General features: G+C 63.8%; 65 protein-coding genes, 9 tRNA genes and 1 pseudogene (1 of these 75 only partly in view). 44 read left to right on the top strand and 31 right to left on the bottom strand.

Annotation, left to right across the window (positions count from 1 at the left end; translation table 11 throughout):
• Nucleotides 1–592: 592 nt before the first annotated feature.
• Nucleotides 593–1,144, bottom strand: coding sequence for a Smr/MutS family protein (locus AB4Y82_RS09840; RefSeq protein WP_441603164.1), 552 nt, complete (start codon nt 1,142–1,144; stop codon nt 593–595).
• Between the two features lie 196 nt (nt 1,145–1,340).
• Between AB4Y82_RS09840 and surE the strand changes: the two genes are divergently transcribed.
• The 4 genes from surE (at nt 1,341) to AB4Y82_RS09820 (ending at nt 4,524) form a co-directional block, all read left to right on the top strand.
• Nucleotides 1,341–2,135, top strand: coding sequence for a 5'/3'-nucleotidase SurE (gene surE / locus AB4Y82_RS09835; protein ID WP_441603165.1), 795 nt, complete (start codon nt 1,341–1,343; stop codon nt 2,133–2,135).
• Nucleotides 2,136–2,139: 4 nt separating this feature from the next.
• The gene (locus tag AB4Y82_RS09830) at nt 2,140–2,835 is read left to right on the top strand and encodes a protein-L-isoaspartate(D-aspartate) O-methyltransferase (RefSeq protein ID WP_082121017.1); all 696 of its coding nucleotides are present in this window, start codon (nt 2,140–2,142) and stop codon (nt 2,833–2,835) included.
• A gap of 25 nt (nt 2,836–2,860) precedes the next feature.
• Nucleotides 2,861–3,469, top strand: a complete 609-nt coding sequence (locus AB4Y82_RS09825) for a YqaA family protein (RefSeq protein ID WP_046971491.1) — start codon at nt 2,861–2,863, stop codon at nt 3,467–3,469.
• Between the two features lie 65 nt (nt 3,470–3,534).
• Nucleotides 3,535–4,524, top strand: coding sequence for a peptidoglycan DD-metalloendopeptidase family protein (locus AB4Y82_RS09820; protein WP_441603361.1), 990 nt, complete (start codon nt 3,535–3,537; stop codon nt 4,522–4,524).
• A gap of 108 nt (nt 4,525–4,632) precedes the next feature.
• On the opposite strand, the gene AB4Y82_RS09815 is transcribed toward AB4Y82_RS09820, so the two are convergent.
• Entirely contained in the window at nt 4,633–5,007 is a 375-nt protein-coding gene (locus AB4Y82_RS09815; protein ID WP_441603166.1) for an Mth938-like domain-containing protein, read from the bottom strand.
• 13 nt (nt 5,008–5,020) lie between these two features.
• Entirely contained in the window at nt 5,021–5,317 is a 297-nt protein-coding gene (gene yhbY, locus AB4Y82_RS09810) for a ribosome assembly RNA-binding protein YhbY (protein WP_441603167.1), read from the bottom strand.
• Nucleotides 5,318–5,399: 82 nt separating this feature from the next.
• Between yhbY and rlmE the strand changes: the two genes are divergently transcribed.
• The 9 genes from rlmE to AB4Y82_RS09765 all read left to right on the top strand — a co-directional run bounded on the left by rlmE (nt 5,400) and on the right by AB4Y82_RS09765 (nt 11,009).
• Entirely contained in the window at nt 5,400–6,050 is a 651-nt protein-coding gene (gene rlmE / locus AB4Y82_RS09805; RefSeq protein WP_441603168.1) for a 23S rRNA (uridine(2552)-2'-O)-methyltransferase RlmE, read from the top strand.
• A complete protein-coding gene (gene ftsH / locus AB4Y82_RS09800) occupies nt 6,047–7,993 on the top strand; it encodes an ATP-dependent zinc metalloprotease FtsH (RefSeq protein ID WP_441603169.1) in 1,947 nt (648 codons plus the stop codon). Before rlmE ends, ftsH begins: the two co-directional genes overlap by 4 nt.
• A gap of 402 nt (nt 7,994–8,395) precedes the next feature.
• Nucleotides 8,396–8,472, top strand: a tRNA-Arg gene (locus AB4Y82_RS09795).
• Nucleotides 8,473–8,646: 174 nt separating this feature from the next.
• Nucleotides 8,647–8,723: transfer RNA gene (locus AB4Y82_RS09790), tRNA-Pro, on the top strand.
• Nucleotides 8,724–8,750: 27 nt separating this feature from the next.
• Nucleotides 8,751–8,827 (top strand) — tRNA-Arg (locus tag AB4Y82_RS09785).
• Between the two features lie 14 nt (nt 8,828–8,841).
• Nucleotides 8,842–8,918: transfer RNA gene (locus AB4Y82_RS09780), tRNA-His, on the top strand.
• A gap of 29 nt (nt 8,919–8,947) precedes the next feature.
• Nucleotides 8,948–9,023, top strand: a tRNA-Lys gene (locus tag AB4Y82_RS09775).
• An 833-nt stretch (nt 9,024–9,856) separates the two neighbouring features.
• Nucleotides 9,857–10,645, top strand: coding sequence for a scabin-related ADP-ribosyltransferase (locus tag AB4Y82_RS09770; RefSeq protein WP_441603170.1), 789 nt, complete (start codon nt 9,857–9,859; stop codon nt 10,643–10,645).
• A 37-nt stretch (nt 10,646–10,682) separates the two neighbouring features.
• Nucleotides 10,683–11,009, top strand: coding sequence for a hypothetical protein (locus tag AB4Y82_RS09765; RefSeq protein WP_441603171.1), 327 nt, complete (start codon nt 10,683–10,685; stop codon nt 11,007–11,009).
• Between the two features lie 134 nt (nt 11,010–11,143).
• On the opposite strand, the pseudogene AB4Y82_RS09760 reads toward AB4Y82_RS09765, so the two are convergent.
• Nucleotides 11,144–11,991 (bottom strand): annotated as a pseudogene (locus AB4Y82_RS09760) (SDR family oxidoreductase).
• Nucleotides 11,992–12,300: 309 nt separating this feature from the next.
• On the opposite strand from AB4Y82_RS09760, the gene AB4Y82_RS09755 reads away from it, so the two are divergent.
• The 9 genes from AB4Y82_RS09755 to AB4Y82_RS09715 all read left to right on the top strand — a co-directional run bounded on the left by AB4Y82_RS09755 (nt 12,301) and on the right by AB4Y82_RS09715 (nt 22,651).
• A complete protein-coding gene (locus tag AB4Y82_RS09755; RefSeq protein WP_082121019.1) occupies nt 12,301–12,924 on the top strand; it encodes an XrtA/PEP-CTERM system exopolysaccharide export protein in 624 nt (207 codons plus the stop codon).
• A gap of 33 nt (nt 12,925–12,957) precedes the next feature.
• Nucleotides 12,958–14,502: an XrtA system polysaccharide chain length determinant gene (locus AB4Y82_RS09750; protein ID WP_441603172.1), complete on the top strand. Its 1,545-nt coding sequence runs from the start codon at nt 12,958–12,960 to the stop codon at nt 14,500–14,502.
• 2 nt (nt 14,503–14,504) lie between these two features.
• Nucleotides 14,505–15,284, top strand: coding sequence for a polysaccharide biosynthesis protein (locus tag AB4Y82_RS09745; protein ID WP_441603173.1), 780 nt, complete (start codon nt 14,505–14,507; stop codon nt 15,282–15,284).
• Between the two features lie 83 nt (nt 15,285–15,367).
• On the top strand, nt 15,368–16,714 hold the full coding sequence (locus tag AB4Y82_RS09740) for an outer membrane beta-barrel protein (RefSeq protein ID WP_441603174.1): 1,347 nt from the start codon (nt 15,368–15,370) through the stop codon (nt 16,712–16,714).
• Nucleotides 16,711–17,484 (top strand): serine aminopeptidase domain-containing protein, encoded by a 774-nt coding sequence (locus AB4Y82_RS09735; RefSeq protein ID WP_441603175.1) that lies wholly within the window; start codon nt 16,711–16,713, stop codon nt 17,482–17,484. The genes AB4Y82_RS09740 and AB4Y82_RS09735 overlap by 4 nt, the downstream gene beginning before the upstream one ends.
• Nucleotides 17,484–18,305 carry an alpha/beta hydrolase gene (locus AB4Y82_RS09730; RefSeq protein WP_441603176.1) on the top strand — a complete coding sequence of 274 codons (822 nt, stop codon included), beginning with the start codon at nt 17,484–17,486 and terminating at the stop codon, nt 18,303–18,305. Before AB4Y82_RS09735 ends, AB4Y82_RS09730 begins: the two co-directional genes overlap by 1 nt.
• Before the next feature lie 2 nt (nt 18,306–18,307).
• On the top strand, nt 18,308–19,312 hold the full coding sequence (gene galE, locus AB4Y82_RS09725; protein ID WP_441603177.1) for a UDP-glucose 4-epimerase GalE: 1,005 nt from the start codon (nt 18,308–18,310) through the stop codon (nt 19,310–19,312).
• A gap of 68 nt (nt 19,313–19,380) precedes the next feature.
• On the top strand, nt 19,381–21,060 hold the full coding sequence (locus tag AB4Y82_RS09720) for a hypothetical protein (RefSeq protein WP_441603178.1): 1,680 nt from the start codon (nt 19,381–19,383) through the stop codon (nt 21,058–21,060).
• Nucleotides 21,061–21,118: 58 nt separating this feature from the next.
• Entirely contained in the window at nt 21,119–22,651 is a 1,533-nt protein-coding gene (locus tag AB4Y82_RS09715; protein ID WP_441603179.1) for an oligosaccharide flippase family protein, read from the top strand.
• A gap of 956 nt (nt 22,652–23,607) precedes the next feature.
• Here the strand turns inward: AB4Y82_RS09715 and AB4Y82_RS09710 are convergent.
• From AB4Y82_RS09710 to AB4Y82_RS09695, 4 genes are all read right to left on the bottom strand, one after another.
• Nucleotides 23,608–24,360 carry a glycosyltransferase family 2 protein gene (locus AB4Y82_RS09710; RefSeq protein ID WP_441603180.1) on the bottom strand — a complete coding sequence of 251 codons (753 nt, stop codon included), beginning with the start codon at nt 24,358–24,360 and terminating at the stop codon, nt 23,608–23,610.
• A complete protein-coding gene (locus tag AB4Y82_RS09705) occupies nt 24,357–25,301 on the bottom strand; it encodes a methyltransferase domain-containing protein (protein ID WP_441603181.1) in 945 nt (314 codons plus the stop codon). The genes AB4Y82_RS09710 and AB4Y82_RS09705 overlap by 4 nt, the downstream gene beginning before the upstream one ends.
• A 5-nt stretch (nt 25,302–25,306) precedes the next feature.
• A complete protein-coding gene (locus AB4Y82_RS09700; protein ID WP_441603182.1) occupies nt 25,307–26,551 on the bottom strand; it encodes a hypothetical protein in 1,245 nt (414 codons plus the stop codon).
• A gap of 66 nt (nt 26,552–26,617) precedes the next feature.
• Nucleotides 26,618–27,250, bottom strand: a complete 633-nt coding sequence (locus AB4Y82_RS09695) for a polysaccharide deacetylase family protein (protein ID WP_441603183.1) — start codon at nt 27,248–27,250, stop codon at nt 26,618–26,620.
• Nucleotides 27,251–27,689: 439 nt separating this feature from the next.
• Between AB4Y82_RS09695 and AB4Y82_RS09690 the strand changes: the two genes are divergently transcribed.
• Both AB4Y82_RS09690 and AB4Y82_RS09685 read left to right on the top strand, forming a co-directional pair.
• Entirely contained in the window at nt 27,690–28,880 is a 1,191-nt protein-coding gene (locus tag AB4Y82_RS09690) for a glycosyltransferase (RefSeq protein WP_441603184.1), read from the top strand.
• Complete coding sequence (locus AB4Y82_RS09685) at nt 28,877–30,976, top strand: NAD-dependent epimerase/dehydratase family protein (RefSeq protein WP_441603185.1); 2,100 nt, start codon at nt 28,877–28,879, stop codon at nt 30,974–30,976. Before AB4Y82_RS09690 ends, AB4Y82_RS09685 begins: the two co-directional genes overlap by 4 nt.
• 779 nt (nt 30,977–31,755) lie before the next feature.
• On the opposite strand, the gene AB4Y82_RS09680 is transcribed toward AB4Y82_RS09685, so the two are convergent.
• From AB4Y82_RS09680 to AB4Y82_RS09635, 10 genes are all read right to left on the bottom strand, one after another.
• Nucleotides 31,756–32,937: a glycosyltransferase family 4 protein gene (locus tag AB4Y82_RS09680; RefSeq protein WP_441603186.1), complete on the bottom strand. Its 1,182-nt coding sequence runs from the start codon at nt 32,935–32,937 to the stop codon at nt 31,756–31,758.
• Nucleotides 32,934–34,049: a GT4 family glycosyltransferase PelF gene (gene pelF, locus AB4Y82_RS09675; RefSeq protein WP_441603187.1), complete on the bottom strand. Its 1,116-nt coding sequence runs from the start codon at nt 34,047–34,049 to the stop codon at nt 32,934–32,936. Before pelF ends, AB4Y82_RS09680 begins: the two co-directional genes overlap by 4 nt.
• Nucleotides 34,046–35,404, bottom strand: coding sequence for a phenylacetate--CoA ligase family protein (locus tag AB4Y82_RS09670; protein ID WP_441603188.1), 1,359 nt, complete (start codon nt 35,402–35,404; stop codon nt 34,046–34,048). The genes pelF and AB4Y82_RS09670 overlap by 4 nt, the downstream gene beginning before the upstream one ends.
• 46 nt (nt 35,405–35,450) lie before the next feature.
• On the bottom strand, nt 35,451–36,716 hold the full coding sequence (locus AB4Y82_RS09665) for an O-antigen ligase family protein (protein WP_441603189.1): 1,266 nt from the start codon (nt 36,714–36,716) through the stop codon (nt 35,451–35,453).
• Nucleotides 36,704–37,810 carry a polysaccharide deacetylase family protein gene (locus AB4Y82_RS09660; RefSeq protein WP_441603190.1) on the bottom strand — a complete coding sequence of 369 codons (1,107 nt, stop codon included), beginning with the start codon at nt 37,808–37,810 and terminating at the stop codon, nt 36,704–36,706. Before AB4Y82_RS09660 ends, AB4Y82_RS09665 begins: the two co-directional genes overlap by 13 nt.
• The gene (locus tag AB4Y82_RS09655) at nt 37,804–38,934 is read right to left on the bottom strand and encodes a glycosyltransferase family 2 protein (protein WP_441603191.1); all 1,131 of its coding nucleotides are present in this window, start codon (nt 38,932–38,934) and stop codon (nt 37,804–37,806) included. Before AB4Y82_RS09655 ends, AB4Y82_RS09660 begins: the two co-directional genes overlap by 7 nt.
• 30 nt (nt 38,935–38,964) lie before the next feature.
• Nucleotides 38,965–45,408: an amino acid adenylation domain-containing protein gene (locus AB4Y82_RS09650; protein ID WP_441603192.1), complete on the bottom strand. Its 6,444-nt coding sequence runs from the start codon at nt 45,406–45,408 to the stop codon at nt 38,965–38,967.
• Nucleotides 45,405–52,655 carry a hybrid non-ribosomal peptide synthetase/type I polyketide synthase gene (locus AB4Y82_RS09645; RefSeq protein ID WP_441611254.1) on the bottom strand — a complete coding sequence of 2,417 codons (7,251 nt, stop codon included), beginning with the start codon at nt 52,653–52,655 and terminating at the stop codon, nt 45,405–45,407. Before AB4Y82_RS09645 ends, AB4Y82_RS09650 begins: the two co-directional genes overlap by 4 nt.
• Before the next feature lie 35 nt (nt 52,656–52,690).
• Nucleotides 52,691–53,608: a cupin-like domain-containing protein gene (locus AB4Y82_RS09640; RefSeq protein WP_441603194.1), complete on the bottom strand. Its 918-nt coding sequence runs from the start codon at nt 53,606–53,608 to the stop codon at nt 52,691–52,693.
• 380 nt (nt 53,609–53,988) lie between these two features.
• On the bottom strand, nt 53,989–54,840 hold the full coding sequence (locus AB4Y82_RS09635) for a hypothetical protein (protein ID WP_441603195.1): 852 nt from the start codon (nt 54,838–54,840) through the stop codon (nt 53,989–53,991).
• 50 nt (nt 54,841–54,890) lie between these two features.
• Here AB4Y82_RS09635 and AB4Y82_RS09630 point away from each other — a divergent pair, with 50 nt between their 5' ends.
• Entirely contained in the window at nt 54,891–55,736 is an 846-nt protein-coding gene (locus tag AB4Y82_RS09630; RefSeq protein ID WP_441603196.1) for a J domain-containing protein, read from the top strand.
• 106 nt (nt 55,737–55,842) lie between these two features.
• Here the strand turns inward: AB4Y82_RS09630 and AB4Y82_RS09625 are convergent, their stop codons facing one another.
• The 5 genes from AB4Y82_RS09625 to tviB all read right to left on the bottom strand — a co-directional run bounded on the left by AB4Y82_RS09625 (nt 55,843) and on the right by tviB (nt 62,262).
• Nucleotides 55,843–57,243 carry a TIGR03013 family XrtA/PEP-CTERM system glycosyltransferase gene (locus AB4Y82_RS09625; RefSeq protein ID WP_441603197.1) on the bottom strand — a complete coding sequence of 467 codons (1,401 nt, stop codon included), beginning with the start codon at nt 57,241–57,243 and terminating at the stop codon, nt 55,843–55,845.
• Between the two features lie 186 nt (nt 57,244–57,429).
• Entirely contained in the window at nt 57,430–58,185 is a 756-nt protein-coding gene (locus AB4Y82_RS09620; RefSeq protein ID WP_441603198.1) for a 4'-phosphopantetheinyl transferase family protein, read from the bottom strand.
• 16 nt (nt 58,186–58,201) lie between these two features.
• The gene (locus AB4Y82_RS09615; RefSeq protein ID WP_441603199.1) at nt 58,202–59,860 is read right to left on the bottom strand and encodes a GMC oxidoreductase; all 1,659 of its coding nucleotides are present in this window, start codon (nt 59,858–59,860) and stop codon (nt 58,202–58,204) included.
• A gap of 102 nt (nt 59,861–59,962) precedes the next feature.
• Nucleotides 59,963–60,973, bottom strand: coding sequence for an NAD-dependent epimerase (locus tag AB4Y82_RS09610; RefSeq protein ID WP_441603200.1), 1,011 nt, complete (start codon nt 60,971–60,973; stop codon nt 59,963–59,965).
• An 11-nt stretch (nt 60,974–60,984) separates the two neighbouring features.
• Complete coding sequence (gene tviB, locus AB4Y82_RS09605; RefSeq protein ID WP_441603201.1) at nt 60,985–62,262, bottom strand: Vi polysaccharide biosynthesis UDP-N-acetylglucosamine C-6 dehydrogenase TviB; 1,278 nt, start codon at nt 62,260–62,262, stop codon at nt 60,985–60,987.
• 484 nt (nt 62,263–62,746) lie between these two features.
• Between tviB and AB4Y82_RS09600 the strand changes: the two genes are divergently transcribed.
• Both AB4Y82_RS09600 and AB4Y82_RS09595 read left to right on the top strand, forming a co-directional pair.
• Nucleotides 62,747–62,941, top strand: a complete 195-nt coding sequence (locus AB4Y82_RS09600; RefSeq protein ID WP_441603202.1) for a hypothetical protein — start codon at nt 62,747–62,749, stop codon at nt 62,939–62,941.
• Between the two features lie 255 nt (nt 62,942–63,196).
• Nucleotides 63,197–63,916, top strand: a complete 720-nt coding sequence (locus AB4Y82_RS09595; RefSeq protein WP_441611253.1) for a tetratricopeptide repeat protein — start codon at nt 63,197–63,199, stop codon at nt 63,914–63,916.
• A 59-nt stretch (nt 63,917–63,975) separates the two neighbouring features.
• Here AB4Y82_RS09595 and AB4Y82_RS09590 read toward each other — a convergent pair whose 3' ends face one another.
• Entirely contained in the window at nt 63,976–64,650 is a 675-nt protein-coding gene (locus AB4Y82_RS09590; protein ID WP_441603204.1) for a DUF2076 family protein, read from the bottom strand.
• Nucleotides 64,651–64,937: 287 nt separating this feature from the next.
• Between AB4Y82_RS09590 and AB4Y82_RS09585 the strand changes: the two genes are divergently transcribed.
• From AB4Y82_RS09585 to AB4Y82_RS09575, 3 genes are all read left to right on the top strand, one after another.
• Nucleotides 64,938–65,825 carry an EamA family transporter gene (locus AB4Y82_RS09585; RefSeq protein WP_441603205.1) on the top strand — a complete coding sequence of 296 codons (888 nt, stop codon included), beginning with the start codon at nt 64,938–64,940 and terminating at the stop codon, nt 65,823–65,825.
• Between the two features lie 325 nt (nt 65,826–66,150).
• Nucleotides 66,151–66,495: a YkgJ family cysteine cluster protein gene (locus AB4Y82_RS09580; protein WP_441603206.1), complete on the top strand. Its 345-nt coding sequence runs from the start codon at nt 66,151–66,153 to the stop codon at nt 66,493–66,495.
• 109 nt (nt 66,496–66,604) lie between these two features.
• Entirely contained in the window at nt 66,605–66,727 is a 123-nt protein-coding gene (locus AB4Y82_RS09575; protein WP_441603207.1) for a hypothetical protein, read from the top strand.
• Nucleotides 66,728–66,869: 142 nt separating this feature from the next.
• On the opposite strand, the gene AB4Y82_RS09570 is transcribed toward AB4Y82_RS09575, so the two are convergent.
• Both AB4Y82_RS09570 and AB4Y82_RS09565 read right to left on the bottom strand, forming a co-directional pair.
• Nucleotides 66,870–67,079, bottom strand: coding sequence for a cold-shock protein (locus tag AB4Y82_RS09570; protein WP_121879590.1), 210 nt, complete (start codon nt 67,077–67,079; stop codon nt 66,870–66,872).
• A 280-nt stretch (nt 67,080–67,359) separates the two neighbouring features.
• Nucleotides 67,360–67,581 carry a hypothetical protein gene (locus AB4Y82_RS09565; RefSeq protein WP_441603208.1) on the bottom strand — a complete coding sequence of 74 codons (222 nt, stop codon included), beginning with the start codon at nt 67,579–67,581 and terminating at the stop codon, nt 67,360–67,362.
• Nucleotides 67,582–68,162: 581 nt separating this feature from the next.
• On the opposite strand from AB4Y82_RS09565, the gene AB4Y82_RS09560 reads away from it, so the two are divergent.
• Nucleotides 68,163–68,351 carry a hypothetical protein gene (locus tag AB4Y82_RS09560; protein WP_441603209.1) on the top strand — a complete coding sequence of 63 codons (189 nt, stop codon included), beginning with the start codon at nt 68,163–68,165 and terminating at the stop codon, nt 68,349–68,351.
• 192 nt (nt 68,352–68,543) lie between these two features.
• Here the strand turns inward: AB4Y82_RS09560 and AB4Y82_RS09555 are convergent.
• Together AB4Y82_RS09555 and rnd are read right to left on the bottom strand one after the other, a co-directional pair.
• Nucleotides 68,544–68,619 (bottom strand) — tRNA-Ala (locus AB4Y82_RS09555).
• 58 nt (nt 68,620–68,677) lie between these two features.
• Nucleotides 68,678–69,796 carry a ribonuclease D gene (gene rnd, locus AB4Y82_RS09550; RefSeq protein ID WP_441603210.1) on the bottom strand — a complete coding sequence of 373 codons (1,119 nt, stop codon included), beginning with the start codon at nt 69,794–69,796 and terminating at the stop codon, nt 68,678–68,680.
• 104 nt (nt 69,797–69,900) lie between these two features.
• On the opposite strand from rnd, the gene AB4Y82_RS09545 reads away from it, so the two are divergent.
• The 10 genes from AB4Y82_RS09545 to AB4Y82_RS09500 all read left to right on the top strand — a co-directional run bounded on the left by AB4Y82_RS09545 (nt 69,901) and on the right by AB4Y82_RS09500 (nt 81,052).
• Complete coding sequence (locus AB4Y82_RS09545; protein WP_441603211.1) at nt 69,901–71,841, top strand: SUMF1/EgtB/PvdO family nonheme iron enzyme; 1,941 nt, start codon at nt 69,901–69,903, stop codon at nt 71,839–71,841.
• Between the two features lie 221 nt (nt 71,842–72,062).
• A tRNA-Leu gene (locus AB4Y82_RS09540) sits at nt 72,063–72,147 on the top strand.
• A gap of 84 nt (nt 72,148–72,231) precedes the next feature.
• Nucleotides 72,232–73,524, top strand: a complete 1,293-nt coding sequence (gene tig / locus AB4Y82_RS09535) for a trigger factor (protein WP_441603212.1) — start codon at nt 72,232–72,234, stop codon at nt 73,522–73,524.
• 37 nt (nt 73,525–73,561) lie between these two features.
• Nucleotides 73,562–74,191 (top strand): ATP-dependent Clp endopeptidase proteolytic subunit ClpP, encoded by a 630-nt coding sequence (clpP, locus tag AB4Y82_RS09530; RefSeq protein ID WP_441603213.1) that lies wholly within the window; start codon nt 73,562–73,564, stop codon nt 74,189–74,191.
• Between the two features lie 106 nt (nt 74,192–74,297).
• A complete protein-coding gene (clpX, locus tag AB4Y82_RS09525; RefSeq protein ID WP_441603214.1) occupies nt 74,298–75,593 on the top strand; it encodes an ATP-dependent Clp protease ATP-binding subunit ClpX in 1,296 nt (431 codons plus the stop codon).
• 170 nt (nt 75,594–75,763) lie between these two features.
• Nucleotides 75,764–78,280 carry an endopeptidase La gene (gene lon, locus AB4Y82_RS09520; protein WP_441603215.1) on the top strand — a complete coding sequence of 839 codons (2,517 nt, stop codon included), beginning with the start codon at nt 75,764–75,766 and terminating at the stop codon, nt 78,278–78,280.
• 325 nt (nt 78,281–78,605) lie between these two features.
• Nucleotides 78,606–78,878 carry an HU family DNA-binding protein gene (locus AB4Y82_RS09515; RefSeq protein WP_019465590.1) on the top strand — a complete coding sequence of 91 codons (273 nt, stop codon included), beginning with the start codon at nt 78,606–78,608 and terminating at the stop codon, nt 78,876–78,878.
• Between the two features lie 20 nt (nt 78,879–78,898).
• Nucleotides 78,899–78,973: transfer RNA gene (locus tag AB4Y82_RS09510), tRNA-Val, on the top strand.
• Between the two features lie 9 nt (nt 78,974–78,982).
• A tRNA-Asp gene (locus tag AB4Y82_RS09505) sits at nt 78,983–79,059 on the top strand.
• Between the two features lie 88 nt (nt 79,060–79,147).
• Nucleotides 79,148–81,052, top strand: coding sequence for a SurA N-terminal domain-containing protein (locus AB4Y82_RS09500; RefSeq protein ID WP_441603216.1), 1,905 nt, complete (start codon nt 79,148–79,150; stop codon nt 81,050–81,052).
• A gap of 95 nt (nt 81,053–81,147) precedes the next feature.
• Here the strand turns inward: AB4Y82_RS09500 and AB4Y82_RS09495 are convergent, their stop codons facing one another.
• Together AB4Y82_RS09495 and gloB are read right to left on the bottom strand one after the other, a co-directional pair.
• Complete coding sequence (locus AB4Y82_RS09495; RefSeq protein WP_441611252.1) at nt 81,148–82,404, bottom strand: LysM peptidoglycan-binding domain-containing protein; 1,257 nt, start codon at nt 82,402–82,404, stop codon at nt 81,148–81,150.
• Nucleotides 82,401–83,165, bottom strand: coding sequence for a hydroxyacylglutathione hydrolase (gene gloB, locus AB4Y82_RS09490; RefSeq protein WP_441603218.1), 765 nt, complete (start codon nt 83,163–83,165; stop codon nt 82,401–82,403). The genes AB4Y82_RS09495 and gloB overlap by 4 nt, the downstream gene beginning before the upstream one ends.
• Nucleotides 83,166–83,387: 222 nt before the next feature.
• On the opposite strand from gloB, the gene AB4Y82_RS09485 reads away from it, so the two are divergent.
• Genes AB4Y82_RS09485 through dnaQ form a run of 3 tightly spaced genes read left to right on the top strand, consistent with a single transcriptional unit; the run spans nt 83,388 to nt 85,257 of the window.
• On the top strand, nt 83,388–84,071 hold the full coding sequence (locus AB4Y82_RS09485) for a class I SAM-dependent methyltransferase (protein ID WP_441603219.1): 684 nt from the start codon (nt 83,388–83,390) through the stop codon (nt 84,069–84,071).
• A 23-nt stretch (nt 84,072–84,094) separates the two neighbouring features.
• Nucleotides 84,095–84,538, top strand: coding sequence for a ribonuclease HI (gene rnhA, locus AB4Y82_RS09480; RefSeq protein ID WP_441603220.1), 444 nt, complete (start codon nt 84,095–84,097; stop codon nt 84,536–84,538).
• Entirely contained in the window at nt 84,535–85,257 is a 723-nt protein-coding gene (gene dnaQ, locus AB4Y82_RS09475) for a DNA polymerase III subunit epsilon (protein WP_441603221.1), read from the top strand. The genes rnhA and dnaQ overlap by 4 nt, the downstream gene beginning before the upstream one ends.
• 15 nt (nt 85,258–85,272) lie before the next feature.
• Here the strand turns inward: dnaQ and AB4Y82_RS09470 are convergent, their stop codons facing one another.
• Nucleotides 85,273–85,869, bottom strand: the 3' portion of a protein-coding gene (locus AB4Y82_RS09470; protein WP_441603222.1) for a PP2C family protein-serine/threonine phosphatase. The gene runs 105 nt beyond the window's last position; the window shows 597 of its 702 coding nt (coding positions 106–702); its start codon lies off the right edge, out of view — the gene reads right to left on this strand; it ends in the stop codon at nt 85,273–85,275.

The raw sequence follows: 85,869 nt of genomic DNA, 5'->3' as shown, positions 1-85,869 counted from the left end.
GCGTTTCGATCGGCTGCCGCCGCTCGAGTCACTTTTCTTTTGCTGGCCCAAAAGATCCCACGGGACTAGCTTCGCGTCGAAAGTAACCCAAAGAAAATGGCCTGATAACGCCCGCAGCATCGTGCTGGGATAAGCCCGAACGCTCGAGGTAACTGGTTGTGGGACAACCTCCGAGGGTACACAGGGGATACTTCAATGCGCTGCGCAACGCGCCCGAATCGCTGAGGACTTAAAGCCGGGCCTCGCTGCGCATCGGCTGTGAGTCACAGATGGCGCACTTGGTGCCGCGCCTGGCGCTTAGCTTGTCTGTGGGAGCGCACCCTGTGCGCGACAGCCACGCTTCGGTGTACCGCTCCGTAGGTTTGTCGCGCACAGGGTGCGCTCCCACAGACAAGCGGCCCGCATGGTTGAAAACTTGAGCCACGGCGTACGCACCCCCTTGTAGGAGCGCACTTGTGCGCGACCGCGGAGCTCAGATGTACCGCTCCGTAGGGTGTTCGCGCACAGGGTGCGCTCCTACAGTTAGGTTGGGGCCAGGTCGCTCGTCGTGTCCCGATCGGTGTCGCCCGGCGCACCAAGGCAACGAAAAACCCTACCGCCCCTTCAACAGCACCACCACCGCCCCCGTCCCACCCTGCATCGGCCTCGCCGACGCAAACGCCACCACATCATCCCGACGTCGCAGCATGCGATCGGTCAGCACTTTCAGCACCGGCCCGGCGGCGCGGGAGCGCAGGCCTTTGCCGTGCACGATGCGTACGCAGCGGATGCCTTGGTGTTTGGCTTCGGCGAGGAAATCGGTGATGCAGGCCTGCGCGGTGGCGGCGTTCATCTGGTGCAGGTCGATCTCGTCCTGGATGCTGTACTGGCCGCGCTTGAGTTGGCGTAGCAGTTTGGGTGGATAGCCGTCGCGCAGATAGCTCAGTTCCTCGCCCACTTCGAGGATGGTCGGGTCAAAGGCCATGTCGAGCAGTTCGCCCGGCACGGCCGCCTCGTCCGCTTCCAGCATATGCGCCTGGGGTTCGGGCTTGGGTGCGGCCGGCGTGGGCTCGACCGGATCGAAGGGACGCACCTGGTCGCCCAGGGCCTCGCGGAAGAGGCGCGCGTCATCGTCGGAGACCGGAGAGGGCGGGCGATGTTTCATGCCATGAATCGTAATGCACGGGCGTCACGCCTGTGTCGCGGCCTGGTTGAGCCGGGGGCCATGGCGGGCCTTTGGAATCGGGCGCGGGTGCGCGCTTATCTGATGTGAAACCGCCGCCCCGGTCCGGTAGACTTCAAGCTTCACCGGCAGACGCAGCCCCATCCGCGTCGCCGCGACTGGCTTAGAACGGATCATCATGCGAGTTCTTGTTAGTAACGACGATGGCGTGGATGCACCGGGCATCCGCGTGCTCGCCGAACGCCTTGGCGCGGTCGGTCAGGTCACTGTAGTGGCGCCCGACCGCGATCGCTCCGGCGCCAGCAATTCCCTGACCCTGGACGCCCCCATCCGCGCCCTGCGGATGGACAACGGTTACTACCGCGTGGCGGGCACGCCCACCGACTGCGTCCACCTGGCGCTTGCCGGCATGCTCGACTACGAGCCGGACATGGTGGTGTCGGGCATCAACAACTCCGCCAACCTGGGCGACGACGTCATCTACTCCGGCACCGTTTCGGCGGCGATGGAAGGTCGTTTCCTGGGGTTGCCGGCGATTGCCGTGTCGCTGGTCACCAAGGATCACAAAGGCGAGCACTACGACTCCGCGGCCAATGCCGTGTTGGCGCTGATGCAGCAGCTGCTGGTCGATCCGCTGCCGGCGGACACCATCCTCAACGTCAACGTGCCCGACCTGCCGTGGGATCAGATCCGCGGCTTCGAAGTCACCCGTCTGGGCAAGCGCCACCGTTCGGAACCATGCATCAAGCAGACCGATCCGCGCGGCAAGGAAATCTGGTGGATCGGCCCGTCGGGCGCCGTCGACGACGCCGGCCCGGGCACGGACTTCAATGCGGTGCATCGCGGCTATATTTCGGTGACGCCCATCCATGTCGACCTGACCCGCTTCCAGGCGCTGGAAAAGGTCAGCAGCTGGATCGGCGGCCTGAACAAGAGCGTGGCCGGCGGCAAGCCGGCCGATGAGGCAGCGTGAGGGCATGAACGTGCATCCTTTGCCGCCATCCGCACTGAAGGGCGAGGGCATGACCTCGCAGCGTGCGCGCGATCGCCTCGCCGTAAAGCTCAAGGAAGAGGGCATCCGCGATCAGCGCGTGATCGACGTGATCCGCAATACGCCGCGTCACCATTTCATCGATCAGGCGCTGCATTCGCGCGCTTACGAAAACACCGCGTTGCCGATCGGCCACGGGCAGACCATCTCCCAGCCGTGGGTGGTGGCGCGCATGACCGAAGCGCTGCTGGAGCGTCCCGACGGCAAGCAGGGCGTGCCGCAGAAGGTGCTGGAGATCGGCACGGGCTCTGGTTATCAGGCGGTGGTGCTGGCGCAGATCGTGCCGCAGGTGTTCACGGTCGAGCGCATCGAAGAGTTGCTGCGCCAGGCGCGCCGTCGCTTCCGCCAGCTCGGCCTCAACAATATTCGCTCGCGCCATGACGACGGCAAACTCGGGTGGCCCGACGAGGCACCGTTCGACGCAATCATTCTTACCGCCGCCGGCGATGCGATTCCGCACGCCGTGCTCGACCAGCTCAGCCCCACGGGCGTGCTGGTCGCCCCGGTCGGTTCGCCCAGCAACCAGACCCTGATACGCATGCGCGGCGACGGGCAGGGCGATTTCATCCAGGAAGAACTGGCCGCCGTCAGTTTCGTGCCGCTGCTTGGCGGCATCGGCTGATGCGCTCACAAGGAAACGTTTAAGCATGCGTCTGTTCGGACCGCTTTACGCGCGTGCACTCACGTGGGCGCGCCACCCCAGGGCTGTGTATTACCTGTGCGGCCTGAGTTTCGTCGAGGCTTTCATCTTCCCGATCATGCCGGAAGTGATGCTGGCGCCGATGATGCTCGGCAAGCGTCACAAGGCTTTTTTCTACGCCAACATCAGCCTGCTGTTTTCGCTGCTGGGTTCGCTGGTCGGATACGCGCTGGGCCATTGGGCCTTCCATGCGCTGTCGCCGCTGCTCGACAGCCTGCATCTGCTGGCGCCCATCGAGAAGGGCGTGGACAACCTGCGCCTGCAGATGAACCAGCATTGGCTGGGCCTGTTGCTGGTGCTTGCGCTGGCTGCGTTGCAGCCGGTGGTCCCGATGAAGTTCGTCACGTGGGCGTCGGGCATCGTGGGCGTGCCGGTGATTCCGTTCCTGGTCTGCATGGCGGTCGGCCGCGGCAAGCGCGTGTGGCTGCTGGCCTTGCTGATCCGCATTTTTGGCGAGCGTGCCGAGCGCATCCTGCACAAGCATATCGAGCGCATTGGCTGGGCGGCGCTGGTGATTTTAGCCGGCCTTTTGGCCTGGTGGTTGCTGTCGCGCTGAACGCCGGCCGGCGGACTTCGGCTGCCGTGCAAGCAATACGCATGAAAATGACGCGTCGCCTAGTTATGCTGACCGATATGAATGGATATCTCCGGTCACTGATCCTGACCTCCGTCGTCCTGCTGGCTGCCTGCGGCACCCAGCGCTCCGTCGTGGTCGAGCCATCGGCCGGCAGCTCCTCGCGCGTGGTCACGCCGACAGCGCGTCCGGTGCCGGGCGGCACCTATAAGGTGGCCAAGGGCGACACGCTCTACTCGATCGCCTTCCGCAACGGCGTGGACTTCCGCGACCTGGCGAGCTGGAACCATATCGATTCGCCTTACACGATCTGGCCGGGGCAGGAGCTGAAGCTGGCTCCCGCCGACGGCAGGCCGCCGGCAGCGGCGGCCATGCATACGGCGCCAGTGGTGGCGACGGCGACTAAGCCACCGCCGTCGACCGGCCGCGTGGTGACGCCTGCGCCGGAAGCTCAGCCGGGCTTCCAGCCGGCAACACCGTCCACTGCAAATACGACGTCTGTCGTTACGCCGCCTGCGCCGTCAGCGGCACACCCTGCCACGCCGGCGCCTGCCGCCAGCACCACGCCAGTGGTTCCCGTGGCCGGTGCGCCCACTGCCACTGCGGCCAATACGCCTCCTCCCGCTCCGCCGGTACCGGCCGCTCCGGGCGCGACGCGCAGCAATGGCGGCGTGAACTGGCGTTGGCCAGCCGACGGCACGCTGATCAAACGTTTCCAATCCGGCGATGCCATTCCCGGTATCGAGATCGGCGGCAAATCCGGTGATCCGGTGCGCGCGGCTGCCGATGGCGTGGTCGTGTATAGCGGCAACGGCCTGGTCGGCTACGGCGAGCTGGTGATCGTGAAGCACAACGACAGCTATCTGTCGGCCTATGGCCACAACAGCAAGCGACTGGTGAAGGAAGGTCAGCGTGTCACGGCAGGCCAGCCGATTGCGGAGATGGGTTCGACGGGTGCGTCGCGCGATGAGCTGCAGTTCCAGATTCGCAAGGATGGCAATCCGGTGGATCCGCTGGGATACCTGCCGCCGCGCTAAAACCGAAGTTGAAACACTGTGGGAGCGCACCCTGTGCGCGACGGGCCTTGCCTCAAGGTTCGAGGCCGTCGCGCACAGGGTGCGCTCCCACAGGAGAACCAGGTGCTTTTACGCGGGCAGGATAAACGCCGCCACCACGCGCCGACTCTCGCCAGCCAGCAAATCATAGGTACGCGCCGCCGCAGCGTTATCCATCACTTCCACGCCCACACCTTTGCGCAGCAGCCCGGCCATGAAGGCCTGGGCCGGGAACACTTGGCGCTCGCCAGTGCCCACCAGCACCACTTCCGGCTTCAAGGCGAGGATGGCGTCGATATGACTGGCGTCCAGCTCAGACGCAGCCGCGACCGGCCAGTCTTCCACCAGGCGCTCGGGCGACAACAGGAAGCTGCGGGTGAACTCGCGATCCACCACGGTAATGCCATGGGCGCCGACACGGCGCACAAAGAGATAGCCTTCGGGACGATCGAGCGACAGATCCATCGCCGGGTGGCCCTTAGCGGGGCAGGGCGAGCTTGGGCTCGTCCTCGTTGCGGCGGAACAGCACCACGATGTGGCCGATCTGCTGCACGCTTTCGGACTGCGTGCCTTCAGCCAGGAAGTCGATCTGCTGCTGACGCTCGTCCTTGTCGCCGCCGGACAGCTTCACCTTGACCAGCTCATGCTGGGACAGCGCCAGATCCAACTCCTTGCGCACAGCCTCGGTCGCGCCCTTGGCGCCCAGCAGGATGACGGGGCTGAGATCGTGCGCAAGGCTGCGCAGGTAGCGGCGCTGCGAATTGGAAAGTGCCATGCGTTCAGTCTCGGATTCACTGCGATAGGACAGGTAAGGGTATCATGCGGCCATCTCCCCCGTATCTGTGGCACCTCGGCCTATGGCTCGCAGCAAAAGTAGTTCCCGCTGGCTGCGGGAGCACTTCGATGATGTTTATGTGAAGAAAGCCCAGGCTGAGGGGCTGCGTTCGCGTGCCGTTTTCAAGCTGGAAGAGCTGATCGACAAGGATCGCCTGCTCAAGCCCAATATGCGCGTGGTCGACCTGGGCGCCGCCCCCGGCGGCTGGTCGCAGCTGGTACGCCAGCGCCTGGGCGACACCGGTCACGTGGTAGCCATGGACATCCTGCCGATGCAGGGCATTGGCGGCGTGGACTTCCTTCAGGGCGATTTTCGCGAGGAATCGGTGCTGCAGGAGCTGGAAAGCCGCCTGCAGGGGCAACAGGTCGATCTTGTGCTGTCTGATATGGCCCCCAATATGAGTGGTGTGGCCCTGTCGGATCAGATCCGGGCAATGGACCTGGCCGAGCTGGCGCTGGACTTCAGCCGCCAATGGCTCAAGCCCGGCGGCTCGTTTCTGATCAAGTTGTTCCAGGGGACAGGCTTTGACGACTACATCCGCAGCTTGCGCGCAGACTTCACCCGCGTAACGATGCGTAAACCCAAGGCCTCCCGCGCGCGTTCGCGGGAGGTGTATGCATTAGCTGTGGGCCGAAAGATCCATGGCGGGCAATCCGGCGAGAACCGTGCATGAATGAAATGGCGAAAAACCTGCTGCTCTGGCTGATCATCGCGGTGGTTCTGCTCACCGTGTTCCAGAGCTTCAACCCGCATGGCGCCTCCTCGTCGGACCTGCCTTACAGCAGCTTCGTGCAGAGCGTCGACAACGGGAACGTGGCCTCGGCCAACATCAGTGCCGACCAGCCGGCCGCCATCAGCGGCAAGCTGAAGGACGGCAGCTCGTTCCGCACGGTCGCACCGGTCCTGGGCTGGTCCACCAACGGGGTGGTCAAGCAGATGCAGGACAAGGGCGTCGAGGTCCGCCAGGAGCCTTCCAACAACGGCTTCTCGCTGCTGGGCCTGCTGCTCAACTGGCTGCCCATCATCCTGATCGTCGGCGTGTTCATCTGGTTCATGCGCCAGATGCAGGCCGGTGCGGGTGGTCGCGGTGCCATGAGCTTCGGCCGCTCGCGCGCCAAGCTGCAGGGCGAGGATCAGATCAAGGTCAACTTCAGCGACGTCGCCGGCTGCGATGAAGCCAAGGAAGAAGTCGGCGAGCTGGTCGAATTCCTGCGCGATCCGGGCAAGTTCCAGAAGCTGGGCGGCAAGATTCCGCGCGGCGTGCTGATGGTCGGTCCCCCGGGTACCGGCAAGACGCTGCTGGCCAAGGCCATCGCCGGCGAAGCCAAGGTGCCGTTCTTCTCGATCTCCGGTTCGGACTTCGTGGAGATGTTCGTGGGCGTCGGCGCCAGCCGCGTGCGCGACATGTTCGAGCAGGCCAAGAAGCACGCGCCGTGTATCATCTTCATCGACGAAATCGACGCGGTCGGTCGTCATCGCGGCGCCGGTCTGGGCGGCGGTCATGACGAGCGCGAGCAGACCCTCAACCAGTTGCTGGTGGAAATGGACGGTTTCGAAGGCACCGAAGGTGTCATCGTGATCGCCGCCACCAACCGTCCCGACGTGCTCGATCCCGCACTGCTGCGTCCGGGTCGCTTCGACCGCCAGGTCGTGGTGGGCCTGCCGGACGTGAAGGGCCGTGAGCAGATCCTCAAGGTGCATATGCGTCGCGTGCCGATTTCCTCGGACGTCGATGCGATGACCATCGCGCGCGGTACCCCGGGCTTCTCGGGCGCCGATCTCGCCAACCTGGTGAACGAGGCTGCCTTGTTTGCCGCACGCGAGAACGCCCGCGACGTGCGCATGATTCATCTGGACAAGGCGCGCGACAAGATCCTGATGGGTGCCGAGCGCCGCTCGATGGCCATGAGCGAGGACGAGAAGAAGCTGACGGCGTATCACGAAGCCGGTCACGCCATCGTCGGCCGTCTGGTGCCCGAGCACGACCCGGTCTACAAGGTCACCATCATCCCGCGCGGTCGCGCGCTGGGCGTGACGATGTACCTGCCCGAGGGCGACAAGTACAGCATGAACCGCGTGGCGATCGAATCGCAGCTGTGCTCGCTGTACGGCGGCCGCGTGGCCGAGGCGCTGATCTTCGGCGAGGACAAGGTGACCACCGGTGCGTCCAACGACATCGAGCGCGCCACCAAGATGGCCCGCAACATGGCCACCAAGTGGGGCCTGTCCGACACGCTCGGTCCGGTGACCTATGGCGAGGAAGAGGACGAAGTGTTCCTCGGCCGCGCCGTCACGCAGCACAAGAACGTCTCCAATGAGACGGCGCGCAAGATCGACGAGGAAGTGCGTGCCATCCTCGATCGCAACTACGCCCGCACCAAGCAGCTGCTGACCGACAACATCGACAAGCTGCACGTGATGGCCGACGCGCTGCTGCAGTACGAGACCATCGACGCGCGCCAGATCGACGACATCATGGCTGGCCGCGTACCTGGCCCGCCGGCGGATTGGTCGAAGAACTCCAGCGGCTCTACGCCGCCGCCTCCGCCGCCGCGTGGCGACAGCGGCGCCAAGGTGGGTGATCCGGCCACTCAGAGCCGCGTCGCCGATCGCTGATCGCGCTACATGCACAGAAGAAAGGCGGCCATAGGCCGCCTTTTCTTTTGCGCGCGAACGCTGCGAGAGCGCAGCGCTTCTGGCGACGGACCACTGTAGGAGCGCACTTGTGCGCGACAACCAGGCGAAGCAGAGGCGACATGGCGCTGCGGTCGCGCACAAGTGCGCTCCTACAAAGGATCGGCAATTTTTTTGCGTGAAGGTGTAGCCGAAAGTGAAACAGAAGGCTAAAATAGCGGGCTCGAGTGAAGTGCAGTCATCGCCGAACGTGAAGATTTCCACACGGCAATGCAAAAAAACTGAAAAAAAGAGTTGACGCACCGCCCTCGAATCTGAATAATTCCGCTTCTCGCTTCGGCGCTTTCCACCTCGGTGGTTAAGCGACAAGGCAAAAGTTAAAACGCGCCCGTAGCTCAGTTGGATAGAGTACCAGGCTACGAACTTGGTGGTCGGGAGTTCGAATCTCTCCGGGCGCGCCATATAACAGCAAGATGTGATGTTCGCATCACGGCTTGCACCGCAAGGCAATGAATCGCCAGGCGGTCCGAACGTAAGGTTTAGAAGTTCGGTGTGCTTTGATACGGATTGACTAGGCTAGGCGTCACCCGTAGCATTTCAAAGCTTCAGCCCGAACAGGTTGAGGGTTTCGAAATCGGGGTATAGCTCAGCCTGGTAGAGCGCCAGCTTTGGGAGCTGGATGTCGGGGGTTCGAATCCCTCTGCCCCGACCATGCAGATGCTATGCACAATGTGCACAAGCGCCTGTAGCTCAACCGGATAGAGCATCGGCCTTCTAAGCCGACGGTTGCAGGTTCGATTCCTGTCGGGCGCGCCAGTTCAAAGTTTGCGGTGGATGTAGCTCAGCTGGTTAGAGCATCGGATTGTGATTCCGAGGGTCGTGGGTTCGAGTCCCATCTTCCACCCCAGTTGACGAAAGTAAGTACAAACAGTTTCAGGGCCGTTAGCTCAGTTGGTAGAGCAGTTGACTCTTAATCAATTGGTCGAAAGTTCGAATCTTTCACGGCCCACCAATTCGAAAGGCACCTAGAGAAATCTAGGTGCCTTTTGTTTTGCGTGTCCCATTGTCCTGAAGCTTAGTCCGCTGGCAGGGCACGCCCAAGGCGCCCGTAAAGCCTCGACGCATTCTTCGCGCAACGGATCGGCTCTCTTCAGGCGTCGCGATGCGGGCAGTCCGATCTGAGCACCGTGGTCATCGTGATGCGCCATCGCATTCGTCCTATGACGGCTTGATCTCCTGCGCTCGGCTCTGTCGTCATCGGCGACGGTGACGGCGCGCTGCAAAGTGCTGCTGACTTGGCACGCCCGATGCCGCGGTCGCCGTCACAGCCCCTGCGTCCTGACGGGCATCTCGACGTTGGCTAATGCGATTGCAGTGAGCTGCATTGACATTCGGTACGTGTGTTGCAGGAAAAGCCGACAGATGAAAAGGCTGTGCGCCATTGCGATGCCTCATGGGAAATGCGCACGATGGCAGCGTTCAAGGACAGAACTTCCGCAGCCAAGGACGTCTGCAAGCGGAATTCATCCATCAAAGATCGATTCTTTCTTTGTGCGTAGCCGAGAGCTGATTGGCCTTGCGCACAGACCTAGGCAGCTTTCGACATCCCTTGGGTGCCATGCCTACTGCTTTGTTTTGCAGACCCGGCGCGTCGCATGCTGGGGCGGAAGGTTGGGTTGCCGGTATCGCGTGTCGACTTGGCCGGACTCGCGACCACATGGCAGATGCTTTCCGACACTAGCGTGGTCGCAGTCCAGCGGCCGATCACTGTGAAAGTTCGCGCATCTGGCTCGCTGTTCCGTGCCGCCATCCGGCTTGTTGGCCCTTCAAGGGGAGGTAGCAACTATGAAAAAGCGCCTCGTAGCGTTCTTGCTTGTCTGTCAGATCGGGGTCGCGGGCTTGGCCTTCGCCGCGCCGCCGAAATTTGTGTATCGCGTCGATACAAGGCCGCCGAGCGTGATCTTTGCGGAAGGTTTCCGTGCATGGGGCACTAACCACAACATTGTGGCGCACATTAACGGTGCGACATGTAGCAGCGACGGCTCGACGAGCGCGTTTGTTTCGACGGCCGCGAACTTCAACGCCGCACGGGACATTGCCAATAAGCATCTTCTGCAACGCAGCGTCACCTACATTTATCGCATTCGGGCCGACCAGACGTTCTACAGCGGCCCGGCGTCGATGGACTGGCTGCAGCAACGCTCCGGGTCGGTCAGCCCTCTTTCGGTGTTGTCACTCGAAATGGCTCGTCGGGCGGACGAATGGGACGCCGTGGACGGCATCCCGGCTCAGAATATCGTGGAGACCCAGGAGGTCACCGCAACCGGGTCGCGTTCGATTCCGAACACGCGATATTTCAACGTAAACACTCAAGGGAACGCGAATCCTTACACAGCCAATGCCGCAGACACCTTGCAGCATTACGGTCTTTTGCTTTCCTCGCCCGGCGGCAGGCTGGCCTTCATGTCCGCCTGCTTTGCGAGCTGCTCAGGCAGCTCGGCAAAGCGTCTATCGCAGGTGGCAGCCAGCCCAACTCAGACCTGCCGTTCCGGTCCCGAGCGTGTTGCCGACCTCGATGCGTTGATAGTTGGGCTGAGTTGGCAAGCGAGCGCCGCAGGGCGATCGGATCTCTAAGCACAGCGTCTAGCTGTTACCTCACAAGGAGCAACCTATGAAACGTCAGCTTGTTCAGGGCCTGGTCGCGATGTGTGTTCTGGGCGTCGTGCTTACGGCGCAGGGAGCAGGGGTTTACACGGAACCAGGAGTTACGGTGATATCCGTGAAATCCAACCAGTATGGAAGTTGTTTTCTTCGGTATCGCTACGGCCCCGGTTCGGTTACGGCAGGCGCGAGTTGGACCTGCAATTCGGCTTATGGTGTGAATATGCTCAATCTGGCGCAGATGGCATTTTTGACGCGAAATTCGGTCAATCTCATGCTCGAAGGCACGGGTGATGACTATAAGCCGCTGTACGCCATTGAGTTCAACGAAAAGTGAGGGGCACACCGGTCGCTCTCATTGATGGGAGTCTCCTTAGCTATCTACGCAAGGCCCCCAGTGGGGCCTTGCCAATTCGCTAGAGAGCTGCAAGGCCTAAGGGTGAGCGAGTTTCGTGACGCGATCCCCTGCCATCAAACGTACTGCATCTTCACCGTCATCCCACCGTCGACCACAAAATGCTGTCCGGTGACGAAGGATGATTGCGTCGAAAGTAGATAGACGGCCAAAGCGCCGATGTCCTCAGGAGTGCCTACGCGGCCCGCGGGATGTTGGGTGTGATCGCGGCGGCTGAGTCTGGGAGCGCTGCGTTCAGCAGGCTCGCGCCATGCGTCGGTGGCTATCCAGCCAGGAAGAATGGCGTTGACTCGCACCTTGGGGCCGGCGCTCACGGCCAGTGCGTGGGTGAAGGCGAGCATGCCGCCCTTGGTGGCGGCGTAGGCTTCGGAATCGGGTTCCGATTGCAGTGCGCGGGTGGAGGCGATGTTTACGATGCTGCCGTGTTGATGCTGCAGTGATGGCAGTGCGTGTTTGCTGCAGAGGAAAGTGCCTGTGAGGTTGGTGCCAGGTAGCGGTTCCATTGTTCCAGCGACAGGTCACTGAGTGGGCCGCTGTGCGGATCGGCGATGCCGGCGTTGTTCACCAGTCCGTCGATGCGGCCGTAGTGTCTGAGCGCACTGGTGATCCATCGTTTGACGCTGGCTTCGCGCGATACATCAAGCACCGCGGAGCGGGCGCGTTCGCCCACGTTCCATTCGTCGAGGCAGGCCTTGCCGGCTTCGCTATTCAAGTCGCCGATCAACACATTGCCGCCGGCGCCGAGCACGGCTTGGGCGATGCCGCGGCCGATACCTTGCGCACCTCCGGTCACCAGGATGGTCGTTCCTTTCAGCGGCTGGGCCTCGAAAGGCGTGATGGCGGGCGTTTGCGTCACGGCGGTGTCCTTGCGGGTGTCGGCAGCAGCTTGGCGAAGCGCATGCATAGGCCGGGTCGACAGTGTTTCGCGCCTGCGACAGGGCGGGTCTGCAGAAGCGTGAATTTCCGAGCTATCGGCCAAACGGCCTAAATCCGGCTGGCGTCATGGAGGGTCGACACCGCAAGGATCCCCATCCCCTTTGACCAGACTGGTGTTGCCATCGCCGCGGCGCTGGTACAGGCGCGCTGCGCAAACGCCTTTTTCCAGATTCCATGTGCGTCAAGACATAGAACGAATGGTTTTGTCAAGTTCTCGTGGGCCGTGGATATACTCGCAAGTGACGCAGTTCACACTTTATGCGCAGGGGGCCCCGCCATGAAAGTTCTCACTCTGTTGTTTGCTGTTTGCGTAGCCGCGGTGCTGACCGGTTGTGCCACCGGACGTGGCTCGACCGAGGCGCCGAAGATCGATCCTGCCGCGCAGGCGGTGTCCACGTACAAGATTGGCGTGGACGATCAGCTTCAGGTCACCGTCTGGCAGAACCCCGACCTCAGCGTCAGCGTGCCGGTGAGGCCGGACGGCAAGATCACCGTGCCGTTGATTGGCGATGTGATGGCCGGCGGCAAGACGCCCGAAGAGGTCGCGGCGGAGATCAAGGACAAGCTGCAGTCCTATGTACGCGATCCGCAGGTCGCCGTGATCCTCACTGCCTTGCGCAGTCACGAGTACTTGTCGCGCGTACGCGTGACCGGTGCCGTGCGCACGCCGGTATCGATTCCGTATCGCCAGGGCATGACCGTGCTGGACGCGGTGCTGGCTGCCGGAGGCACGACCGAGTTCGCGGCGCCTGATCGCACCGAACTGTATCGCGAAGACAAGAACGGCGTGACCACGCCTTATGCCGTGCGGTTGGACAACGTACTGCAGAAGGGCGATCTCGCCACCAATTACCCGGTGCAACCCGGGGATGTTGTCACCGTACCGATGCGCGCGTTCTAAACGCCGCACGCAGGGGAAAGGGAGGACGTCGCCATGAGTGGAGAACTCAGGCCGATGGCAAGCCTTGTGCCGGCATTGATCAATGAGGCACGTCGCCGCCGTCTCATGTTGGGCATCGCGTTTGCCTTGATTGCGCTGGCTGCATTGACTGCCGGCATGTTGTGGCCGCGCAAGTACGTCGCTTCGACGACGATTCTTGCGCAGGAGAGCAGCATCATCACGCCCTTGATGGCGGGTGCTGCTGCACCGACGGCTAACCAGAATCGCGCCAGCATGGCGCGCGACGTGATCTTCAGCCGCAAGGTGATGGCCAAGATCCTCGAAGCTGGTGGCTGGATGGCCACCCATCCGTCGCCGGTGGAACAGGACCGCATCGCCGAAGGCATCAAGTCGCGCACCCAGGTGCAGATTTCGCACGACAACCTGATCACCATTGCCTATAGCGACAGCAACGCCAAGCGCACCTTCGACGTGGCGCATGCCTTCGCACAGCTGTTCATCAGCGAAAGCCTGGCATCGAAGCAGCGCGAGAGCCGCGAGGCCTACGAGTTCATCAACAGCCAGGTCGAGGCCTATCGCGCCAAGCTGACCGACGCGGAGGACAAGCTGAAGGCGTACCGCGATGCCAACGCCGACGCACGGCCGGGTAGCGAAGCGGATACCGCGGCACGCATCAGCCAGTTGCGTACGCAGATCGAATCCGCGCGCATGGACATGATGGAGCGTCGCTCGCAGGAAGGCTCGTTGGCGTCGCAGCTCAACGGCGAATCCGAGGTGAATACGGTGCAGACGGCGGATGGCCTGCTGCAGGCGCAGCTGGGCGAGCTGCAGGCGCAGCTCAACAAGCTGCTGTTGACGTATACCGATTCCTATCCCGATGTCGTGCGCATCCGTCATCAGATGGAAGACCTGAAGCGGCAGCTGGCCGCTTCCGACCAGCGCCAGCACGCAGCCCAGTTGGCGGGTACGCCCACTGCCTTGGACAGCAACGTCTCGTTCAACCCGGCTTATCAGCAGATCAAAACGCAGCTGTCTTCGGCTCGCGCAGCAAGTGCGGCAGCTGCCGCACGCATGGGAGCGAGCGAGGCGATGCTGCAAACCGAGTTGCAACGCAGCGCGCGTATCGCCAACTCCGAGAACGTCACGGCCGAATTGACCCGCGACTACAACGTCAACCGCGACGTCTACCAGGACTTGCTCAAGCGCCGCGAGAACGCCCGCGTGTCGATGAATCTGGATGCCGAACAGCGTGGCCTGACCTTCCTGGTGCAGAACCCCGCCGTGATGCCGCTGTCGCCATCGGGCCTGCGCTTCATGCATTTCGGATTGGCGGGCATGGGTTTGTCGCTGGTCTTGCCGCTTGGCCTGCTGGTGGCTCTGGTGTGGTTCGACCCGCGCGTGCGCTCGGTGTGGCAGCTGGAGCAGGCTATCGGTGCGCCGGTGCTCGCGACGATTCCGTTCTATCCCACGCCGGGTGATCGCCGTCGCGATCGCATGCGCAACATGATCCTCGGCCTGATCGTGATCGGGGTGGGCGCTGTCTATCTCATTGCCGTCTGGATACGGCTGAAGGGATGACCATGAAGAATATCGAAGACGACAACATGTCCGAACGTATCAGCGAAGTGTTGGAAGCGGCGGCGCACAACCTCGAGTTGCGCAAGACCTCAAGCCAGTCCATTGCACGCATGCACGAGGAGGGCGGCGCGCTGGCGCCGATCCAGCTCGAGCAGCGGCGGATGATTCATCGCGAAGAATCGGTGCGCCAGCAGTCCGATGCCTTCCGCGAGATCCGTACGCGCCTGCTCGCGATGGGCGGACACCACAACTTCACAACCCTGGTGGTGGCGGTGAGCCCGCGTTCGGGAAGCAGCTTCGTGGCGCGCAATCTCGCCGCCGCCTTTGCGTTCGATGAAGCCAAGACCAGTTTGCTGATCGACTGCAACGTGCGTTATCCGAACCAGCACAAGGTCATGGGCATCGAGCCTGCGCGCGGTGGACTGATCGACCTGATGGATCATCCGGCGATCGGCATCGAGTCGATCATCTATCACACCGGCGTACCGCACCTGCGCCTCATACCGGCGGGCAAGTCGCGTGAAAGCAGCAGCGAATACTTCACCTCCCATCGCATGCGTGCGGTGATCGATTCGCTGCGCTCGCGCTATGCCGACCGCTACATCTTCCTTGACGGTCCCTCCATCAAGGGCGCGCCGGACGCGCGAATCCTCGCCGACCTGGCCGACTTCGTGGTGGTGGTGGCTGGCTACGGGAAGGACACGCCTGGGGCGATCAGCCAGGCGCTCAGTCATTTTGAGCCGAGCAAGCTCGCAGGAGTGGTGTTCAACCAAGCGCCCTAGACCAACAGGAATGAAGGATAGGGAAGAAGGCGCCGCCACAGGGTGGGACGACGCCTCAAGGGGTAACGGTCAGAGGAATGGATATGCCGGCTTACAACAGGCTCGCCCGCGCCACCATGATCGCGCTCGTCGTTGTGCCTGGCACCTCATGGGCAGGCGACTTCGCGTATTCGGTGTTCGGCAGCGTGGAACACAGCGACAACATCGCCCTGTCCACGGAGAACCCCCAAAGCACCAATGTGTTCGTTCCCGGCGTCAACTTTGCCTATCGGCAGGTGGGTTCCACGCTCCAGGCGAACGTAGTCGGTACGGTGGAATACCTCGATTACAGCAACAAGAATTTCGACAGCCAGGTGCTGGGCACGTTGGGCGCGCAGGCCAACTGGTCGGTGATACCGCAGCGACTGGATTTTTCCATCGAGGACGATGCGGGCGTCCAGCCGGTCGACACGCTGGCCAGCAATTCGCCCAATAACGAACAGCAGACCAACGTGCTGTCGTTGGGCCCGATCCTGCATTTCCAGTTCAACGGGTCCACTCGCGGCCAGGCTGAGCTGAAGTATCTCAACAGCTATGCCTCGAAGGTGGACGATTTCGATTCGTCGCGCGGGCTGGGCGCGTTCCGCGTGATTCGCGACGTGAATCCCACGACCCAGGTGTCGTTGAACGTGGAGTCACAGCGCGTCGATCTGAAGAACAACGACGCCGGCCCCGACTACACCCGCAACGAGTTCTATGCGCACTACGTGCACACGCTGCGCGATTTTGACGTGGATGCGTCGCTGGGGTGGGCATACATCGACTTCACCCATGCTCCCAGCGCGTCCAAGCCCTTGGCCAACGTCACCGTGGGCTGGCGGCCGAGCGTGGACAACAGCTTCAGCCTTACTGGCCGCTACGAGTACTCCGATGCGGCCCAGGACATGCTGTTGCAGCCGGGCCAGACCATCGTCGACAGCATGACCAATGTGCCGACCAACCCGCTGGATCTGATCAACGACCCGACCCGCGGCGGCATCAACACCGGCACGATGGTGGTGGACTCGGAGGTGTACCTGGACCAAAGCATCGAGGGCACCTACAGCTATCGCGGCGATCGCTTGTCCATCACCGTGCAGCCTCTCTATCGAAAACTGACCTATTTGAATGACACCGAGTTCAATCAGAAAGAGAAGAGCGGAGCCATCAGCGTGGAGTACAAACTGCGGCCCACGTTGTTTCTGTCGGCGTTCGGCAACTACCAGCATCTCGATTACACCAACATCATCCGTACCGACAAGAGCACGCGTTTCGGTCTTGCGCTGAGCCACCAGTTCACTCAGCGCTGGAGCTGGCGCGCTGCCTATACCCGCCAGTTGCGCAACAGCACGGCCGTCCAGCAGAGCTACCACGAGAACGAATTTCTCGTGTCGCTGGTTTATCACCGATGAAAGCGCGCATCGAAGCCGAACTGCCGTTTTACTTCGGCCCCGGAAGGGAGCTGTTCGGCTTCTATCATCCCGCCGCAGGCATGCGCGCGGCGGTGTTGCTATGTCCGCCGTTTGGCGTGGAGCAGATCCGCTGCCACCGGCTGTACCGCCAGTTGGCCCATGGCTTGGCCGAGGCAGGATTTCCGGTATTGCGCTTCGATTACTTCGGGACCGGCGATTCGGCGGGTGAGAGCCGCGCCTTTGAATGGACGCGTTGCCTCGCTGACGTGGTGACAGCCGCCACAGAGCTGCGCATGCGCCACGGCGGCGGGCGTGTGCTGGCGTTTGGCGCGCGTCTTGGCGCCAATGCGGCGCTCGCGGCGGCGCAGGCGGCGCGACTGGACGGCGTCGTTGCGTGGGACGTGATTACCGATGGCGCAGCCCTGGTACGTCAGTACGACCACATGCAGGAATCCCTGAAGGTCGATCTGAACCGATTCGAATATGCGCGACCGGAGCTCGACGTCAGTACGCAATGGCCGGGCTTTGAGACCAGCGATCGCCTGCGCGGGCAACTGATGGATCTGCGCTTGCTGGACCCGGGCATTGCCTCGGCCTGGCTTGCCTCATCCGTATCCGATGACGCGTCGCAACTGGATGAGCGTTATGCCGGTAAGTGCACCGCGGTCGAGGTTTCGCCGCGCTGGGACGATGTCGACAGCCTTGAGCTGGCGATACTTTCACATCCTTTGCTGGAGGCGGCCAAGCGCCACCTGAAGGAGATGGCCTGATGCACGAGCAGGCCTTCCGCTTTGGTGGCGCCAGGCATCTGGTTGGCGTGGTCGGTTTGCCCGCGCTGATCGACCAGGGCGTTGGCGTGATTTTTCTCAATGCCGGCATGGTGCATCGCGTGGGGCCGTTCCGCCTCCATGTGGAGCTGGCGCGGCGACTCAATGCCTTGGGTTACCCCACGCTGCGTTTTGATCTGTCCACCATCGGTGACAGCGGCGCCAGCGGGCAGCGCCTGTCGCGTCCCGAACAGGTGGTTGCCGATGTACGCGACGCGATGGAACTGCTGAAGCAGCAGTCGGGGTGCACGCGCTTTGTATTGTTCGGACTTTGTTCCGGCGCGCAGAACGCGCATTCGACGGCGTTTGCCGACGAACGCGTGGCAGGTGCGTTTTTCCTCGATGGCTATGGACATCGCACGCTGGGGCAGCGCGTGCGTCATTACCTGCCGCGCCTGTTGAGCCTGTCGGTGTGGCGCCAGCGATTGGCGCGTCGTGGCGTGGCAGTGGCGCAGCGTCCCGCCGAGCCGGCCTTCGTGGTCGAGCCGTTGCCGCCGAGGGTCGTGCGCGCGCAGCTCGCCGACATGCTCCAGCGTGGAATCAAGCTCGATTTCATCTACAGCGGCGGCGTGGCGCGTTACTTCAACCACGTCCGCCAGTTCCGCGAGTGTTTTGGCCGGCTGGCCGATCACCCGGGCGTGAGCGTCAATTATTTCAAGCAAGCGGACCACACCTACGTACTCAGCGGTGACCGCCAGCAGCTGCTCGAGCACGTCGCGCAGTGGATGGGTCGCCATTTCCCCGTCACACGACCAGGCACGTGATCATGCACAAAGTACTCGTCACCGGCGGCGCCGGCTATATCGGGAGTCATGTCGTCCAGCAGCTGACGTCACGTGGCGAGCATGTGGTGGTGATCGACAACCTGAGCTCGGGTTATCGCGAGGCCGTGCAGGGTGCCGAGCTGGTGGTGGGCAATGTGGGCGATACCGCGCTGGTGGCCTCGGTGCTGCAGCATCACGGCATCGATGCCGTGCTGCACTTTGCGGCTCACACCGTTGTGCCCGAATCGGTGAGCGATCCGCTCAAGTACTACGGCAACAACACCTGCAATACGCGCAACCTGCTGGCGGCCTGTGCGGATTCGGGTGTCGACAAGTTCATTTTCTCGTCCACGGCAGCCGTGTACGGCCTGACCGAGCATGGCGTCGCCGATGAAGACACGCCGACCCAGCCCGCCAATCCGTATGGTCGCTCCAAGCTGATGTCGGAGATGATGCTCTGCGACCACTGCGCGACTGGGCAGATGCGTCATGTGATCCTGCGTTACTTCAATGTGGCCGGTTGCGATCCCAAGGGGCGCATCGGTCATTCGGCGCCATCGGCGACCTTGCTGATCAAGGCGGCGTGCGAGCATGCGGTGGGCAAGCGTGCATCGCTCGCCATCTACGGCACGGACTACGACACGCCCGACGGCACCGGCATTCGCGACTACATCCATGTGGAAGACCTAGCCACGGCTCATCTGCGTGCGCTGGACTATCTTCGCGAAGGTGGTGATTCGCTCAAGCTCAACTGCGGTTATGGCCATGGATACAGCGTGCGCGAAGTGCTCGATTCCGTGGCGCGGGTCGACGGGCACCCGCTCAATATCGTCGAGCTGCCGCGACGCGCCGGCGACCTTGGCATGCTCATCGCGTGCAGCGACCGGCTCAAGCAAGTGCTCGACTGGCAGCCGCAATACGACGATCTCGATTTCATCGTGCGCACAGCCCTGTTGTGGGAACGCAAGCTGGTAAGCAAGCCTGCGCCATTGTCGTCGGTGGCGTGATGACGGGAAGCGCGCCCGCGTTGGTTTCCCGCCCGATAGGGGGACGTAGGCGCGGTGCAACTTCATTAGTGTGGCTCGCCCTGCTGCTGCCGATGACATGCTGGTCGGCGGGGCATACGCACAAGTCGCATGGCGCGCCCACCAAGACTACTGAAGCGCCCGCTGTTGCAGCACCTGCCGATAGTGCAGCTGTGCAACGCATCGTGGTGCATCAGAACGTGGGCGAAGGGCCAGAGGTTCGAGTCTCCGTAGGCATTCCTTTTCCGCCATCGACGCTACGCGATGTGCAGCAGCTGCGCATACTCGATGCGGCGGGCAACGAAGTGCCATCGCACGTGGACGCGACCCTGCTCTGGTATGCGCGCGATCGCAGCATTCGGGCGGTACGCGCCCAGTTTCATGCCCAACTAACCAAGGGTGAGGGCACCTATTATTTCTCGATCGGCAAGCCGCGTACCCGCGACGCGCCCGGCTGGCCGTATGCGCAGGAACTGGTGACGGATGGGCAAGGCGTGCGTGTGGCTGCCGCTCTCGCAACACTGGAACCGGCGTGGCTTTGTGCGTCGCTGATTGCCGGCCCGCAGACGCCTGCCACCAAGGGCGAGGCCTACGCCAACTACGTGTCCACCCAATTCGATTGGGCGAAGAAGCTGCCGGCCGACGATCACACCGCGTGGCTGTTCGATCGCCCCAGCACGTTGTTCAAGGCCTATGTGCGAACGGGCCGCTTTGATTACCTGCAAGCCGCCGATCAGAGCTATCACTTCTACATGAAGTACATCAAGCGGGATGGCATGCCGTTCAGTCCGTTCTGCGCGGGCGGCTGGACCATGGGTAAGGAGCCGTGCGACGTGAAATACGTCTACGTCGAGCCCATCCTGCTGGCTCTGGCGCTCACCGGCGACGATAGCGAACACGATAGGGAGACCGTCGACAAGATGGTCATCCTGTGGCAACACGGCGGCTGGAGCGGCACGCCGGGACCGTATACGAATCCGGGCGAGCGCTTCACCGAGCGCCTGGCGGGGCTGGGCCTGCTGGCCACCATCAACGCCTATGAACTGACTGGCGAGACGCGCTATCTCGCCCATGCGCGCGAACGCGTGAGCTGGCTCTATGACCATCAGCGCAGCAACCCGGACAAACTCGGCGTCGACGGCTCGTGGCGCAACAGCTGGAACCTGCACGAAGACGATTCCTGGAACCCGCAACACGATGTGCGCGGGTCCTCGCCGTGGATGAGCGAGAACATCATCGACGGCCTCTGGCACACCTGGCTGGTCACGGGCGACCACCGCATCCCGGACATGATCACGGCCTTTGGGCGTTACCTGGAGCGCTACGGCTGGATCGACGTGAACACCATCGTGCAGGGTCACGAGTGGCGCAATCCGTGCTCCGGTGAGAAAGGGCAGATCGCCTGGTACTGGGCATCCTCGGGCGCCAGTCGCAGCAAGCTGGCCGAGATCGAGGATTCCGACGGCTGGTACAGCGACTCGCACAACGTCGAGCTGGTGATGCCGGTGGCGGCAGCCTATTACTTCGAGCGCGATCCGGCGCAAAGCGATGCGCTGAAGCGTCGTCTCGACGCACTGGCCTCCTCCTACAACACCGAGTGCGCGCAGATTGGCGAGACGGTGCGTCGCTTCAACTGGAACAACCGCGGCAGTGGCGTGGCGATGTGGTTGCTGCAGCAGCCGCCGGGCAGCGGATCGAACTCGCCGCTGGCGGCGCACACAACGCCCTAGGGCTTGGATGGGACGAATGGCAAGGTATCAGCAGGGGCAGGTTTAGATGAATCGTCGTATGGCAGCACTTCGCAGCATGGCGCTGGTGTCGGCTTCCACCTATGTGGAATACGCGCTGGGCCTGTTCATCAGCGTGTGGATTGCGCGCGCGCTGGGGCCGGCGGACTTTGGCCGCTATGCGTTCACGGTGTGGCTGTGCGGCTGGTTGATGACTTGCAGCAATCACGCATTGACGACTTCTTCGACCAAATTCATCGCCGAGGCCTACGGTGCGGAGCTGCCCGAGGTCGCCTCGCATATCTCCTATCGCCTGATGCGCAATCAGATGTGGAGTTGCGCGGTTGTGATTGCGCTGTTTTTCGCCGGTGTCGCGATCATCCGCCCGCAGGAATGGGCGGGCTTCATCTTGCCGATCACGGTACTCGTGGCTATCGGCGTGGTGGCCAAGGCCAATTACAGCCTGCTGGTGGCCATATCGAAAGGGCAGGAGCATTTCGAGCCGGTGTCCATCGCCACGGTGATCTCGGGCGTCATCATGCTGGCCCTGGTGGGGCTTGCCACCTGGTTCCACGCAGGCCTGCTCGCCTTCGTCGGGATCTTTGCGGTCTCCTGCCTGACGCTGAACCTGATCAACCGCATGGCGTATCGCCATTACTGCCTGCCGTTTGGCCCGGGCGACGTGCCCGATGAAATGTCCAAGCGCCTGACGCGCCACTTGCGGCTTACCGCGGTGCTGATCCTGTTGATTGCGCTGAAGACCAACACGATCGAAGTCTTTCTGCTCAACACCTATGCCAATTCCACGGCGGTGGGCTTCTTCGCCATTGCGGGCACCTTGACGCGCGGCGCGGTGGAGCTGTTCTCAGTGGGACTTACCTCGACACTGCTGCCCTACATGGCGCGCGCCTTTGGCCAGAGTGGGCAATCGCACGCAACCCGCGTGCTGTCGGAGGCGACGCGATTCTATTGGGCCACCGGTCTGATGATTGCGGGGCTGGGTTTTGTCACCACGCCGGGGTTGGTGACGCTGATGTACGGCAACAAGTACATCGATGCGATTCCTGCGATCGAGGTCACCCTGGTATTGGCGGGGCTGTTGCTGATCACCAACAGCATCGCCGCCTTCCAGGTGGTGACGGATCGGCAGGGGGACCGTCTGCGCATCTCCGGGTCGGCGTTGATCATCAACGTGATCCTTGGGTTCAGCCTGATTCCGCACTTTGGTCTGCTGGGCGCGGTGCTTTGCTATGCCGGCACGCGTCTGGCTGAGCTGGCGATCTGCACGTTTTATATCCGGCGTGTGGCCAGTGCCGGGTTGCCGATCGCACCGATGCTGAAGCTGTTTGTCGTGGGGTTGGTGGCCACGGGAGCGGGATGGTTGGTGGCGGCGGTGACGCCGGGGCACTTTGCCTTCATCACGGGGGCGGTGACGTTTGTCGCGGTGTTCTTGCCTTCCAGTTTCCTGGTGCGTTACTGGAGTGAAGAGGATTTCCGGTTGATGGGGATGATTACGGATAAGTTGGGGCCGGTGGGGCGGGTGGCGAAGAGGGTGTTGGGGATGTTGCAGGGGCCGGTGCCTAGGGCGCCGTAGAGTTTTAGCTCGTCATCGCTGTGCGGCCGATTTTCAGTTCGTCATTCCTGTGAAGACGGAGATCCGGTGACTTTTCACTCGATTGTGGCGATATCGCCAGCGTGCCGCCTGCGCGGCGGGCGTTTCGAACGGCTGCCGCCGCTCGAGTCACTTTTCTCTTGCTGGCCCAAAAGATCCCACGGGACTAGCTTCGCGTCGAAAGTAACCCAAAGAGAATGGCCTGATAACGCCCGCAGCATCGTGTTGGGATAAGCCCGAACGCTTGAGGTGCGCTGTTGTGGGACAACCTCCGAGGGTACACAGGGATACTTCCAAGCGCTGCGCAACGCGCCCGAATCGCTGAGGACTTAAAGCCGGGCCTCGCTGCGCTTCGGCCTTAGCCGCGCATGGCAGTTGGTGCCGCGCCTGGCGCTTGTCTGTGGGAGCGCACCCTGTGGGCGACAGCCACGCTGGGGTGTACCGCTCCGTAGGATTGTCGCGCACAGGGTGCGCTCCCACAGAAGAGCCGACCGGCAAGATTGATCCGCCATCCACAGACCTGCGTCCTCCCTTGTAGGAGCGCACTTGTGCGCGACCGCGGCGCTGGGGTGTACCGCTCCGTAGGTTTGTCGCGCACAGGGTGCGCTCCCACAAAAAGCCGACCGGCAAGATTGATCCGCCATCCACAGACCTGCGTCCTCCCTTGTAGGAGCGCACTTGTGCGCGACCGTGGCGCAGGGGTGTGCCGCTCCGTAGGATGGTCGCGCACAGGGTGCGCTCCCACAAAAAGCCGACCGGCACGATTGATCCGCCATCCACAGACCTGCGTCCCCATTGTAGGAGCGCACTTGTGCGCGACCGCGGCGCTGGGGTGTACCGCTCCGTCAGGTGGTCGCGCACGAGTGCGCTCCTACAAGGGGATTTTGGCCATGGGGTGAGGGCGCGGCGGCGTTTCCGATGTCGTGCATCGGCGGCCGTCACGCCATCCTTTTCCTCATCGCCTGCCACGCGTAGTGGCACATATATTGGGATGAGGAGAGCCAGCTGAGGTGGGCGATGTCACGGTAGATGCGCCACTGCCAGCAGGCGGCGCGCCATTTGTCGGCGGAGACGGAGCCGTCGCGCACGCAGTAATAGGCGAGGGGCTGGTCGCCGGGGACGCATGAAGCGGAGCCGGCGCGGCGCACCATCTCCAGCCAGAACACGTAGTCCTCGTGACCTACCTTGCGAAATGCCGCGTCGCCCAGGCTGCGGTCGTAGAGGCCGGTAAGGTTGCCGATATGGTTGCTGCGCAGCATCTGCTCGTAGCTGACGGTGGCGGGTGGCCTGACGCAGGAGAGCAGGTGGCCTTGTTCGGTGACGCGGTCATAAGCCGTGAATGACACGCGTGCACGCGTCTCCTCCATATGCTCCATCTGCCACTCCAGCTTGCGCGGATGCCAGCCGTCGTCGCTGTCAAGAAATGCGATATGGCTGCCGCGCGCCGCTGCAATGGCGACGTTGCGTGCCGCTGCCACGCCTGCGTTTTCCCTGGCGTGGATCACGCGAACGCGATCGTCTACTTCGGCGAGCGAGTCGAGCAGCGCGGGCGTCTCGTCGGTGGAGCAGTCGTCCACGACGACCAGCTCCCATGAGGCATAGGTCTGCGACAGCACCGAGGCAACCGCGCCGCGTATATAGTTCTGCGCGTTGTAAGCGGGCATCACCACGCTGACCAGGGTGCTGCTCATGGACGTGCTTCTGCCGCGTGCTTGCGGCCAATGAAGTCAATCGAGGTCACGCAAAGACGCTCCGGTGGAATGTGCGCGAACTGGGCGTGGACCTGCATGGCCGCCAACTGGGCGAGGCGCGTTTCACGCGCGCACTCGGTGTTGAGCACGATGTCGAAACCCACCGCCTTGGCCCGGTCGACGAACTCGTGCGCGCGCATGCGGTTCTGGTAGAGGAAGGCGTTGTCCCAGCGGCGCCATTGGCTATCGGAATACTTCAGATAGTTGAGCTGGTTGATCTTGCGGTCGACATAAGCATAGTGATCGCCGCAGTTCACCGAATGGAACATGATGCCGCCGGGCGCCAGGATGCGCAGGGCTTCGCGGAAGATGCCATCCACTGCCTCGGGAGCGACGTGCTCCAGCACGCTGTTGGAGAAGACGCAGTCGAGCTGCTGTGAGCCGAGGCTCGTACGCGAGGCATCCGCCGGCGCCTCGTAGACCACTACGCCGTTGGTGGCTGCAGTCACGTCATCGCTCAGCTCCAGGCGCGCCACCAGAATCTGCTGACGCTGTTGAACAACGTGCTCGGGCACATCGCAGGCTTCGGCGATCAAGGCGGTGTGGCGGGCCAGATGGCTGGCGCATTCCCTGACCAGATCCAGCTTGATATGCCGGTTCAGGTCGACCGTGATCACTTGTCTTGCCCCGCCGAGATAGCAGGCAAACGGGAAGGTGGGATACCAGCCGCTGCCGATTTCGAACAGCCGCGCGCCGGCAATGGGAACACCGGCTTCGCGCAGGTGGCCGGCCATCAGGCGCCAATCATCCATCTTGATGTCGAATTCGCGGGTGAAGCCGCGCAGGCCGCCGAACCGGCGCTGCAGCTCGTAATGCGCGCGCTCGCCGCCAGGCACATGTCCCAGCACTTTCTGCAGCACGCCTTTGGCTCGCCAATGCATCGTGGTTACTCCATGCCGGGAACGTCGACCATCGCTGCGGTGGCGCGCTGATCGGGCGATGACGCCGGGGATGTCCACCGGGTGACGCCCGGTGGCGGGGGTAGTTCAAAATCGCGGTAGCGCGCCGGGTTGCCTTGCATGCCTGCCTCGGCGGCCTTGATGATGTTGTACATCTCGCGCGAGGTGACGTAGTGCAGCACGTAGCGCTGCCCATCGTTGTACGCCGACTCCAGATGCTCGTGCATGGCGTGCATGGGGGCGCCGAGCAGCGTCTCCATGTCACGTTCCTGGGTGCCATGCGTGTGGATCTTGATGAAGATCCATTCCGGGCGTCCCTCCACGTGAATGCCCGTGCGCACCCAGGCATCGACACGTTCGGGCGTCGGCGGGCAGCTGTGGCGCACATCGGCGTTCTCGATGCGCGGCATGATCAGCTTGCGGCGGCGCTTCCAGTCCAGCCCCAGCGGGCCTTGCACGATCATCAGGTCGCCCGTGGGCGTGCCGTCGACACGCACCGGCATCCCGGTGTTGTGGGATTTCGGTCGGCAGGGATCATCGGTGGCGTAGTAGATCGAATTGATGGCGCGCGTCTGGGTTTCGCTGGGCGCGGAGGGCAGGGTGAAATCGGCGTAGCAGCCCAGTTCGCGCAACAGGATCAGCTCATTGTTGAGACCGCACCAGCGACCGTCCGCGCGTGAGTTGTCCAGCGACCAGTTGCCATGGATAAAACCAAAGCGCAGCTGGCCCGTGTGTGGATCACGCGACAGCGCCCCGTGCCTCGCATGCAGCAGCTCGTTGAAGCGCGAGATGGTGGCGCAGAAGTTTTCCGGCGTGTCGTTGTCATGGTGCAGGTGAATTTCGATCTCGCCATAGCCGTTGGCGCAGAGTTCGGCGATCTTGTCCAGGTGTTCGGGCAGGTACTCTTCTTCGGGATAGAAGAAAGTGTGCTGGGGCGGGCGTCCATCGGCGTCGCGATGGCGCGACGCCATGGCCGGATAGCCGCTGTGCCAGCGGTCGACGCGGGCGCGCTGGGTGTCCAGATCCACACGACCCCAGGCCGGTTCGTAGTGATCCACGAAGCAGAACATGACGTGGGTTGGCCCAGTCACGGCGGGTCGCGGCCGGCGGCGCAGATAGCTGCCCAGCCACACCTGCATGTTGCGCGAACGTATGGCCATCCACGCCACGATGCAGAAGACGGCGGCGAGCACCGCCAAGATCAGCAACGCCAGGCCCAGTGCTAGGCTCATCTCACATCCCCTGTCAGCGGTCGCCGCGCCATGGCAGGCGCGTTCCGCATGGTGCGCTGCCCAGCGTCATGCAGGCAGCGCGCGAAAGGTGAAACCGTGTTGCTCCCATTCGGGCAGCAGCTGTTCCAGCATGCGGCGCGAGCAGTCGCTGTCGTCATGCATCAACATGACGTCACCTGCGCGCGGCGGTTGTGCACGCAGGCGTGCGGCGAGTTCTTCCGGCTCGCGGCCTTGATAGTCGAGCGTGTCGTATGACCAGTAGGCGAGCTTGCGCTTGCTGAGGGCAAAGCGCAGCGTCAGCAAGAGCGAGAATACGCCACGCGGTGGACGAAAGCCGTGATGAATGAGCCCGTCGAAATGGGACAGCACCTGGTCCGTGCGCTCCACTTCCACCCATTGCTCGGTGTGGGTCAGCGCGTCGAACATCGGGTGGCTATAGGAGTGGTTGCCCAGCGCATGTCCTTCTTCGACGATGCGCTCCACCAGTTGCGGATAGCGTTCCGCTTCGCGCCCGATCAGGAAGAACGTAGCCTTGACGCCATGCCTGCGCAGCAGTTCCAGCAGGGCCGGCGTGTGGTCGGGATTGGGGCCATCGTCAAAGGTGAGATAGAGGGCCTTGTCGGCGCCAGGCGCGCGCGTGAATACCACGGCATGCGGTATCCATTGCAGCAATTGCATCTTTTTCGGTCGGAGCGTCATGACGACAGTTCGCACGGAAAGGATGTGAATGGGCGAGCGCCGCAAGGGCGTCGATCAGCGGCCTGGGCTGCCATCGGGCGCCGTCCTGCCAGGCTCCACTTTGTCGCCAATGGGCTTTGATATCCATCGGGCACATAGTCAATGGGGCATGCCACCGACAGGCTATGGCGAACGGCCGATAGGCCACGGTTCGACCACGCGTGATTGCGTGGAAATGGCTGGAAACAAGGCTTTTCGCTCCGGTTGCCTTGGCAATTCGACGGATGGGAGGGTCATCGGCATTGGGTTAGGCTGCTTGTGTCGAACAGTGGGCGGAGCAGGTGTCCGTGCCTACCCGGCGGCGTTCACCTTCGATGCGCCGCTCTTCACTTGGGGTGATCAACCTGGACAGGGGACAGGTCATGATGGATGTACGCCCGGCCCTCGCGCGGGAGCTGGCATGCTAGAGCACTACGGCGTGGTCTATTTCGGCAACGACTGGTGGGCGGAAAACCGTACCAGCAGCCATCACGTTGCCACGCGTCTGGCCGCGCACATGCCGGTGCTATACGTGGATTCCCCGGGCATGCGCGCGCCGCAGGCCAGCGGACGCGACCTGCGCCGGGCATTTCGAAAACTGCGCGAAGCCTTTCGGTCGCCGCAACGCGTGGACACCAATTTCTGGCATTGCACGGTTCCGCAGCTGCCGTTCCGGCGCATTCCCGGCGTGCCCTTGTTCAACCGCCTGTTCAGCCAGTGGGCGCTGCGACGCGCCATGCGTGTGCTTGGCACAAGGCGTCGCATCTCATGGTTCGTGACGCCTCATCCGGGCTTTCTCGCGCGACGCCTGGGCGAAAACTTCTGTGTCTATTACTGCATCGACGACTATGCCGCTCACCCTGGCGTAGACGCCGAAGTGATCGCTGCCAGCGACCTGGCGCTAACCCAGCGCGCGGACATCGTCTTCGTGGCACCTCCTGCCTTGCTGGCAATCAAGCAGGCGCAGAACCCTCAAACGCGCTACTCCCCGCACGGCGTGGACACCAAGCTGTTTGCACGCGCAGCCGACCCGGCGACGGAGGTTCCTGCCCTGGCACGCGAACTGAAGGGCCCCGTCGTGGGTTATTTCGGTTCGATCCACGAATGGATCGACGTGGAGCTGATCGCCTGGCTGGCAAGTTCACGGCCGCAATGGACCTTCCTGCTGGTGGGCTATGCCGCGATCAAGGTGCCCGAACTGGAGGCACTGCCGAACGTAGTGCTCGCCGGCGCGCAGCCGTATGGCAGCTTGCCCGGATGGGCCAAGGCGTTCGACGCTGCGATCATTCCGTATCGGCGCAATCGCCAGGTGGAAAATGCCAATCCGCTGAAGCTGCGCGAATATCTCGCCACCGGCAAGCCCATCGTTGCAGTGAGCAATCCTGAGATTGCGCGATTTGCGTCCGTGGTGCGCATCGCTGAAGGCCATGAGGATTTTCTGGCCGGTCTCGACCAGGTCCTGGCCGATGGACCGCAGAAGGGCGCTGCCGAGCGCATGGCCTCGGTGGCTGATCAAACCTGGGATCGCCGTGTGGAGGACGTGCTGCGTGAGGTCGCCACGTCGCTGGCCACGGCGGATATGACATTGGCCGACCGTCGGGTGCCTGGATGAATTTTTCTGTCGACAACCGTCTGCGCATCGGCATTGTGGGCGCGGGCTACGTGGCGCGCTATCACATCGAGGCGCTGCAGCGACTGGACTATGTCCAGATCGTCGGCATCTGCGATCTCGATGTGGACGCTGCGCGCAAGCTTGCCCAGGCGTTCGGCATCGAGCGGGTGTTTTCTGATCTTGCCGAGCTCGGCGAAACTCGCCCGCATGCCATCTATGTGCTGACGCCACCGTCCAGTCATTGCCCGTTGACCTTGCGCGCGCTCGACATGGGTTGCCATGTCTTCGTGGAGAAGCCGATGGCCGATTCGGTGGCCGAGTGCGACGCCATGATCGCCAAGGCGCGCGAAAAGGGCTTGGTGCTCTCGGTCGATCACTCGGACCTGTTCGACCCGATGGTGATGCGTGCCAAGGCGCTGGTTGACGCCGGCGCATGCGGCGAGCTGGTGGCGGTGGACGTATGGCGCAGCTCCGATTATCCGCCCTATGGTGGCGGCCCGCTGCCAGGGATGGTGGCGCAGGGTTCTTATCCGTTCCGCGATCTGGGCGTGCATGGCTTGTACACACTGGAAGCTTTTCTCGGCGAGCTTGCGCAACCCGATATCCGATATCGCTCCACTGGCAGATCCACCACGCTGAAGTTCGATGAGTGGCAGGCCACGGCAGAGGGCGCGGCCGGTACCGGCCGCATCATGCTCTCATGGAATATCCGCCCGATGATCAACCGCATCGTGGTGCAGGGCACCGGCGGCGTGATCGAGATCGATCGCTTCCTGCAGGTGTGTCACGTTCGCCGCGTGTTGCCGGGACCGAAATTCATCGGCATCGTCATGGGCGCGTTTTTTGGCGCGGTGCGCGATGTGTTCCGCATACCGTGGAATGTGCTTCGTTTTGCCACCGGTCGGCTGCGGCCATCGCCTGGCATCCAGGCGGGCGCCCAGGCATTCGCCCAGGCATTGCGTGATGGCAAGGCGCCGCCGGTGAGCGCGGAGGACGGCCGTCGCCCCATTGCCCTGATGGAAGCGGCATGCCGCCGCGCCGATGACGAGCGCAGGCAGGAGCTGGAAGCGCGATATGTCGCGCTCGAACCGGTCGATGCCCTGGTGACGGGGGCGTCAGGCTTTCTTGGGCGCAACCTGCTGAGTGCGCTCCGGCGCAACGGCCAGCGCGTGCGCGTCCTGGTACGCCGGCCGGACCCGCGACTTGCGGCGTTGGCCGAGCAGGTGGTGGTGGGCGACCTGGGCGATCCGCACATCGTGGAACATGCGGTGCAGGGCGTACGCACGGTCTATCACGTGGGTGCAGCGATGGGTGGTGGCCCGCGCGATTTTGAGGCCGGCACGGTGTGGGGTACCCGCAATATCGTCAGCGCCTGCGTGAAGCACGCGACGCAAAAGCTCGTGTACGTCAGTTCGATGAGCGTGCTCGACCACGCGGGGCGCGATCCCGCCGTGGCGATCCATGAAGGATCGACGCTTGAACCCCATCCCGATTGGCGCGGTAGTTACACGCAGACGAAGTTGGCGGCTGAGACGCTGGTTCGCGAGGCCATGCGCGATCACGGTCTTCCTGCCGTAATCATTCGCCCCGGCCAGATCGTGGGGCCGGGATCGGAAAACACCACGCCCAACGGAACCCTGGCCATCGCCGGTCGATGGATTGCGGTTGGTTCGCCGTCGCAGACGCTGCCGCTCGTCTATGTGGACGATGTGGTGGATGCGTTGTTGCTCGCGGCGCATGTGACGGCGGCGCAGGGGCAGGTGATTCATGTGGTCGATCCGGCGAACGTGACACAGGGCGAATATCTCGATCGCGTGCGTCGCAAGCGCGGCAAGGGACTGCGGCTTATGCGCTGGCCGACCGGTTTGTTGCTCATGCTGGCGGTGGGTGTGGAAGGCCTCGGTAAATTGTTGCATCGGAATGTGCCGCTCACGCGCTATCGGGTGAGGTCGTTGCGACCATTGGCAAATTTTGATCAGCGGGCGGCGCGGGAGGTGTTGGGTTGGGAGCCGCGGGTGGGTTTGCGCAGAGGGCTGGATGTGATGTTTGGGGATGAGGTGGTGGGGGAGGAGTTGGCGCAGGTGTCGGATAAGTAGCGGCTGGGGGCGTGTGGCGCATTCAACATTCGCCTGTTATTCCAGTGCAGGCGGGAAGCGCTCTTCAACAGCGGGGCTGATCATCGAGAGCTTCGGTTCTGGGTTGCAGGGATATCGCCAGGGTGCCGCCTGCGACGCGAAGCTAGTCCCAGTGGGACGCGGCGGGCGTTTCGAACGGCTGCCGCCGCTCGAGTCACTTTTCTCTTGCTGGCCCAAGAGATCCCTCGGGACTAGCTTCGCGTCGAAAGTAACCCAAAGAGAATGGCCTGATAACGCCCGCAGCATCGTGTTGGGATAAGCCCGAACGCTCGAGGTGCGTCTGATGGGACAACCTCCGAGGGTACACAGCGGGTACTTCAAAGCGCTGCGCAACGCGCCCGAATCGCTGAGGACTTAAAGCCGGGCCTCGCTGCGCATCGGCTTAGGCATCGTTCCTTCCTTCTGCCACGCCCGCTTGTCTGTGGGAGCGCACCCTGTGCGCGACAGCCACGCTGCGGTGTATCGCTCCGTAGGTTTGTCGCGCACAGGGTGCGCTCCCACAAAGAGCCGACCGGTACGGGCCTGCGAGATCCTTGTAGGAGCGCACCTTGTGCGCGACCGCAGCGCTTGGGTGTACCGCTCCGTAGGCTGGTCGCGCACAAGTGCGCTCCTACAAAAACATCAGCTCGGCAAGGCTGGGCGTTGAAGCGAGGGAAGGTGACCCGGCATCCGGCGAGATGACGGATGCCCAAGACAGGCGAGCGAGCTGGCGAAAGCGCGGCGGTAAAACACCGAGGCACTCACGACGCCGAATACTTCACCTCTCCCGTACGACTCATCGCCGCCGCTTCAAGAATGCCACCCAATTGCTGGACGTTCTCATCCCAGCGAAATCGACTCGCATGGGCAGCGATAAGAGGCGTGTCCCAGGCTTTTCCAAGCGCATCCACCAGCGCTCCCTCCAGACCAATCCGATCATGCACATCCACCAGCATGCCCGCGTGCTCCGGCAATACTTCGGGGATGCCGCCGACGCGGGTGGCGACCACGGGTGTGCCGCAGGCCATCGCTTCGAGCACGACGTTGGGCACGCCTTCGTTATGGCTGGGCAGGCACAGCAGGTCGGCGGCGCGGAACCAGTCGCCGAGTGCGTCGTGCTCGACAGCGCCGACGAGGCGCACGCGCTCCTGGCAACCCAGGGCGGCGGCGCGCTGCAGTAGCGGCTCGCGACTCGGGCCGGAGCCGACGAACATCAGGTTCGCGTCCGGATGCATGGCCAGTACGCGTGGAAATGCCTCGAGCAAGTCGAGGCAGCCCTTGCTGTCCTTGAGGTTGCCCACGTAGAGCAAAATGCGTTCGTCCTGCGGCAGCGACAACCTGCTGCGCGCATCACTGAGTGAGCCGGGCGTAAACAGATTGGGTTCGACGCCGTTGTACAGCACGTGCACCCGGGACGGATCCACACCCAGCGCAATCGCCTTGTCCGCCAGCGCCTGGCTTACTGCCACGACGGCCTGCGCACCGCGCAAGGCCTGGCGGATCTGCGGGCGGATCAAGCCTTGCTCGGCCTTCACGTTGAGATCCGTGCCGTGCACCTTGACCACATAGGGAATGCCCAGATGCCGAGCCACCCAGCTCGCCGCCGCCGCATCCGGATAGGCCCAGCTCAGCAACATGCAGTCGTAAGGGACGCGACGCAGGCGTCGCCATTTCTGCGCCAGCAGCGAGGCCAGCCAGCATGCGGCATGCAGCGGGCGGCCGATCACCGGCGGATAGAAGAACACGAACTGCTCACTGTTGACGTGGTTCACGCGAAACGGCTGGCGTTTGCGGCCGAAGCGCTCGCGAAAGTCCACGGCCGTGATCACGTCCACGTCATGATGTTGGCCAAGCCGTTCGAACTGTTGCCGGTTGAACGGACTGCGCAACGGGTCCCACGGCGAGGGAAACAAGTTGGTCAGTACGAGTATCTTCAGGCTCACGCCGTGTACTCCACGGCCTGGTACAGGCGCTCGTAGCGCTCGGACATGGCTTCCAGCGATCCGTACTGCTCGACCCAGCTGCGTGCCGCCCGTCCGTACGCGGCGGCGCGATGCGGCTCGCGCAACAGCAGCAGGATGGCCTCGGACAGTGCGTCGGCGTCACCGGGAGGCACCAGTTGGCCCGTGCGACCGCTCTGGATGATCTCGCCGTTGCCGCCGACATCGGTGGCAACGATGGGCAGCGCTACTGCGCAGGCCTCCAGCAGCGCCATGGAATAACCTTCGCTGGCCGAGGACAGCACGAACAGGTCCAGCCCCTGCAACAGGTCGCGCACGTCGTTGCGATCGCCGAGAAAATGCACGGCGTCGCGAACGCCTTCCGCCGCTGCGCACGCCTGGAGCTGGGCGCGCAGTTCGCCGTCGCCGATCAGCAGCAGCGCGGCGTGCGGATACTGCTCGTGCACCTGCCGGAAGGCGCGTATCAGCCCGGTCTGGTCCTTGGTCCAGTTCAGCCGGCCGACGTTGCCGATAAGAAAGGCGCTGTCGTCCAGGCCAAGAAGGTGAAGCACGTGCTGCCGCATGGCGCGCGATGCGGGAGTGAAGCGATCAACAGCGATGCCATTGGGCACCACGCGCGTCATCGCCTTGGGCAACATGCCGCGCGAGACGCCGCTGCGTCGCGCGGCTTCGCAGACGGTGACCACCACGTCGGTGCGCGCGAGCGCCCGGCGATAAAGCCACTCCTTGCGGCCGGTACGCTGGCCCGCGCCCATGCCGTGGCGCGTATTGAGTATGCGCAGCACATCGAGACCGCAAGAGGCGAGAACGGCCTGGTAGTGCGCCACCGCGTTATGCGTGTGCAAAACATCGGTATCGTGGCGATCGATCGCCCAGCGGGCGCGGGCAAGCGCGCGCAGATCAATGCCGCGTCCCTTGCGGCAGGCCACCACGGGTATGCCCGCCGCATCGAGCTCGTGCGCGAGCGCTCCGGTGTCGTACAGGCATACCACCTGGCACTGATGGCCTTGCCGCTGCTGCAACTGGACCAGGTCGAGCACCATGCGCTCGAGGCCGCCGCGATTGAGGTTTTCAACCACGTGCGTGATATTCATGCCAGTTCCGACAATGTCACGCGACGCTTGCCACTGCGGGTCAAAGGAATGTCATCGACGAAACGGTAATCCAGCACCACGCTGTCGCCCAGCACCTTGGCAGTCTCGCGCTGGATATAGGCGAGCGAGGCATCGTTGAACTCCCCGCTGCGCACAATGGAAAGTTCCAGCCGGTCCAGTTGCCGCTGCACCAGCTGGAAGCGCGACAGGCCCGGCACGTCCTTGAGCATATGCGGAAAGAACTCGCCGGGAAGGATGCGCCCGTCCGGCGTGCGAATCGCGTCCAGCACCCGTCCGTCGACGCGCTCAAGCAGCGGCAGCCCGCGACCGCAGGGGCAACTGCGCACACCCGACGCCGTGGCCAGATCGCCGTTGACGTAACGAATGAACGGCATGCCGTAGTTGGAAAGGTCGGTGATGGCCACTTCGCCCGGGCCGTGCGCGGCTGGCTGGCCGTCGCCATCAAGCAGCTCCACCACCAGGTGATCGGCATTCACGTGCAGGCCATGGTGATGGCCGCATTCGGAGGCGATCAGCATGAATTCGCGGCAGCCGTAAGTGTTGAAGACAGGGCTGCCAAAGGCCTGCCGTATCGTCTCGCGCTGGTGCGGATGCAGCGCTTCGGCAGCGCCGATCACCGCGTCGGGACGATGCACCTTGCGCCCCGTCTCGACCATCCATTGGGCCAGCTGTGCCAGCGGATTGACATAGCCCACCAGGATTGACGGCCGGTATTGGTCGATCGCATCGGCATAGGAGGCCAGATTGGATTCCGTCATCTCGAAACTGTTGAGTACGCGCCGGGCAAACACCGCGTTGTAGATATTGTCCTTGAGCTGATGCGCGCGCCCCGGCGTACCGACCGCGCCCGCCCACAAATACATGGTGCGACGTCCCGGTCGCGAACCGGCCCAACCGTAGCCGCGCCACATGACGGCGATGCGCCTGTCGTAGCTCTCGCGTGTGTAGCCCAGCTCCAGCGGTTCGCCGGTGGAGCCGCCAGTGCGCTTGAACAGCAGCCGGCCACTCCAGGAAGAGGCCTGCAGGTCTTTGAAATTCTCGCGGATATCGGCCTTGGTCAGTACCGGCAGGCGCGCATAGTCCTGCAGATTGCGGATGTCGTCCGGCTGGATGCCGAGTTCGCGCCAACGCTGCCGGTAGTAGGGAACCTCGCGATGGCAATGTTCGATCAGCGTCTTCAGTCGCCGGAACTGCAGTTCGGCAATCGCCTCGGGCGAGTACCACTGATCGCGTTCGTAAGACGCCAGCCAGGACAGCGTGCTGCGGCGGCGAAGGCCGCTCTCATACGCAGGATAGAGCACGCGGCGGAAAGCCTGCTCGTACCAACCACTCATGGCGAACACTCCATCGATCCGTGCTTGGACATCGAACGTGTAGTAGTCATCCCGTCGTCCTCAGCAGGATGCTCACCAGGACGAACAGGCCAGCGATGCTGCCGACCGCGGCTGGAATCCAGCGCACGCCGCTTTCGCTCATGCTGAAGGCGGGCAGGCCTTCGACGCGTTGACGGGCGCCGAGATAGAAACCGGTGACGATGGCCAGCACCACGTACAGCACGATCATGTAGCTGCGGCTGAGGAAGAACGCGCATACGAACATGCCGCACAGCGAAAGCAGCAGGGTCAGCGCCATCGGCCGTTCAGCGCTCCATGCCGCGTATCGCTCGGGCTCGGCGGCGGCGTCCGGCTTCAGGCGCAGTACGGCCGCCATCATCCAGAAGCTGTAGCCGATCAAGGCCAGCCACAGCAGGTAGCCCACGAACCCGGTTTCCGCCAGCACCAGCACGAACGAGTTGTGCGCGGTGAGATGGTTGTAGTCGGTGAAATTGCCCGGACCCACGCCGAAGATCGGGTGGTCCTTGAACATCTGCAGACCTTCGTACCACGCGTCCACGCGGCCGTTGGCGGATTCTTCGCCGGCATCGAGTTCCTGCATGCGCGAGGACAACATCTTCATCGCCGCCAGGCCCAGCGCGCCGAGGACCCCGGCAACCACGAGGCCGCGGCGATACCAGATATACGCACCGATCACGACCAGCACGCCAAGCATGGCGCCGCGGGAATTGGTCAGGTAGACGCCGTACAGCAGCGTGAGAATGCAGGCCAGCCAGCACAGTTTGCCGATGAAGCCGGCGCGCTTGTACAGCAGGCTGGCCATGGGGAACACGGAAACGAACAGCATGCCCAGGTCATTGGGGTCGTTGAAAATGCCCACGTACTGGACGCGCCCATCCTCGCCGATGGGGATGCCGGTCCAGCCGACGCCGCTGTGGGCCTGGCCGATGCTGTGCAGCGCGAGCAAGGTAGAGCACAACACCATCACCGCCATCAGGATAAGGATGCGACGCTGGGTAGTGCATGCCGCTGCAATCATGAAAAAAGTCAGCACGATGGGGCCGAACTTGCCCATCTCTTCCTTCACCCCGCCGAGCCAGCCGTTGGCGACCTCCGATACCATCAACACCACGAAGAAGGCCAGCAGAATCCCGTACTGCGGTGCACGCGCCGTGCGCAGTCCGGACGCCAGCCACGCGGCAAACGCCAACACCAACACCACCGGCAGCACCGGCAGGCCGATCAACGCGGGAATGTATTCCTGCGGTCGGACGATGGTGAGTACGACGTAGAAGAGGATCAGTGGGAACATGATTCGTCGGTCGTGGCCAGATGAGCGGGTGTCGGGTAGCCGATAAGGCCGGGCAAGGTGAGCAACGCGGCGAACCACGCCTTGCCGTAGTAGCGCTCCACCGCGATGCGATTGAGCGAGTAACGATTGGCCGCCGGCTGCAGGTTGGTGCCGCTGATATAGCTGCAGGCCAGGTCGAAACCCGCGTCGCGGGTCACTTCGATCACCTGCTGGTCGAACGCGCGGTTGCTGCCCACCGGGTAGGACATCAGCAAAGACATCGGCCCCAGTTCGCGCAGCAGCGCGTTGCGCGAGTCGAACACTTCGCGTTCGAGCTCCTCGCGCGGAAGCTTGGACAGCATCCAGTGATTGACGCCATGCGAGCCGATTTCCAGACCTGCCGCGCGCATTTCACGCAGCTGGTCCCAGTTCATCGGGCGGCAGTCGGCGGGATAGGCATGGTCGGACGGCATCTGCCACTCGCGTTCGAGGCGACGGATCATGGCCGCCTGTTCGATCGCGCTGATCTCTTTCATATGGTCGAGCACGTTGCCGGCGAGTTCGCGGCGTTCGGCGCGCGTCGCCGGCATGGGTACGTCCATGCCCAGTTCCGGCAAGGTCAACCGATCTGTCTTCGCCAACAGGATCATGTGGACGAGCCAGTCATAGGCGTACGGCCGGCCGCTGTCGATGTGGCCGGTCGAGATGAAGAAGGTCGCGGGGACGCCCAACTCCTTGAGGATGGGGTAGACGATGCGGTAGTTGTCGTCGTAGCCGTCGTCGAAGGTGATCACCACGGCGTCCGGCGGCAGCGCATCACCGGCCTGGATCGCGGCGGCCACATCGGTTAGGCGCATGGGCCGATAGCGTTCCTTGACCAGCTGCATCTGCTCGCGGAATTCCTCCGGCGTGGTGCTGATCAGCTCCATGTCGAACTCGTACTGATCCGGATCGGGCACCGGCATCACGCGGTGATAGGCGAGAATGCGCAGGTCCTTCTGCCACAAGGCGCGCATCTTCTGCAGCGGACTCAGCAGGCCAGTGTTGTAGCAGAGCTCACCGAGGCGCTCGCGGATGCCGACGGTGCGCGCTTCGTTCGAAGTTGGGCTCACCATAAATGTTCCCCCCGGCTCCGCGCGTAGGCGATGGAGGCCTGCGCGGCGTATAGATTGAGATAGAAGAAGGCGACCACCAGTTGCACGGGCAGCCAGCGTCCGGCATGCGGACGGGCCCGCTCAATCGGCACCAGGCCCATACACAACAGCAGAACCACCAGCAGAGCGCCATACGCCATGTGGTGACGTGCGAGATAGGCCGTCGAAAGCAGGAGCGAGAGGAGCAGCCACGGCGCCAGCAGGCGCAGCAGCTTGTGGCTTACGAACTGGAACCACAGCGGATTGCGTGCCGGTGAAAGCAGCCATGGCGCGACATCGGCGAGCTGGAAGCAGCCCACCATGGCGCGCATCCGGCGTGGCTGCTCGTCCAACGGCAGTTGAGCGGTTTCGCCCCAGACCACGGCACGCGGTTCGAACACCACCCGGCGGCCGGAGGCGGCGACATCCATCGGTATCAGCACGTCGTCCAGCAGGGTGTCCGGCGGCAGCGGCTTGAACAGCTCGCTGCGCACGGCATACAGCGCCGCGCATACGCCGATGGACGATCCGCAACGGCTTTCCGCGTGGCGGATGAATTTCTCGTAGTGCCAATAGGCGCTCACCCCTCGCGCAAAGGTGCTACTGACGTTCTCCAGCTCCAGGCTGCCGCTGACCGCGCCCACCCTGGGATCGCCGAGATTGCTCACCAGTTCGCGCAGGGCGAGTGGCGAGAGCTTGTGCTGCACGTCGGTCATCAGCAGCACTTCGCCGCGTGCCGTGGACACGGCATCGTTGAGGCATAGGGCCTTGCCCCGCGACACGGGGAATTCCAGGACTCGCACGCGGGCATCATGGGCATGGCGGACGAGTGCAGCGGTGCGGTCCTTGCAGCCGTCGCAGGCCACGATGATCTCGATGTATTCCGGCGGATAGTCGAGCGCGCGCAGGTTCTTCAGCTTGGCCCGGATATGCCGCACGCCGTCGCGCACCACGATCACGATGGATACCGTGGGCAGGATGGGTTGCTTGCGCACGGGGCGTTGGGCCAGCTTGCCCCACAGCCACATGATCAGCGGGTAGCCGGCGAAGATGTAGAGCAGCAGCCAGAAACTGGCTGTACAGATGAAGATTGCGATCGTCGTCACCTCGGTTCCCCTGTCACCGATATGCTGCTGTCACCGCCGCCCGAACAATTGCCGCAGGCGTCCGCCCAGCGACGCCGCCTTGCCCGGTTCCGTGAGATCGCCTTCAGGCAACGCAGCCGCCAACGTGGCAAGCGGACTGGTGGCCACGTCCAGTAGATTGAGTTTCACGCCGGTTTCCTTGCGCACCTGCGTAACCATTTCGATGGCCAGCAGCGAGTGGCCGCCGATATCGAAGAAGTTGTCGCTGGCACGCACGTCGTCGGCGCCGACCAGGCGGCACCAAAGCTCGCCGAGGTAGCGCTCGCGCGGATCGTCGCTGGCACTGACACCGGGCTCGGCGTCCACTGGCGAGGCGCTGTGCAGCAGTGGCGGCGGCAGTGCCTTGCGATCGGTTTTGCCATTGGGTGTGCGTGGCAGTGCCGACAGGCGCACCAGGTGCTGCGGCTGCATGTAGCTGGGCAGGCGTGCAGCCAGTTGGGCTCGCAACTTGGGCCACAGCTGCTCCTCGTCCTCGTTGCACACGGCATAGAGCACGAGGCGCTCATCGTTCGGCGCGATGTCGCGCACGACCACCACGCAGTCAAGTACGCCCGGCTCGGTGCGAGCCACGGCTTCGATTTCGCCGGGCTCGATGCGGTAGCCGCGCAGTTTCACCTGGAAGTCGATGCGGCCCAGATGTTCCAGCGTGCCATTGGCGAGCCAGCGTGCGCGGTCGCCCGTGCGATAAAAGCGGGCGCCGGGGGCGTAGGGATCGGCCGGGAAACGTTCGGCGGTCAACTCATCGCGATGCAGGTAACCCAGCGCAACGCCATCGCCACCGATGCACAGCTCGCCCGGCACGCCGATCGGGCAATGCTGGCCATGCTCGTCCAGGATATGAATGGTGGTGTTGGCAATCGGTGTGCCAATCGAAATGCCGCGCTCGGGATGTTCCACGCGCCAGCAGGTGGACCACACCGTGGTTTCGGTGGGGCCGTACATGTTCCACAGTTCGCAGCCGCGCGCGAGCAAGGACTCGGCCAGATCGGCCGAGAGCGGCTCGCCGCCGCACAGCGCATGGAAGCCATGCGGCGGCTGCCAGGGCGTTTGCAGCAACAGGCGCCAGGTCACCGGGGTGGCCTGCATCATGGTGGCGGCGTGGGTGCGCAGCAGCTGTTCGAGCGCGTCGCCGTCGGTGGCTTCCTCGCGTGTGGCCAGCAGGATTTCGGCGCCCACGCTCAGTGGACCAAACAGTTCCAGCACGGCGATATCGAACGACAGCGTGGTCACGGCGAGCAAACGGTCGTCCGCGCACAGGCCCGGGCGTTGCGTCATCCCAGCCAGGAAATTCACCACCGCGTGGTGCGCAATCGCCACGCCCTTGGGACGTCCGGTGGAGCCGGAGGTGTAGATCACATAGGCGACAGAGCGGCCATTGTGCGCGGGATCGGCGGGCAGGCGTGTGGTGGGCAGCGCATCGAGTTCGTCGGCCGCCTCGTCGAGCAGCAGGCGAGAGGTGCCTTCGCTGTCGATGCGGCTGGTCATCGCCGTTTCGGTCACTAGCACGCTGAGATTCGCATCCTGCGCCATGTACGAGAGGCGGTCGGCCGGGAACTCCGGGTCCAGCGGCACATAGCCTGCACCGGTCTTGAGCACGGCAAGCACGGTGGCGAGCATGTCGATGCCACGGGTGAGCGACACGCCCACCAGGGCGCCGTGGCGCGCGCCGCGCGCGCGCAGGGCGTGCGCGATGCGGTTGGCGCGTTGATCGAGCTGACGGTAGCTGAGCAACTCACCGTCGCAACGGATGGCGTTGCGCTCCGGGGCCAGATCGCATTGCTGCTCAAACAAGCTGTGCAGCGCGACATCGGGAACGTCCAGCCGGGTTTGATTCCACTCGGCCAGCAAGGCGCTTTCATGCGATGGCAGCAGGTCGAGGCGTGCCACGGTGCGCGCCGGATCGGCCAGCGCGGAAGCCAGCAGCGTCTCGTAGCAGTCGCGGAAACGTGCTGCCGTGCGCGCATCGAAAATATCGCTGTTATAGGTGATGCCGCCGAGCAGGCCGTGTTCCTGCTCGAGGAACCACAGGCCGATATCGTCGGCGGCGCCGCGCTGGAACACCGGCAGGTGCTCATGGGCCAGCTCGCCCCACGACACGATGCGACGGCGCGCGTCCTGGAAAGAGAACATCGCCTGCGAGATCGGCGGGCGGCTCTCGTCGCGTGCCAGACCCAGCGAGAACACCAGCTGCTCGAATGGCACATCCGGATGCGCAAAGGCATCCAGCACCACCTGGCGCACCTGGCGCAGCACGTCGCGGAACGGCGCTTGGGGATCCACTTTCACCCGCAGCGGCAGCGCGTTGACGAACAGTCCCATGATGCCTTCAGTCTCTACCCGATCACGGCCGCGGACCGGCGTGCCGACGATCAGGTCGCGCTGTCCGCCAAGGCGATGGAGCAGCACGTAGTAGGTGGCCAGCAGCACCATGAAGGGCGTGGCTTCCTCGCGTTGGGCAAGCGTGTGTACGGCGGCCGCGCGTTCGGCAGGAATGCGCACCCATTCGGTGGCGCCGGCGCCGGACATGCGCGCCGGGCGCGGGCGGTCGGCGGGAAGTTCCAGTGGTTCCAGTGCGCCGTCCAGCGTCTTCAGCCAGTGCGCGAGTTGCTGTTGCACGTTGTCGCTGCGCATCCAGTCGCGGTGCCAGGCGGCGAAATCGCTGTACTCGACTGTCAGCGCAGGCAGGCCTTGGCTCTCGCCAGCACAGCGGGACACATAGGCGCGCGAGAGATCTTCGTACAGCAGATCGAACGACCAGCCGTCCCACACGATGTGGTGGGCCATGAAATAGAACACGTGGTCGTGTTCATCGATACGGAACAAGCGCGCGCGATACAGTGGCGGCCGGGTGAGATCGAAGGGTACGGCGATGTCCTGCTCCAGCGCCTGGCGAATGGCGTCCAGACGCGCATCGGCGGGCAGGTGGGTCAGATCCTCCAGCGGCAGCTCCGGCAGCAGCCCGGCGTGAATACGCTGGACGCCACCGTTCTCGCCGGCTTCAATGGAGGTGCGCAGCGCCGGCTGGCGCTGCACCACGTCGCGCAGCGCCTGGCGGAAGGCATCCACGTTCATCGGCCCGCGCAGACGATGCGCCGAAGGTGTGTTGTAGACCACGCGCCCGGGATGCAGTTGTTCGAGATACCACAGGCGCTGCTGCATGGACGACAGCGGCGCGACCTGACGATCGGCAAGGCGCGGGATATCCACGGCAGCCGCAGCGCTGGCAGGCGCGCGATGGCTATCGATGGTGTCGGCCAGGCCCTCGATGGTCGGCGCATCGAAGAGCGTGCGGAAAGAGAGCGCGATGCCAAACTCGCGATTGAGCCTCGCGGTCAATTGAGCCGCGAGCAGCGAATGGCCGCCCAGCGCAAAGAAATTGTCGCGCACATCCAGCTCGGGCAGCGCAAGCACCGCTTCCATGGCGCAGGCGACGCGACGCTCAGTTTCGGTTTGTGGCGCACGACGGTCCCGGCGCGCTTCGGCGACGGGTTGCGTGGGCGCGGGCAATGATTTGCGATCGATCTTGCCATTGGGCAGCAGCGGTATCGCGCTCATCGCCACGAAGTGCTGCGGGATCATGTAGTCGGGCAGGCGCTGGCGCAGGGGAGGGCATAGATCCACCGTCTCAAGATCCACGCCTTCTGCAGGCACCACATAGGCCACCAGGCGCACATCGCCGGGGCGATCCTCGCGCGCCATCACCACCGCGCGTGCGACTTCAGGCAAATCAGTGAGTGCGGTTTCGATTTCGCCCAGTTCGATGCGGTAGCCGCGGATTTTCACCTGGAAGTCGAGGCGTCCCAAGTGTTCCAGCTCGCCCTTGGCCAGCCAGCGGCCACGGTCGCCGGTGCGATACATGTTCGCCTGTGCGTCGCCGGTGAAGGGATCGGGGATGAAGCGTTCGCTGTTGAGCTCGGGACGGTTGAGATAGCCCAAAGTGACGCCGTCGCCGCCGATATAGATTTCACCGGGCATGCCCAGCGGGCAGGGCGCGCCCGTTTCGTCGAGCACGTGCACCGTGGTGTTGGCGATCGGACGGCCGATGGTGATGCCCGAACGCGGATGTTGCGCGCGCCACAACGTGGACCACACCGTCGTTTCGGTGGGGCCATAGGCGTTCCACAGCTCGCCGCAACGGGCCAGCAGGGCTTCGGCCAGATCCAGCGGCAGCGGTTCGCCGCCTGCGATCGCCTTGAAGCCGGCGTGGCCTTCCCAGCCCGATTCCAGCAGCACGCGCCAGCCCGCGGGCGTGGCCTGCATCATGGTGGCGCCGCTGCGTTCCACCAGCTGGCGCAACGCGGAGCCGTCGCGCACATCGTCGTGTCCAGCCAGAACCACCGCTGCGCCCACGCTGAGCGGGAGCATCAGTTCGAGGAAGGCGATATCGAAGGACAGCGTGGTGACCGCAACCAGCCGGTCGTTCTCATGGATGCCCGGCTCGCGCTGCATGCTGCTGATGAAATTGGCGGTGGCGCGATGAGGTACGCGCACGCCCTTGGGCTTGCCGGTGGAACCGGAGGTGTAGATCACATAGGCGACGGATTCGCTCGTGGCCGAGCGCTCGTCGCGCACCAGGCGCTCGGCGCTCATGGCATCGATAAGCGCGGCGTCGCGTTGCAGCGACAGCACGTTGGCCGCTGGGAAGTCGAAGATGGCGGAAGCTTCGTCGTCGACGACCAGGGCAGCCAACGCGGCGTCCTGAGCCATGAAGGCGAGGCGTTCGGCAGGGAAGCCCGGGTCCAGCGGTACATAACCCGCGCCCGATTTCAGCACGCCCAGCAGTGCAGCGATCATGTCGCTGCTGCGCGCCACCGACAGGCCGACCAGCTGGCCCTGGCCCACGCCGCGCTCGCGCAGGACGCGCGCAATGCGGTTGGCTCGAGCGTCCAGCTGCGCATAGCTCAGTGAGGTGTCGCCGGGGATGGCAACGCGTGCCGGGGCACGATCCACCTGCTTCTCGAAGTATTCGTGCGCGAGCTGCTCGGCGGGATAGGCCGAGCGCATCGGTTGCAACGCCATCAGCGCGGCTTGAGCCGACGGCGACACCAGGCCCAATGCATTGCCGGCGGCGTCGGGTGTGCCGATGGCCTGGCGCAGCAGCGTGGCATAGGCATCCAGCCACGACTGGATCGTGGCCGGTTCGAAAAGATCCCGGTTGTACTGGCATTCCAGGCGTATGCCGGCGGGCAGCTGCACGGCATTGACGAAGAGCTCGAAGTTCTCGAAGACGCGCGGATTGCCCGCAAATTCGAACGACAGCCCCGGGAAGCTCACGGTGCGCTCGTCGAGCGCCTGATCCAGATTGAACAACACGCTGGCCAGCGGCAGCCGGCCCGGATCGCGCGGCAGAGCCAGTCGTGCGAGCAGGCTGCCTAGCGTGTATTGCTGATGGTCAAACGCGTCGAGCAGATCGCCGCGCACCTGCTTGAGGCTATCGGCGAACGGTGCGGAGGTATCCATCATCACGCGCAACGGCAGCACGTTCACGCAGTGGCCCACCAGCTGATGCTGACCACCGGCCGCCTGGCCGGCGGAAGGAATGCCGATGACTACGTCGTCCTGCCCACTGAGGCGCTGCAGCAACAGACCGAACGCCGCGAGCAATGTGGCGTACAGACTGGCGCCACGTTGTGCACCCATGCGCTTGACGTCGGCCACCAGCGAGGCGTCCAACAGCAGGTCTTCGCGCAGCGAATGGAAACTGCGCTGGCGCGGACGCGGATGATCGGTCGGCAAGTCCAGTGAGGGCGTTGCGTTGGCGAAGCGGGAGATCCAGTACGCCTCGGCAGCTTTGCCTTCCGCGCTCTGCGTGTGTTCGGCTTCGGCCAACGCATAGTCGGTAAACGGATCAGCTGGCCCCAGCTCCTGTCCCATGCCCACTTGCTGCGCATACAGCGCGGCAAGATCGCGCACGATCACGCCGAACGACCAGCCATCGCAGACGATGTGGTGCGCAGTGAACACCAGCAGGTGTTCCTGCGAGGAGAGTTCCAGCAGCTCGGCGCGTACCAGCGGGCCGTTGTCCAGGTCGAACGGTTCGCTGACCACGCGGATCAGTGTGGCATCGATCTCGGCCTGCTGTTCGTCCGGCCCCAGCCACGACAGTTCGCGCAGCGGGCAGGGTAGATCCTGTTGCGTGGCGATGCATAGTTCGCTGCCGTCATTGGCAAAGGCGGCGCGCAGTGCCTCATGGCGTTCCACCAATTGCTGCAAGGCAGTCTGCAACGCCTCGACGTTGAGATCGCCGTGCAACCGCAAGGACACCGACTCGTTATAGGCCAGCGAAGCTTCCGGCTCCAGCGTGGAAGCAAGCCACACCTCGCGCTGCGGCGCGGTAGCCGGCGCAACTCGCGCCAGCGTGGCACCCGCAAACGGATCGTAGTCAACCGCGATCGCGTCGGCATCGGGCAGTTGGGCAGGCTCGTTCGGGTTCATGCATTGACCCTCATGAACTTGCCCGGCACGTCGGGATTGGGCACGAACCACGCGGGGTTGCCGTCCTGATCCTTGCCCAGCCGCGCGCCGACCACCGGTGGGCGGTTGGCGTCGATGGCCAGCGCTTCCACGCGCTTGTTGCGCGGCAGGAATTCCGCTTCCTGCATTTCCAGCACCGATTCCTTGTACGCCTTGGCGATGGCCTGGAAATCGTGTTCGGTGTGAGCGGTGGTAAAGAAGCAGGGGAAGTTGTCCAGCATGTGGATGCCGCGACTGCGGATCATGGCGAACAGCAGGTCCTGCAGCGGATGGTCTTCGGTGAAGTTGGTCTTCCACACCGAGGCGAAGTGCACCAGTTGCAGCGGCGCACCGACGCTGGCGCAGAACGCATTGAGCTCGTCCATCAGCAGGCTGGTGCGCGCGTTGAGGCGCTCCTGCAGGGCGGCGCCGTTCTGCTTGAGATGGTTGAGCACGGCATGCGCGGCCGCCAGCGCCAACGGATGGCGCACGAAGGTGCCGGCGAAATAGGTGACGCCCACGGTGGGAATGGAGGCATCGCCGTACTGCCAGCCGCCGCCGTCCAGCGCATCCATGTAGCGACGCTTGCCGGCGATCACGCCGATCGGGAAGCCGCCGCCGACCACCTTGCCGTAAGAGGCCAGGTCCGCATCGATGCCCAGCACGTGCTGCGCGCCGCGCGGATGCGAGCGGAAGCCGGTGACCACTTCGTCGAAGATCAGCAAGGCGCCGGCATCGGCAGTGATCGCACGCAGCTCCTTGAGGAAGTCGCGCGGCTGGAAATCAGGACGACGGCTCTGCACCGGCTCCACCAGTACGGCGGCGATGCTCGACGCGCGCTCGCGGATGATCTGCAAGGTTTCCGGCGTGCCGTATTCCAGCACCAGCACGTTTTCGGAGGTATTGCGCAGGATGCCCGGCGCGGCCGGCACGGAGCGCAGCTTCTTGCTGCCGCGCACGATCACTTCATCGAAGATGCCGTGGTACGAGCCGGTGAAGATCACCAGCGTGTCGCGACCGGTCACGGTGCGGGCGATGCGGATCGTGCCCATCACGGCTTCCGAGCCGGTATTGCACAGCGCGGCGCGATCGAATCCGGTCAGCTCGCATACCTGCTCGGCCACTTCGCCGGCCAGTGGATGCTGCGGGCCGATCTCGTAGCCAGCATCGAGCTGGCGACGCACGGCATCGAGCACGAAATCCGGCTGCCAGCCGAACAGGTTCATGCCGAAGCCGTTGAGTGCATCGATGTATTCGTTGCCGTCCAGGTCCCACACCTTGGAACCCTTCGAGCGGTTCACCACGATCTGGTAGATCATTTCCTTGAGCAGCGGACGGAAGCCGTTCACCACGCGCGGATCGGCCAGGTGATCGCGGTGACGCTGGGTGTATTCCTTCGAGGCGCGCGTACGATCGATATAGCGGCGCATGAAGGCTTCGAGGCGGGCGCGCTGGCGGTCGCTCAAATCCGTTTGATTGGAGTGGATGCGCGCAATCGCGCCGAAGGCCTTCTTCACATCGTAGGTGGTGTGGGCGAGCGCGGCCTCCTCGTCCTGCGCCGGCGCCTGGGCCTGCGCGGCCTGCGCCGTGGCTGCCACGGGAGCGCTCTGCACGGGCGCCGCAGCAACGGCGTGCACGGGTGCGGCAGCCGCCGGCACAGCTGCGATGCTTGCACCGGCGAGCAGCGCCAGTTGCTGCTGCATGATCTGCATCTGTTGCTGGATCAGGTCCTGCACGATATTGCCGGTGGCGGCAACCTGCATGACCGGCGCGACGATGGCGGCGGGAGCCACGGTCGCGCCGGCTGCAGCGGGAAGGGCGGGTGTGGCCGGAGCGGAGGCATCCGGCGGCAGCATCTGGTCGATATGCATGGCGAGGCGCTCGAAGGAGGAAAACGACTCCATCAATTCGCGGAAGGTGATCTTCAACGCGAAGGTCTTCTGCAGTTGCAGCGCGACCTGGGTCAGCGAGAGCGAGTCCAGGCCCAGTTCCACGAAACCCGCACTGGGATCGACGCCTTCCAGCTCGCTGCCGGAGACATCCTCGAACAGCTCGGTGAGCTGTCCGAGCAGGCGGGTGTGACGGGCCGAGCCGGCGTTGGCGCCGGAAACGTTGACATCCATGGTGAGCTCCACAACGGGTGCAGGCGTAGGGGCAAACAACGAAACGACGTTGTCGGGGATAGCGGGCGGGGCGACGGCAGCCGCAGCTGCGGCCTCGACCCAGTAGCGTTTGCGTTCGAACGGATAGGTCGGCAGCAGCACGCGGCGACGATTCGCGCGGCGATCCAGGGAGCACACCGCCACAGGCAGGCCGGCGCACCACAGCTCGCCCATGGCGGCCACCCAGGCCGCGCGCTCCACCGATTCGCTGTCGGCGAGGCTGGATACGATCTGATGCTTGCGGCTCGGTGCGTGCTGGCGTGCGAGCGTGCTCAATGCGTTGCGCGGGCCCGCTTCGATGAAGACACGCGGCTGGTCGCCCAGCTGACTCAGCAGTGCAGGCGAGAAGCGCACGGTGCCGCGCAGATGGCTGGTCCAATAATCCGGCGACATGGCCTCGGCGGCGCTGAGCGGCTCGCCAGTCAAGGTCGAAATGATGGTGATCGAAGGTGCGGCTAAGGCGATGCGCTCCACTTCAGTGCGGAATGGTTCGAGCACCGGATCCATCATGGCGGAGTGGAAGGCATGCGAGGTTTGCAGCACGCGGCAGGCCACGCCGTCGGCTTCCAGCTGCAGGCGGAACGCGTCGACTTGCGCGGCATCGCCGCTGACGACGCTGGCGTTGGGACTGTTTTCTGCCGCCAGTTGCAGTGCATCAGGCAGACGGGTGCGCAGCGCATCGGCACCGAGGCGCACCGACAGCATCGCGCCCGACGGCATGGCCTGCATCAGGCGGCCGCGGCGAGCGATCAGGCGTGCGCCATCGGCCAGGCTCATCACGCCGGCGATCACGGCGGCGACAAACTCGCCTACGCTATGGCCGATCATCGCCGCCGGCACGATATCCATCGACAGCCAAAGCTTGGCCAGCGCGTATTCGATCGCGAAGGTAGCCGGTTGCGTCAGCGAGGTTTCACGCAGGGCGGCCGCATCGCTATCGAACATCCGCTCACGCAGATCAAAGCCGAGTTCGCCGCGCAGCGCTTCCGCACAATCATCGATGGCGGCACGGAAAGTGGGTTCGCTCTCGTACAGCGCTTTGCCCATGCCGGCGTACTGCGAGCCCTGGCCCGGAAACAGGAACACGACTTCCGGCGCGGGCTTGGCTGATTCACGTACGTTGGATGCGGACAGCTCGCGCAGACGTGCGGCAGCCTCTTCGGCGTTGCTGGCAACCACACAAGCGCGGTGGGCAAATGCCTTGCGACCGTGCAGCAAGGTGCTGCTGACGTCGCCGAGGTTGATATCCGGGTTCGCGGCCAGATGTCCGGCCAACTTGGCGGAAGCGGCAGTGACGGCAGCTTGCGTGCGACCGGAAAGGAACAACAGCTGCGGACCCTCGGCCGCATCCGATGGCGTCATCGCCGGCGCCTGCTCCAGGATCACATGGGCATTGGTGCCGCCCACGCCAAACGAACTGACGCCGGCGCGCAGGGGCTGCTCGCCGGTCGGCCACGCGCGCAGCGCATCGTTGACGACAAAGGGCGAGTTGGCAAAGTCGATCTTCGGATTGGTCGCCTGCACATGCAGCGACGGAGGCAGCACGCGGTCGCGCAGCGATAGCGCGGTCTTGATCACGCCGGTGGCGCCGGCGGCAATCACGGTGTGGCCGATATTGCTCTTGACCGAACCAATGGCGCAGTAGCCGCAGTCGTCGGTGTGCTGGCGATACGCCGTGGTAAGGCCTTCGATCTCGATCGGATCGCCGAGCGGCGTCGCGGTACCGTGGGCCTCGACATAGGAAATGCTGCGCGCATCGACGTCGGCATCGGCCAGCGCCATGGCGATCACGGCTGCCTGACCTTCGCTGCTGGGCGCGGTAAAGCTCGCCTTGCCGCCGCCATCGTTATTGATGCCCATGCCGCGGATCAGCGCGAGTACCTGGTCGCCATCGCGCTGTGCGTCCGACCAGCGCTTGAGCAACACCACGGCGGCGCCATCGCTGAACACCGTACCCTGCGCGTCGGCGTCGAAGGTGCGCGTGTGCCCATCCGGCGACAGCATCGAGCCTTCCTGGGCGACATAGCCGCTGCGAGGCGGGCAGGTGACCGACACGCCGCCGGCAATCGCCATCTCGCACTGTCCGGCGCGCAGGGCCGCTACCGCCTGGCAGATCGCGACCAGCGAGGTCGAGCAAGCGGTGCTTACATTGACCGCCGGACCAGTGAGGTTGAGCTTGTGCGCCACGCGGGTGGCGAAGAAATCCTTCTCGTTGGCCAGCGATACCAGGAATGCGCCCAGCTTCTCGATCAGGTCCGGGCGATGCGTCAGGTGATGCTGGAAGTATGTGGCGTGATACATGCCGCCAAACACGCCCACCGGCGCGTCGTGGCGATCGGGCGTGTAGCCGCCGCGCTCCAGGCACTCCCAGCACAGCTCCAGGAAGATGCGCTGCTGCGGGTCCATCAATTCGGCTTCGCGCGGGGAGATGCCGAAGAAGGCGGCGTCAAAGTCCTCGACGCCATCGATGATGCCGCGCGCCGCGACGTAGGCCGGGTCGTTGCGCATCTCGGCAGGAATGGATGCGTCCAGTTCCTCGCGGCTGAAGTGCGTGATCGATTCGCGCCCCGCACAAAGATTGGCCCAGAACGCTTCCACATCGGCTGCACCGGGAAACCGACCCGCTGCCGCGATGATGGCCACCGGTTCACCGGCATCGCCCTGGCGGCCGCGTGACAGGCGCGAAGCGAGCGCCGACTTGTTCGCGCGCCCATCGATCAGCGATGCCAATGCGACGGGCGTGGGATCGGCGAAGAAGGCAGGGATGGTCGGCGCCTTGGAAACAGTGGCGTGCACGCGTTCCATCAGGCGAACGGCCAGCAACGAATTGCCGCCGAGGTCGAAGAAATGGTCCAGCCGGCCGACCTGGTCGATCTCCAGCACCTCGGAAAACAGCGCGCAAAGCTGCTGCTCCCGCTCACCCAGCGGCGGCGTGTAACGGTCGGCGAGCTCAGGACGGCCACGTCCGGGCGCGGGCAAGGCGCGGCGATCGAGCTTGCCATTGGTAGTGACCGGCAGGCTGTCCATGCGCACATAGGCCACGGGCACCATGTAGTCGGGCAGCGTTTGCGCAAGCTGCGCCCGCAGCGCACGCGCGGTCACGGCGGCATCCTCGGCCACGAAATACGCGACGAGCCGCTTCTGGCCCGGCTGGTCCTCGCGCGCGAGCACGGCGCTGGCGCGCACGCCGGGCAGGTTCTGCAGCGCGGCTTCGATCTCGCCGATCTCGATGCGGTAGCCGCGGATCTTCACTTGGCCGTCGATGCGCCCGATGAAATCGATGACGCCTTCGGGCAGCCAGCGCACCAGATCGCCCGTGCGATACAGGCGGTGGTCGCCACCCGCGAACGGATCGGCAACAAAGCGCGCCGCGGTCAGTTCCTCGCGCGCCATATAGCCGCGTGCAACTCCTTCGCCACCGATGTAGAGCTCGCCGATCACGCCCGGCGGTACCGGCTCGCCACGTGCATTGACCACGTACAAGGTGGTGTCGGCGATGGGGCGGCCGATGGGAATGGCGCGCAGCGAGGCATCCAGCGGATTGGGAAGCCGGAACGTGGTGGCAAACGTAGTGCATTCGGTGGGGCCGTAGCCGTTGATCAGCGTGGTGCCCGGCAACAGCGACTGCGCCTTGCGCATATGGGCGACGGAGAGTGCTTCGCCACCGGTGAGCAACTGTTCCAGGCCGTGCAGGTGGCTGCCATCCTCATCGATGATGGCGTTGAACAGTGCGGCAGTGAGCCAGGCGATGCGCGCCTCGTGATGGCGGATGGTGGCGGCCAGACCCGCACCGCTGGGCACGCGTTCGCCATGCACGATGCACGTGCCGGCATGGAGCAGCGCACCCCAGATCTCGAACGTGGCGGCATCGAAGCCCAACGGCGCCGCATGCAGCACGCGGGGACTTTCACCGAAGTCCACATAGCGTACGTCGCGCACCAGGCGGATGATCGAGCGATGACGGATCTCCACACCCTTGGGCGTGCCGGTCGAGCCGGAGGTGTACATCACATAGGCGAGCGCATTGCCGTCGATGGCGGGCAAGGCCACATCGTCGCCGGATTGCATCAGGGCCGCGATATCCAGCACGGTCGCGGCCATGCCGTCGGGCACGTCGATGCCATCGGCGACGATGACGGCCGCGGCTTGCGCGTCCTGCAACACAAACGTCAGGCGCTCCGCAGGATAGGTGCGGTCGAGCGGCAGATAGGCGGCGCCAGCCTTGAGGATGCCGAGGATCGCCACGATCGCGGCCGGTGAACGGTCCAGCAGCAGGCCGACCGCGGCTCCCGGTGTGACACCCGCATGGATGAGGCCGGCCGCAACGCGATGGCTGGACGCGTGCAATTGCGCATAGCTCAGCGCGCCTGGCGGACCATCCAGTGCGATCGAGTTCGGATGGGCAAGGGCGACATCGGCAAACAGCCCGTGCACGGTGTCTTGCATCCGGCGCGGCATGGCCGTGTCGTTCCAGCCGGCAATCACGCGCTCGAAGGTTTCCTGGTCGAGCGCGTGAATGGATTGGAGCGCATCCTCGTGGGCCAGCGCATGCAGCAGTTGCGACAGCGCGTGAGCAAGCGTGAGCAGCATCGACTCGTCGAATACGGCTGTGTCGTAGTCCAGTTCGATATGGTCGCCGCCGGGCGACAGACTCCAGCGCAGCGGCAACGACGTGTGTGCGGGAGCGTCGTCGCTCCATGCGCCAATGGCGCTGGCCGCGGCGTCCTCAGCCGCTGCGGGCGTGGCATGCGTGAGCAGCCACGCATCCACCGTGCCCTCACTGGGCACCTTGTGGAAGATATTGCCTTGCGCCGTGCCCAGCACGATTTCCGCCTGTCCCGTGAAGCGCGACTCCAGCAAGGCCAGTGCAGCGCGCCGCAGCAGCGCGGGTGCGGCGCCCAGGCGCGCTGCCCGTGCATCGAGGCTGTGCAGTACATCGGCGTCGATCGCCATGCTCAGCCGCTGCACCGAACCCGTGACCGGGACCGGCGTCTGGCGCACCAGTACGTCGAGCAGCGACAGTTCGCTGCTGGCCGACGAGGTTGCTGCGATGTGGTGCTGATTCATGGGCGTTCACCTGCGCGCGCTTGTGGCGCGATCGATCAACCGGCGATGGCGTAGTCCGCGCCGTCCGTATAAGGCTGCTTGCCGAGCGAGCGCCGCAGCCATTCGCGTGTATCGATGGCCGAGCGGAAACCCGCGTGCAACAGGAAGTCGAGCGCTGCGTTCTGCCCCACGGCCGGCGGAGCGATGCCCCAGCCGCGCAGGCGTTCGTGCGCCGCATGCAGCAGGCTGTCGCGGCGGGTGGCGTGGGTGTAGTAGGTGAAGCTGATGGTGACCGAGGCGTTGTCGCCGTTCTCCACCATATGCGGGCTGGTCGAGGGCATGTACGCGCCCTGGCCAGGCTCTAGATGAAAGACCGTGGCGCGCTCGCGCAGGCTGTCGTCCCAGTGCAGGCGGTCGCGCTCGTGGCAGGCGTGGAAGCGATCCCGGGCTTCCTCACTGGCGGCGACCGTGTCGCGGTGATCCCACACGTAGAGCGTCTTGCGTCCGCTCACCTGCAGGATGAAATTGTGTTCCTTGTCGAAATGGAACGGCGTCACCGTGTTCGGCGAGGTGATGAAGATCCAGCCGCCGCGATAGCACATGCCAGGATCGAGACGATCCACGCCGGGCTTCACGTCGTCGAGTACTTCGTCCACCAGCGAGCGATAGGTATCGTCCGTCTGCACATTGAGCAGCGACATCCAGGCCTTGGCCTGCTCGATCTGTTGCAGCGTGCTGGCGGCCGTCATGCGGTTGGGATGGAGCTTGGGCGCCGTATTGAACGGCGTGCCAGGGGTGGCGTCGCTGCTATGCGTACGTACGCGGCCGCGCGATTCGAGGCGCTTGCTCAGCTCCACCAGCGAAGGCAACTGCAGCAGCGGGTGGTCCATCAGGCGATGGCGTATCGGCTGGATACGCCACGGATCAAAACCATCCCAGTCCACCTCAATCAGCCGGTCGGCATCGGCGCTCATGTTGTTTCCCCCTGAACAAGCGTGGTTCGCGTGACTGCGAGGTCTCAACCCATCCGGTGGTCGACGGTCGCTTTATGCAGCGAGGATCGAAAGCCGATCCGTTCACGTCGTGATGGCAATCCCCCGGAGCCTTGTTCCGTTGCCTTGTCATGCAACCGCGCTGATACATCGGAACAGGGCTAGTCTCCGTCGCAGGCGTTTTTGTGTGAATACGCCCTAAGCAGCAGGGCGGACGCAATCAATTACGCCGCACAGCCCCGACGGAATAGGCTGTTAGGGGTAGCCATGCAGCGATGACGCGAGGTCATAAAAACGCACGGCGATGCTTGCACCGTAAAAGTGATACACGCCTGTTACAGGTGCGATCCGTCGCGGCGGTTTCAGGGTGCCTGGAAGGCGAATAGCCAGAGGATGGCGCCCTGTGCCGGCGAGTCGTTCCAGGTCACCGAGTAGGTGCCGGCCTTGTCCACCTGCTTGATCGCCACCGCGCATTGCACACCGCTGTTGGGCGGCAGGTGCAGGTAGCTGTCGATCACCTTGAAGCCGTCGCCGGGGACGGCGCTCATGTTGTAGATGTAGGCCTCGCCCAGCCACACGGCCACCAGCGTGGCAGGCCCGGTGGTGGTGACCGTGCCGCTGGTGAGCGTCGTGTTGGTGGTGTCGGGACCGCCGGTCATGCCTTGCCACGCACGCGTGAGCTTGTTGGCGGCGCGGGCCGTTACGCCGGGCGTGGGGTAATTCTGTGCCACGTCCTGCAGCTTGCCGGCCTGGACGATTTCGATGAACGGAATGGTGATTTCGCCGTTCGGCGAACCGGCTTTGAGCACCTGAACGGTATGGCGTTTGCCGCCATGGGCGCCGATGGCGATATAGGCGCGCGCATTGAAGCGGCCGTCGTAGCCGTTGTACGTGACCGCGTCGCCCACCCGTTTCCAGGTATTGGCATAGCTGTCGGTGGGTTCGGCGTCGTTGTCCGCGTGGCCGGCCACCAGTACCAGCAGCGAGCTGCCGGCATCCTGCGTGTGTATCGCCGAAGTAACAGCCGGCGAGCTGCCGTCACCTTCGGACTGGTTGAGCATGGTGTGTGCGCCAAGCGCGGGCGGGTGCTGCATGGTCGACACCACATCGTCGAGGGTGGCCCAGGCGGGCAGGGCGACAACCAGCAGCATCGCCAGCAGAGCCGCGCGCGCGGGGCGCGCACGCGCAGATAACAAGGAGAAACCTGCGTGCATGGGTGCATTCTCCTGTCGCATTGGATTGATATTGTGATTCGTGATAGGTCGTGTCAAGCTCGGGGTCACCTGTCGAATGGACGGCCAAACGACGCGACAAGGTGACCGGCGCGAGCCACACGCAGTCCTCGCGCAACGATAGTCAGGCGCCATGGTTGGGGACAGTGGTGACGCACGAGACCGATTTTCTCGACCTGTACCGACGGCTGGGTTTGAACCCCGGTTGCGGGCTGGACGAGTTGAAGCAGGCGTACCGGCGGCATGTCGGGGCGATGCATCCCGACCGCCACGCCGGGCGCCCTGCCGACGCGCGCATGGCGTCGCGCCTGCAGCGGCTCAATGCGCAGTACGGCGCGGCCATGGATTTTCATCGCCGCTACGGGCGCCTGCCCGGCGCACCGCAAAGCTCGGCGTTTACCACCATGTCCGGCAACCGCGACCTGTCCGGCACGGTGCGCGAGATGCCCGATCCGTTTGCCGCGCGTCGAACCGCGGCGGCCGCCGATGCCACGCGGCACAGCGAGCCGGCCGCCGGCGGCCGGCGCTCGCACGCCCGACTCGCCATGTTGTTGGTGATCGTGGCGCTCGGCACCTTGGGCTGGGCGATGCATGAGGCCTCGTTGTCTACGTCCGATGGCAACGACGACGACACCAGCGTGCAGGCTGGCACCGGCAGCGTGTCGCACGAGGCCGCGGCCGAGGGTGTCGTCCTGCACGTGGGCATGTCCGCCGCCGATGTGCGTTCGGTCGAAGGCGAGCCGCTCGCCGTGCATGGCGAGCTGTGGGAATACGGTCCGTCGTGGATCCGCTTCGATCATGACGAAGTGGTGGAATGGCATAGCTCGCCATTGCATCCCTTGCACACCGAAGCGCACGCCACCTCGCTCACCCGCTGACGCAGGACCGCACGGGTCGCCAGGCGGCTGCCACACGCGATCTGATGGTAGGTCAGATCTCATCGTGTGCCTCCACCACCCGGCGGCCCGTGCGGTCGATGTTGATTCAACGCGCTCCGCGACCAAACAGCACCACTTCCACCGTCTGGATAAGAATCAACAGGTCCAGCAGCAGGTTGTGATTCTTCACGTAGAACAGGTCGTATTTGAGCTTTTCGGCGGCTTCCTCGACGGTCGCACCGTAGGGGTAACTGAGCTGCGCCCAACCGGCCAGGCCGGGCTTGAGGCAGTGGCGCAGGCTGTAATAGCGGATCTGCGTGGCCAGATCGGCCACGAACTGCGGTCGCTCTGGACGCGGGCCGACGATGCTCATGTCGCCCTTGAACACGTTCCAGAGCTGCGGTAGTTCGTCGATGCGAAGCTTGCGGCTGATGCGGCCGACGCGGGTCACGCGGTCATCGTTCTTCGCGGCCCAGCGTGCAATGCCATCGCGTTCGGCATCGGTGCGCATGCTGCGGAATTTCAGCAGGAGGAAAGTGCGCCCGTGCGCACCCACACGCTCCTGGCGATAGAGGATGGGCTGGCCCGCACCGGATTCGATGGTGATGGCCAGCGCCTCCAGCAGCATCAACGGCCAGCACAGCAGCAACAGCAGCGCCGCCGCACCAAGATCGAAGCAACGCTTGCTCAGCTGCCGCAGCGGCGTGGCATTGAACCCGCCGGAAAACACCAGCCACGACGGATCGAGGATGGTGAGCTGCAGCCGACCGGATTCGCGCTCGAAGAATGAGGTGAGATCGGTGATCGTGATGCCCATCTGGCGGCATTCCAGCAAGTCGTCCATGGGCATATGGCCGCGACGGTCGTCGACGCCCACCACCACTTCGTCGATCTGCTGGCGCAGCACCAGTACATGCAGCGGCAGGTTGGTGCGGATCAGGTGGTCTTCGGGCACGGCCACCGTCTCGTCGATGCGCGGCACATAGCCCACCACGCAGAACCCGCGGCGATCGGTGCGGCGACGCATCTGGTTGTGGATCTGCGCCGCACGATGGCCGGCGCCAAGAATCAGCACGCGGCGCTTCAGCGCCTCCACTTCCACCAGCTGGAGAAACAGCAGGCGGATGCCGAGCACCAGGATGAATCCCAGCAGCAGTGCGATGGCCAACACGCCGCGGCCGACATAGGCCTGCGGTACCACGTAGTAACCGACGACCAGCAGGATGCCACCCAGCACGAAGGCCACGAACTGGCGTGCGAGCAGGCCGAAGCGCGTCATGCGGATATGCGCCTGGTACTGGCCCAGCGCAATCATGCCGATCACCAGGATGCCGGCGAACACCAGCGAGCGCTCGGGCAGGTGCACGGTGAACTCGGCCAGTTCATCGGCGTTGTGCGCGTAACGGATGTAAGTGGCAAGCGTCAGCGACATGGCCAGCAACATCAGCTCGCAGATGCCGAGCAAGGCTAGCCAACGCATCGATTGCCGGCGCAGAAAACGAAGCATCCGATCCCCCTACGTCCCCGAGTATGGCCACGTCCCGTGGCGCAATGAGGAGGCTATCGCGGCGCGTTCATAGGTGTCGATGCAACTTACGGAGGAGCGAAGGCACAGCCTGTTCGGCTGTCTCAGCGCTGTTACATCCACCCGTCCGCTCACGGCAAAGCGCACAAAACCAGACGAAAACTGCAGTCAGACCTGGTGCAACGAATGGCGTGCAATGTCGTCGGCGAGCGCGAGTGCACCCACCCAGCCAACCGGCATAGCCAAGGGAGAGAGACGGCAGGGCGGCACGTCCGTCATGCCGATGGGCGGCGCGATGCCGACGCCGATGGCGGCGTCGATCGAGGACGGTGGCACGCGCAGACCTACCCCAAATGCCTTGAGCAGAGCTTCCTTGCGCGTCCACAGTTCGAGCAGTGCCCGCGTGCGCGCCTCACCGTCCAGTGTGGCGATCGCCGCCGCTTCCGCCGGGGTGCACAGCACGCCGGCGATGTCATGGAGGTTGGTGCGCGGCGGGAATCCTTCGATATCCACCCCGACCGCTGCGCCTTGCGCGATCGCCACCGCCACCATGGTGCCGCTGTGACTGAGGCTGGTCACCAGGCCGGTGCCGGGCAGCAAGGGCTGCCCGTTGGGTGAGCGCGACAGCTCCACCAGCGCGGGATCGATGTTCAGCGTGATGCCTAGCGCCACCCGCCAGTAGGCATGCGCGATGGTGTAGGTGTCCTGGTCCAGCGCGTGGCGAAAGCGCACGGCGCGCGCAGCTTCCGGAGGCGACAGCAGACTGGCTGCCTCGTTGCGCAGCTGCCACCACGGGGCGCTGTCGAACACGATGACGCGTGCCTCGTCCGCACTCGGCGGCGCGAAGCGGCAGGCGCGCAGCGAGGCCGCGACGCGGTGCGTGAAGCGCGAAAAGGTGGCCTGGCGAAGCATGGTCGCGTGCATTCCGTTGTCTCTTTCCTTAGAGGATGCCGGCCATCAGCAGTGCTCGCAGCTCGTCCGCAAGCCTGAGGCTGAGGGCCACGATGGTGAAGGTGGGAAAGGCCCAGCCCCCGGTGGGGAAGACCGAGCTTCCCGCGATGTGCAGGTTGTCCATGCCATGCACTTTGCAGTCCCGATTGACTACACCCTTGCCTGGGTCGTCGGACATCCGCGTGCTGCCGATGTGATGCGCCGTCCCATGCACTTCGGGCGTGGTGTGCTGGTCGGCGAGCCAGGGCGCCAGTTCGAAATGGCCGTTGCACAGACGTGCCAGTTCGTTGCCGAACAAGCTGGCCGACGTGCGATAGGTATGGAGGTCCAGCGGCGTAAGTCGCCAATCCACGCAGACTTTGCGCTGTCCCAGGGCGTCGGTCTCCTCGCCCAGCGTGATGCGGCTGTCGCGATTGGGGGCCTGCTCGAAATAGCCGACCAGTTCGACGTGGCTGTTGCGCACCGCCGGACGGTCGGTCAGCTTGTGGACCACCGCCTTGGCGATGTCGCCGATGCCCAGGCCCAGCTTCAAGGCCGTAAGGCCGATGTTGTTTGGCGCGGCGACCACTTCCGATGCCGGCGCATTGCGCAGCGCCGAGGACAGCAGGGCCTCCAGTTGCGCGTTTTCGTCCTGCATCGGCTTGCGCTTGATGGAACGCAGCTCCCGCAGGGCGCGGATACCTCGCGGCAGCGGGCCTTCCACACCGAACGGATGCACGCGGCCATTGAGTACGCGTTGAGATCGTTGGTAGTCGGGCGACAGCGCGATCTCCGGAAATGCCATGGGAGCGTTCTTGCCGTGCAGGCGTTCGTAGGGTGCGGTGACGCGGTGCGACTGCTTGGCCGTGAGCGTGCCCAGCGTGCCGCTGGGATGATCCATGAAATAGCGGCCGACCACGTCGCGCTGGTTGCCCAGGCCTTCGGGCACCACCGAGTTGGAAAGCAACAGCAGGCGCGCGTTCTCAATACCGCCGGAGGCGAGCACGTAGTGGCGGGCCCGCACTTTGCTGCGATGCCCCCCTAGCGAACCGATGGCCGCTTCCCGCACACGCGCGCCATCCTGCGATGGCAGGAGCTCCATCAGGTTGGCGTGCAGCAGCACCAGGATGTTCGGCGCGTCGTCGAGCACGTCGCGGTAGGCATCGCCAAACAGGATGCCGCTGCGCGCAAACAGCTGGTTGACCAGCTTGTCGTCGTCGAAAGGCAGCACCGGCCGCGCGGTGGGTGCTGTGAATGTGCCCTCGGTAAAGCCGATGTCGCCAAGCTGGCAGAAGGAGAGGGCGCGTGCGTAATACGGTTCGAGTTCGTCGTAGCCGATCGGCCAGCCGCTATCGGGCACCCAGTCGCGTGGCTTGAGATCATCGCTGCTCAGCGTGATGCAGCCGCCGCCCCACAGATTGCAACTTCCACCGAATACCCGCATGCGCGAGGTGCTGGGATCGAAGTCGACATGGCCGGCCGAGCTGCCCTCGTACAAGGCCTGGTTGCGCTGTTCCGCGCCCATGCCGCCACTCTCGAGCAGGCAGACCCGTACGGACGTCCCAATGAAACTGTGAGCAATGGCGATGCCCGCAGCGCCGGCGCCGACGATGCACAGGTCGGCTTCGACATCCTCGGGATGCACGTCGCTCAAGTAGTCGATGATCACACCAACCCCCTAGGAATCCACGTTCTTCACAACAGTGTTATTCGTGGATCTGGTCCGTGGCGCAACGCGCAGTCGCTCCGGACTGTTGGCGGCCTTAGTCGATCACACGCGATAGTACTCGCGGTACCAGCGTACAAAGTTGGCGACCCCAGTTTCTACCGACACCTGCGGCCTATAGCCAACGGTCTGTATCAGGTCCGTTACATCGGCTTCGGTGTCAGGAACGTCGCCCGGCTGCAGCGGAAGCATCTCCATGATGGCCTTGCGGCCGAGGCATGATTCGAGCACTTCGATGTACTGCAGCAGTTCGACCGGACGTTCGTTGCCGATGTTGAACAGGCGATACGGCGCGACGCCGCTGGTGGCCGGATCGGGCTGGTTGCTGTCCCAGTGCTCGTCGATCGGCGGCACCTTGTCCAGCGTACGGATCACGCCTTCGACGATGTCGTCCACATAGGTGAAGCTGCGCTTGTGCCTGCCGTGGTTGAACACGCGGATCGGCTCGCCGGCAAGGATGGCGCGCGTGAAGAGAAACAACGCCATGTCCGGTCGGCCCCACGGCCCGTACACCGTGAAAAAGCGCAGTCCGGTGCTTGGTATGCCATACAGATGCGCATAACTGTGCGCCATCTGCTCGTTCGCTTTCTTGCTGGCGGCATAGAGCGTCAACGGATGCTCGGCCGACTTGTGCTCGGAGAACGGCATGGCCGTATTGGCGCCGTACACCGAACTGGTGGAAGCGAATACCAGATGCTCCACGCCGTGATGGCGGCAGCCTTCCAGAACGTGCAGAAAACCGGTGACGTTGCTGCTGATGTAGACGTGCGGATTCTCCGCCGCATAGCGCACGCCGGCCTGCGCGGCCAGATGGACCACGCGTTGCGGCCGGTGCACGGCGAAGGCCTGCTCCATCGCCGCGCGATCGGCCAGATCGGCCTGGATATGGGTATAGCCTGGATGATCGGCAAAGCGGGCGAGTCGCGCCTTCTTCAGCGTGACGTCGTAGTAGTCGTTGAGGTTGTCCAGGCCCACCACCTCGTCGCCGCGCTCCAGCAGACGCTGTGCGACATGGGATCCGATAAAGCCCGCTGTACCTGTAACCAGCACTTTCATGATGCAGTTCCTTAGAGACGGCCGTCGACCGCTTCACGCGGCAGCACGTACTTCACGTCATACACCACCGACGACGACTTGCCGAATGCGCGGATGCCGGTGGCGCCCAGGGCCGTGAACTGACGATGGCCCACAGCAATGATTACCGCGTCGTAGTCGCCGTTATTCGGTGCTTCGATAGGTTTGAGCGCGTATTCGTGTTCTGCCTCAGCCACATTGACCCAGGGATCGTGCACGTCGACATCGGCGTTATAGCCGCGCAAGGCATGCACGATATCGACCACGCGCGTGTTGCGCAGGTCAGGGCAGTTCTCCTTGAAGGCGAGGCCGAGCACCAGGATGCGCGCGCGCACCGGATTGATGCCTTTGCGCACCATCAGGCGTATCACTTCGCTGGCCACATAGGGGCCCATGCTGTCGTTGGTGCGGCGGCCGGCCAGGATCACGTCCGGATGATGGCCGACTTCCTGTGCCTTGTGCGTGAGGTAGTAGGGATCGACGCTGATGCAGTGGCCGCCCACCAGGCCCGGGCGGAACGGCAGGAAGTTCCACTTGGTGCCAGCGGCCTGCAGCACTTCCAACGTGTCGATGCCCAGCTTGTTGAACAGGATCGACAAGTCGTTGACCAGCGCGATGTTGAGGTCGCGCTGCGTGTTCTCGATTACCTTGGCCGCCTCGGCCACCTTGAGCGAGCTGGCCTTGTGGGTGCCGGCGGTGATGATCGAACCGTACAGGCGATCGACGAAATCAGCGGTTTCCGGCGTGGAACCGGAGGTGACCTTGAGGATGCTGGTCACGCGGTGCTGCTTGTCGCCCGGATTGATGCGCTCCGGGCTGTAGCCCGCAAAGAAGTCCTGGTTGAACACCAGGCCGGAGCCTTTGGCCAGCAGCGGCACGCAGACTTCCTCGGTGCAGCCCGGATACACGGTGGATTCGTACACCACGATGTCGCCGCGTTTGAGCACCTTGGCCAGGGTCTCGCTGGCGCGGATCAGCGGCGTCAGATCCGGTCGCTTGGCCGAATCGATCGGCGTGGGCACCGTGACAATGTAGACATTGCAGTGGGCGAGGTCCGCCAGCTGCGAGCTGAAGCGAAGTCGTGGCGACTGCGCCAGCTCCTCGCGGTTCACTTCCAGCGTGTGGTCGATGCCGGCGCTCAGCTCATCGATGCGGCGTTGGTTGATGTCAAAGCCTACGGTGTCGTAATGCTTGCCAAATTCCACTGCCAGCGGCAGGCCCACATAGCCGAGTCCAATAATGGCGAGCTTGGTGTCTTCCAGATTTTGCATGCCGTTGTTCCGCTGTCCGTTGGCGAGGCGTTGATTCGACCCGCAGGTTATCCGATGGATCACCCGTTAGAGAACGAACGTGCAGCCCCCTGTGTTGATGCATGCGCTCAGCGGCAGGTGTGGTTGCACGAACCGCTGCAGGCGGCGAAAGGCTAACAGGGTCGCTGTGGTTTTCCGCTAGGCCAGAGGATGCTTATCGGATGGCGTATGTGCCGATGTGAACCGGCGCACTCGATGCGTTTGTGCTGACTGATGCCACGAGGGAAGGAAGGCCGCCAAGGCGGGTGACCGGAGGGTGATGCGGCAGACTCTTGCAGGATATTGCGAATGATTCACAGTCTTGTTAACGTGAAGGCACGATCGTGCCTGACGCCAAACGGGGTGCGTCGCTCGTTGTCCTCGACCCGTCGGTGGTACGGCCGGCTGGCCTCTGGGAGCCGGCGTTCGACTGTGCGAAGGACCGGGCACGACCTCCAGGAGTCTGGTGGCCTTCCCGGCCAGGCCGTCCATCCACCTTATGGCCAGCTCCCGGGGCATGGCGTTGGCGCCGCTGAAGCACGACGTCGGCGATGGCTGCAACACCCGCGATCTCGAGACGATCATTCCCGGATGCAGCCATGCGACATCGAGGGAAACTCTCCGCGGCGAGTTCGAGTGCTTCGACCGCTTCATCCATTGAGCGCGCAGGTCCTTGCGAACCATGACGACAACGAAAAGGCTTGCGACGCGCACTCTGCGCGTCGGTGGCTGCGGCACGGGTCGGCCTGCGCACAGCAAATGCCAGTTTCTGATACGGTCATGCTGATCGTGATCGGGCGCGTCCGGCAAGTTGAGATCAGGGAAACACGATGCAGCTTCACCTCCCCGAAATGCTCAATGCCGGTGCGCTCGCCCAAAGCATCTACAACAATCTGCTGCGTACGTGGTCACACCAATGAGTCACCGACAGGGCGGTGCCACCGATGAATTTCCACAGCTGCTGAGGTGCGACCCCGCGCGCGCTTTCGCCATGCTGCGCGTGCAGGCGCTCGCAGGCGACCGCGCATCGCAACTGGCGCTCGGGCAGATGTATCTGGAAGGCATCGGCTGCGAACGCAATGGTGCCGAAGCGCGTTACTGGTTCCAGCATGCCGCCCATCAAGGCGAAGCGATGGCGATGAACATGCTGGGCCGCTGCCTGGAAAACGGCTGGGGCGGCGGTGCCGATTATGAATTGGCTGCCGTGTGGTACCGCGAATCGGCGGAACACGGCTTGGACTGGGGCATGTACAACTACGCCCAMCTACTGGCGAACGGTCGCGGTATTCGCGCGGATCGTGCCGCTGCCTTCGAGTGGTTTACGCGGGCTGCCGAGGCCGGGCACGGTCGCGCCATGCATTTTCTCGGTCAGTATCACGAACACGGCTGGGAGACCGCGCCCGACGCAGAGCGCGCCCGCGAGTTGTATCGTCGCTCTGCCGAAAAGGGCGACTACAGAGGACAGTGCAGCTGGGCATCCGTGCTGGCCGAACAGGGGCGCATTGACGAGGCCTGCGATCTGCTGCAGCGCGTGCTTGCCACGGCGCCGGGGTACTTCGTCGAAGCATTGCGTGAAGAGTTGAGCCAGTCACGCCACGTGGAACTGCGCAAACTGAGCCAGACAGACGCGGTGTAGAGCGCAGCCAGTCGACGACCGGCTGCGCTCCCTACGTTCATGGACGTCAACGCCGAGGCTCAGGCCCAGCCGTTGTCGTCGAAGCCACCGTCGTTGCCGTCATCGAAATCGTTGGACGGCGTGAAGTCGTTCGACGCAAAGTCGTCGCGATCACGGTTGTCGCTCAGGCGATCGTTGTTGCCGTCGTTATAGGTGTTGTTCTCGGTGATGTTCTCGATCACGGTCGGCTGACCGCCGCCACCGAAGAAGCCGCCACCGCCGTGGTGGCCGCCCAGCAGGCTTTCGATACCGTCGAAAAGGAACATGCCGCCAGCAACACCGGCAGCAGTGGTCGCTGCCTGCGACAGGAAACTGGGCGCGGCGGGCGCGGGCTGGGCCGGTGCGCCGCCGAAGAGACGATCGCGCCAGCTCGGAGCAGCCTGCGGCGGCATCGGCTGTTGCGGCGGCACCGGCGGAGGCACGGCGCCCCAGGCCGACGACGGCTGGCCGCCCAGGAAACTGCCGCCGCCCTGCTGCGAGGCGAGTTGGGCCTGAAGCTGGGAGATCTGCGCCTTGGCGGCATCGAGCGCCTGTTGCTGCAACAGACTGCGCTGCACCAGCAGATACAGCGCATCAGGCTGGGACGCCAGGCGCTGGCGAATCAGCGCATCGGCCTGCGGGTCCTTCGCCACGCTGCCGGCGGCGGCAAGGCGCTGAAGGAAATCATCGAGTAGCTGTTGTTCCTGCGGTGTCATGACAAACAAATCTCCAGGGGACGGCGAATGGCGAACACTGTGGCGACGATTTTCTTCGGCGTGCAGTGCCGAAAGTGTGCTCTCCACGCGTGACATCAAGGGCTATCTCGCTGTCGTTTTCCTTGCAGTCAGTGAATGCGCAAGCTCTTTCGATATCGCGCCCGAACCATCGTCCCCGAGATTGCTGACGCCTGCTGTCAGCAATGAGATCGATGGGCCGATGTGCATGGTGGGCATCGCAGGAGCCTGCAGGCATCATGTCGACATCGTTTGATGGCAACGGCCCCATGTCCCCACGTTCCGCAGTTGGCCCGCTCGCCCTGGCGATCGGCGTGTTGATGATCAGCATGGTCTCGTACCAATGCGGTGCCTCGCTGGCCAAGCATCTGTTTCCCGTAGTGGGAGCACAGGGCGCGACCGCGTACCGACTGGGCCTGAGTGCGCTGATCCTACTGCTGTGGCGCCGTCCGTGGCGTCGGCTGGGGCATCGGCCGAACTGGGGCGCCTTGTGGGCCTATGGGCTCTCGATGGGCGCCATGAACCTGGTCTTCTACATGTCGCTGCGCACGATCCCGCTCGGCATTGCCGTAGCGCTGGAGTTCACCGGTCCGCTGGCACTGGCGTTGTTTCATTCGCGCCGCCTGATCGATTTCCTGTGGATTGCACTGGTCGTCGTCGGCCTGGCCTTGCTGCTGCCATTGCAGGCCACGTCGAAAGCGCTGGATCCCATCGGCGTGATGTACGCGCTCGCCGCGGGCCTGGGCTGGGCGCTGTACATCGTGTTCGGCAAGAGGGCAGGTGATGCGCACGGCGCCGACGCGGTCACGTGGGGTACCTCGATGGGCGCCTTGCTGGCCATTCCATTTGGCGTTGCCCATGCCGGCAGCGCACTGTTGTCGCCCGCCTTGTTGCCTTACGCGCTGGGCGTGGCCTTGCTCAGTTCGGCGCTGCCGTATTCGCTGGAGATGATCGCGTTGACGCGATTGCCCGCGCGCACCTTCAGCACCTTGCTGAGTCTGGAGCCGGCCATCGCGGCGGTGGCCGGTGTCGCGCTGCTGGGTGAGCGACTCACCATCCTGCAATGGCTCGCCATCGTTGCGATCATCGTGGCGGCCGCAGGCACGGCGTTGAGTGTGCGTCGTGTCGAAGTGAGCGATCCGCCCCTGGTGAATTGATCGACGCGAGCGATCGCGGTTGCAGCGACGGCGCGCTGGAGCACGCAACGTCGTCTCACGCACGGATGCCTTCCGCGCCATCACATTTGCCTCGCCACCATGGTGTAACATGGCGCCGCAAGTACTTCCTCGCTTCGCGAGTGATGTGCGGCGTTCTCAAGACCGCACGCTTCGCTCCCTTTCACTTGTGCCCCGTTGTTGCGGGGACGCCCCTGGGAGCATCCATGCCAGGCAATTGCACGCTTCACGACCATGTTCCCGTCAGGGAGCAGGGCTATCGATCGCACGCTGTCGGCGACACCAGCGCCAACCAGGTGGTGCGCGCATGACCGCATCGCAACTCCCTCCCAGGAAGGCATCCGGTTGCTCGACCTGCGACGCGGTGTGCTGCCGACTCACCGTCGTGCTGCAACCCGAAGACAAGATTCCCTCGCATCTCACCACGCAATTGCCCAGCGGCTTGCATGTGATGAAGCACGATGAGGACGGCTGGTGCGTCGCGATCAACAGCACGAAGATGAATTGCGGCATTTACGAGAGCCGTCCGTCCATCTGTCGCCGCTTCGTGATGAATGGACCTTATTGCAAGGCCGTTCGCACCGAGTATGCCGAAGAGCGTGCTTTGGCTGCCGAGCAGGCGCAAGCTTCCATCGTAGGCAAAGTCGCCTGACTTTGCTGCCGGTCGCGAGCGTCGATCTGGCGCTTCAGTAGTACGTACGAGTCGACGGTGCAGTTTGTGCGCTCGTCATCCTTCCCACTTGATACACACGAGGACTCCCTTGCCAAAGCCGAACTATTCCTTCGAAAAGCGTCAGCGCGAAATTGCAAAGAAGAAGCTGCAGGACGAAAAGCTGGCCAAGAAAAAGGCAGCGAAAGACGTCGCGGTGCCCGAGAAGCGTTAACTCGCTTGAGTTGGTTTGCTGGCGGCTGCATTTGACAGATGCAGCCGATGACTCGCCACAGCCTTGCCCAGCTGAGTCATCCGAAAAAAGGCCAAAAAAAACCCGGCTCAAGGCCGGGCTTTTTCTTGGTCGGACGGCTAGATCAGACGATCTGCACGTTCTCGGCCTGCAGGCCACGCTGGCCCTGGGTCACGATGAACGACACGTTCTGGCCTTCCTGCAGGCTCTTGAAGCCCTGCGACTGGATCGCGCGGAAGTGGACGAACACGTCCTCACCGCTCGAACGGCTGATGAAGCCGAAGCCCTTGGCATCGTTGAACCACTTGACCGTACCGGTTTCTACCTGAGACATGATTTTTTCCTTGAAACGAATGAAGCCGCAGAGCGGCGAAAAAGCTGGTCACAAGGCGGAAACGGGTACAACGGTGTAGGTAACTTCAATCTACAGCATCGGGCCACATTTATGGTGACCCTTGAAACTCAGCCCGCTCACAGTAGGGGGCAGGGCTTGAAAAAGCAAATGAATAATGACTGCGCGTTCACTTGCATCGCTTGTAAATGCGCCGTTTTGCGGCGGGAAGCGAGCCTGCGCACCGTTCTTGGCCATGCGCACTCAATGTTTGCCGCGCTCGTCAGCTCGCCGGATAAGGCATGCCATGTTGGGTGCAAATCCAGTCGATGGTGCCCAGCAGCCAGTCCGTATCCTCGGCACAGGAATGTGCAAGCACGTCGGAAAAAATGCATTCCGTCGATTGAAAGAAGTCCGCGTCGGTGGGGTGCGACGCATGCAGCATGGTGATCGATGCGTCGAGCCGACTCATCGTTTGACGCAATTGTTGACGTGACTGGTTCATGGCCTGGCCTCCGCCATCGGGCATGGGAGGCAGAGAAACGTCTCTCTCGGCGGCGCCGAGCGCACCCTGTGTCGCTCTTCTGCCGTTCGAATCTGCGCGCATCGCCGTTAGTTGAGGGTTACGAACAGCGGGGCATGCAGGGCCGGCGTCTAGCGCCTCGCCTGCAGGGTGCCGGAAAACCTAACAATCGATCGCCCAACAGAGAGTATGGTCGGAGGGGTCATGGAACATCCGAAGCGCACCGCGGGTGCGATGTGTTCCTAGGCCACTCCGGGTGAGGGATTCGCATGATGAACCCCCGCAAGATCCTGACCTCCGGGCAATGGACGTTGTTGCGTCATGTGGCGACGGCCTGTCCGTTGCCATTGAGGGCTACCGGTGGTCTTTGCGATCTCCGCTGCCTGCTTAAAGAAGGCTTTGTCTCCGTCAGGGACGCCAGAGTATGTGCAACACGGACGGGAATTGAGGCTCTTTGGTATCACTGCCTGCACTAAGTCGTCGCTGATTGGTTCCTTATGCAGTCATCGTTGTGCCCAGCCTCGGCTGGTGGGCATGCATCCGTCACCTTCCAAGGAATTCTCATGAAGCAACCTACTGAGCCGCTCTCTCTGGCCCGTATCCACGACGTCTACAGTGGAACTTCAGTCAAGCGGGAATCGAGTGACAAGAAGCTCAGCTATCAAACCACGCAGCGGTTTGCGCGCGAAGCCAGTCATCCCGGCCTGGCGCCGGGTCGTCCTCTCGCACCGAACACGCGTCATCGGCGCTAACCGCGCTGGTTGCATAGCGTGACGATTGGGGTATGGGCTGTCGTGCAGATCACGACGGCTGCATACCCCTTCGTTTATGCGCAAATCGCCTTGGTCGAGCGGCCTTGTCCGGCGCCTGGCGACTTCACGGCGTCCCAAAACAAAACAGCGCTTTACGCCGAGTGGCATAAAGCGCTGTTGTTTTGTAGAGATTGGTGGAGCCAGGGAGGATCGAACTCCCGACCTCGTCATTGCGAACGACGCGCTCTCCCAGCTGAGCTATGGCCCCACACGAGCGGAAGATAGTAGCAGCGCCGTTTGGGGTTCGCCAAGCCCCTGCCAGGACCTTACGGGAGCAGGGCGCTGAGCGGTTCGAGAAGGATCTGGCGACGCCAGCCCTCGAGGAATTCGGGCCACTGCGCAGTCACCACGTATTCCTCGAGCACCTTGCGCGGACACAGCAGGCCCGGGGGCAGGTCCAGCTCGCTGGCGGCCTTGTCCACGCAGTCCTTCATGGCGGGCAGGGCACGTTTTGCTTCCCCCTGCGGCGATTCGGGAATGGTTGCGGTCGCCGCGATTTCGTTCTCGTCCACCGGGCGCAGCAGCAGCTCCAGCAGTTCGGTGCGTTGCGGCGAGCGCAGCGCGCGCTGGCCGCGCGTGCGGCTGTCGAGTTCGGCAGCAGAGTGCGGTAGTTGTTGCACCAGGCTCATGGCGGCGGCGTCCTCAAGCAGCCAGGGGCGCGGGCGATCGAGCGTGCGCGCGGACTGGTCGCGCCACAACAGGATGCGGCGGAGCAGGGCGCGCTGGTCGGGGCGCCAGTCCGAGGCACTGCGAAAACCACGCTGCGGCTGGGGATCGCCTTCGCGATAGCAGGCGCGTTGCTTGAGTCGCTCGCAGTCTTCGGCATGCCATGCCGTTCGGTCGCGCTGGATGAGTCGCTCGGCCAGCTGTTCGTGCACTGGCTTGAGATAGACCACGTCCAGGGTGGCATAGGCGCGTTGCGATTGGGTCAGCGGACGCTGCAGCCAGTCCGAACGCGTTTCGCCCTTGTCGAGCTCGGCGCCGGTCAACTCGGCCACCAGGGCGCGATAGCTGATGCCCAGGCCCATGCCGACGAAGGCTGCCGCAATCTGGGTATCGAACAGCTGGCGCGGACCATGCGGCAGGAACGGCGACAAGGCCTCCAGGTCTTCGCTGGCGCTGTGCATCACGGTCACCACATCGCCGCCGCCGATCTGCGGCTGCAGCGCATCGCCCATGTCAAAGGCCACCGGGTCGACCAGCGCGTAGCGCCCATTCCAGCCCAGCTGGACCAGGGCCAGCTGCGGATAAAAGGTATTGCGGCGCATGAACTCGGTATCGAAACCCAGCGCGGCATCGCCTGGCAGATCCGCGAGCCAGGCCTGCAGATCGTCGCGACGCTCGATCCATGCGGCGTCGGGCGCCAGGGAAGATTCTTGATGCATGCGTGATCCTGAGTCGGGACGTGCGTCTGTGCATTGTCCTGACATCGGTTTGTGCCTATGGTTTAGATCGCCCACCATAGCAGGCCGCCCAGGGACGCCCAAACATGCCGAGCAAGGAAACCGTACGACGACAGCGAGCCCTAGGCGGAGCCCTGGGTGTCGTCGTGCTGGCGCTCGCGCTGGTCTATCACTTTTTCCCGCGCGTGCTCCACGTTGAGCCGTCGGCGACCGCAACGCATCGCGCCATGAACCTGGGCCCGGCGGCGGCTGTGGCGCCGGCGACGAGCACGCGGCCTGAGCCGTCCGAAGTGGATGCCGGTCCGCCGCTGACGCTGGCGCCCACCGATGTGGTGGTGGCGCGACTCAGCAAGAAGAACACCAACCTGCCCGAACAGCTCAGTGCCGATACGCCCGAGGTGGAGGCGTTGATGACGAAGGCCGACAAGGCCCTCAAGGCCGGGCAGCTGGCGGGCAACGAAAACAGTGCCGTGGCCTTGTATGAGCAGGCGCTCAAGCTCAAGCCCGACAGCCGCCGTGCCGCGCAGGGTTTGTTTGAAGTGCGCGAGCGGCTGGTGGCAGAAATCAACCAGAGCGTGGCGGTGGGCGATGCGGATGCGGCCAGCGATCTGCTCGACACGCTCAAGCTCATTCCCGACGCCACCGACGACGTGAACCAGCTGCAGGCAAAGCTGAAGACCCTGAGCCAGGTTCGCCCGCTGTTGGCCAAGGCGGCCACGCTGCTGCAGCAAGGCAATGCGGACCAGCCGCCCGGCAACAATGCATTGGAGCTCTATCGGCAGGTGCAACAGCTGGATCCGGACAACGCCGTGGCCGCCCAGGGCACCCTGCAGGTGCAGCGCGCCGTACTCGACCGCGCCCTGGCGGCGGTGGCGCAAAACGACTTCAAGGCGGCCGACCAGGCACTGACAGAGGCGGCGCAAATCGCACCGGACTCTCCCGCCATGCGCGATGTGCATACGCGCGTCGATACCATGCGCGTGGCCCGGGCCAATGGATTGCTTGGGCAGGCGCGGTCCGCGCTGGACTCGGGCAACCTGACCATGGCTCAGCAACTGGCCGACCAGGCCAAGGCGATCAGTCCCGATCTGGCCGGGCTCGACGAATTTGGCGAGCGCATTACCAATGTGCGCCTGTATGCCAGCTACAAACCGGGACAGGTCTTCACCGACCGGTTTGCCGACATGCCTGGCCAGACGCCCTCGATGGTGGTCATTCCCACCGGCAGCTTCCAGATGGGCGCGCCCGACAACGAGGCTGGCCGGGAAGATGCCGAGACGCCGCAGCACGAAGTCAGCATCGGCAAGGGCTTTGCGCTGTCGCGCACGTCGATCACCGTGGGACAGTTCCGCGAATTCGTCCGCGCCAGCGGTTATCAGCCCGACTCGATCAAGCTCGGCGGGGCGAGCGTCTATGACGAGGGCACCGGCGCGATGCGCGACGACACCAGCGCCAGCTGGCAGGACGACTACGCCGGCCGCAATGCCGATAGCCGGCTTCCCGTGGTCAATGTGTCGTGGAGCGACGCCAAGGCCTACGTGGACTGGTTGAGCCAGCGCAGCGGCAAAACCTATCGTCTGCCCAGCGAGGCGGAATTCGAATACGCCCTGCGTGCCGGGACCACCTCCCGTTACTGGTGGGGAGACGGGACGCCCAGCGGCAAGGTCGAGAATCTCACCGGCTCGGGAGATCGTTCGCCCAGCGGCCGACGCTGGAGCAATGCGTTCCAGGGTTATCGGGACGGCTACTGGGGCCCGGCCCCGGTGATGAGTTTCGCGCCCAACGCCTTTGGTCTGTATGACATCGACGGCAACGTATCGGAGTGGGTGCAGGACTGCTGGCACGACAGCTATCTTCGCGCGCCGCGTGATGGTGGCGCCTGGGTAAATCCGGGCTGCGGCTCCCGTGTGGTCCGCGGCGGTTCCTGGGGCAGCTCGCCCGAACAGGTGCGCTCGGCCTACCGGCAGGGTGTCGATGCCAGCGTGCGCAGCGGGAGAGTCGGCTTCCGCGTCCTGCGCGAGCTCTAGAGGCAGCGCGGGACGCGGCACATCAGAGCTTTCTGCAAGGGCGCTTGCCCGCTTGTGCTGCGCCCCACGCGACCCGTAAAATGGCCTGCTTTCGTGTAAGGGAATCATCGACTTAGGGGCGGAGCGCCCGGAGGCTGGCGGGGCGGGGCGTACGGGCATTTTGCCCGTCTATTCCCTTGGAAATCCGATGCTTACGGAAACTTCCTCTTAGTAGTTCTGATGCGAAAGTGGCGGAATTGGTAGACGCACTGGATTTAGGTTCCAGCGGGTAACCCCGTGAGGGTTCGAGTCCCTCCTTTCGCACCATCCCTTGAGTTTTTCTTTTTGCAGGCGGCCCCGGGCCGCCACGCGCCTTTGACGGGCGCACTTACAGGTACACCAGGAGACGTCATGCAGGTTTCGGTTGAAAACGTCGGCAAGCTGGAGCGCAAGCTCACGGTGAAATTCCCCGCGGAGCGTTTCGAGTCGCAGGTGAATGCTCGCATCGTCGAAATGGGTCGCACCGTGCGCCTCAAGGGCTTCCGTCCGGGCAAGGTGCCCACTGCAGTGATCCAGCAGCGCTTTGGCGACCAGGTGCGCGGTGAAGTGCTCTCCGACCTGATCGGCAGCACGCTGCGCGAAGCCGTCGCCCAGGAAAACCTGCGTCCGATCGCCAACCCGTCGATCGACACCACCGGTCGTCCGGTCGAAGGTGAAATCGCCTACACGGCCACCTTCGAAATCATGCCGGAATTCCCGGAAATCGACGTCGCCACGCTCGCCGTGACCCGTCCGGTCGCCGAAGTGACCGACGCCGACATCGAAAAGATGATCGAGACCCTGCGCCTGCAGCGCCGCAGCTTCGACGATGTCGAGCGCGCCTCGGCCGAAGGCGATTTCGTGATGTTCGAGTACTCGGCCCAGGCCGATGACTACCGCTTCCCGGCCGAAGGCCTGGAGCGCGCCGGCAGCGTGCTGGGTTCGGGCACCCTGTTCAAGGCGCTCGATGAAGTGCTGACGGGCCGCAAGGCCGACGAGGAATTCGACGCCGAAGTGGCCTTCCCGGCGGATTTCCGCAACGAGAACCTGGCCGGCAAGACCGCCCAGTGCCACTTCAAGATCATCAAGGTGCAGGAGCCGAAGCTGCCGGAAGTAAACGGCGAATTCGTTGCCCTGTTCGGCATCGACGATGGCGACCTGGAGAAGTTCCGCAAGGAAGTCCGCGCCAATCTCGAGCGCGAGCTCAAGGCCACCCTGATGGCCCGCCTGAAGTCCGAAGTGGCTGAAAAGCTTGCCGATGCCCACCCGGACATCGACGTGCCGAACGTGATGGTGCAGTCCGAGGCGCATGCCCTGGCCCAGAACAGCATCCCGCGCGGCCAGCAGGTTCCGCCGCAGCTGATCGAGGCCGCCACCCCGGTTGCCCGCAAGCGCGTCATCGCCGGTCTGCTGATGGGTGAGATCGCCCGCAAGCAGTCCCTGGTCATCGACCGCAGCCGCGTGGCCGAGCAGCTGGCCGCCATCGCCTCGACCTACGAAGAGCCGGAAAAGGTCATTGAACTGTACAATCGCGACCCCCAATTGATGTCTGGGCTGCAGAATCGCGTGATGGAAGACCAGGTCGCAGAATGGGTGGCGGATCACGCCTCCACCACTGTGCAGAATCTTGGCTTCGACGAGGTGATGCGCCCGGTCAACGCCTGAGGCATTCTTCAGGCCAATACACCGGAGAGCGACACGCATGGCTATGGACCCGATCCAAAACCTCAACCTGGTACCGATCGTCGTTGAGCAGACCGCTCGCGGCGAGCGCTCGTACGACATCTATTCGCGCCTCCTGAAGGAGCGCGTGATCTTCCTTGTCGGCGAGGTGAACGATCAGGTGGCCAACCTGCTGGTCGCGCAGATGCTGTTCCTTGAGTCCGAAAATCCGGACAAGGACATCCATCTCTATATCAACAGCCCGGGCGGTGCCGTCACCGCCGGGTTGGCGATCTACGACACCATGCAGTTCATCAAGCCCGATGTCAGCACCATGTGCATCGGCCAGGCCTGCAGCGCCGCGTCGCTGCTGCTGATGGCTGGCGCCAAGGGCAAGCGTTATTCCCTGCCCAATTCGCGCGTGATGATCCACCAGCCGTCGGGCGGCGCCCGCGGCCAGGCCACCGACATCGAGATCCAGGCCCAGGAAATCCTGTACCTGCGCCGCCGCCTGAACGATATCTACGTTCAGCATACCGGCCAGCCGCTGGACAAGATCGAGCGGGACATGGAGCGCGACCGCTTCATGAGCGCCGAGGCGGCCAAGGAATATGGCCTTATTGATCAGGTCCTCGATCGCCGCGCCGTCGAGACGGTGAAATCCAGCTGATTTCACGTTCCTGGTACCAGGTTTGCAAGCGGTTCCGCGTCTCGCTGCAGACGCGGAACCCTGTGCTATTCTCAAACCGCAATCGATTTATCAGCAGGATCCAGGCATGAGCGACGACCGGCAGGGCCGTTCCAACGACAGCGGCAAGATTCTCTACTGCTCCTTCTGCGGCAAGAGCCAGCATGAAGTGCGCAAGCTGATCGCGGGTCCCTCCGTGTTCATCTGCGACGAGTGCGTAGAGCTGTGCAACGACATCATCCGCGAAGAGCTTGAGGAAAAGGCCGCCTCCGGGCGCAGCCAGCTGCCCAAGCCCCGCGAGATCATGGAAACCCTCGACCAGTACGTAGTGGGCCAGACCCGCGCCAAGAAAGCGCTGGCCGTGGCTGTGTACAACCACTACAAGCGCATGGAGTCGCGTTCCAAGAGCGACGATGTCGAGCTGGGCAAGTCCAACATCCTGCTGATCGGGCCGACCGGCTCGGGCAAGACGCTGCTGGCCGAAACGCTGGCGCGCCTGCTCAACGTGCCGTTCACCATCGCCGACGCCACCACGCTGACCGAAGCCGGTTACGTGGGCGAGGATGTGGAAAACATCATCCAGAAGCTGCTGCAGAAGTGCGACTACGACGTCGACAAGGCGCAGTCGGGCATCGTGTACATCGACGAAATCGACAAGATTTCGCGCAAGAGCGAAAACCCGTCGATCACCCGCGATGTGTCCGGCGAAGGCGTGCAGCAGGCGCTGTTGAAGCTCATCGAAGGCACGCTGGCTTCGGTGCCGCCGCAGGGTGGTCGCAAGCATCCGCAGCAGGAATTCCTGCAGGTGGACACCAAGAACATCCTGTTTATTTGCGGCGGTGCGTTCGCCGGTCTGGAGAAGGTCATCCAGCAGCGTTCGGATTCCACCGGCATCGGCTTCTCGGCCGAAGTGCGCAGCAAGGAGCGCAGGGAAAACCTGGGCAAGGTGCTCGCCGATGTGGAGCCGTCGGATCTGGTGCGCTACGGCCTGATCCCCGAGTTTGTCGGCCGCCTGCCGGTGGTCGCCACGCTCGACGAGCTCGACGAGCCGGCGCTGGTGAAGATCCTCACCGAGCCGAAGAACGCGGTCACCAAGCAGTTCAAGAAGCTGTTCGAAATGGAAGGCGTGGAACTGGAGTTCCGCCCGGAAGCGCTGCAGGCGATTGCCCGCAAGGCGCTCAAGCGCAAGACCGGTGCACGCGGTCTGCGCACCATTCTCGAGTCGGTCTTGCTGGACACCATGTACGAGCTGCCGTCGCTGGAGCACGTCAGCAAAGTGGTCGTGGACGATGCCGTGATCGAAGGCCAGGCCGAGCCGTATCTGATCTATCGCGGCAACCTCAAGCAGCCGCGTGCAGCGGGTGAGGGTGGCGACGCCGCCTGAGCAGTTCACGCGCTTGAGTGATCCCATGGCCTCGGCAGATTTGCCGGGGCCATTTTGTTTGTGCCGCCGCTCATGCACTTGTGTGAGTGACCCTAAGGCACCACTTGACGTACAGATGCACCCGGCGCAGTGTCGGTGCAAAGACGACACATCACGAGAGATTCTCTTCGATGGCAAAGACCGCCCCCAACCCCCAAGCCACCGGCGCCACCCTGGATGCACTTCCAGTGTTGCCGCTGCGTGACGTGGTGGTTTATCCCCATATGGTCATCCCGCTGTTCGTCGGACGTGACAAATCCATGCGTGCGTTGGAGCGCGCGATGGAGGGCGAGCGTCAGATCCTGCTGGTGGCGCAAAAAAGCCCGGACATCGACGATCCCAAGATCAGCGACCTGCACCAGATCGGCACACTTGCCGGCGTGCTGCAATTGCTCAAGCTCCCCGATGGCACCGTGAAGGTGCTGGTCGAGGGCCAGTCGCGCGTCGAGATCGAAAACTACAACGAAGACGGCGGCATGCTCACCGCTACGTCGCGCGTGATCGAGCCGGTGTACAGCTCCAAGGAACGCGAGCTCGACGTGGTATCGCGCACGCTGATCTCGCTGTTCGAACAGCTGGTCAAGCAGAGCCGCAAGCTGCCGCCGGAAGTGCTGGCGACGCTGTCGGGCATCGATGATCCCTCGCGCGTCGCCGACTCGATCGCGGCGCACTTGTCCGTGCGCATGGCCGACAAGCAGAAGGTGCTGGAAACCTCCGACGTGGGGCAGCGCCTTGAATTGCTGATCGGCCTGGTCGACGGCGAAATGGACTTGCAGCAGGTGGAAAAGCGCATCCGCGGCCGCGTCAAGTCGCAGATGGAAAAGAGCCAGCGCGAGTACTACCTCAACGAACAAATGAAGGCCATCCAGAAGGAGCTCGGCGAGAGCGAGGAAGGCCCGAACGAAATCGAAGAGCTGCAAAAGAAGATCGAAGCCGCCGGCATGCCCAAGCCGGTGCTCGCCAAGGCGCGCGCGGAGTTCGGTAAGCTGCGCCAGATGTCGCCGATGTCGGCCGAAGCCACCGTGGTGCGCAACTACCTCGACTGGCTGGTGGGCGTGCCGTGGAAAAAGCGCAGCAAGGTCCGCAAGGATCTGCAGCTGGCGCAGGAAGTGCTCGATGCCGACCACTTTGGCCTGGAGAAGGTCAAGGAGCGCATCCTCGAGTACCTCGCCGTGCAGCAGCGCGTGAACGCGATGAAGGGCCCGATCCTGTGCCTGGTCGGTCCGCCGGGCGTGGGCAAGACCTCGCTGGGTCAGTCGATCGCCAAGGCGACCAATCGCAAATTTGTCCGCATGAGCCTGGGTGGCGTGCGCGACGAGGCCGAGATCCGCGGCCACCGTCGCACCTACATCGGCTCGATGCCGGGCCGCATTGTGCAAAATTTGAACAAGGTGAGTTCGAAGAACCCGCTGTTCGTGCTCGACGAAATCGACAAGATGTCGATGGACTTCCGCGGCGATCCGTCCTCGGCGCTGCTGGAAGTGCTCGATCCCGAGCAGAACCACGCCTTCAACGACCATTACCTCGAGGTCGATCTGGACCTGTCCGAGGTGATGTGGATCGCCACGGCCAACTCGCTCAACATCCCCGGCCCGCTGCTGGACCGCATGGAAGTCATCCGCATCCCGGGGTACACCGAGGATGAGAAGCTCGGCATCGCGCAGAAATACCTGCTGCCCAAGCAGCTCAAGGCCAACGGCCTGAAGGCCGAAGAGTTGAGCATCGACGAGGAAGCGGTGCGCGACATCGTGCGTTACTACACGCGCGAATCGGGCGTGCGCAACCTCGAGCGCGAGATCTCCAAGATCTGCCGCAAGGTGGTGAAGGAGCTGACGCTGGGTCAGCTCAAGAAGTCCGCCGCCAAGGGCGCCGCGGTGAAGCCGGTTGCGGCCGTAAAGACGGCCAAAACCAAGGCCAAGGCGCCGGGTCGGGTCGCGGTCACGTCGGCCAATCTCGAGCAGTATCTGGGTGTGCGTCGCTTCGACTTCGGCCGCAAGGAATTGCAGAACGAAGTGGGCCTGGTCACCGGTCTGGCCTGGACCCAGGTGGGCGGCGACCTGCTCAGCATCGAGGCCTCGGTGATGCCGGGCAAAGGCCGTCTGGTGCATACGGGCCAGCTGGGCGACGTCATGAAAGAGTCGATCCAGGCGGCCTTGTCGGTGGTGCGCGCGCGCGCCGATCGCCTGGGTATCGAGCCGGATTTCCACGAGAAATACGACATCCATATCCATGTGCCCGAGGGTGCGACGCCGAAGGACGGCCCGAGTGCTGGCATTGCCATGTGCACGGCGCTGGTCTCGGTATTGACCAAGGTGCCGGTGCGTTCCGAAGTCGCGATGACCGGCGAGATCACCCTGCGCGGCCGCGTGCTGCCGATCGGTGGCCTCAAGGAGAAGCTGCTGGCGGCGCATCGCGGCGGCATCACCACCGTGATCATTCCGGAAGAAAACAAGAAAGATCTTGCCGACATTCCGGACAACATCACGTCCTCGCTGGACATCCATCCGGTGCGCTGGATCGACGAGGTGCTGGACATCGCGCTGGAGCGCCCTCTGCATCCGCGTCAGGCCACCGACGGTGACAAGCCGAAGGTGGACACGCCGCACGAGGAGGCGCAGGACCAGGAGGCTTACACGCGGCCTCATTGATCCGTGACAAGCATCACCAAAGACGGGCGGGAAACCGCCCGTTTTTGTGCCTGGATCACAGCCCGCTGTGCCGCTGTCGCTTAGCGTTTCAGCACACACTTTGCAAGCGTTCGCGGACCATGCTGAACCGCGCGAACCCTTGGTATTGCTTGTCATTGCGGACCCTTGGGGCCACTGGTATAAAGGCGACACCGCAGCCTGACGCCAAGCATGGTGCGCAGTGATGCGGGATTGCTTGGTGATGTCCCGGTGTCTGCCATGAGGTGACGTCGCCTGGTCCCAGAATGACCATGCGGGCTGCATAACCGTTTAAGGGAGTGTCTCAATGAATAAAACCGATCTGATCAATGCCATTGCCGAGAAGGCCGAACTCACCAAGGCTGACGCCGGCCGTGCTCTCGAAGCGTTCTTCGAGACCGTGCAGAAGGCGCTGAAGAAGGGTGACGATGTGTCGGTGGTCGGCTTTGGTACCTTCACCGTGCGCAAGCGCGCTGCCCGTACCGGTCGCAACCCGCGCACCAATGAGACGATCAAGATCAAGGCCTCGAAGGTTCCGGCATTCAAGGCTGGCAAGACCCTCAAGGATGCCCTAAACTAAGCGGCTACTTGCTTAGTTTCGGGTGCTTAGCTCAGCGGTAGAGCGTCGCCCTTACAAGGCGAGGGTCGTAGGTTCGATCCCTACAGCACCCACCAGTAATAAGTGGAGCGGTAGTTCAGTCGGTTAGAATGCTGGCCTGTCACGCCGGAGGTCGCGGGTTCGAGTCCCGTCCGCTCCGCCACAGTTCGCAAGGGCGCCCGTGTGGCGCCCTTGCCATTTGCGTACCCCGCACTTTGTGCGCCGAACAACGAGAGCCCGGGAACATCTCCATGCTGCAGGCATTGCGTACCAAGCTTCACGGATGGCCGTCCATCGTCATTCTGGGTATTTGCGTTTTCGCCATCTCGTTCTTCGGCATCGAATCGTATTTCTCATCGCGGAACGACACGTATGTCGCGATGGTCGGAAAGCACGAAATCAGCCAGCGCGATTACCAGGACCGCGTCAACGAAGCGCGCCGGGACGCCATGGCTCGCGCGGGCGACCAGTTCGATGCGGCCGAGTTCGAAAAGCCCGAAACCAAACGCCTGATCCTCGATCAGCTGATCAACGAACAGCTGCTGCGCCAGACCAACGACGCACTCGGCCTGCGGGTTTCTGCCGTCGAGCTGCGTGACCGCATTTCCAGCCAGCAGGCTTTCCTGGTCAACGGCCAGTTTGATCCGGCGACCTATCGCGCCATTCTCGCTGCGCAGAACATGACGCCGGCGATGTTCGAGAACAGCCAGCGCGCATCGCTTGAGCCGGGCATCTTGCCGCGCGCCATCATCGCCAGCACCATCGTCACCGACGCCGACATGGACCGTTACCTGGGCCTGCTGTACCAGCGTCGCGACCTGCGCTGGTTCGCGCTGCCGCGTCCCACGCTGACCGACACGGAAGTGACTGACGCCCAGCTCGATGCCTATTACAAAGAGCACCAGGCCGACTTCATGAGTCCGGAGCAGGTCTCGCTGAAGTACATCGAGGTCAATGGCGCCGATCTGAAGATCGATGCCCAGCCCAGCGAAGACGAGCTCAAGAAGCGTTACGAAGATCAGAAGCAGCGCTTCGTGCAGCCCGAGCAGCGCCTGGTCTCGCACATCCTGGTGAACGTGCCCAAGAACGCCACGCCGGATCAGCAGAAGGCCGCGTTGGCCAAGGCGGAAAAGATTGCCGCCGAAGCGACCACGGACAACTTCGCCAAGCTGGCCGAACAGGACTCCGACGACCTGGGTTCCAAGCGCTCGGGCGGCGACCTGGGCTGGCTGGAGAAGGGCGTGACCAACGCCTCGTTCGACTCCGCGCTGTTCGCCTTGCAAAAGGGCCAGATCTCCAAGCCGGTGTTGTCCGACGAGGGTTACCACGTGCTGTGGCTGCGCGATGTGCGCAGCGGCGATGCCAAGCCGTTCGCCGAAGTGCGCGATCAGATCGCCAAGGATTACCTGAGCACCGAGCGCGACCGCCAGTACAACGAACTGGCCGGCAAGCTCACCGACCAGACGTACCAGAACCCCTCGACGCTGGACCCCGCCGCGCAGGCGCTGAACATGCCGGTGAAGACCACCGAGCTGTTCTCCCGCAAGGGCGGCCAGGGCATCACGGCCGATCCCAAGCTGGTCCAGGCCGCGTTCTCCGATGACGTGCTGCTCCAGGGCAACAATTCGAGCCTGATCGATCTGGGCTCGGATCACGCCGTGGTGGTGCGCGTGGACAAGCACCTGCCGGCCGCAGCCCGCCCGCTGGCCGACGTGCGTGACCAGGTGCGCCAGAAGATCCTCGACGAGCGTACGGCTGCTGAAGAGCAGAAGCGCGCCGACGCCTTGCTGGCCCGCGTGCAGAAGGGCGAAGACATGCAGGCAGTCGCGGCATCGGCCGGTGCGACCGTACAGACAGTACCGGAGGCGATCCGCATGCAGCAGGGCGTGGCTCCGGAAGTGCTGGAGCAGGCCTTCCTGCTGCCGCATCCGGCCGCCGGCAAGGCGCAGTTCGCCCGCGTCGCGCTGCACGATGGCAGCTATGCGCTGGTGGGCGTGGACAAGATCCAGGACGGCGACCTGAGCAAGATCTCCGCCGAACAGCGCAGCACGCTGCGTCAGCAGATGGGCCAGGCTTACGGCATCCTCGCCACGCAGGCCTACATCGACGCGCTGAAGGCGAAGACCGAGATCAAGATTGCCGCCGATCGCATGTAAGCGAGTTGCCGGCAGACAGAACAAGGGCGACCCATGGTCGCCCTTTTTTTATGAGGTGACGGCGCGTGATGCGGGCGCCGTCAACGAGCCCGGCTTCAACCCGGTGCGCTGATCTTCAGCACCTGTCCGGGCTTTACCACCGCGCCTTGCAAGTGGTTCCACAGTTCCAGCTGCTTGATGTCCACCGAGTAGCGACGCGCGATGGACCACAGGCTCTCGCCGGATTTCACCGTGTGGGTGCGTTTGGTTGAATTGGCCTTGCCCGATGCTGCGCTGCTGTCGTCATCCTGATCGGCCGCGCTCAGTGCCGCGCCCAGGGGCGGAAGCGTCGCCGTGCCCGGCACGGTCTGGGCATTTGCGTTGCTCTGTGCCGACAGCGAATTGCGGAACTGCTGCACCTTGTTGCTCGGCAGCATCAGATAGGGCGAGGCGTTGGTGTCGACCACGCCATTGCGAAACGCCGCATTCATGTCTTTCAGATCATCGGTCGACATGCCGGCATGGCTGGCAGCGCGAGCGATCGGCATGGAGTTGTCGATGTCTACCTTGACCAGCCGCTGCTCGGAGGGCAGCGTCGGCAGGCTGACGTTGAAGCGATCGGGTTCGCGGATGACGCAGGCGATGGCGAGCAGCTTGACCAGATGCTCGCGCGTCACCGGCTTCACCGGCATCTTCGGGATCACCGGTTCGTCAGGCGGCGCGCCATGTTGGCTCACTACGCGCTTGATGCCGAACTCGCCTGCATTGAACGCATAGTCCACCAGTCGCCAGTCGCCGAGGTCGTCGTGATAGCGGCTTAGCAGCGCCATGATGGCGTCGGTGGCTGCGGGTACATCGAGGCGGCCGTCGAAGTTCCGGTCGACGCGTATGCCCATGGCATTGGCCGTGGACGGCATGATCTGCCACATGCCCGAGGGCATGCCTTTGCCGCCGGAGATCGGGCGATATTGGCTTTCGACCCAGGGAATCAGGGCAAATTCGCCGGCCACGTTGTGTCGCGCCGCCACCTGTTGCACATAGGCCAGGCGCGGAGCGGCGGCCGCGATCTGATCTTCGAAGCGCTGCGGGTTGCTGGTGTAACGGCGAGCCCACGCGACGATGTTCGGGTCGGCATCGCAGTCGGCCATGGCGAAACTGTTGCGCAGGTTCTGCCAGATATTTCCATCATCCACCACGTTCGCTGCGGCAGGCGCCGGCGCCGGGCGAATGGTGGTGCCGTGCGAGGATCCGGTTTGCGGTGCCGGCGTTGGAGCGGGAGTCGGCGGCGCCTTCTGCGCGGGGCCGGTAGCGCACGCCGCCAGGAAGACCGACGTGGCGAGGGGCAGGGGACGCAGGCGGCGGCTGATCTTCATCCGGTAAACACGTCCTTGTTGGCCCGCAACGCCGCAAAACGCGCCACGCGATCGCCGGCCACGCCATGGCGTTGGCTCCATGCGATCACGGCATCGTGGTCCGTGCGGAGGAAGGGGTTGGTCGCATGCTCCGTGGCAAGCAAGACAGGCAGACTGGGTTGGTCGTGCGCTCGCAGTGCGGCCACTTCCTGCTGGCGCGCTGCAAGTGCGGGGTTGTGCGGCTCGATGGTTTGCGCAAAGCGCGCGTTGGCGGCGGTGTATTCGTGGGCGCAACACACCAGCGTGTTGGCCGGCAGCGCCGCCAATCGATCCAGCGACGCGAGCATCTGCTCGGGCGTACCCTCGAACAATCGCCCGCAGCCCATGCTGAAAAGCGTGTCGCCGCACAGCAGGACGCCTTCGCCGGTATAGGCGACATGGGTGGTGGTGTGCCCGGGTACGGCGATCACTTCAAAACGTGCTGACGGTGTGGCCAGCGTCACCACGTCGCCGTCGTTCACGCGATGCGTGGCGCAGGTGATGCGTTCGTCGCGCGGTGCATAGACCGGCACATCGTGCCGCGCAAGCAGCGCATCGACGCCGCCGATATGATCATGGTGATGATGCGTCAGCAGGATGGTGCAAAGCTTCAGGCCGCGCTGCATGAGCGCCGCCTCGACCGGCAGGGCATCGCCTGGATCCACGACGATGGCCTGGCCGGCGTCGTCGTGCAGCACCCAAATGTAATTATCGGCAAGCGCCGGTAACGGTACGACGTGCAAGGAGTGGTCCTCCGCGGTTTCGTATCGACTGACGCAGGCCCTCCTGGCTTGCGCGAGTGGCCGACTATAAAGCCCCGATTTGGCTCGCTCGTTAGTGAGACGTTAACTGCTGGTGGGGAGGTTCAGACTTGCGGCCTCAGCCCTGGTATCTCTGTCGACCAGGACACGTTGTCGCCGGGCTGCCGGTACACTGTGCGCATCGATATGACCGGCCGGCCACCCATGTCTCAGCGTGACCAAGACATCTACAGCAGTGCCCCGTTGCGTAACCTGCTGGCCGAGGAGAGCGTGGCGCTGGCGCCCGGGCTGCAACGCTGCAGCGGCACCCACGCGCTGCTGATCAGCGTCTCGGCGGACGACAGGCCTCCGGTGCTGCCGCTGCTGGGCAACTGGACGCGGCTCAGCGTGGCAGGTGGGCAATATGCTGGCGACCTCACGGCGCGCGCGGACGAGCCGCTGCCGTTTGTCGACGATGCCTTCCATCTGGTACTGCTGCGCCATGCGCTCGAGGTCTCGACCACGCCGCAGGACATGCTGGAAGAGGCCTCGCGCGTGCTGGCGCCCGGCGGCGTGCTTGCGCTGACTGGCTTGCATCCTTTCAGCGCGTGGCTGCCCTGGATGATGTGGCGTACCCGCGGGCATGCGCCCAGCATGCACTCGCCCTTGTTGCTTGAGCGCTGGGTGCGTCGCCGTGAGCTGGATATCGAACGTATCGAGCGCGTCGGACGACTGTGGCCGAGCAGTCATGCGGGGCTCGATGCCACCCATGTGCTGGGCGGTGGCTATCTGCTTATCGCGCGCAAGCGTCGGCGCATGGCGACGCCGATTCGACTGAAACCCAAAACATTGCCGGCCACGGTCAACGTGGGACTGGCACCGGGTGCCCGACGCAATGCGGCATCCTGACTATTCGCAAATTGATGGTGACAATGACTGAAGTGCAAGCTTTTACCGATGGCGCCTGCCTCGGCAATCCCGGACCTGGCGGTTGGGCGGCGCTGCTGCGCGCCAAGGGCACCGAACGCATGGTCTCAGGTGGTGATCCGGCCACCACCAATAATCGCATGGAACTCATGGCGGCCATCGGGGCGCTCGAGGCGTTGACGCGACCGTGCAAGGTCGCCTTGACCACCGACTCGCGCTACGTGATGCAAGGCATCGAGGAATGGGTGCCCAAGTGGCGCGCGAACGGTTGGAAAACCGCCGACAAGAAACCGGTGAAGAACCAGGACTTGTGGGAGCGCCTGTCCAACGCCACGCAGATCCATCAGGTGCGTTGGCATTGGGTCAAGGGTCATAACGGCCATGTCGAAAACGAGCGCGTGGATGTGGCTGCGCGCGAACAGGCCGAACAGTACAGGAGCAAGCCATGAGGCAGATCGTTCTGGATACCGAGACCACCGGTCTTGAAGTCCGTCAGGGCCATCGCCTGATCGAAATCGCCTGCGTGGAGATGATCGAGCGTCGTCCCACCGGCAAGTACTACCAGACTTATCTCAATCCCGATCGCGCCATCGACGAAGGCGCGCGGCAGGTCACCGGCATCGAGGACGAGTTCCTGCTCGACAAGCCGCGTTTCGCGGACGTGGTGGAGGAATTCCTCGCCTTCATCGATGGCGCCGAGCTGATCATCCACAACGCCACCTTCGACGTGGGCTTCATCAATGCCGAACTGGCGCGCCTGGGGCCGTCGTTCGGACGACTCGAGGACCGCAGCAGCATCCTCGATACGCTGATGATGGCGCGCGAGCGCTATCCCGGGCAGCGCAACAGCCTCGATGCGCTGTGCAAACGACTGGGCGTGGACAATTCGGCACGTGACCTGCACGGCGGCCTGATCGACGCCCAGCTGCTGGCGGACGTCTATCTGGCGATGACCTCGGGCCAGGTCGTGCTGGATCTGGGCTTCGTTGGCGCGCAGGAGCAGGGCACGACGGTGACTCTGACGCCGGTGGTGCTGGATCGTCGTCCGCGCGTGCTGCGTGCCAGTACGGACGAAATCGCCGTGCACGAAAAGCGTCTCGATTCCCTGGACAAGAGTGCTGGTGGAACCTCGGTATGGCGTCGCGTCGACGCGATCACCATCCAGTGAGCGCCGTGCCCGCGATCAGTTGACGCGGGCGAGTATCACGGTGACGTTGTCGCTGCCGCCGCCATCGAGTGCGGCGAGCAGCAGATGCTCCGCGCTTTCCTGGGCAGACAGATCCTGGCGCGAGACGATGTTCGCAATGACGGCGTCGCTCACTTCTTCAGTCAGCCCGTCGCTGCACAGCAGGAAGCACATGCCGTGTTCCAGCTTTCCGCGCGCCATGCCGATGTGCAGCTGCTCGGCCGCGGTGATGCCCAGTGCCTGGGTAATCACGTTGCGATGGGGATGACGCGCTGCCTGCGAGGCGTCGAGCGTGCCTGCGGCCACCAGCTCCTGCACCAGCGAATGATCGTGGCTCACCTGGCGTAGCGTTTTCTGCCAGAGATACACGCGGCTATCGCCCACCCACACCACTTCGTAGCTGTCCGCGTGCAGGCGGATGGCAGCGATCGTCGTGCCCATCGGCAGCGGATCGCGAAAGCTTCGGCTGTGCTGGATCAGTCGTTCGTCCGCCGCGCGCACGGCTTCGACCAGATTGTGGCCACGCATGACCAGGTCGGCCACGGCGTCGCGCACCAAAGCGGCAGCCACTTCGCCGTGCTGGTGCCCGCCCAT

The organism is Dyella sp. 2YAF14 (assembly GCF_052114725.1).
Taxonomy (GTDB): domain Bacteria; phylum Pseudomonadota; class Gammaproteobacteria; order Xanthomonadales; family Rhodanobacteraceae; genus Dyella.
The sequence above is the reverse complement of the archived record's forward strand: the minus strand, read 5'-3'. Positions and strand labels throughout refer to the sequence as shown.

Excerpts from the sequence above, each read along its gene's own strand:
- AB4Y82_RS09730 (WP_441603176.1), top strand. The coding sequence starts at position 17,484 with ATGCACGAGCAGGCCTTCCGCTTTGGTGGCGCCAGGCATCTGGTTGGC.
- AB4Y82_RS09545 (WP_441603211.1), top strand. The coding sequence starts at position 69,901 with ATGCCGAGCAAGGAAACCGTACGACGACAGCGAGCCCTAGGCGGAGCC.
- galE (WP_441603177.1), top strand. The coding sequence starts at position 18,308 with ATGCACAAAGTACTCGTCACCGGCGGCGCCGGCTATATCGGGAGTCAT.
- AB4Y82_RS09815 (WP_441603166.1), bottom strand. The coding sequence starts at position 5,007 with ATGGATCTGTCGCTCGATCGTCCCGAAGGCTATCTCTTTGTGCGCCGT.
- AB4Y82_RS09500 (WP_441603216.1), top strand. The coding sequence starts at position 79,148 with ATGCTGCAGGCATTGCGTACCAAGCTTCACGGATGGCCGTCCATCGTC.
- AB4Y82_RS09590 (WP_441603204.1), bottom strand. The coding sequence starts at position 64,650 with ATGACACCGCAGGAACAACAGCTACTCGATGATTTCCTTCAGCGCCTT.
- surE (WP_441603165.1), top strand. The coding sequence starts at position 1,341 with ATGCGAGTTCTTGTTAGTAACGACGATGGCGTGGATGCACCGGGCATC.
- dnaQ (WP_441603221.1), top strand. The coding sequence starts at position 84,535 with ATGAGGCAGATCGTTCTGGATACCGAGACCACCGGTCTTGAAGTCCGT.
- AB4Y82_RS09620 (WP_441603198.1), bottom strand. The coding sequence starts at position 58,185 with ATGCACGCGACCATGCTTCGCCAGGCCACCTTTTCGCGCTTCACGCAC.
- AB4Y82_RS09570 (WP_121879590.1), bottom strand. The coding sequence starts at position 67,079 with ATGTCTCAGGTAGAAACCGGTACGGTCAAGTGGTTCAACGATGCCAAG.
- AB4Y82_RS09820 (WP_441603361.1), top strand. The coding sequence starts at position 3,535 with ATGCTGACCGATATGAATGGATATCTCCGGTCACTGATCCTGACCTCC.
- AB4Y82_RS09750 (WP_441603172.1), top strand. The coding sequence starts at position 12,958 with ATGAGTGGAGAACTCAGGCCGATGGCAAGCCTTGTGCCGGCATTGATC.
- tviB (WP_441603201.1), bottom strand. The coding sequence starts at position 62,262 with ATGCAAAATCTGGAAGACACCAAGCTCGCCATTATTGGACTCGGCTAT.
- AB4Y82_RS09715 (WP_441603179.1), top strand. The coding sequence starts at position 21,119 with ATGGCAGCACTTCGCAGCATGGCGCTGGTGTCGGCTTCCACCTATGTG.
- rlmE (WP_441603168.1), top strand. The coding sequence starts at position 5,400 with ATGGCTCGCAGCAAAAGTAGTTCCCGCTGGCTGCGGGAGCACTTCGAT.
- AB4Y82_RS09585 (WP_441603205.1), top strand. The coding sequence starts at position 64,938 with ATGTCCCCACGTTCCGCAGTTGGCCCGCTCGCCCTGGCGATCGGCGTG.
- AB4Y82_RS09695 (WP_441603183.1), bottom strand. The coding sequence starts at position 27,250 with ATGACGCTCCGACCGAAAAAGATGCAATTGCTGCAATGGATACCGCAT.
- AB4Y82_RS09580 (WP_441603206.1), top strand. The coding sequence starts at position 66,151 with ATGACCGCATCGCAACTCCCTCCCAGGAAGGCATCCGGTTGCTCGACC.
- AB4Y82_RS09830 (WP_082121017.1), top strand. The coding sequence starts at position 2,140 with ATGAACGTGCATCCTTTGCCGCCATCCGCACTGAAGGGCGAGGGCATG.
- clpP (WP_441603213.1), top strand. The coding sequence starts at position 73,562 with ATGGCTATGGACCCGATCCAAAACCTCAACCTGGTACCGATCGTCGTT.
- AB4Y82_RS09495 (WP_441611252.1), bottom strand. The coding sequence starts at position 82,404 with ATGAAGATCAGCCGCCGCCTGCGTCCCCTGCCCCTCGCCACGTCGGTC.
- clpX (WP_441603214.1), top strand. The coding sequence starts at position 74,298 with ATGAGCGACGACCGGCAGGGCCGTTCCAACGACAGCGGCAAGATTCTC.
- AB4Y82_RS09700 (WP_441603182.1), bottom strand. The coding sequence starts at position 26,551 with ATGAGCCTAGCACTGGGCCTGGCGTTGCTGATCTTGGCGGTGCTCGCC.
- AB4Y82_RS09515 (WP_019465590.1), top strand. The coding sequence starts at position 78,606 with ATGAATAAAACCGATCTGATCAATGCCATTGCCGAGAAGGCCGAACTC.
- AB4Y82_RS09765 (WP_441603171.1), top strand. The coding sequence starts at position 10,683 with ATGAAACGTCAGCTTGTTCAGGGCCTGGTCGCGATGTGTGTTCTGGGC.
- yhbY (WP_441603167.1), bottom strand. The coding sequence starts at position 5,317 with ATGGCACTTTCCAATTCGCAGCGCCGCTACCTGCGCAGCCTTGCGCAC.
- AB4Y82_RS09610 (WP_441603200.1), bottom strand. The coding sequence starts at position 60,973 with ATGAAAGTGCTGGTTACAGGTACAGCGGGCTTTATCGGATCCCATGTC.
- rnhA (WP_441603220.1), top strand. The coding sequence starts at position 84,095 with ATGACTGAAGTGCAAGCTTTTACCGATGGCGCCTGCCTCGGCAATCCC.
- AB4Y82_RS09770 (WP_441603170.1), top strand. The coding sequence starts at position 9,857 with ATGAAAAAGCGCCTCGTAGCGTTCTTGCTTGTCTGTCAGATCGGGGTC.
- AB4Y82_RS09560 (WP_441603209.1), top strand. The coding sequence starts at position 68,163 with ATGAAGCAACCTACTGAGCCGCTCTCTCTGGCCCGTATCCACGACGTC.
- AB4Y82_RS09825 (WP_046971491.1), top strand. The coding sequence starts at position 2,861 with ATGCGTCTGTTCGGACCGCTTTACGCGCGTGCACTCACGTGGGCGCGC.
- AB4Y82_RS09625 (WP_441603197.1), bottom strand. The coding sequence starts at position 57,243 with ATGCTTCGTTTTCTGCGCCGGCAATCGATGCGTTGGCTAGCCTTGCTC.
- AB4Y82_RS09710 (WP_441603180.1), bottom strand. The coding sequence starts at position 24,360 with ATGAGCAGCACCCTGGTCAGCGTGGTGATGCCCGCTTACAACGCGCAG.
- ftsH (WP_441603169.1), top strand. The coding sequence starts at position 6,047 with ATGAATGAAATGGCGAAAAACCTGCTGCTCTGGCTGATCATCGCGGTG.
- AB4Y82_RS09735 (WP_441603175.1), top strand. The coding sequence starts at position 16,711 with ATGAAAGCGCGCATCGAAGCCGAACTGCCGTTTTACTTCGGCCCCGGA.
- AB4Y82_RS09640 (WP_441603194.1), bottom strand. The coding sequence starts at position 53,608 with ATGAGCGCCGATGCCGACCGGCTGATTGAGGTGGACTGGGATGGTTTT.
- AB4Y82_RS09755 (WP_082121019.1), top strand. The coding sequence starts at position 12,301 with ATGAAAGTTCTCACTCTGTTGTTTGCTGTTTGCGTAGCCGCGGTGCTG.
- lon (WP_441603215.1), top strand. The coding sequence starts at position 75,764 with ATGGCAAAGACCGCCCCCAACCCCCAAGCCACCGGCGCCACCCTGGAT.
- AB4Y82_RS09650 (WP_441603192.1), bottom strand. The coding sequence starts at position 45,408 with ATGAACCCGAACGAGCCTGCCCAACTGCCCGATGCCGACGCGATCGCG.
- AB4Y82_RS09645 (WP_441611254.1), bottom strand. The coding sequence starts at position 52,655 with ATGAATCAGCACCACATCGCAGCAACCTCGTCGGCCAGCAGCGAACTG.
- AB4Y82_RS09665 (WP_441603189.1), bottom strand. The coding sequence starts at position 36,716 with ATGTTCCCACTGATCCTCTTCTACGTCGTACTCACCATCGTCCGACCG.
- AB4Y82_RS09740 (WP_441603174.1), top strand. The coding sequence starts at position 15,368 with ATGCCGGCTTACAACAGGCTCGCCCGCGCCACCATGATCGCGCTCGTC.
- rnd (WP_441603210.1), bottom strand. The coding sequence starts at position 69,796 with ATGCATCAAGAATCTTCCCTGGCGCCCGACGCCGCATGGATCGAGCGT.
- AB4Y82_RS09745 (WP_441603173.1), top strand. The coding sequence starts at position 14,505 with ATGAAGAATATCGAAGACGACAACATGTCCGAACGTATCAGCGAAGTG.
- tig (WP_441603212.1), top strand. The coding sequence starts at position 72,232 with ATGCAGGTTTCGGTTGAAAACGTCGGCAAGCTGGAGCGCAAGCTCACG.
- pelF (WP_441603187.1), bottom strand. The coding sequence starts at position 34,049 with ATGAATATCACGCACGTGGTTGAAAACCTCAATCGCGGCGGCCTCGAG.
- AB4Y82_RS09635 (WP_441603195.1), bottom strand. The coding sequence starts at position 54,840 with ATGCACGCAGGTTTCTCCTTGTTATCTGCGCGTGCGCGCCCCGCGCGC.
- AB4Y82_RS09670 (WP_441603188.1), bottom strand. The coding sequence starts at position 35,404 with ATGAGTGGTTGGTACGAGCAGGCTTTCCGCCGCGTGCTCTATCCTGCG.
- AB4Y82_RS09690 (WP_441603184.1), top strand. The coding sequence starts at position 27,690 with ATGCTAGAGCACTACGGCGTGGTCTATTTCGGCAACGACTGGTGGGCG.
- AB4Y82_RS09685 (WP_441603185.1), top strand. The coding sequence starts at position 28,877 with ATGAATTTTTCTGTCGACAACCGTCTGCGCATCGGCATTGTGGGCGCG.
- AB4Y82_RS09840 (WP_441603164.1), bottom strand. The coding sequence starts at position 1,144 with ATGAAACATCGCCCGCCCTCTCCGGTCTCCGACGATGACGCGCGCCTC.
- AB4Y82_RS09660 (WP_441603190.1), bottom strand. The coding sequence starts at position 37,810 with ATGGTGAGCCCAACTTCGAACGAAGCGCGCACCGTCGGCATCCGCGAG.
- AB4Y82_RS09485 (WP_441603219.1), top strand. The coding sequence starts at position 83,388 with ATGTCTCAGCGTGACCAAGACATCTACAGCAGTGCCCCGTTGCGTAAC.
- AB4Y82_RS09705 (WP_441603181.1), bottom strand. The coding sequence starts at position 25,301 with ATGCATTGGCGAGCCAAAGGCGTGCTGCAGAAAGTGCTGGGACATGTG.
- AB4Y82_RS09565 (WP_441603208.1), bottom strand. The coding sequence starts at position 67,581 with ATGAACCAGTCACGTCAACAATTGCGTCAAACGATGAGTCGGCTCGAC.